Here is a 93,142-nt window from a genome sequence, read left to right on the forward strand (position 1 = left end):
GCGCTCACCCTCGGCCTTGAGCCAGCGGGTGACGGTGCCCTCGGACACGCTCTCGCCGAGCGCCGGCAGGGTTACGGAAACCGCCATGGTTTCGGTTGCTCCTAACGATCTGTGCGGATCTGTCTGCGTGTCCGTGGGTCAGTCGTGCGAGTGCAGGGGCTTGCCGGCGAGCGCGAGGTGCGCCTCACCGAGGGCCTCGTTCTGCGTCGGGTGCGCGTGGATGAGCTGCGCGACCTCGGCCGGCAGCGCCTCCCAGTTGTAGACCAGCTGGGCCTCGCCCACCTGCTCGCCCATGCGGTCGCCGACCATGTGGACACCGACCACGGCGCCGTCGCGGACCTGGACGAGCTTGATCTCGCCCGCGGTCTTGAGGATCTTGCTCTTGCCGTTGCCGGCCAGGTTGTACTTCAGGGTGACGACCTTGTCGGCGCCGTACAGCTCCTTGGCCTTGGCCTCGGAGATGCCCACGGAGGCGACCTCCGGGTGGCAGTACGTGACGCGCGGCACGCCGTCGTAGTCGATCGGCACGGTCTTCAGGCCGGCCAGCCGCTCCGCGACGAGGATGCCCTCGGCGAAGCCGACGTGGGCCAGCTGCAGGGTCGGGACGAGGTCGCCGACCGCGGAGATGGTGGGCACGTTGGTGCGCATGTACTCGTCGACCAGGACGTAACCGCGGTCCATGGCGACCCCGGCCTCCTCGTAGCCCAGGCCCTGGGAGACCGGGCCGCGGCCGACGGCGACGAGCAGCAGCTCGGCCTCGAACTCCTTGCCGTCGGCCAGGGTGACCTTGACGCCGTCGGCGGTGTACTCGGCCTTGGAGAAGAAGGTGCCGAGGTTGAACTTGATGCCGCGCTTGCGGAAGGCGCGCTCCAGCAGCTTGGAGCTGTTCTCGTCCTCGACCGGCACCAGGTGCGGCAGACCCTCGATGATCGTGACGTCGACGCCGAAGGACTTCCACGCGGAGGCGAACTCGACGCCGATGACGCCGCCGCCCAGCACGATCGCGGACTTCGGGATGCGGTCCAGGACCAGCGCGTGGTCCGAGGAGATGATGCGGTCGCCGTCGATGTTCAGGCCCGGCAGCGACTTCGGCACGGAGCCGGTCGCCAGCAGGACGTGGCGGCCGGTGTAGCGCTGGCCGTTGACGTCCACCGAGGTGGGGGAGGAGAGCCGGCCCTCGCCGGTCACATAGGTGACCTTGCGGGAGGCCACCAGACCCTGCAGGCCCTTGTAGAGGCCCGAGATCACGTCGTCCTTGTACTTGTGGACCCCGGCGATGTCGATGCCCTCGAGAGAGGCCTTGACACCGAACTGCTCGGCCTCGCGGGCCTGGTCCGCGATCTCGCCGGCGTGCAGCAGAGCCTTCGTGGGGATGCAGCCGCGGTGCAGGCAGGTGCCGCCGAGCTTGTCCTTCTCGATCAGGGCGACGTCCAGACCGAGCTGCGCCGCGCGCAGGGCCGCGGCGTAGCCGCCGCTACCGCCACCGAGGATCACTAGGTCGAAAACGGTGCTGGCGTCGTTCGCCACGTCACGTCCTCCATGCATGGATACGCCGGAGCCGGTCCGTCGTGACCGGGCGGCGGCTTTTGTTCGGCCGCTTCTGTTAAACGGGGCCCTGTCGTGCCGAGACAACATCTTCGCACTTGTTCGGGGCGGACGAGGCACCGGGCCGGTGTCTGAGACGTACGGAACGTCCCCGGCCGGGGCTACTCGCCGGTATCCCCAGTGAAATACGGAGCGGTTGCACTCCTTGCTCGCTCTTGGCGAACGCGTACGGCCCCGGATGCCATACCCGGGGCCGTACGGAATGTGCCGAGGCTTACACCGCGGTCAGAGCAGCTCGCCCTCGCCCGCCTTCTCGGCGACGCGCACCAGGGTGCGGATGGCGGAGCCGGTGCCGCCCTTGGGGGTGTAGCCGAAGGGGCCGGACTCGTTGAAGGCCGGGCCCGCGATGTCCAGGTGGGCCCAGGTGATGCCCTCGCCCACGAACTCCTTGAGGAACAGGCCGGCCGCCAGGCCGCCGCCCATGCGCTCGCCCATGTTCGCGATGTCCGCGGTGGGGGAGTCCATGGCCTTGCGCAGGTCGGCCGGGAGCGGCATCGGCCAGGACTGCTCGCCGACCTCGGTCGCGGTCTCGTGCAGCGCGGTGCGGAAGGCGTCGTCGTTGGCCATGACACCGAAGATGCGGTTGCCGAGCGCCAGCACCATGGCGCCGGTCAGGGTCGCCACGTCGATGATCGCGTCGGGCTTCTCCTCCGAGGCGCGGGTGAGGGCGTCGGCCATCACCAGGCGGCCCTCGGCGTCGGTGTTGAGCACCTCGACGGTCTTGCCGCTGTACATCTTCAGCACGTCGCCGGGGCGGGCGGCGCTGCCGGAGGGCATGTTCTCGGCGAGGGCCAGCCAGCCGGTGACGTTGACCGGCAGGCCGAGGCGCGCGGCGGCGACCACGGTGGACAGCACGGCGGCGGCGCCGCTCATGTCGCACTTCATGGTCTCGTTGTGGCCGGCCGGCTTCAGGGAGATGCCGCCCGAGTCGTAGGTGATGCCCTTGCCGACCAGCGCCAGGTGCTTGGCGCCGCGGCCCTTGGCGCCGGCGTACGCGATCTTCACCAGGCGGGGCGGGTTCTCCGAGCCCTGGCCGACGCCCATGATGCCGCCGTAGCCGCCCTTGACCAGGGCCTTCTCGTCCAGCACCTCGATCTTGAGGCCGTGCTCCTTGGCGGCCTCCTGCGCGAGGGCGGCGAAGGACTTCGGGTTGAGGTCGTTCGGCGGCATGTTGATCAGGTCGCGCGCCCGGTTGACCTCCGTCGCGATGACGGTGGCCCGCTCCGCGGCGGCCTTGAAGGCCTTGTCCCGCGGCTTCGCGCCGACCAGCGCGACCTCGGCGAGCGGCGCCTTGCCGTTGGACGACTGGTACGCGGTGTACGCGTAGGCGCCGAGCAGGGCGCCCTCGGCGATCGCCTGCGCGGCGTCCGCGTCCTGCACCGGCAGCGCGTAGGCGGCCTTCTTCGAGCCGGCCAGCGCGCGGGCGGCGGCACCGGCGGCCCTGCGCAGCGCCTCGGTGTCGTACGCGGCACCGTCGGCCGGGGCGGCCCCGAGCCCGACCGCCAGCACGACCGGGGACTTCAGGCCGTCGGGTGCGGGAAGCTTGGTCACCTCACCCTCAGCGCCCGAGGCGCCCAGTGTCTCGAGCGTCGCGGCGAGCCGGCCGGCGAAGGCCTGGTCCACAGCCTCCGCCCCGGCGGCGACCTCGGGGCCCTTGGCGCCCTTGGTCACCCCGACGACGACGGCGTCAGCGCGCAGCGCTGCCGCGGAGGAGGTGCTGAGAGTCAGTGCAGTCACGGTGATGCGGATCCTGTTCCTTCGGGGGTCCAATGGTTGACGCCGGACTCCGTCCGGCTCCCCTCGTGTCTCGACGCCGGGTTTTCTCCACGGCGCAAGGGGTGGGGGTGCAGGACCGACCTTACGCTCACTCCTGTCGCTTGCGACCACGACCTGCGCCCATGGCGGTGAAGGCGCGGGTTTTCCCTACGGGAGCGCGTCCGGGCGGCTACCGGCCGCGGCGCCGAAGCGGCGCCGCCCGGCGGGAGTTGAGCGCCGCACGCGGTGCGGATCCGCGCCCGGCGGCGGCGCTCAGCCCAGGGTGAGGACGAGCAGCGCGGTCGTCGCCGCGGTCTCGCACAACGCGCCGAAGACGTCACCGGTGACCCCGCCCAGGCGGTCGCGGCAGCGGCGCAGCAGCAGTTCGGCGGCCGCCGTCGCCAGCAGGGCGGCCGCCCCGCAGCGCACGGCGTCGTAGGCGCCGAAGGCGGCCCCGCAGCCGGCGCACACCAGCACCGTCAGCGCGGCGAGCGCCCAGGCGGTACGGGCGGGGACGGAACCCGCCACGGCCGCGCCGAGGCCCCCGGGGCGGGCCGGGGGCACCCCGTCGCGGCAGGCCAGGGTCATCACGGCGCGGGCGGCGAGCCCGGCCACGGCGGCGGCCACCGCGCCCCGGGTCCAGGACTGGCCGTACAGCTCGGCGAACGCGGCGACCTGCGCCAGCAGGACCAGGACGAGGGTGAGCACCCCGAAGGGGCCGATATCGGACTGCTTCATGATCCGCAGCGCGTCCTCGGCGGGCTTGCCGCTGCCGAGGCCGTCGGCGGTGTCGGCCAGCCCGTCCAGGTGCAGGCCCCGCGTCAGGGCGGCGGGGACGGCGGCACTGGCGACCGCCGCCGGCAGCGGCCCCGAACCGAGGAGCAGCAGCACTCCGCCGGCCGCCGCCGCGCACAGCCCCACCACCAGGCCGACGAGCGGTGCCCACAGCATTCCGGCGCGCGCCGCCGGGCGGTCCCAGCGGCCGACCCGGACCCGCAGCACCGTCAGCGTGCCGAAGGCGAAGCGCAGTCCGTCGCCGGCCGTGGCGACGGCGGGGGGCGCGGGGGAGGGGTCGGCGGTCATGGCGTGCAGGGTAACCGCCGGTCCGGAACCGTATAGTGCCGCGTACGGTGCGAATCGGGAGCAATCGGCATGAGCGAGTGGTGGTACCGCAACATCGTCGAACCGGGAAAGCTGCCGCTGCTCCTCGCGCTGGGGGCGTTCGTGCTGACGTTCCTGATCACACGGATGATCACCCGCCTCATCCGCGCCGGAAGGGGCCCCTTCCGGAACATCTCCTCGGGCGGTACGCACATCCACCACGTGGTGCCCGGCATCATCCTCATGACGATCGGCGGCTTCGGGGGCGTCGCCAGTTCCTCGCGCGGCTTCGGCGCCTATCTGTCGGCCGTCCTGTTCGGCGCGGGAGCGGGGCTGGTGCTGGACGAGTTCGCGCTCGTGCTCTACCTCGACGACGTGTACTGGAGCGAGCGCGGCCGCAAGAGCGTCGAGGCCGTGGTCGTCACCTTCTCCGTCGTGCTGATGATGCTCTGCGGCCTGGTGCCCTTCGGCGTCAACTCGGTCAGCCCCGACGAGCAGCAGAGCCGCGTCTCGGTGATCCTGACCATCGCCGTCAACTTCCTCTTCGTCCTCGTCGCCCTCGTCAAGGGCAAGATGCGCAGCGCCGTCGTCGGTGTCTTCGTCCCCTTCGTCGCCCTGTACGCCGCCCTGCGCCTGGCCCGTCCGGGTTCCTTCTGGGCCGAGCGGCTGTACTCCCGCAGGCCCGCGGCGGCCCGCCGGGCGGAGGCCCGTGCCGCCCGGCACGACGCGCGCTGGTCCGGGCCGCTGAGGCGGCTCCAGGACTGGATCGGCGGCTTCACCGAGCACTGAGTGCGGAGGCGCGCGGAGCGCCGCGTACGGCGGCGGGAACGGCGCGGCGCTCATGCGGCACCCATGACGTCGAGATGGACGCCGCCACCCGCACGGCGCCCGGCGGACCCCGCCACCCCGACCCGGGCGGAGACACCGGGGCCGAACCGGGGCCGACACCGCGCCGTGCCCACCCCGCCGTGCGGAGACGGCCGTTACCGTCGGCCGGTCCCGGGGACCTCACCGGACCCGGGGACCTCACCGGCTCCCGGGGATGCCCGGGGGAACGGCCCGCCTCGCGACGGATCAGAACCGTTCCGGCAGCTCCGCCGACAGCGCCGCCGCCGCCTTCAGCAGCGGCAGCGCCAGCAGCGCTCCGGTGCCCTCACCCGCCGTCACCTTCTGGTCCAGCAGCGGCTCGATGGAGAGCCGGTCCAGCGCCTTGGCCTGCCCGGGCTCACCGCTGACCTGCCCGGCCAGCCACCAGTCCGGCGCCCGGAAGGCGATCCGCTGCGCGACCAGCGCACACGCCGCGGACACCACCCCGTCCAGCACCACCGGCAGCTTCCGCACCGAGGCCTGCAGCAGGAACCCGGTGATCGCCGCCACGTCCGCGCCGCCGACCGCCGCCAGCAGCTCCAGCTGGTCGCCCAGCACCGGCCGGGCGCGGCGCAACGCGTCGCGGATCGCCGCGCACTTGCGCATCCACGCGATGTCGTCGATGCCCGAACCGCGGCCGGTCACCACCGAGGCGTCCGTGCCGCACAGCGCCGCGACCAGCACCCCCGCCACCGTGGTGCCGCCCACGCTCAGATCGCCGAGCAGCACCAGGTCCGTGCCGGAGTCCGCCTCCTCGTCCGCAACAGCCATGCCGGCCCGGAACGCCGCCTCGGCCTCCTCGGCCGACAGGGCGTCCTCGACGTCGATCCGCCCGGAGCCGCGCCGTACGCGGTGCGCCGTCACATCGGCGGGCAGTTCCTCGGCCGGGACGTCCACGCCCACGTCCACCACCCGCACCGCCGCGCCGTACTGACGCGCCAGCACATTGACCGGCGAGGCCCCGTCCAGGACCCGCCGCACCAGTTCGACCGCGGTGCCCTCCGTGCGGGTCGACACCTTCAGCGCCGCCACGCCGTGGTCCGCCGCGAAGAGCACGGCCTTCGGGTGCTCGATCGGGCGTACGGTCTCCGCGCCCTGGGCCGCCGACAGCCAGTCCGCGAGCTCGGCCAGCCCGCCGAGCGCGTTCGCCGGGCGCACGAGCCGCTGCCAGCGGTCGCGCGCGTCACGGCGGACACCGGCGTCCGGACGCTCCACCAGGTTCGCGAAATCATCAAGGTTCAGGCCGCTCACGGGGTCGAACACTACCGGTCCGCGAGGTCGCGCGCCGAGGTCAGCCCCGCAGCGCCAGCGCCTGTCCCGCGATCACCAGCACCACGTGCTCGGACTCGTCGGCCAGCGCGGCGTTGAGCCGCCCCAGCTCGTCCCGGAATCGGCGACCGCTGGCCGTGGCCGGCACGACACCGGAGCCGACCTCGTTGCTGACCGCCACGACGGTGCGGCGGGTCGCGCGCCACGCGGCGGTCAGCTCCGCGACGCGGTGGCGCAGTTCGCCCTCGGCTCCCCGCGCCCACGTCTCGTCGTCCCACGCGCCGAGTTCGTCCATGGTGTGGGTCAGCCACAGGGACAGGCAGTCGATCAGGAGCGCCGGGCCGTCCGCCTCCGCCAGCAGCGGAAGCAGGTCGCAGGTCTCCACCGTCTGCCACGACCCCGGGCGCCGCTCCCGGTGCAGCGCCACCCGCTGCGCCCACTCCGGGTCCCCGTCGCGCGCCCCGCCGGTGGCGACGTACACGACGTCGGGGAAGGCCGACAGCCGCCGCTCCGCCTCCACGGACTTGCCCGAACGCGCCCCGCCCAGCACGAGTGTGCGCCGCGGCACGTCCGGCACGTCGTGGAGGTCGCCCACGGTCAGCGTCGTGCCGTCCGGCACCACCCGCGCGCCGAGCGCGGCCAGCCGCCGCCGCAGTTCGGGGCCCGGGTGCGCGCCGTGGTCCACGTGGACCGCGACGACGTCGGTGGTGCGCCCGATCGCGCCCGCCGCCCGCAGCCGCGCCAGTGCGTCCGGCCGGGCCACGGCGTCCAGCAGCACCATCCGGTACGGCTCCACGGCCTCCGGCAGCCCCGCGGGACCGCACTCCGGCGGCAGGTAGAGCAGTCGCTCCCCCTCCGGGCCGGTCACCTCGTACCCCGTACCGGGCGCGTCGACCGGCACCGCCCGCACCCGGTGCCCGGTCGGCAGCGTGACCTCCTGCCCGGACGGCACCCGGCCCGGCGCGGGCAGCCCCGCCGGGATCTCCACGGCCGGCCCGTCGTGCGGGTGCGACAGCAGCACCTGGCGAACCCCCGCAAGCGAGTGCCCGGAGCGGGCCGCGGTCAGTGCCAGCCCCGGTGTCAGGTCGATCAGCAGCACCCCGTCCACGAGCAGCGCGGTCGCCGCCCGCGCCTGGTCGCCGACCGCCGCCGCGCACGCGGCGCACGGGCAGCCGGGGAGAGGCAGGCCGTCCGGGCCTCCGGTGCCGAGGAGAGTCAGTTCCACGTGCAGATCCTCTCGCGTCCGCGCACGCTACGCTGCCGGGCAGGCACCCCCAGGGACGAGGAGACGGACATGGCGTGGACGTGGCGTTTCGAGAAGACCGACGGCACGGAGGTCACCCCCGCGGTCGAGCCCGAGGAGTTCACCACCCAGGGCGACGCCGAGTCCTGGATCGGCGAGGTCTGGAAGGACCTGCTCCAGGGCGGTGCCGACCAGGTGGTGCTGTTCGAGGACACCACGAAGATCTACGGTCCGATGAGCCTGCACGCCGACGAGTAGTCCCGCGGCCGGGGGCTCCGGCCGCCGCGGCACACAGAGGGCGGGGCCGGCGGGACCTCCCGCCGGCCCCGCCCTCGTGCTGTACGGGCCCGGCCGCTACCGGAGCTGCCCGAGCGTCACCTTGACGGTCTTCTCGCCGCTGCCACGCTGGACGGTGACGTCCACGGTGTCGCCGGGGGCGTGCTCCACCAGCGCCTCGGAGAGCGACTGGAGGGTCGTGATGTCGTCGTTCCCGACGCGGGTGATCACGTCCCCCGGCCGGATGCCGGCCTTCTCCGCGGCCCCGCCCTTGGTGACCTCGACGACGCCCACCCCGGCGGGCTGGAAGTCCTCGTCGAGGACGGTCCGCCCGGCGATGCCCAGCGCCGCGCGGCCGGAGTCCACGACCTTGCCGTACTTGATGATCTGGTCGGCGATGCGGGTGACGGTCGCCGAAGGGATGGCGAAGCCGATGCCCGGGGCCGAGGAGTCCCCCATGGAGGGGTTGACCGCGGCGAGGGTCGGGATGCCGATGACCTGCCCCGAGAGGTTCACCAGCGCGCCGCCGCTGTTGCCCGGGTTGATCGGCGCCGAGGTCTGCACCAGGTCGGCGAGGGTGGCCCCGGTGCCGCCGTCGGACGGGGCCTCGCTGACCGTGCGGCCCACGGCCGAGACGATGCCCTGTGTGACGCTGCTGTTCAGGCCGAGCGGGCTGCCCATGGCGAGGACGATCTGGCCGACCTGGACGTCGCGCGAGGGGCCGAAGCTCGCCGCGCGCAACCCGCTCGGCGGGTCCTCGAGTTCGATGACCGCGAGGTCCTGCTCGGGATAGGCGGCGACGAGCCGGCCCTTGTGCGGGGTGTCGCTGTTGGCGAGGGTGATCTCGAAGGTGTCGGCGCTGCCGACGACATGGGCGTTGGTGACGATGTGGCCCTTGGCGTCGTAGACGATGCCGGAGCCGAGTCCCTCGGGCGTGTTGATCTGGACGACGGACGGCAGCACCGCCTTGACCACCCGCTGGTAGGAGCGTTCCAGATCGCGGGCCCCGGCCGCCTCGGAGGCGGCGATGGGCGCGGGCGCCGAGGACGCCGCGGTGGGGGCCGGGGAGTCCCCGGTGCATCCGGCGGTCACGCCCCCGGCGCACGCGACGGCCAGCAGCAGGGCCGCCGTCCGGAGCGCCGTCTGCGGCCGCCATCGGTTCGGCTTCGTATCGCGCATGACCGAAGTGTCGCTTTCGCGGCGCCTCGTGCCCGGTATCCCGCCCCGGTCAGCTCCGGACGCCGCACAGATGCAGCAGTGCCGCGACCGCCCGGTAGGGGTCGGTGCGCCCGGCCAGTTCCTCGGCGGCCAGCAGCTCCTCGGACACCTCCACGGCGTCGTCCGGCGCCGTGTCGGTGAAGACCCGCACCCCGTACCAGGCGTGCAGCGGCGCGCCGATCGCGCTGAGCGTCGTCGTCAGGTCCGCGCGCCGGTCGGCGCGGGCGGGCAGCCCCAGCCGGTTGGTGTACGTGCCGCCGGCGAACCCGGCCAGCGCGCCGGCCCAGTCGCCCTGCAGCGCGGGCCGCATGGCCAGGGCGTCGGCGTTGCGGACCAGCAGCGACAGCAGCCCGCCGGGGGCCAGTACCCGGGCGAGCCCCGCGACCATCGCGTCCGGCTCCGGGACGTACATCAGCACGCCGTGGCAGAGCACCACGTCGAAGCTGCCGGGGCCGAAGTGGCGGCCGGTCTCGCGGCCGTCACCCTCGACGAGGGTGACCCGCTCGCGTATGCCCTCCGGCTCGGCGGCCAGCGCCTCGCGCAGCACCTCCGCCATGCCGGGGTCGGCCTCCAGGCCGGTCACCAGGTGCCCGGCGCGCGCGAGCCGCAGTGCCTGGGTGCCCTGTCCGGGACCGACGTCGAGGATCCTCAGCCGGCGTCCCACCGGGAACCGGGCGGTGATCTGCTCGTCGAGCTGGCGCGCGACCAGCTCCTGGCGCACGGTGTTCCGGAGCCCGCCCAGCCGGTCCAGCCACGGCCCGGCCGCGCCGGCGAACCCGGCGTCCCCGCTCAGAGCTTGGTGCCGCGCTTGACCTGCGGCTTCGGCAGGCGCAGTCGGCGCATCTGGAGGGTCCGCATGAGGGCGTACGCGACCGCGCCCTTGGTGGGCTTGTCCGGGAAGCGCTTGGCCAGCTCACGGCGGAGCAGGAAACCGGTGATGGCCGAGTCCACGACGATCAGCACGATGACCACGAGCCACAGCAGCAGCGAGAGGTTCTGCAGCCCGGGGTTGCGGAGCATGCTGAGCACGAGGATGACCACGGCGAGCGGCAGGAAGAACTCGGCCACGCGGAAGCGCGAGTCCACGTAGTCACGCGCGAACTTGCGCACCGGGCCCTTGTCACGGGCGGGCAGATAGCGCTCGTCGCCGTTCATCAGCGCTTCGCGCTGCTTGGCGAGATCGGTCCGCCGGGCCTCGCGGGCCTGCTTGGTGGCGGCCTTGCGGTCGGTGGGCGTGGTCACCGCCTTGCGGCGCTGCGTCTGGGCATCGCTGCGCTTGGGGGTGGGGCGGCCCTTGGGAGCCTGCGGGTCGCGGGGCTGCCGGTCCTCCACCACGGTGGCGGATGCGGCCTGCTCGGTTTGGGAACGACGTCGGAACACGACTCCAAGGTTACGTGCTCGCCGACGCGACCCCCAGCCCCTCACCTACTCCCTGGGCCTGAGGTCATCGAACTGTGATCGTTCCTAAGGATGAGCGCATCCACAACAGAACAGTGGGGTAATGGAACCAGGCCCCGTACTGTGGGGTCTGTAGAGGTGTGCTGGCGAGCTGAATGAAGGGGGCGCGCGAGGCCCATGAGCGGTGTCATGAAGCGGATGGGGATGATCTTCCGCGCGAAGGCCAACAAGGCCCTTGACCGGGCCGAGGATCCGCGCGAGACGCTCGACTACTCGTACCAGAAACAGCTGGAGCTGCTGCAGAAGGTGCGGCGCGGTGTCGCCGACGTCGCCACGTCGCGCAAGCGCCTGGAGCTGCAGCTGAACCAGTTGCAGCAGCAGTCCGCGAAGTACGAGGACCAGGGCCGCAAGGCGCTCGCCCTGGGCCGGGAGGACCTGGCCCGCGAGGCGCTGTCGCGCCGGGCCGCCCTCCAGCAGCAGGTCACCGACCTGGAGACGCAGCACCAGACGCTGCAGGGCGAGGAGGAGAAGCTCACCCTCGCCGCCCAGCGGCTGCAGGCCAAGGTGGACGCCTTCCGCACCAAGAAGGAGACCATCAAGGCCACCTACAGCGCGGCCAAGGCCCAGACCCAGATCGGCGAGGCCTTCTCCGGCATCTCCGAGGAGATGGGCGACGTCGGCCTGGCGATCCAGCGCGCCGAGGACAAGACCGAGCAGCTGCGGGCCCGGGCCGGCGCCCTGGACGAGCTGCTGGCCTCCGGTGCCCTCGACGACCCGACCGGCATCGCCAAGGACGACATCCAGGCCGAGCTCGACCGCCTCTCCGGCGGCAGCGACGTCGAGCTGGAGCTGCAGCGCATGAAGGCCGAGCTGGCCGGCGGCTCTCCGCAGCAGGCCATCGAAGGCGGCCAGCAGGGCCAGACCCAGTCGCAGACCCAGGACCAGCCCCGGTTCGACAAGCAGTGAGTCACCCCTGAGGAGGGCGTCGTGATCGTACGGATCATGGGCGAGGGCCAGGTGACGGTGGACGAGAGCCACCTCGCCGAACTCGACAAGCTCGACGACGAGCTCCTGGCGGAGATGGAGAGCGGTGACGGGGCCGGTTTCCGGCGGACGCTCACCGCGCTCCTCGACGCCGTCCGCGGCCTGGGCACACCTCTGCCGGACGACTCCCTGGAACCGTCCGAGCTGATCCTGCCGGCCCCGGACGCCACCTTGGAGGAGGTCCGGGCGCTCCTCGGCGACGGAGGACTCATCCCCGGCTGACACCTCTCCCACCAGCGCACCCGTACGCGCCCCGGCCCGGTTCCGCACCGGACCGGGGCACGTCCGTCTTGCGGGGCCCCGTACCGTTGATGAGCGTGCAGCATCGATCCATGAGGGACCGGGCCCGGTTGTGGCCACAGGCCCACCCCATCGCCCTCGACGCGGGCCTGGCGCTCGCCGTGCTCGCGGTGATCATCGGCAACATGTTCATCGGGCCGCACGCGGAGCGGTACGACGCCTCCGTCCCCGACACCCTGCTGGCCGTCCTCGCCTCGGCCGCGCTGCTGCTGCGCCGGCGCAGCCCGCTGGGCGTCCTCGCCTTCACCGGCGCGGTCACCGTCGTCTACCTCCTCACCGCGACCGGGGAGGGCCGCGCCCCGGTCGCCGCCACCGTGGTGGTCGCCCTCTTCTCCGCCTCCACGCGCACCGACCGGGCCACGACCTTCCGGCTGGGTCTGGCCACCTGCCTCCTGCTGCCCGCGATCGCCATGCTCTTCGGGTCCCGGCCCTGGTACTCCGCCGAGAACATCGCCCTGTTCGCCTGGACCGGCATGGCCGCCGCGGCGGGCGAGGCCACCCGCAACCGCCGGGCGTATGTCGCCGCCGTCGAGGAGCGTGCCGAACGGGCCGAACGCACCCGGGAGGAGGAGGCCAAGCGCCGCGTCGCGGAGGAGCGGATGCGGATCGCCCGGGAACTGCACGACGTGGTCGCCCACCACATCGCCCTGGTCAACGTGCAGGCCGGCGTCGCCGCCCACGTCATGGACAACCGCCCCGACCAGGCGAAACAGGCCCTCGCCCACGTCCGGGAGGCCAGCCGTTCCGCGCTGGACGAGCTGCGTGCCACCGTCGGCCTGCTGAGGCAGTCCGGCGACCCCGCGGCCCCCATGGAGCCGGCGCCCGGTCTGGGCGTGCTGGACCAGCTCGTAGACGGCTTCCGGCGCGCCGGGCTGCCGGTCGAGGTGGTCGAGGAGGACCCGGGCACGCTCCCGGCGAGCGTCGACCTCACCGCGTACCGGGTCATCCAGGAGTCCCTGACCAACGTCCACAAGCACGCGGGCCCGGGCGCGCGGGCGGAGATCCGCATCGCGCGCGGCGCCGACGCGCTCGAGGTCACCGTGGTCGACCGCGGCGGCAGCCCGCAGGCCCCGGCCCCGGCCGGTGGCGGTCACGGCCTGATCGGCATGCGCGAGCGGGCCGCCGCCCTCGGCGGCACCTGCGAGGCCGGTCCCCGCACGCAGGGCGGCTTCCGCGTCCACGCGCGCCTGCCGCTGGCGGTACCGGCCGGGCCCTGACCGCCGGCCGTCCGGCGGAGGATGGGAAAATACCCGCATGATCAGGGTGCTGCTCGCGGACGACCAGGCGCTGCTGCGGGGTGCGTTCCGCGTGCTCGTGGAGTCCGAGCCGGACATGGAGGTCGTCGGGGAGGCCTCGGACGGCGCCGAGGCGGTCGCGCTGGCCCGCAGCGCCCGGGCGGACGTCGTCCTCATGGACATCCGCATGCCCGGCACGGACGGCCTCGCCGCCACCCGCGAGATCACCGCCGCCGAGGACCTGTCCGGGGTGTCCGTCCTCGTGCTGACCACGTTCGAGGCCGACGAGTACGTCGCGCAGGCCATCCGCGCCGGGGCGGCCGGCTTCCTCGGCAAGGGCGCGGAGCCGGACGAGCTGCTGGCCGCGATCCGCACCGTCGCCGCGGGGGACGCCCTGCTGTCCCCGTCGGCGACGAAGAGCCTGATCGCCCAGTTCCTGGCGCAGAGCGGCGGCCGGCGCCCGCTGCCCGAGGAGGGCGGATCCGCGGGCCCCGACCTGGACGCGCTGACGGCGCGCGAGCGCGAGGTGCTGGTCGAGGTGGCGCTGGGGCTGCCCAACGACGAGATCGCCGAGCGCCTCGGGGTCAGCCCGCTGACCGTCAAGACGCATGTGAACCGCACCATGGCCAAGCTGGGCGCCCGCGACCGCGCGCAGCTGGTCGTCGCCGCGTACGAGTCGGGCCTGGTACGCCCCGCGGCGCACTGAGTACCACCGGCGCGTACCGCGTCCGCAGTACGCCCCCGCGAGCAATCACGACCTCGGGCTGAGGAAACCACCCTCCGCGACAGGAGAAAGTGGCGTGGGCTGACAAAAGTCCGCAACCCGAGAGCATCCACGCACTCTGAGCACAGAGAAGAGACCGCACCACGATGTCCTGGCTGTCCCGATTCAGCCTCGCCCAGCGCAGTCTGGTGGCGCTGATGGCGGTGGTCGCCATCGGCTTCGGCGCCATCGCGATACCGTCCCTCAAGCAGCAGCTGTTCCCCTCCATCGACCTGCCCATGGTGTCGGTGATCACGACCTACCCGGGCGCGTCCCCCGACGTCGTCGAGAAGCAGGTCGTCGAGCCGATCGAGAACGGCGTCAAGGGCGTCGACGGCATCACCGGCGTCACGTCCACGGCCAGCGAGGGCGCTGCCGTGATCATGGCCCAGTTCGACTACGGCAACGACAGCGACAAGCTGGTGGCCAACGTCCAGCAGGCCGTGAACCGGGTCTCCTCGCGACTGCCGGAGGACGCCGACCCGCAGGTCATCGCCGGCTCGACGGACGACATCCCGACCGTCGTCCTCGCCGCCTCCTCCACCGGCATGGACCAGCAGGCCCTCGCCGACGCGCTGGACCGCTCGGTCGTCCCGGCGCTGCAGGACATCGACGGCGTCGGCCAGGTGACCGTCACCGGCGTCCAGGACCGGATCGTCACCGTCACCCCCGACGACAAGAAGCTCGCCGCCCGCAAGCTCGGCGCCGCCGCCCTCGTGCAGGCGCTGCAGGCCGGCGGCCACGCCGTCCCGGCCGGCTCCTTCGAAGACGGCGGCCAGAGCCGCACCGTCCAGGTCGGCGGCGAGTACGCGTCGGTGCGCGAGATCGAGGACCTGCGGATCCCCGCGGGCGCGGGGCCCGTGCGCCTCGGTGACGTCGCCACCGTCGCGGAGCGCCCGGACGCCGCCGCGTCGATCACCCGGACGAACGGTGAGCCCAGCCTCGGCGTCGCCGTCACCATGGACCAGGACGGCAGCGCCGTCGCGATCTCCTCGGCCGTCAAGGACAAGCTGGCCGACCTCGAGCGCGACCTCGGCAAGGGCGCCAAGCTCACCGTCGTCAGCGACCAGGGTCCCGCGGTCTCCAAGTCCATCCACGGCCTGACCACCGAGGGCCTGCTCGGTCTGCTCTTCGCGGTCGTGATCATCCTGGTCTTCCTCAGGTCGCTGCGCTCGACCCTGGTGACCGCGGTCTCCATCCCGCTCTCCGTCGTGCTGACGCTGATCGTGCTGTGGACCCGCGACCTGTCGCTCAACGTGCTCACCCTGGGCGCGCTGACCATCGCCATCGGCCGTGTCGTCGACGACTCGATCGTGGTGCTGGAGAACATCAAGCGGCACCTCGCCTATGGCGAGGAGAAGCAGCCCGCGATCATCGCCGCGGTGCGCGAGGTGGCCGGCGCGGTCACGGCCTCCACCCTCACCACGGTCGCCGTCTTCGTGCCGATCGGCCTGGTCGGCGGCATGGTGGGTGCCCTGTTCGGCTCGTTCTCGCTGACCGTCGCCGCGGCGCTGCTGGCCTCGCTGCTGGTGTCGCTGACGGTCGTCCCGGTGCTGTCGTACTGGTTCCTCAAGCCCCCGGCCGACGCGGGCAGGGTCGCCCCGGAGGAGATCCGGCGCCGGGCCGAGGAGGAGGAGTCCCGTGGTGCCCTGCAGCGGCTGTACGTGCCGGTGCTGCGCTTCGCCACCCGCCGCCGGCTGACCAGCGTCCTCATCGCCTTCGCGGTCCTGCTGGTCACCGTCGGACTCGCCCCGCTGCTGAAGACGAACTTCTTCGAGCCCGGCGCCCAGGACACCCTGACCGTCAAGCAGGAACTCCCGCCGGGCACCGGCCTGTCCGCCTCCGACGAGGCGGCCCGCAAGGTCGAGAAGCTGCTCGAGGGCATCGACCGGGTCGAGGACTACCAGGTCACGGTCGGCTCCTCCGGTTTCCTGGCGGCCTTCGGCGGCGGCACCGGCGCCAACCAGGCCAGCTTCCAGGTGAAGCTGAAGAGCGCCGACGACAGCGCCGACGTCCTGGACGAGATCCGGACGGGCCTGAAGAAGCTCGACGGCGTCGGCACGACCTCGGTCTCCGCCGGCGACGGTTTCGGCAACCAGGACCTGTCGGTCGTGGTCAAGGCGGCGGACGCCGGCACCCTGGCCAAGGCCAGTGCCAAGGTGCGTGACGCCGTGGCCGGCCTGGACGACGTCACCGACGTCACCAGCGACCTCGCGCAGAGCGTGCCCAGGATCGAGGTCCACGCCAAGCAGGCCGAGGCCGCCAAGTACGGACTGAACGACGCCACCATCGGTGCCGCCGTCACCCAGGCCGTGCGGGGTACGACCGTCGGCAGCGCCGTGCTGGACGACACCGAGCGCGATGTGCGCGTGGTCTCCGGGCAGAAGGCCGGTACGGTCGCCGAGCTCAAGGCCCTCACCATCCCGACCCCCGCCGGTCCGGTGAAGCTCGGCAAGGTCGCCGAGGTCGTCGAGGCCCCCGGCCCGGTGCAGAAGACCCGGATCGACGGTGCTCGCGCCGCGACGATCACGGCGAAGCCGACCGGTGACAACACCGGTGCGGTGAGCAATGCCCTGACGGCGAAGATCGACAAGCTCGATCTCCCCAAGGGCGCCACGGTCGAGATCGGCGGTGTCTCCTCGGACCAGGACGAGGCCAACGCGGGGCTCCTGCTCGCCATGCTCGCGGCGATCGCCATCGTCTTCATGCTGCTGGTCGGCACCTTCCGCAGCCTGATCCAGCCGCTGGTGCTGCTGGTGTCCATCCCGTTCGCCGCCACCGGCGCGATCGGCCTGCTGCTGGTCACCGGCACCCCGATGGGCGTCCCGGCGCTGATCGGCATGCTGATGCTCATCGGCATCGTGGTGACCAACGCGATCGTGCTGATGGACCTCGTCAACCAGTACCGCGCCCAGGGGTACGGCGTCGTGGAGGCCGTCATCGAGGGCGGCCGGCACCGTCTGCGGCCGATCCTGATGACCGCGCTGGCGACCGTCTTCGCCCTGCTCCCGATGGCCCTCGGGGTCACCGGCGAGGGCGGCTTCATCGCCCAGCCGCTGGCCATCGTCGTCATCGGTGGTCTGCTCACCTCGACGCTGCTGACCCTGCTCCTGGTCCCGACCCTCTACACGGCGGTCGAGATCCGCAAGGAGCGCCGTGCCAAGCGCAAGGCGCTCAAGCGGGCGGCCCAGGACGGCGGCCCGGGCGGCGGGGAGACGCGGAAGGAGCCGGAGCTGGCCGGGGTCTGAGACCCGTCCGGCGTCCAACCGGCCGCAGGGCCCGGGGTGTTCGTGAACACCCCGGGCCCTGCCCCGTCTACAGGAAGAACCCCGAGGGGATGTACGGCTCCGGCGGCCGCATCCCGCGCAGGCAGACCCAGCCGGACGTGCCGAGCTCCAGCCCGGCCGCCAACCCGACGTCCACCGCCCACTGCTGTTCCGCCGTCAGATTGGGGACCCGCGCCGTGGTGCCCTCGGGCAGGCTGAGCAGCGCGGCGGTGAGCAGCCGGGTCGCCAGCCGGCGCGACGTGGCGGCCAGCAGCCGTACGTGGCCTTCCTGGTCGACATAGCAGTAGCCGCTTCCGGCGAGGTCGTCGACGACCAGCAGGCCGCTCTCGGTGAGCAGTTGGTCGTGGTCGGGGCCGTGCGCGCCGCCGCGGGTGCGCCGGTCGACGGAGTCCATCAGATCGCGGTGCTTGGCCGAGCCCTCGTGCACCGCCCCGTCCGGTGCCGGCAGGTCGGCCTTGCGGACGACGCCCACCAGCCGCATCGCCGGGTGCAGCGCGAAGCCCGCCCGGCGGTAGGTCGCGGCGGCCCGCGGGTCGGGGGTACTGCAGATGATGCCGCGCAGGCAGCCCCGGCCGTAGGCCAGCGCGGCGGCGAGCAGTTCGCGTCCGACGCCCTGCCCCTGCGCGGAGGGCAGCACGGCGAACAGGGAGAGCCCCCATGTCCCCTCCCGCCGTGTCGACATGGCGACTCCGAGCGGCATGCCGGAGCTCTCGTCCACGGCCAGCCAGCAGCCACCGGGATCGCTGCGCGCCAGATGGCGGTTGCGCCGCCGCAGCAGCGCGGCCCGCTCGGGCGGCATCTCCTCCGGCGGGCCGCCGCCGCGCAGGGCGCGTGAGGCGTCGAACGCGGCGGCGGCCACCACCGAGATCGCCGAGGCGTCCTCGTCGGTGTCGCGCAAGGGGCGCAGGATCATGCGCCCATCCTGCCCCTACGGCAGGGCGAGCATCCGCTCGAGCGCCAGCTTCGCGAAGTGCTCGGTCTCCTCGTCGACCCGGATGCGGTTGACGACCTTGCCGTCCGCCAGCGACTCCAGCGTCCACACCAGGTGCGGCAGGTCGATCCGGTTCATGGTCGAGCAGAAGCAGACGGTCTTGTCGAGGAAGACGATCTGCTTGTCCGGGTGCGCCTTGGCCAGCCGGCGCACCAGGTTGAGCTCGGTGCCGATCGCCCACGCCGAACCGGCCGGGGCGGCCTCCAGGGCCTTGATGATGTACTCGGTCGAGCCGACGTGGTCGGCCGCGGCGACGACCTCGTGCTTGCACTCGGGGTGCACGAGCACGTTGACCCCGGGGATGCGGGCGCGCACGTCCTCCACCGAGTCCAGCGAGAAGCGGCCGTGCACCGAGCAGTGCCCGCGCCACAGGATCATCTTGGCGTCGCGCAACTGCTCCGCCGTGACCCCGCCGTTCGGCTTGTGCGGGTTGTAGACGACGCAGTCCTCCAGCGAGAAGCCCATCTCGCGGACCGCGGTGTTGCGGCCGAGGTGCTGGTCGGGGAGGAACAGCACCTTCTCGCCCTGCTGGAACGCCCACTCCAGGGCCCGCTTGGCGTTGCTGGAGGTGCAGATGGTGCCGCCGTGCCGGCCGGTGAAGGCCTTGATGTCGGCGGAGGAGTTCATGTAGGAGACGGGCACGGTGATGTCGGCGACGCCGGCCTCGGCGAGCACGTCCCAGCACTCGGCCACCTGCTCCGCGGTGGCCATGTCGGCCATGGAGCAGCCGGCCGCCAGGTCGGGGAGGATCACCGCCTGGTCCTCGGAGGTCAGGATGTCCGCGGACTCGGCCATGAAGTGCACACCGCAGAAGACGATGTACTCGGCCTCGGGGCGGCCGGCGGCGTCGCGCGCCAGCTTGAAGGAGTCGCCGGTCACGTCGGCGAACTGGATGACCTCGTCCCGCTGGTAGTGGTGCCCCAGGACGAAGACCCTGTCGCCGAGCTTCGCCTTCGCGGCCCGGGCGCGTTCCACCAGATCAGGGTCCGAGGGCGCGGGCAGGTCGCCGGGACAGTCGACGCCGCGCTCGCTGCGCGGGTCGGACTCGCGGCCCAGGAGGAGCAGGGCGAGCGGGGTCGGCTGGACGTCCAGCGGTTCGGTTGTGGTGGTCACGGGCCCGGAGCCCTTTCTCTGCGGAACTGCGGCTCAAACCTTTTCGTCTATTTGACGCTATCTATCATAACCCTTTCGCGTCAGAATGACGATGGCCCTCGTGTCAATGTGACGCATTACCCGTAGCGGGTTCGGTGTGCGAGCATGGATGGCGCGAATACGCATCGGACCCGGAGGAATGAATCCGGGGAGCCACCGGTTGAGCGTCGTGGCAGCATCCGTACAACCCGGGAGTGGATCAGATGACGGTTCAGGACGAGACCAGCCAGAGCGAGGGCATCATCCTGTCCGACGCGGCGGCCTCCAAGGTCAAGAGCCTGCTCGAGCAGGAGGGCCGCGAAGACCTCGCACTGCGCGTCGCCGTCCAGCCGGGCGGTTGCTCCGGCCTGCGCTACCAGCTGTTCTTCGACGAGCGTTCGCTCGACGGCGACGTCGTGAAGGACTTCGGCGGTGTGAAGGTGGTCACCGACCGCATGAGCGCCCCGTACCTGGGCGGCGCCTCCATCGACTTCGTCGACACCATCGAGAAGCAGGGCTTCACGATCGACAACCCGAACGCCACGGGCTCCTGCGCCTGCGGCGACTCGTTCCACTGAGCCGCGCGGCACGCCTGGCTCGCCAGGCGTGAGCAAGAAGGCGGCGGGCACCCGGGGTGCCCGCCGCTTTCGGCATGTCCTGACGGCCCCGTCCGGGGCCGGGGCGCCACCTCCGGGGCGCTACCCGCGGGGGACCGTGCGGCCGTCGGAGAGGTCGACCACCTTGCGGTCGCCCAGCGGGGTGTCGAGCCGCACCGTGCGGGAGAACTCCTTGGCGATCATGATGCAGGCCTTTCCGGGGTCCGCCTGCGTCACCGTGATCCTGACATTGACCACCGCGCCGGACTCGTCGGCCGAGGCCGTGTAGCGGCTGCACACCCCGCCCCAGAAGCGAAGGGTGAGCTCCGACCCCTGCGCGCTATAGGACTCCACCTTCGCGGTCGAGCCCGCCGGGGCCGCCGTTCCCGAGGGCGCGGGGGAGGGCTTGCCCTCCTGCACATACGCCGGGTCCACCGCCGGCTGGGCCAGCACCGAGGTCCGTGTCACGCCCTCCTGCGCCACCTCGAAGAGCCAGGAGGGCACCAGCACCTGCCGCCCGGCCACGAACTGCCCCGACAGGCCGAACTCGGCCTTCCGCACCTCCATCGGCCGGTTCGCAGTCGGCACGCAGGGCAGCACCTGCGGCAGGGCCGGGTCGCCGCCCGGGGCGCGGGACGGCTTCGGCACCACGGTGGGGCAGTCGCCGATCCCCAGGTCGCCGCCGGTACCGGGGCGGCTCAACCGCTTCAGGGCCTCCTTCGCGGACACCACGGGGTAGGTGTCACCCCTGGTCAGCGGCGCCATCATGCCGTACCCGGTGACCAGCAGGCCGTCGGAGGCGACCCGCAGGGCCGACCGCCAGCCGTGTGTGGGCAGCCCCGCCACCCGCGGGTCCGCGGTGACCGTGCGCAGCACGCCCGAGACCTCGCCCGCGTCCGTACGGGCGTCCTTCAGCCCCAGCGCCGCGAAGACGGGGGCGGCCTTGCGCAGCGCCTCCGCCTCCGGCACGGCGAGGTCATCCTGCGCCGGGGCGCGGGTCACACGGGGCGCGGCGCCGTAGTACGAGTACGCCCAGGCGCCCGGGGCGTCCTGGTTCACCCGGAGCACGGGACCGCCGCCGTCGGGCGTGCCACCGGCCTTCCAGACGCCGTGGTCGGACTTCACGGTGCCGGGTACGCCCAAGGCCCTGGCGAGCCGCTCCACGGCGGCGCGCGACACGCCGCCGGGGCGCTGGACGGCCGCGGAGGAAGGGCCGTCGGGCAGATCACCGCGGGCGGTGATGTCGGCGCCGGCACCGGCGGCACCGCCGGTGCCGCCCTCCAGCCGCAGCGGCTCCGGAGAACCGTTCCCGCTGCCGCCCGAGGCCCGCGGGGTACCGCCCCCGGCGCCCGCCGAGGCCCAGTACGCGCCGCCGCCACCCGCGACCAGCACGGCGGCGGCGACCGCCGACACCGCCCAGGGTGACCTGTGCCGGCGGCGCGGCTGCGTCGGCTCGCTCTCCACGGTGGCTCCTTCGGCTCCGCACAGCCGCATACGGCTGTCGACGTCCCAGTCCCTCGACCGGGGGACGTCACTTGGACGGGCCGGAGCGCTTCGCGGTTCCGATCAGTCGGCGTACTCGGCCATGCCCTCGACGACGTGCGACGACGCGGCCGGCACCGTGATGCCGTGCAGGCTCGAGGGAGCGACCCGCGCGGATTCGGCCTTCGCGGGGACCTCCCAGTGCGCGGCCATCTTGCGGCAGTCGCCGATCAGCTCGGCGAGCGACTCCGGGTCGCCGAGCGGGGCGGCGGGAAGAGGAGTGGTCATAGACACGACCCTAGGCACCCGGGGTCACGGGAGAAAGCCCTACTATCGGGTAGTTTCACCGTGTCGGCGCCCACCGGTCCAGCCGGTAGCGTTGACAGGTCCCGTCCGCCGCCCGCCTTAGCAGGAGCGTTCCAGCCGTGCGTATCGCAGTCACCGGCTCCATCGCCACCGACCATCTGATGACCTTCCCCGGCCGATTCGCCGACCAGCTCGTCGCCGACCAGCTGCACACGGTCTCCCTCTCCTTCCTGGTCGACACGCTCGACGTACGCCGCGGTGGCGTCGGCGCGAACATCTGCTTCGGCATGGGCCAGCTGGGTGTCCGGCCCGTCCTCGTCGGCGCCGCGGGCTCCGACTTCGACGACTACCGCGCCTGGCTCGACCGGCACGGCGTCGACACCGCGTCCGTCCGGATCTCCGAGGTCCTGCACACGGCGCGCTTCGTCTGCACCACCGACGCCGACCACAACCAGATCGGCTCGTTCTACACCGGCGCCATGAGCGAGGCCCGCCTCATCGAGCTCCACTCCGTCGCCGCCCGCGTCGGCGGCCTCGACCTCGTCCTCATCGGCGCCGACGACCCCGAGGCGATGCTGCGCCACACCGAGGAGTGCCGGTCCCGCGGCATCCCGTGGGCCGCGGACTTCTCGCAGCAGATCGCCCGCATGAACGGCGACGAGATCCGGATACTGCTGGACGGCGCGGCCTACCTCTTCTCCAACGAGTACGAGAAGGGCCTCATCGAGTCCAAGACCGGCTGGACGGACGAGGAGATCCTCGGCCGGGTCGGCACCCGCGTGACCACCCTGGGCTCGCGCGGCGTCCGCATCGAGCGGTCCGGCGAGGAGCCCATCGTCGTGGGCTGCGCGGAGGAGGAGGCCAAGGTCGACCCCACGGGCGTCGGCGACGCCTTCCGCGCGGGCTTCCTCTCCGGGCTCGCCTGGGGCGTCGGCGTGGAGCGGGCGGCCCAGGTCGGGTGCATGCTGGCGACGCTGGTGATCGAGACCCTCGGCACGCAGGAGTACCAGCTGCGGCGGGCCCACTTCATGGACCGCTTCACCAAGGCCTACGGCGACGAGGCCGCCGAGGAAGTCCGCACCCACCTGCACTGACCGCGGTCGTGAGGGGTCGCGGGCCGGCCGCTTGGGCGGAGGCCGGGTCGCCCTCCCGGCGGTGGCCGGTGGAGGGGCGACTGCCCGCGACCCTCGGGGTCCGTCAGGAGACGCGGCGGACCCAGTACGCGACGCCGCGCGGTGCGGGGTGCGCGCCGAGGTACTCCTGGGCGCGCATGTCGCACCACGCCGGGATGTCGAGCCGGGCGGCCTCGTCGTCGGACAGGACGGAGACGACCCCGCCCACCGGCACGTCCCCGATGACCTTCGCCAGCTCGATGACCGGGATCGGGCACCGCTTGCCGAGTGAGTCGACGACGAGGTCGGGCCCGTCGTCCTCCGCCGCCGCCCCGGTCGGCCGGCCGGCCCGCGGCGCGGCCTCCGGCATCGGCGCGCCGAGCCGTTCCCGTACCGTCCGCACCACCCCCGGCAGCACCTCCAGCAGGCGGTCCACGTCGCCCGCCTCCGCCCCCGCCGGCAGCGAGACCCGGACGTTCCCCTCGGACAGCACGCCCATCGCCTTCAGCACATGGCTGGGCGTCAGCGTGCTGGAGGTGCACGACGACCCGGAGGAGACGGAGAAGCCCTCCCGGTCCAGTTCGTGCAGCAGCGCCTCGCCGTCCACGTAGAGGCAGGAGAAGGTCACCACGTTCGGCAGCCGCAGTTCCGGGTGGCCCACCACCTCGACGTCCGGGACGAGTTCGGGCACCGCGGTGCGGATCCGGTCGACCAGCGCGGACAACCGCGCCGCCTCCGCCGTGGCCTCGGCACGCACCGCCCGCAGGGAGGCCGCCGCGGCGACGATCGCGGGGAGGTTCTCGAAGCCCGGCGCGCGCCCCGACTCCCTTTCGTCGGTGGGCCCCTGGGCGGCGAAGCGAGTGCCCTTGCGGACCGCCAGCAGGCCCACTCCGGACGGCCCGCCCCACTTGTGGGCGCTCGCCGTCAGCAGCGACCAGCCGCCCGCCGTGGTCCCCCAGCCCAGTGACTGGGCGGCGTCCACCAGCAGCGGCACCCCGGCCGCCCGGCACAGTTCCGCGGCCTCCTCGACCGGCTGCACGGTGCCGACCTCGTGGTTGGCGGACTGCAGGCAGGCCAGCGCGGTGTCCTCGCGCAGCGCGGCGCCGAAGACGTCGGCGTCGACCAGACCCGTTCGGTCCGTCCCGACCTCCGTGACGTCGGCGCCCTCCACCGCGTGCAGCACCGAGGAGTGCTCGACGGCCGAGACGACCACGTGCCGGCCGACCCGCCGGCGTCCCGCGAGCGCTCCGGCCACCCCCGCATGCACGGCACGCGTACCCGAAGGAGTGAAAACGAGTTCGTCCGGGCGGCACCCGACGGCGTCGGCGGCGGCCTCCCGGGCGGCGTCGAGGAGCAACCGGGCGCGGCGCCCCTCGCGGTAGAGCCGGGAGGGGTCGGCCCACCCCTCGTCGAGCGCGGCGAGCAGGGCCTGCCGGGCGACGGGATGCAGTGGTGCGGCGGACGCGGCGTCGAAGTAGGGCACGTTCTGCACGGTACGCCCCGGCGCCCCCGCGGTCGTCTGGGGACCAGTCAAAAGCCCCCGAAACGGGGCCCTCCGCAGGTGCGGAGCGGTGCCCGACACCCCTTCGGGGGCCGCCCCGGCGCGTTGGCCCCCCTCCCCGCGCGCCCCAAAATCGAGTCCAGTAGGGTTTGGTCCGCATAAACATCCACACCACTGCCCGCGCCAGGGCGACCGACCAGCACAGGCCGGGAGTCCGGACGCGCGCGGGCGAGACTCTCGGGAAGGCGCTACGTGAGTCCCTACGGCTCCGACCGCTCGTCGCGGCGCCCGATGCGGCGGATTCTGCCGCAGGCGCTCGCCGCGGGCCTGGTCCTTGCGACCGCCACCGGTTGCACATACGAGGACTTCCCCCGCCTCGGCATGCCCAGCCCCGTCACGGAGCAGGGCCCGCGAATCCTCTCGCTCTGGCAGGGTTCCTGGGCCGCCGCGCTCGCGGTCGGCGTGCTCGTATGGGGACTGATCCTCTGGAGCATCTTCTTCCATCGGCGTAGCCGGACCAAGGTGGAGATCCCGCCGCAGGTCCGCTACAACATGCCGATCGAGGCGCTCTTCACCACGGTCCCGCTGGTCATCATCTCGGTGCTCTTCTACTTCACCGCCCGGGACGAGTCCAAGCTCCTGGAGACCTCCAAGCGGCCCGACCACGTCATCAACGTGGTCGGTTTCCAGTGGAGCTGGGCCTTCAACTACGTCGAGGACGTGGACGGCAACCCGTCGACCCCCGCGGCCGGCACGGTGCCCCCGGAGCTCTCCTCCATCTCGGCGAAGAAGCTGAACGCGCCCGCCGGCGCCGACGGCGTCTACGACTTCGGCACCCCCGCCTCCAAGAACCAGGAGACCGGCAAGCCGGGTCCGACCCTGGTGCTTCCCAAGGGCGAGTCGGTCCGGTTCGTCCTCACCTCGCGCGACGTCATCCACTCCTTCTGGGTGGTTCCCTTCCTGATGAAGATGGACGTCATCCCCGGCCACACCAACGTGTTCCAGGTGACCCCCACCAAGGAGGGCACCTTCGTGGGCAAGTGCGCCGAGCTGTGCGGCGTGGACCACTCCCGGATGCTCTTCAACGTCAAGGTCGTCTCGCCGGAGGAGTACAAGCAGCACCTCCAGGACCTGGCGAAGAAGGGCCAGACCGGTTACGTCCCGGCAGGCATTGCCACCACCGGCAACGCCAAGAACGCGGAGACCAAGACCCAGTGAGCATTCTCAACGAACCCCACGGTGCGGCCGCCGCGCACGGCGACACGTACGCGGACGAGCTGCCGGTCCGCACCAAGCAGCCCGGCAATGTCATCGTCAAGTGGCTGACCACCACCGACCACAAGACGATCGGCACGCTCTATCTGGCGACGTCGTTCTTCTTCTTCCTCATCGGCGGTGTGATGGCGCTCGTCATGCGCGCCGAGCTCGCCCGCCCGGGCACCCAGGTGGTGTCCAACGAGCAGTTCAACCAGCTCTTCACGATGCACGGCACCGTGATGCTGCTGATGTTCGCGACCCCGCTCTTCGCCGGCTTCGCGAACTGGATCATGCCGCTCCAGATCGGCGCCCCCGACGTCGCGTTCCCGCGGCTGAACATGTTCGCCTACTGGCTCTACCTGTTCGGCTCGCTGATCGCCGTCGCCGGCTTCCTCACCCCGAACGGCGCCGCCGACTTCGGCTGGTTCGCCTACTCCCCGCTGACCGACGCGGTCCGCTCGCCAGGCATCGGCAGCGACCTGTGGATCATGGGTCTGGCGTTCTCCGGCTTCGGTACGATCCTCGGCTCGGTCAACTTCATCACCACGATCATCTGCATGCGCGCTCCCGGCATGACGATGTTCCGCATGCCGATCTTCACCTGGAACGTGCTGCTCACCGGTGTGCTGGTGCTCTTCGCCTTCCCGGTGCTGGCCGCCGCGCTGCTGGCCCTGGAGGCCGACCGGAAGTTCGGTGCGCATGTGTTCGACGCCGCAAACGGCGGCGCCTTGCTATGGCAACACCTCTTCTGGTTCTTCGGCCACCCAGAGGTGTACATCATCGCGCTGCCGTTCTTCGGCATCATCAGTGAGGTCATTCCGGTCTTCTCCCGGAAGCCGATGTTCGGTTACGTCAGCCTCATCGCGGCGACGATCTCCATCGCCGGCCTCTCGGCGACGGTGTGGGCCCACCACATGTACGTCACCGGTGGTGTGCTGCTGCCGTTCTTCTCCTTCATGACCTTCCTGATCGCGGTACCGACCGGTGTGAAGTTCTTCAACTGGATCGGCACGATGTGGAAGGGCTCATTGAGCTTCGAGACACCGATGCTCTGGGCGATCGGCTTCCTGATCACCTTCACCTTCGGTGGTCTGACCGGTGTCATCCTGGCCTCGCCGCCGCTGGACTTCCACGTCTCCGACTCCTACTTCGTGGTGGCGCACTTCCACTACGTCGTCTTCGGAACGGTCGTCTTCGCGATGTTCTCCGGCTTCCACTTCTGGTGGCCGAAGTTCACCGGCAAGATGCTCGACGAGCGCCTGGGCAAGATCACCTTCTGGACGCTGTTCTTCGGCTTCCACGGCACCTTCCTCGTCCAGCACTGGCTGGGTGCCGAGGGCATGCCCCGCCGTTACGCGGACTACCTGGACGCGGACGGCTTCACCACGCTGAACACCATCTCGACCATCAGCTCCTTCCTGCTGGGCCTGTCGATGCTGCCGTTCATGTACAACGTGTGGAAGACGTCGAAGTACGGCAAGCCGGTCGAGGTCGACGACCCGTGGGGCTACGGCCGCTCCCTGGAGTGGGCGACCTCCTGCCCGCCGCCGCGGCACAACTTCCTCACTCTGCCCCGCATCCGGTCCGAATCCCCGGCCTTCGACCTCCACCACCCGGAGATGGCCGCTCTGGACCAGCTGGAGAACGTCGGCGCGGCTCCGGCCGTGTCCGGCGGAGACGAGAAGGAGAGCGGCAAGTGAAGTTCCAGGGCAAGCTGTTCCTGTGGCTGTCCGTCTTCTTCCTGGGCATGGCCGCGGTCTACGGCCTGTGGTCCAAGGAGCCGGTCGGCACCACGGCGCTCTTCCTCTCCTTCGGCCTCTCCGTGATGGTCGGGTTCTACCTGGCCTTCACCGCCCGGCGCGCGGACACCGGCGCCCAGGACCGGGAGGACGCGGACGTCGCGGACGACTCGGGCGAGCTGGGGTTCTTCAGCCCGCACAGCTGGCAGCCGCTGCTGCTGGCCTTCGGTGGCGCCATGGCCTTCCTGGGCATCATCTTCGGCTGGTGGCTGATCTACTTCGCGTCGCCGTTCATCCTGGTCGGCCTGTGGGGCTGGGTCTTCGAGTACTACCGGGGTGAGAACCGCACCCAGTGAGCGCTCCGCGCCCACCCGCGACACGGCGATGGCCCGGTCCCCCGGCAGGGGGTCCGGGCCATCGCCCGTTCGTACGCGCTCCGCGCGCGGCGGAGATCATCTCCACCTAGCGTGGTGACCATGGGTCACTTTTCTCCGCGCCGCATGGCGATCGCGATCGCAGCAGTGACACTGTCCGTGCCGTTGGCCTCCTGTTCCGACGACGGCGATCCCCTCGCCACGGTTCCCTACGACGCCGCCGGCCAGGTCGTGTGGACCGGGGGCGTCAACGGGTCGAAGAAGGCCGACCCCAAGAAGCCGCTGGAAATCACCGTCAAGGGTGAAGGCAACCGCATCACCGATGTGACGGCCACGGACAGCTCGGGACGCTATGTGAGCGGCCGCCTGTCCGCGGACGGCAAGCGCTGGAGCAGCACCTCGAAGCTCTCCGCCGCGTCGCATTACGTCGTCCAGGTGACCACCGAGGACGGGAAGGGCCGCCAGGGCCGCAAGACGCTCACCGTCGACACCTCGGGTACCAAGCGCCGCTTGAAGGTCACCTTCGGCCCGGAGAGCGGCACCTACGGCGTCGGACAGCCCATCACGGCCGAGTTGAGCACCGCGGTGAAGGACCGCGTCAGCCGGAGCATGGTCGAGCGCAATCTGCACGTCAACGCCTCGCCGGCGGCCGACGAGGGCGCCTGGTACTGGGTCGACGACAAGACCCTGCACTACCGTCCGCGCACCTACTGGCCCGCGAACGCCCGCATCGACGTCCGCAGCACCCTCGACGACGTCCACGTCAAAGGGTCCCTCTATGGAGGGAAGGTCAAGCCGCTGACGCTCCGCACCGGCGACCGCATCGAGGCCGTCACCGACGCCGCGACGCACACCATGACGTTCAAGCGCAACGGCAAGCTCGTCCGCACCATCCCCGTGACCACGGGCAAGCCCGGTTTCTCCACGCGCAACGGCATCAAGGTGGTCCTCGGCCAGGAGGCCAACGTACGGATGCGCAGCGAGACCGTCGGCATCGCGTCGGGTAGCTCCGACTCCTACGACCTGCCTGTGCAGTGGGCCACCCGGGTCACCTGGAGCGGCGAGTACGTGCACGCCGCGCCGTGGTCGGTGGGCTCGCAGGGGATCGCCAACGTCAGCCACGGCTGCGTGGGCATGAGCACCGCCAACGCCCACTGGTTCTACGACAGCGTGCGCCGAGGCGACCTGGTCTCCGTCGTCAACAGCCTGGGGGAGGACATGCCCGCCTTCGGCAACGGCTTCGGCGACTGGAACCTCTCCTGGAGCGAGTGGCGCAAGGGCAGCGCCACGGGCACGCGGAAGGGCAACGACCCGGCCGTGGCGGACCGCACCGACGCCCCCGAGGCCCGCCTGCAGCCGGAGATGTGACGCCCGGGCCCTGTTCCCGGACCTCTGAGGCGCCGTGTCAGAGGTCCGGGAGCGACTCTGAGACCGCGCGGACAGGCGGGGTGGAGCAAGGAGCGGGCCGGGGGCCGAGCCCGGCAAGGCGGAGCAGGGAGACCAGCGGTGGTGGCACCTCCCGGGCCCGAAGGGCCACGGGGGACGGCGGCGACCGACGGCAGCGCCGCCAGGCGGGAGCCATCGGCCCGCGACGCCGTCCTGCCCGTCCGCGCGGCCTCTTACGCGTCGATGGACAGCCGCTGCCGCAGCAGCCCGGCCAGGGCGGCGCTGAGCTCCACCGGGTCGACCGGGTGGCTCACCGCGGCGTCGGCCCGGCTCCAACTGGCCAGCCAGGCGTCCTGAGGACGCCCGATGAGCACCAGCACCGGCGGGCAGCGGAAGATCTCGTCCTTCACCTGGCGGCACACGCCCATGCCCCCGGCCGGGACGGCCTCGCCGTCCAGCACGCACGCGTCGATGCCGCCGTTCTCCAGCGCGCTGAGGACCGCGGGAAGGGTCGCGCACTCCAGGTACTCCACCGGCGGCAGATCGCCCGCAGGGCGGCGGCCCACGGCCAGACGGACCTGTTCCCGGGTGTTCCTGTCGTCGCTGTAGACCAGCACCGTCGCGGTCGTCTGCATCCGTGCCTCCTCGCCGTCGTGGAGTCGCCTGCCTGTGGCCGAACCTTACTCCCGAGCACGGTGCTTCGAGGAGGGTTAGCTCCTTCGGGCGAAGGCTTTCCCTACCTCAAGGGCCTTGACACACCGAATGGCACCCCCCGGAGTGAGCGCGAGATAAGCGACCGACATAATGTCGGTCGTGGCGACAGCAACAGCAGTAGAAACCGGGCACGCGCACCCGTCGGTCAACCGGCCGAACCTCACCAGCGTCGGAACCATCATCTGGCTGAGTTCCGAGCTGATGTTCTTCGCGGCCCTCTTCGCGATGTACTTCACCCTTCGCTCGGTGACGGGTGCCGAGTACTGGAAGGCGCACGCCGACGTCCTGGACATCCCGTTCTCGGCGGCGAACACCACGATCCTCGTGCTCTCCTCCTTCACCTGCCAGATGGGTGTCTTCGCCGCCGAGCGCGGCGATGTGAAGAAGCTGCGCTCGTGGTTCATCGTGACCTTCATCATGGGCGCGATCTTCATCGGCGGTCAGATCTTCGAGTACACCAACCTGGTCAAGGAGCACGGGCTCTCGCTCTCCTCCGACCCGTACGGTTCGGTGTTCTACCTGACCACCGGTTTCCACGGTCTGCACGTGACGGGTGGTCTCATCGCCTTCCTGCTGGTCCTCGGGCGGACCTACGCGGCAAGGCGGTTCACCCACGAGCAGGCCACCGCGGCCATCGTCGTGTCCTACTACTGGCACTTCGTCGATGTCGTCTGGATCGGCCTCTTCGCCACGATCTACCTGATCAAGTAGTCGGACGGCCGCGCGAGTTGCGGCACTCGGTCACGACATCCAGAACCATCGACGCAAGAGATCCTGACACCGGGGTAATCCGTGAAAAAGCTCTCCGCACGACGGCGCCATCCGCTCGCGGCGCTCGTCGTCCTACTTGTCGCCCTCACGGCCATCGGGGGGCTGTACGCCGCGCTCGCGCCGGCGCCGAAGGCGCAGGCCGACGACAGCTCGCAGTCCCTCGCCATCGAAGAGGGCAAGAAGCTGTACGCCGTCGGCTGCTCCAGCTGCCACGGTACGTCGGGCCAGGGCAGCAGTGACGGCCCGAGCCTGGTCGGCGTCGGCTCCGCGGCCGTGGACTTCCAGGTCGGCACCGGTCGCATGCCGGCCCAGCAGCCCGGCGCCCAGGTGCCGCGCAAGAAGGTCATCTACGACCAGAAGCAGATCGACCAGCTCGCGGCGTACATCGCCTCGCTGGGCCCCGGCCCGGTCACGCCCACCAAGGAGCAGTACGACCCGGCCGGCGCCAACGTCGCGCGCGGCGGGGAGCTGTTCCGCACCAACTGCGCCCAGTGCCACAACTACCAGGGCAAGGGTGGTGCGCTGACGCACGGCAAGTACGCGCCCACGCTGGAGGGCGTCAGCAACAAGCACCTGTACGAGGCCATGCTGACCGGCCCGCAGAACATGCCGTCCTTCCCCGACGCCACGATGCCGGAGGAGAACAAGCGGGAGATCATCGCGTACCTCGACGCGGTCAACGGCGAGGGATCGCCGAGCCCTGGCGGTATGTCCTTGGGCAGCCTGGGCCCGGTCACCGAGGGTCTGTTCGGTTGGATCTTCGGCCTCGGGGCCCTGATCGCCTGCGCCATTTGGCTCGCGGCCCACACCACCAAGGCGAAGAAGTCATGAGTCAGGACATGTCAGAAGAGAACCTGCCGGACAGGCCGGCACACGAGGGCGGCGGCCAGGTCGCGACCGCGGTGAACCCGTTCGCGGACCCCGGTTTCCCGGCGCACGAGCCCCGCCGCCAGGACATCGACGAGAAGGCGGCCAGGTCCTCCGAGCGCACGGTGGCGCTGCTGTTCACCGCGTCGATGCTCGCCACGCTCGGCTTCATCGCGAGCTTCGTGGTCATCCCGATCGACAAGATCGTCTACATCTGGCCGCTGGGCCACATCAGCGCGCTGAACTTCGCGCTGGGTATGACCCTGGGCGTCTCGCTCTTCGCCATCGGCGCCGGCGCGGTCCACTGGGCCCGCACGCTGATGTCGGACGTCGAGGTCGCCGACGAGCGCCACCCGATCGAGGCGAGCCCCGAGGTTCGGGCCAAGGTCATGGCGGAGTTCGCGCAGGGCGCCGGGGAGAGCCAGATCGGCCGTCGCAAGCTGATCCGCAACACCATGCTCGGCGCGCTGACCCTGGTGCCGCTCTCCGGTGTGTTCCTGCTGCGCGACCTCGGTCCGCTGCCGGAGGACAAGCTCCGCCACACGCTGTGGTCCAAGGGCAAGCTGCTGATCAACCAGAACACCCACAAGCCGCTGCGTCCCGAGGACGTCGCCGTCGGTTCGCTGACCTTCGCCGTGCCCGAGGGGCTGGAGGAGGAGCAGGAGGACTTCCAGGAGCAGCTGGCCAAGGCCGCGCTGATGATCGTCCGCATTCAGCCGGACGACATCAAGGACAAGAAGTCCCGCGAGTGGGCGCACCAGGGCATCCTGGCGTTCTCCAAGATCTGCACCCACGTCGGCTGCCCGATCAGCCTCTACGAGCAGCAGACGCACCACGTGCTCTGCCCGTGCCACCAGTCGACGTTCGACCTGGCCGACGGTGCCCGGGTGATCTTCGGTCCCGCCGGTCACGCCCTGCCGCAGCTGCGGATCAGCGTGAACGACGAGGGCTACCTCGAGGCGCTGGGCGACTTCGATGAGCCCGTGGGCCCTGCTTTCTGGGAGCGTGGATGAGCACCAACGAGAGCGCGAGCGCGAAGCCGCGCGGCAAAGCGCCCGCGGGCGAGCGCGTCGCCGACTGGGCCGACGGCCGGCTGGGCATCTACAGCCTGGGCAAGGCCAACCTGCGCAAGATCTTCCCGGACCACTGGTCCTTCATGCTGGGCGAGATCGCCCTCTACAGCTTCATCATCATCATCCTGACCGGTGTCTACCTGACGCTGTTCTTCCACCCGGCGATGAACGAGGTCGTCTACGACGGCTCCTACGCGCCGCTGCAGGGCATCAAGATGTCCGAGGCGTACGCGTCGACCCTGCACATCAGCTTCGACGTGCGCGGCGGTCTGCTGGTCCGGCAGATCCACCACTGGGCGGCGATCGTCTTCGTGGCCGCCATGCTCGTGCACATGATGCGCGTCTTCTTCACCGGCGCGTTCCGCAAGCCGCGCGAGATCAACTACGTCTTCGGCTTCCTGCTGCTGTTCCTGGGCATGTTCGACGGCTTCATGGGCTACTCGCTGCCGGACGACCTGCTGTCGGGCACCGGTATCCGCTTCATGGAAGGCGCCGTGCTGTCCGTGCCGATCGTCGGCACGTACCTCTCGTTCTTCCTCTTCGGCGGGGAGTTCCCGGCGCACGACATCGTGCCGCGGTTCTACACGATCCACGTGCTGCTGATCCCGGGCATCATGGCGGGCCTGCTGGTGGCCCACCTGATCCTGATCGTGTACCACAAGCACACTCAGTACCCGGGTCCCGGCAAGTCCGAGAAGAACGTCGTCGGCATGCCGTTCTTCCCGGTCTACACCGCCAAGGCGGGCGGCTTCTTCTTCGTGGTCTTCGGTGTCATCGCGGCGATGTCCGCGCTGGTCTCCGTGAACCCGGTGTGGGCGTACGGCCCCTACCGGCCGGACCAGGTGTCGACCGACGCCCAGCCGGACTGGTACATGGGCTTCTCCGAGGGCCTGATCCGCATCATGCCGGGCTGGGAGATCAACCTGTGGGGCCACACCCTCGTCCTGGGCGTGTTCATCCCGCTGGTGATCTTCCCGCTGGTCCTGGGCTTCATGGGCGTCTACCCCTTCCTGGAGTCGTGGGTCACCGGTGACAAGCGCGAGCACCACCTGCTCGACCGGCCGCGCAACAAGCCCGTCCGTACGGGCATCGGCACCGCCTGGATCAGCCTCTACCTGATCCTGCTCGTCGGCGGTGGCAACGACCTCTTCGCCACCCGCTTCCATCTATCGATCAACGCGATCACCTGGGTGGTCCGGATCGGGGTCTTCGTCCTGCCGGTGCTGGTCTTCTTCATCACCAAGCGGATCTGCCTGGGTCTGCAGCGGCGCGACCGCGAAAAGGTGCTGCACGGTCGCGAGACCGGCATCATCAAGCGGCTCCCGCACGGTGAGTTCATCGAGATCCACGAGCCGCTGGAGCAGGGTGCGCTGTTCAAGCTCACCCAGCACGAGCAGCCCCAGCCGCTCGAGATCGGCCCCGAGGTCGACGAGAACGGCGTGGAGAAGAAGGTCGGCCGGACGGCCAAGCTGCGCGCGAAGCTGTCGCGCGGCTACTACGGCGAGGGGACGCAGATCCCCAAGGCCACGACCGAGGAGTACGAGGAGATCACGAGCGGCCACGGTCACCACTGATCACTGAAGCTGTGCCACCGGGCAGGGTCCCGTCCATCCGATGGACGGGGCCCTTTCCCGTTCCCCGGCGCCGATAGGCTGGTGCCGAAGGTTCTCCCCGTACACCAGACCCCATGGAGTGGACCATGAGCGTTGCGAACCCCGCCGGAGGCGTATCAATGGCGGGCGGCTCCTGGCCCGACGTCCTGGGTGCGCTGCTGAGCGGCAAGGACCTGAGCGCCGCCGAGGCGGCGTGGGCGATGAACCGGATCATGAGCGGCGAGGCCTCGGACGCCCAGGTTGCCGGCTTCATGGTGGCCCTGCGGGCCAAGGGGGAGACCGTCGAGGAGGTCACCGGGCTCGTCGAGGCGATGTACGCGCACGCGGAGCCGCTGCACATCCCCGGCCCCGCGGTGGACATCGTCGGCACCGGCGGCGACCGGGCCAAGACGGTGAACATCTCGACGATGTCCGCCATCGTCATCGCCGGCACCGGCGCCAAGGTCGTCAAGCACGGCAACCGCGCGGCCAGCAGCGCCAGCGGCGCCTCCGACGTCCTGGAGAAGCTCGGCATCAACCTGGACCTGCCCGCCGACCGGGTGGCGAAGGTCGCCGAGGAAACCGGGATCACCTTCTGCTTCGCGGCCAAGTTCCACCCGGCGATGCGGTTCGCCGCCCCCGCCCGCCGCGACCTGGGCATCCCCACCTCGTTCAACATCCTGGGCCCGCTGACCAACCCGGCGCGCGTCGGTGCCTCCGCCGTCGGCTGCTTCGACACCCGGATGGCCGGGCTGATCGCCGGCGTGCTGGCCCGTCGCGGGTCCTCGGCCCTGGTGTTCCGGGGCGACGACGGGCTGGACGAGCTCACCGTGACGGCCACCTCGCAGGTATGGGTCGTCCGGGACGGGAAGGTCGAGCAGGTGTCCTTCGACCCGCGCGACGTCGGCATGGACCTGGTGCCGATCGAGTCGTTGCGGGGTGCGGACGCGGCCTACAACGCCGATGTCGCCCGGCGCATGCTGGCCGGGGAGACCGGCCCCGTCCGTGACGCCGTGCTGCTGAACTCGGCGGCCGCGCTCGTGGCGCTGGAGGGCGGAGAGGGTTCGCTGACCGACCGGATCGCGGCCGGGATCGCCCGGGCGGCCGAGTCGATCGACTCGGGCGCGGCGGCGAAGACGCTCGAGAGGTGGGCCGCGGCGACGCAGGCGTAGCGCGCGGGCAGGAGTGGCGAAGGGCCGGGGCGGTCGCCCCGGCCCTTCGCGCTGTCCGCCCGTCCGGGATGCGGACTCCGGCTTGCGGCGCTCCGGCCGTGTGGCATGATGCTGCGCAGGTCACGAGTGACAGCGAAACGGCCCCGGCCCGCTGTCCGGCAACCCTCCTTCCGTGGCGGGGTGCCCCGGGTGATGACCAGGCCGCAGGCAGCGAGGTCTGCGGCAAGCGCGGTCAGAGGAGTTCTTCCGTGAGCAAGCGAATGCGCTAGGGCCCCAAGGCCCCTCCCCACCCTCGGCCCGTCGTGCCGGAGGGCTGTTCCGTCATCGCCGAAATCGGCTGACGTCCCTTCACTTCTGCCTGCTCACAGGAGACTTCGCCATGTCGCTGCGCCCTGCCGTCCCCACGACCGTCGCCACCCCGCTGCCCGTCCTGGGGCGCGACGTCCTCGTCCCCCTGGTGACGGGCGGCGAGGTCGGCTACGCCGCCCTGGACTACGCGGCCAGCGCGCCCGCGCTGCAGCGGGTCTGGGACGACGTGGCCGCGTACGCGCCGTACTACGGCAGTGTGCACCGGGGGGCGGGATACCTCTCGCAGCTGTCGACGGACCTGTTCGAGCAGAGCCGGGCCACGGTCGCCGAGTTCCTCGGCTGCCGCACCGGCGACCAGGTGATCTTCACCCGCTCGACCACCGACTCGCTCAATCTGCTGGCCGCCGCCGTGCCGGACGGGACGAGCGTCTTCGTCTTCGAGACCGAGCACCACGCGTCCCTGCTTCCGTGGCGCGACGCCGAAGTGACGTACCTGAGCGCTCCCCGCACCCCGGGTGAGGCGGTGGCGACGCTGGAGCGGGCGCTGGACGCCCGGGAGCCGCGCGGAACGGCACTCGTCTGTGTGACCGGTGCGTCCAATGTGACCGGTGAGCTCTGGCCCGTGCGGGAACTGGCCGCGGCCGCCCACGCCCGCGGCGCCCGCATCGTGCTGGACGCGGCACAGCTCGCCCCGCACCACCCGGTGGACATCGCGGAACTCGACGTGGACTGGGTGGCCTTCTCCGGCCACAAGCTGTACGCGCCCTTCGGCTCCGGTGTGCTCGCCGGCCGGTCCGACTGGCTGCTCGCGGCCGAGCCCTATCTGGCCGGTGGCGGCGCCTCGCGGCGGGTGGCGCGGCGCGAGGACGGCGGGGTGGACGTCGACTGGCACACCACGGCCGCCCGGCACGAGGCCGGCTCGCCCAACGTCATCGGCGCGTACGCGATCGCCTCCGCCTGCCGCGCGCTGGCGGCGGCCGGGTTCGACCAACTGGTCGAGCGCGAGCAGGCACTGGTGGCCCGGGTGCGGGCCGGACTCGCCGAGGTGCCCGAGGTGAAGGTGCTCTCGCTCTTCGGCGACGACGCCCCCCGGGTCGGCGTCATCTCCTTCGTCGTGGAGGGGTGGAACAGCTCCCACTTCGCCGCCGCGCTCTCGGCCGAGTACGGGATCGGCGTCCGCGACGGTCTCTTCTGCGCCCACCCCCTGGTGCGCACCCTGCTCGGCGGCGCCCCGCAGGAGCCGGGCGAGTGCGGTGCCCCCGACACCGCCCTCGGCGAGAGGTCGCTCAACGCCATCCGCGTCTCCTTCGGCGCCGGCACCCCCGATGAGCACGTGGAGCGCTTCGTCGGCGCGGTGCGGGAGCTCGTGGCCGACGGCGCCAAGTGGCGCTACCGCACCGAGGACGGTCGCTGCGTGCCGGACCGGGACCAGGCCTGACCGCGCCGGCCCCGGAGCCGGCGTCGCGTCACGCGTCGAGGCCGATGGCGAAGGCCGTCTCGAGGTCGTGCTGGGAGTAGGTGCGGAACGCGACGTGCGTGTCCGTGGCCTCGACGCCGGGGATCTTGCTGATCCGGCCCGGGATGACGTCCGCCAGTTCGTCGTGCCGGGCCACCCGCACCATGGCGACCAGGTCGTACGTGCCCGTGACGGAGTAGACCTCGCTGACGCTGTCGAGCGCGGCGATGGACTCCGCGATCTCGGGGATACGGTCGACGCTGGTCTTGATGAGCACGATCGCGGTGATCACGGCTGTAGGTCTCCTTGGCTCGCCCTGGCTGCGGGCTCAAGCTTAGGCGCTGCCCGGTAGCACACCCATGTGCACAGGAAGCCGAAGACGAAGCCGGTGATGTGCGCGAGGTAGGCCACGCCCGGACCGGTCTGGTGGACCTCGCCGGCGAGCCACTGCAGGACGAACCAGAAGATGAGCACCATCCAGGCGGGGAAACGCAGCGGCAGGAAGAACAGGAAGGGGAAGACGCTGGTCACCCGGGCCCGCGGGTAGAGGTAGAGGTACGCGCCGAGGACCCCGGAGATCGCACCGGAGGCGCCGACCAGGGTCTGGGTGGAGGAGGCGTGGCCCAGCGCGTACCCGTACGTCGCCAGGTAGCCCGAGGCGATGTAGAAGAGGAGGAACCGGAAGCGGCCCATGCGGTTCTCGACGTTGTCGCCGAAGACCCAGAGGAACAGCATGTTGCCGAGCAGGTGCACCCAACTGCCGTGGACGAAGAGCGCGGTGAGCACCGAGACGAACGGCGAGACGGCGAAGGACCCCAGCGGCGGGCACCCGGTGGGCATCGGCACCTGCGCGGGGCTGATCCGCCCGTGCCAGAGCTCGGTGGGGATGACACCCCAGCGGGCGAAGTAGGTCGCCTGGGCGCACACCTGATCGTGGCCGATGCCGTACAGGGGGTTGAACCCGGAGGACGGGCCGATGAGGAAGACCACCGCGCACAGCCCGATCAGGGCGTACGTCACCACGGGTGTGCGGTGGACGGGGTTCTTGTCGTACACCGGGATGACCATGGTCCGATCATGACGGAACGGGTGTAACGGTCATGGGGCGCCTCGCCGCAGCGAAGGGCACCGCGGAGGCCGTAGGGTGACCGGAACGCATCCGCGCGACCGAGGAGACGACCGATGCCGGTTCCCCTGCCGACCGCCACGACCCGCTGGCGGTGCACCCTGTGCGGCAATCTGACCCGGTTCGACGTCACCCGTTCCAGCAAGGTCGTGGAGTACGTCCACCTGGACCTGGCGGGCGCTCCCACGGTCGAGGAGCGCGAGGTGGTCAGCGAGACCGTGGAGTCGGTGCGCTGCCGCTGGTGCAATGCCGTGGACCAGGTCGAACTGGTCGACCGGCCCGACGCGGCGGCCGCGGCGCAGGCCTGAGCGCGGCCGGGGACAATAGAAGAATGCGGCGCGGCCAGAGAGGTTGAAGGAGGCCGGGGAGGCGCCCACGGACTGGACGGGAGTGACGGGTGGACGGGACCGGCGGTAACCCGGGCCGTGGCGACGAATCGGCCGCGCCCGAGGCTGCGGCTGCCCCGGAGGGGTCCGTCCACGGCGAGTCGCTCGACCGCCCGCTGCCCGAGGGCGTACGGCACCGCGTGGTCGCCTTGGCGGCGGACGCGTTCGGCGGGCTGACCCCGGCCGAGCTGCCCGCGGTGCTGCGCCCCTACGCGCGGTTCACCCCGAGCCGCCGCGCCAAGTTCGCCGCGACCGCGCTCGCCACGGCGTTGGAGGGGGACCCCTCCTTCCGGCAGCGGGTGGGCGCCCGGCTGCGGGAGTCCGAGCCCGAGCTGTGCGAGGCGCTGGACGCCGGCACCCCGCCCCCCGCCGTCGATCCGCTGGACGTGGCGGCCGCCGCGTACCTGCTGCGCCCCACGGGCTGGGCCAAGCTGGTGGCCGCGGCGGGCGAGGAGGCGCAGCGGGCCAGCGCGGAACGCGCGGGCGAGGAGGCGCAGCGCGAGCTGCGGCAGCTCAAGGCCGAACTGGACGAGGCGCGGACCCAGGCGCGTACCGAGGCCGTACGGGTCCGCACCGAACTGGACGCGGTCCGCAAGGAGGCCGAGTCGCTGCAGCGCAAACTGCGCAGCGCGGCGAGCGATGTGAAGCGGGCCGAGGCCGCGCTGCGCAAGGTCGAGGCCGAACTGGACGAGACCCGCGCGGCCGCCGCGGCGGAGAAGGCGTCGGCGGACGGCGAGGCACGCCGGCTGCGGGCCCGGCTCGCCGAGGCCGAGCAGTCCGTGGAGGCCTCCCGGCGCGCTGCCCGGGAGGGCCGCAGCACGGAGGACATGCGGCTGCGGCTGCTGCTCGACACCGTGCTGGACGCCGCCTCGGGACTGCGTCGGGAGCTGGCGCTGCCGCCGCGCGACACCCTGGGCGCCCGGCCGGCGGACACCGTCGACGCGGTGACGCCGGGGGCGATCAGCCCGAAGGACATCGCGCGGCGCGCCCTGTCCGAGGACGACCCCGCGCTGCTCGACCAGTTGCTGGCGTTGCCGCAGTCCCATCTGGTGGTCGACGGCTACAACGTGACCAAGACCGGTTATCCGGCACTGCCCTTGGAGAAGCAGCGGCTGCGGCTGCTGGGCGGTCTGGCGGTGCTGGCCGCGCAGAGCGGCGCGGAGGTCACCTGCGTCTTCGACGGCGCCGACCTGGACGCCCCGGTACTGCTGGCCCCGCCGCGCGGGGTACGGGTGCTGTTCAGCAAGGCCGGCGAGACCGCGGACGAGTTGATCCGACGTCTGGTTCGGGCGGAACCTCCCGGTCGTCCGATTGTGGTGGTTTCTTCCGATCGCGAAGTTGCGGACGGTACGGCCCGCGCCGGCGCTCGCCCCGTCGCATCCACCTTGCTACTGAAGCGACTTGCCCGGGTGTGACCTGGAGCACACCGTGGGGCGTCTGGGGCGCTTTTCGGGGACGCAGTGTCAACTCGTCATCACTACACGTGCGATGTATGTAAAGAAAACGCGGTTGAGCGACTTTTTTTCTTCAGGGATTTGATCCGATCACAAGATGGTCACTAGGGTCGTGGCTCGAACCTCTGCCCAGTCGATCATCCAGCCCGGATGGCGGCGGAGGTCCCGCCGATCTGAAGTGCCGTGCGTACGACGGGGGACGCCGACGCTCAGGGCCGGGGAACGCAGTTCCCGATGCATGCGGCAGGCGGCTGGAGGAAGAAGGAGCTCGCCCGAGTGGCGTCCCACCGTCGTCCCAAGCAGGCCAGTCGCACGCGTGTCACCGTGCTCACCGCTACCGCCGCCGCCGCCGTCGCGCTGTCCGCGCAGGCCGCGCAGGCCGCTCCGGCCAAGCCGTCCGTCAAGAGCGTCAAGGCCAAGGTCGACGCCCTCTACGAGCAGGCCGAGCAGGCGACCGAGAAGTTCAACGGCGCCAAGGAGAAGCAGGGCAAGCTGCAGAAGCAGGTCGAGAACCTGCAGGACGAGGTCGCCCGCGAGCAGGCGGAGCTGAACGACCTTCAGGACGAGCTCGGCACCCTGGCCAGCGCCCAGTACCGCAGCGGCGGCATCGACCCGTCGCTCCAGCTCTTCCTCTCCTCCGACCCGGACACCTACCTCGACAGGGCGTCCACCCTCGACCAGCTGAGCACCAAGCAGGCGGAGGGGCTCCAGCAGATCGCGGAGAAGAAGCGCGCCCTCAACCAGCAGAAGGCGGAGGCCGCGAGCAAGCTCAACGAGCTCGACGAGACCCGCACCGAGCTGGGCAAGAAGAAGAAGGAAGTCCAGGCCAAGCTGGCCGAGGCGCAGAAGCTGCTCAACTCGCTGACCGCCTCGCAGCGCGCGGCCCTCAACGCCGCCGAGGACCGCGCGAACCGCTCCAACGAGCGCGTCGACCTGGGCAACGACCTGCCGGCCTCCTCGCTCGCCGCCGCCGCACTCTCGGCCGCCAAGACCAAGCTCGGCTCGCCGTATGTCTACGGCGCCACCGGCCCGAGCTCCTTCGACTGCTCCGGCCTCACCTCCTGGGCCTACGCCCAGGCCGGTGCCGGCATACCGCGCACCTCCCAGTCCCAGGCCAACGCCGGCACGCGTCTGTCGATGAGCCAGCTGATGCCCGGCGACCTCGTCATCTTCTACGGCGACCAGCACCACGTCGGCCTGTACGCGGGCAACGGCCAGGTCCTGCACGCGCCGCGCACCGGCACGGTCGTGCGCTACGAGTCCATCAACAACATGCCGTTCCAGTTCGGCGTCCGCGTCGGGTGAGCCGAACCCCGGGCCCCGTTGAACCTATCGGGTGATCTCGCAGGGTGACGGCCGGGCGGTGACCTGCGCAAGCGGGGCGCCATCCGGCCGCCCGGCGGTACACGGTCTTTGAACTCCCCGTGTCCGGCTGACTACTGTCAGCCGACGTGCCATCCCATCGACGCATTCCGCAGCCCGGCCGGGCCCCGCGTACCTCCAGGGCCACGGTCCTGACGGCGGCGGCCACCGCCGCCGCCGCGATGGCGGGCGCGGCCACCACCGCGCAGACGGCCACAGCCGATCCGGCGGACACCCCCGTCGACGTGGCGGCCCGCATCGATCACCTCTACACGCAGGCCGAGCGGGCCACCGAGCAGTTCAACGCCGCCCGCGAGAACACCCAACGGCTGCGCCGCGAGGTGGAGGTGCTCCAGGACCGCGCCGCGCGGGGGCAGGAGCGGGTCAACCGGCTCCGTGACGACCTCGGCACGCTCGCCGGGGCCCAGTACCGCGGCGGGGGAGTGGACCCCACCCTCGCCCTGCTGCTCTCACCCGACCCCGCGACCTACCTCGACCGGGCCGCGACCCTCGACCGGATCAGCAGCCGCGGCACCGCGCGCCTCGACGAACTGCGCAGCGCCCAGCGCTTCCTGGACCAGGAACGCTCCCGGGCCACCGACCGGCTCGGCCAGCTCGAGCGGGCCCGAACCACCCTCACCGCGCGCAAGAAGGCCGTACAGCGCAAGCTGATGGCGGCCGCGCGCCTGGTCAACTCGCTCTCCCCGGAGGAGCGGGCCCGGCTCGCCCGCCGCCTGGAGGCGCGCGCGTCCCGCTCCGGCCGCATGGTCGACATCCCCGACCTCGGCCCGCTCTCCGTACGCGCCGCGACGGCGGTGGCCGCCGCGCGCTCCGCCGTCGGCGCACCGTACGTCTGGGGCGCCACCGGCCCCGGCTCCTTCGACTGCTCGGGCCTGATGGTGTGGGCCTACCGTCAGGCGGGCGTGGGGCTGCCGCGCACCTCCCAGGCCCAGCTGCACGCCGGACGGCAGGTGCCGCTGAGCCAGGCGCGCCCCGGCGACCTGGTCATCTACCGCGGCGACGCCAGCCACGTCGGCATGTACGTGGGCGACGGCCAGGTCATCCACGCCCCCTACCCCGGCGCCCGGGTCCGCTACGACCCCGTCGCCATGCTGCCGGTCGCGGCGGTGACCCGGCCCACGTGACCGTCACCGCCGGGACCGTACGATCGGCGGCGTGGCCCCTTTCCGCTCGTCGACCCGCGCCGTGGCCGCCGCGCTGTGCTGTGCGGCGGTCCTCGCGGGCTGCGGGCCCGCGGACGAAGGGCGGCCCGGCGACGCGGCCGTCCGGCAGCTGCTGGAGCGGCGGGCGGACGCCGTACTGGACCACGACGAGAAGGCATACCTGGCCGATGTGACACCCGCCCGGCGCGCCGCCGAGCGGCAGGTCTACCGCAACCTCGCCGCGCTCCCGCTCGCCTCCTGGTCGTACCGGCTGCTCTCCGCCACCGGCGGCGACCGCGTGACGGCCCGCGTCCAGCTCCGCTACCGCCTCAAGGGCTACGACAGCGCGCCGATCACCACGCAGGAGGCCCTGCTGCTGCGCGCGGACGCCGACGGCCGTCCGCGGGTCGCCGGCGACGGCGATCCGGACGGCCAGCTCTGGGAACAGGGCCCGCTGCACGTCGTCCGAGGTGCCCGCAGCCTCGTCCTCGGCACCGGCGACCCGGCCTCGCTGAAGGGGTACGCCACCGACGCGGACCGCGCCGTCCCGCAGGTGCGCCGGGCCTGGGGGGACCAGGGATGGACCGGGCGGGTCATACTCGAAGTACCCTCCTCCCTGCGGGACATGGAGCAGCTGCTGGACGCCCCCGCGGGCACCTACGAGGGCATCGCGGCCGTCACCACCGGGGAGGCGGGCGGCCACGGCACCGCACCCGCCGGGCGGATCGTCGTCAACCCCGAGGCCTTCGCCGGACTGTCGCCCTTCGGCCGCCAGGCCGTGCTCACCCATGAGACCACCCATGTCGCCACGCGCGCCGCGACGGCCCCGGGCACCCCGCTGTGGCTCTCCGAGGGCTTCGCCGACTGGGTCGCCTACCGGGACTCCGGCCGTTCGGCGGCGAGCCTCGCACCGGAGCTGCGCCGGGACGTCACCGTCTCCGGGCCGCCCGGGCGCCTGCCGTCCGACGCCGACTTCGCGCCCGGGGCGGCCGCACCGGCCCAGGCGTACGAGGGCGCCTGGCTGGCCTGCCGGTTCATCGCCGCCACATGGGGCGCCGATCGGCTGATCGCGCTGTACCGTTCCGGTGCGGATCTGCGCGGCACGCTCGGCATCGGCGAGGACGCCTTCACGGCGCGCTGGCGGGCCTACGTGAAGGGGGAGTTGGCATGAGCGGCGGCGAGGACTTCACGCCGGAGGAGACCGCGCGGGGCAGGGCGCTGCGCCGCGCGCAAGTGCCGGCCCTGCTCGGCGGACGCCTCGCCGGGCTCGCGCTGCTGCTCGCTCTGGGACTGACCCCCGCGGGCGCGGCCCTCACCGGGCTGTTCGGCGACAGCCGGGCGCTGCGCGTCCTGGCCGGCGGCCTGCTGCTGGTACTCCTGCAGCAGGCGGTCACCCTGCCGTTCTCGGCCCGGGTCCGCGTCGTGCGGCGCCGCTTCGGGCTCGTCACCCAGGGCTGGGGCGGCTGGGCCGTCGACGTCCTGCGCGGGCTCCTCGTCTCGCTGCCGCTCGTGCTGGGCGCGCTGTACGGCTACTACGGCCTCGGCTGGGCCTGGGCCGCCCTGGGCGCCGTCGGCGGGGCCGTCGTGCTGTCCTGGCTCGCCCCGGTCGTCCTGGAACCCCTCTTCAACCGCTTCCGGCCGATGGAGGACGGGCCCCTGCGCGACGCGCTGCTGGCGCTGGCCGAGCGGGACGGGATCCCGGTGCGCGCGGTGCTCGTCGCCGACGCGTCCCGGAGGACGACCGCGCTCAACGCCTATGTCTCCGGCTTCGGGCGCACCCGGCGGATCGTCGCCTACGACACGCTCCTCGACACGGCCCCGGCGGCCGAGGTCGAACTCGTCGTCGCCCATGAACTGGGGCACGTCAAGCACCGCGACGTGCCGCGCGGCACCCTGCTCGGCGCGGTCGGCGCGGGGGCGGGGGTGTGCGTGCTCTCGGCGCTCATGTCCGTCTCGTCCTACGGCACGGGCGACCCGCGCGGGCTGTTCCTGCTGGCCGCGGTCGCCGCGGTGCTGTCGGCGTGTGCCGGGCCGTTCGGCTGCGCGCTGAGCCGGCGCGTGGAGCGGCGGGCGGACACGCACGCGCTGGAACTCACCCGGGACGCGGGGCGGTTCATCGCCATGCAGCGCCGGCTCACCGTCGCCAACGTCTCCGACCCCGATCCCCCGCTGCTGCTGCACGCCCTCTTCGGCACCCACCCCACCCCCGTCCAGCGCATCGCCGCCGCCCGGGCGTTCGGCTCCGCCGTGCCGTAGGGGGCCCAGGGCCTCTCCACGGCGCCGCCGGCGCGGAGACCGGCCGGGGAGCGCGGACTCAGCCGGAGAGGTCGGCCAGGGCCTCCGAGAGCCATTCGCGCTCCGCACGGCTCGTGGCGCGCGCGATGCGCAGCATGCCGCGGCGGAAGGGGTCGTCCGCCTCCTCCGCGCGCGGCGCCCTGCCGCGGTCGGGGAAGAAGCCGGCCGGGGTCTCCAGAAACTCCAGCCGCCGCCGCAGCACGGCGGCCTGGGCCGCCGCGTCGGGCAGATATCCGAGGAAGGCCAGTACCGCGAAGAAGCGGGTGGAGTCGGTGATCTCGATCGGCTTGGGGTCGCGGAGCCGGGCGAGCAGCCGGGCACGTCCGGTGTCGGTGAGCGAGAGCACGCGGCGCGGAGCGGCGCCGACGCCGGGCTCGGCGTGCTCGGAGACCAGTCCGGCCGCGGTGAGACGGTTGATGGCCGGGTAGAGCGCACCGTCGCTGACCGGGCGGACGTGGCCGTTGAGTGCGGCGATGCGCTCCTTGAGTTCGTAGCCGTGCAAGGGCTCCTCGTGCAGAAAACCCAGGATCGCCAGCTCCAGCACCGCTCGCCCCCACTTTCGATCATGCGTTCGGCATTGCCCGTGCGATCCCATCATGGTATCTCTCATCGAGGTACCGCGAAACGAGGTACCGAGATGAGTGCAGCCCGGGACCCACCGCGCACGCCTGGTCGGGCTCGCCGGCCCGGTCCGTCCGGCACCGCTCGCCGGGGGCACGCCTGCGCGGCTGCCCCTGGCCTACGCGCTGACCGGCACGACCGGGCTCGGGCCGACCGGGGTGACCGTGGCGACCGTGGCGCCGGCGGCGGCCGCCGGGCCGCGGTGCCCGGCCGTGCCGGCCGCCCTCACCAGGTCAGCAGCTTCTCGGCGTCCTGGCCCGGCTCGGGCGCAGGCGTCGCCGGAGCCTGGCGGACCGTCCTCGGGCGCCGTACGGAGGCCACCCACAGCCGGCGGCAGGCGATGACCGAGGCCGCGACCAGCAGGCCGTTGCGGAGCAGCAGCAGGGTGATGCCGAGGCCGGTGCTGCCGACGACGTCCGAGAAGCGCACCGGGAACTCGTACAGGGTCAGCACCGTCGCCACCAGCACCAGGGACGCGGGCAGCGCCATCACGCTGGCCCGCAGGGTCAGGCAGACCGCCGCCAGGCCGATCAGCCAGATCATGTACTGCGGGCTGATGACGCGGCTGGTCGTGGTGAACAGCAGCACGGCGGTGAAGGCGGCGTCGAAGGGCGTCTCGGGACCGTACGTCCGCGAGCGCAGCCGCCACAGCAGCAGCCAGGCGAAGGCGAGGGCGGTCAGCCCGAGCGCGATGTCGCTGACCAGGCCGACGTAGGGCCCGAGGAACTCCACGGAGCCGTAGTTGAGCAGCACCTGCCCCTGCCAGCCGTGGTGCCGGGCGATGTGGAAGACCAGGGAGCCCAGGGACTCCACCTCGGTGCCCCGTTCGCCCTGGAAGCGCAGGAAGGCGAAGGCCCCCGGCATCCACAGCCAGAATCCGAGCGCGAGGAGACCCGCCCCCGCCGCGGCCGCCGCCCAGATCCGGCGGTCCCGGACGCCGGCCAGCAGCAGCACCGGCCAGACCTTGAGCAGCGCCCCGAACGCGATCAGCGCGCCGGCGAGCCTGGGCCGGCGCACCGTCGCCAGGAGCGCGGCCACGGCGACGGCGGTGACCATCACGTCGTAGCGCGCGTAGGCGGTCGGTCCCAGCAGCGGCACGCCCAGCACCCAGACATAGGCGCCGGCCACCCGCCGCCCCTCGCCCCGCGAGCCGCGCAGCAGCAGCCCGAAGGTCAGGGCGTCGGCGGCGCAGGCGAGCCAGAAGAACGCGGTCGCGTAGCCGAGGAACGGCAGCAGGCCGGGGGAGAGCACCGCGAGCGCGGCGGCGGGCGGGTACTGCCAGGTGACATCGTGGTGCGGGAAGGTGCCGGAGCGCAGGACCTCGTACCAGCCGTGGTAGATCACCGAGACGTCGGTGGTCACGTCCAGCGGGGACAGGCTGAGCACCTTGAACACATAGAGCAGCAGCACGACCCTGGTGGCCACCCAGGCAAGGACCGGCCCGACCGGGAGCCGCTTGCCGCTGTCGCCTGCCATGTCCACCTCGTCGAATCGGTTCTGCTGTGATGATGCACGATGCCGGTCTCACCCGTGGACAGGCGTGTGGAGCTTAGACGCGCGGGAGACCGAGGTCGGTTGCCACGGGCCGCACCGGATACCCTCGGCGGCGTATGGACAAGACCTTGATCGTCACCAACGACTTCCCGCCACGCCCCGGCGGCATCCAGGCGTTCGTGCACAGCATGGCGCTGCGCCTCGATCCCGGCCGGGTGGTGGTGTACGCGTCGACCTGGCGGGACGGCTCCGAGGTCGCCGCCTTCGACGCCGAGCAGCCCTTCCCGGTCGTACGCGATCGTACGTCGATGCTGCTGCCGACCCCGAGGGTGACCCGGCGCGCCGCCGCGCTGCTGCGCGAACACGGCTGCACGTCGGTGTGGTTCGGGGCGGCCGCGCCGCTCGGGCTGATGGCGCCCGCGCTGCGGAAGGCGGGGGCGCGGCGGCTGGTGGCGACGACCCACGGGCACGAGGCGGGGTGGGCGCAGCTGCCCGCGAGTCGCACGCTGCTGCGGCGGATCGGCGAGGGCACCGACACGATCACCTATCTGGGGGAGTACACCCGGTCCCGGATCGCCCGGGCGCTCACGCCCGCAGCCGCCTCGCGCATGGTGCAGCTGCCGCCCGGCGTGGACGAGAAGACCTTCCACCCCGCCTCCGGCGGTGCGGCCGTGCGTGCCCGGCTGGGGCTGACCGACCGGCCGGTGGTCGTCTGTGTCTCCCGGCTGGTGCCCCGCAAGGGCCAGGACACCCTCATCCAGGCGATGCCGCTGATCCTGGCCGCCCAGCCCGACGCGGTCCTGCTGATCGTGGGCGGCGGCCCGTACGCGGACGACCTGAAGCGGCTCGCCGAGCGGACCGGGGTGGCGGACTCGGTGCGGTTCACCGGGGCGGTGCCCTGGGAGGAGCTGCCCGCGCACTTCGGCGCCGGTGACGTCTTCGCCATGCCGTGCCGTACGCGGCGCGGCGGCCTGGACGTGGAGGGCCTCGGCATCGTCTACCTGGAGGCCTCGGCCACCGGGCTGCCGGTCGTCGCGGGCGACTCCGGCGGCGCTCCGGACGCCGTGCTGGACGGTGAGACCGGCTGGGTGGTGCGCGGCGGGGAGCCCGGAGAGGCCGCCGAGCGGATCGTGGCCCTGCTGGACGACGCGGAGCTGCGGCGCCGGATGGGCGAGCGCGGGCGCAAGTGGGTCGAGGACGCCTGGCGGTGGGATCTGCTCGCCGAGCGGCTGAAGGCCCTCTTGTAGAAGACCATGGGCGCACGGTATGGGCGGAATCCGCTATTCCGCCCATGATGCCTCCATGACAGCAAATCTGACGCGTCGTCACATTCTGGGTCTCGCGGCCCTCCAGACGGCCGCTCTGACGGGTGTCACCCGCATCGGTCTCTCCCCGGCCGCGGCCGCGGACCGCGAACCGGCCGACTACGCCCCGGCCGTCGTCATCGGCTCCGGATACGGAGGCGCGGTGGCGGCGTTACGCCTGGCCGAGGCGGGCGTGAGAACCCTCGTACTGGAGATGGGGCGGGCGTGGGACACGCCGGCCTCCGACGGCAAGGTCTTCTGCAGCACCGCCTCGCCGGACCGGCGTTCGATGTGGTTCCGCACCCGCACCGCGGCACCCCTGGCCAGCTTCCTCTGGCTCGACGTGGTCAACAAGGACATCACCCCGTACCCCGGTGTCCTGGACCGCGTCGACCACCCCGGCATGTCCGTCTACGTCGGCCGCGGCGTCGGCGGCGGCTCACTCGTCAACGGCGGCATGGCGGTGACCCCGAACCGGGCCTACTTCCAGGAGGTCCTCCCGCAGGTCGACGCGGACGCCATGTACGGGACATGGTTCCCGCTCGCCAACCGGATGCTGGGTGTCAACACCATCGCGCCCGACTGGTTCGAGAGCACCGAGTGGTATCAGTTCACCCGCGTCTCCCGCGCCCAGGCCGCCAAGGCCGGGCTCGCCACCACCTTCGTGCCCAACGTGTACGACTTCGGCTACATGCAGCGCGAGGCCGCGGGCACCGCCACCAAGTCGGCTCTGGCCCAGGAGGTCATCTACGGCAACAACTTCGGCAAGCGCAGCCTCGACAAGACCTACCTGGCCGCCGCGCTCGGCACCGGCAACGTCACCATCGAGACGCTCAGCCGCGTGAAGGCGATCCGCCGGAACGCCGACGGCACCTATGTGCTGACGGTGGCCCAGACCGACCTCACCGGCGCCGTCGTCTCCACCCGCGAGGTCGGCTGCCGCAGGCTGTTCCTCGCCGCCGGCAGTCTCGGCACCACCGAACTGCTGCTGCGCGCCCGGGAGACCGGCGCCCTGCCCGACCTCAGCACCGCCGTCGGCAAGGGCTGGGCGGGCAACGGCAACATCATGCTGGGCCGCGCCAACTACCTGTGGAACCCCACCGGAGCCCGCCAGTCGACCATCCCCGTGATGGGCATCAACGACTGGAACAACCCGGCCAATCCGGTCTTCGCCGAGATCGCGCCGCTCCCCACCGGCCTCGAGACCTGGGTCAGCCTCTACCTCGCCATCACCAGGAACCCGGAGCGGGGCGCCTTCGTCTACGACCCCGCGACCGACGCGGCCGTGCTCGACTGGACCCGTTCGCAGAACCAGCCCTCGGTCGCCTCCGCCAAGGCCCTGTTCGACCGGATCAACCGGGCCAACGCCACCATCTACCGCTACGACCTGTTCGGCGACACCCGCGCCTTTGCCGACGACTTCTGCTACCACCCGCTCGGCGGCTGCGTCCTCGGCAGCGCCACCGACGTCTACGGCCGCGCGAAGGGCTACGACGGCCTGTACGTCGTCGACGGCTCGCTCGTCCCGGGCTCCATCGGGGTCAACCCGTTCGTCACCATCACCGCCCTGGCCGAGCGCACCATGGCCAGAGTCCTGGCACAGGACGGCGTCACCTAGGAACACCGGTGGCCGCCGTCCGCGCGAGGCGAACGGCGGCCACCGCCGGCGAGAACCCGTCAGGGACGGCTCACTTGGCGTAGATCTCGGCGATCTCGTCCGCGTAGTCCCGCAGCACCACGTTGCGCTTCAGCTTCAGCGACGGCGTCACGTGCCCGGACTCCTCCGTGAACTGCGCCGCCAGGATCCGGAACTTCTTCACCGACTCCGCCTTGGACACCGCGGCGTTGCCGTCGTCGATCGCCGACTGCACCTCGGCCAGCAGCTCCGGGTCCTCGCGCAGCTCCGCGACGCCGCGGCCGGTCTTGCCGTGCTGCTCGGCCCAGCGGGGCAGGAACTCCTCGTCCAGGGTGACCAGCGCGCCGATGAAGGGCTTGCCGTCGCCGACCACCATGCACTCGGCGATCAGCGCGTGGGCGCGGATCCGGTCCTCGATCACCGCGGGGGCGACGTTCTTGCCGCCCGCCGTCACGATGATCTCCTTCTTGCGGCCGGTGATGGTGATGTAGCCGTCCTCGTCCAGCGTTCCGATGTCGCCGGTGTGGAACCAGCCGTCGGTGACGGCCTCGGCGGTGGCCGCCTCGTTGTTCCAGTAGCCCGAGAACAGGTGCTCGCCGTGGAGCAGGACCTCGCCGTCGTCGGCGATGCGGACCGTGGAACCCGGCAGCGGCTGGCCGACGGTGCCGATCTTCGTACGGTCCCAGGGGTTGAAGGCGGTCGCCGCACAGGACTCGGTGAGCCCGTAGCCCTCCAGGACGGTGAAGCCGATGCCGCGGTAGAAGTGGCCCAGCCGTTCGCCGAGCGGGGCGCCGCCGGAGATCGAGTACTCGGCGCGGCCGCCGAGCACGGCGCGCAGCTTGCTGTAGACCAGCCGGTCGAACACCTTGTGCTTGAACTTCAGGCCCAGTGAGGGACCGCTGGCCGAGTCCAGCGCGCGGCTGTACTCGATGGCCACGTCGGTGGCCTTGTCGAAGATCTTCCCCTTGCCGCCGGCCTGCGCCTGGGCGCGCGCGGAGTTGTAGACCTTCTCGAAGACGCGCGGCACGCCCAGCAGCAGGGTCGGCTGGAAGGCGGCCAGCTCACCCGTGAGGTTCTTGACGTCGCCGACGTGCCCGAGCTTGATCGGCGCCATGACGCTGGCCACCTCGACCAGCCGGCCGAAGACGTGCGCGAGCGGCAGGAAGAGCAGGATCGAGGAGTCGCCGGTGCGGAAGAGCGGCTTCAGACGCTCGACGACGTTGCCGCACTCGGCGAAGAACGCGCGGTGCGTGAGGACGCAGCCCTTCGGGCGGCCGGTGGTGCCGGAGGTGTAGACGATGGTGGCCGGGGAGTCGGCCTTGGCGTGGGCGCCGCGCTCGTCCACCGTCGCCTCGGCGACGTCCGTGCCCGCCGCGCCGAGGGTCTCGACCGCGCCCGCCTCGATCCGCCAGACGTGCTTCAGCTGCGGCAGGCGGTCGCGCACCGACTCCACGGACTTCTCGTGGACCTCGGTCTCCACGACGGCCGCGACCGCACCGGAGTCGCCGAGGATCCACTCGATCTGCTCGGCCGACGAGGTCTCGTAGACCGGGACGGTGACCGCGCCCGCGCTCCAGATGGCGAAGTCGAACAGCGTCCACTCGTAGCGGGTCCGCGAGATCAGGGCCACCCGGTCGCCGGGCTGCACGCCCGAGGCGATCAGGCCCTTGGCGGCGGCGCGGACCTCGGCGAGGAACGCGGTCGCGGTGACGTCCGCCCACTCACCGGTCGAGGTCTTCCGGGCGAGGACGGGAACATCGGGGTGCTGAGCGGCGTTGCGGCGGATGAGATCCGTCAGATTGCCGTCCGCAGGGACCTCGTAGAGAGCCGGAAGGCTGAACTCGCGCAAAACTGCTGCTCCTCATCGGCGCCGGCGGCGGTGCTGGCTGCGTCCACTGCATGGTTGAGCGTGGAACGGACGGCCTGGACGTTACCCACCGGTAAAGCTTCTGCGGTAGGGGGTGCCGTGTAGATGTTTTGTGTGTCACATCGTCGTCACACGCCGGGTGCCCGCCGCGGCACAGTGCGGATCCACTGGTCGGAAGCCTAGTCGAGGCCCCGGGTGACCCGCAGGTAACAAGGGCCCCGGTGCGCCCTCCCCAACCCCGCCCGGCGCGTCCTAGAGTGATCGTCATGCGGGTCCATGTCGTCAGCGACGTCCACGGTGCCTCCGAAGCCCTCGCCAGGGCCGGGGAGGGGGCGGACGCGCTGATCTGTCTGGGGGACCTGATCCTCTTCCTCGACTACGCCGACCACTCGCGGGGGATCTTCCCGGACCTCTTCGGCGCCGAGAACGCCTCCCGCATGGTCGGGTTGCGCACCGCCCTGCGGTGGGACGAGGCCCGGGCCCTCGACCGCGAGCTGTGGGAGGGGCTCGGCACCGACCGGCGCACCGCCATCGAGTCCGCCGTGCGCCGGCAGTACGCCGAGCTGTTCGCCGCCTTCCCCGAGCCGACGTACGCCACCTACGGCAACGTCGACATCCCCGCGCTCTGGCCTGAGTACGCCAGGCCCGGCACCACGGTGCTCGACGGCACCACCGCGGAGATCGGCGGCCTGGTCTTCGGCTTCGTCGGCGGCGGGCTGCGCACGCCCTACCGCACCCCGTACGAGATCGACGACGAGACCTACGCCGCCAAGGTGGCGGCCCTCGGCGAGGTCGACGTGCTGTGCTCGCACATCCCGCCCGCCGTCCCCGAGCTCTGCTACGACACCGTCGCCCGGCGCCTCGAACGCGGCAGCGAGGCACTGCTCGACGCGATCCGCCGGGTGCGCCCCAAGTACGCGCTGTTCGGCCATGTCCACCAGCCGCTGGTGCGGCGGATGCGCCTCGGGGCGACCGAATGCGTGAACGTCGGCCACTTCAACTCCACCCGCACACCATGGGCGCTCCAGTGGTGACCGCCCCGGCGGTCTCGGGCCGCCCGACCAGGCGGTAGCCTTCACCAGCAGACCACCACAGCAGGTACACGACGCGACGTCCCGGAGGGGCCACGGCGATGGCGGAACACACCAGGTCGAGTATCACGATCGACGCGGCCCCGGCCGATGTCATGGGCGTCATCGCCGACTTCGCCCGGTACCCGGAATGGACCGGCGAGGTGAAGGAGGCCGAGATCCTCTCCGCCGCCGGCGACGGCCGCGCCGAGCAGGTCAGGCTCCTCCTGGACGCGGGCGCCATCAAGGACGACCACACCCTCGCCTACACCTGGGTCGGCGACAACGAGGTCCGCTGGACGCTGGTCAAGTCGCAGATGCTGCGCACCCTGGACGGCGCCTACATCCTGGCCCCGCTCGAGGACGGCAAGCGCACCGAGGTCACCTACCAGCTGACCGTCGACGTCAAGATCCCCATGCTCGGCATGATCAAGCGCAAGGCCGAGAAGGTCATCATCGACCGCGCCCTCGCCGGGCTGAAGAAGCGCGTCGAGTCCCAGGGCTGACGTGCGCACGGTTCTGGTCACCGGTACGGGCGGCGCCGGACGCACGACGGTCGCCGCCGCCACGGCGGTGGCCGCCGTCGCGCCCGGGCGGCGCGTGCTGGTCCTGTCCGCGGACCGCGACGCGTCCCTGGAGCGGGCGCTGGACCTGCCCCCGGCCGCGCCGGGCGCCGGGACCCCGGAGGCCGGCGCGGCCCCCGTGCCCGTGGCGTCCGTTCCCGGTCTGTGGGCCGCGCGCATCGACGCGGCGGCCGCCTTCCGGGCCGACGCCGGGGCCGTCCAACAGCGCCTGGGCTCCCTGCTCGACCTGCTGGGCGCGGCGCCGCTGGACCCGGAGGAACTGACCGAACTCCCCGGCGCAGAGGCGTTCGCGCTGCTGCGCGCCCTGCGGGACACCGCCGGCGGCTGGGACCTCGTCGTCGTCGACCTCCCGCCGGTCCACGAGGCCCTCGCCGCCCTCGCGCTCCCCGCGCAACTACGCCGGTACATCACCCGGCTGGTGCCCCAGGAGCGGCAGGCCGCCCGCGCCCTGCGCCCGGTCCTCGCCCAGCTCGCCGGCGTGCCCGCGCCCGGCGCCTGGGCGTACGAGGCCGCCGCCCGCGCCGACCGGGAACTCGCCGCCGCCCAGGCCGTGATCGAGGACGCCGCCACGACCGTCCGGCTGGTCGTCGCGCCGGGCACGCATGCCGCCGACGCCGTGCGCCGGGCCCGTACCGGGCTGGCCCTGTACGGCCACCGCCTCGAGGCCGTGGTCGCCAACCGCCTGCTGCCCGCCGAGTCCCCCGACCCCTGGCTCGCCGAACTGGCGGGCCACCGGCGCAAGGAACTGCGCGCCCTGCGCGCGGAGCTGGCCGGGACGCCCACCGAGCTCCACGAACTCCCGCACCTCGGCCGCGAACCGCACGGCGCCGGGGACCTCGACCGGCTCGCCGCCCGGCCGCCCGCGGACGTGCGGGAGGGCCCCGCCACGCCGCCGTGGACCACCGAGGACCGGCTCGCCGCCGAGGGCCACTTCCTGTGGCGGCTGCCGCTGCCCGGCGCGACACGCGACACCGTCGACCTCGTGCGCCGCGGCGACGAACTCGTCGTCGACGCCGAGGGGTACCGCCGCATCCTCCCGCTGCCCTCCGCGCTGCGCCGCTGCACCGTGGCCGGAGCCGCGCTCCGCGACGGTGCGCTGCAGGTCCGATTCGCCCCGGATCCCGGTCTTTGGCCCCGCTGACACCTGAAAGCGGTGCCCCCGTTCGGGTACCGTCGTGGGTACCAAGCCGGAGCCTTACGGAGCCACCATGAGCGAATCCACGGACCGCGCGGACCGCCCCGACACCGATTCCGACGCCTGGGCCAAGGCGAGCGCGGAGGACATCGCGGCGGAGAACGCCCGCCGGCGGCAGCAGGGCGGACAGGCCCCCGGCAGCGCCGGTGAGGAACTGCGCCGTCTCGCCGAAGCCGTCGCAGACCGGATCTCCCTGCTGCGCAGCCCCGCCGCCGAGATGGCGGCACAAGGGCTGATCGCCCAGGTCAAGCAGGCAGTAGAGCCGATCGTCGAACGCAACCCCGAGGTCTTCGACCATCTCGCCGCCGCCGGTGCCGAGATCCTCGCCGCCTACCGAGCCGCCGTCAGCGGGCAGGAGCGCCGCTGGACCTCCGGCGGCGACACACCGTCCAGCGAACGCATCGACCTGGACTGAAACGGCGCGACACGGACCCGGCACGGAACATCGGGCCCGAACAGGGCGCAGGTCGCCCTCCGGTACGGTTGGACGCAGCGGGGCTCGACCGAATACTGAGGGATACATGGGACTCACCATCGGCGTCGACATCGGCGGCACGAAGATCGCGGCCGGGGTGGTCGACGAGGAAGGCGCGATTCTCGAGATCGTCAAGGTGCCGACCCCGCAGACCTCCGAGGGCGTCGTCGACGCCATCGCGAGCGCGGTGCACGACGTCAGCGCCAACCACACGGTCGAGGCGGTCGGCATCGGGGCCGCGGGCTACGTCGACGACAAGCGCGCCACCGTGCTCTTCGCGCCCAACATCCGGTGGCGCCACGAGCCGCTGAAGGACAAGGTCGAGCAGCGCGTCGGCCTGCCCGTCGTCGTCGAGAACGACGCCAACGCCGCCGCCTGGGGCGAGTACCGCTTCGGCGCCGGCGCGGGCCACGAGGACGTCATCTGCATCACCCTGGGAACCGGGCTCGGCGGCGGCATCATCATCGGCAACAAGCTGCGCCGCGGCCGCTTCGGCGTGGCCGGCGAGTTCGGCCACATCCGCATGGTGCCGGACGGCCTGCTGTGCGGCTGCGGCAGCCAGGGCTGCTGGGAGCAGTACGCCTCCGGCCGGGCGCTGGTGCGGTACGCCAAGCAGCGTGCCGTCGCCCAGCCGGAGAACGCCGCGCTGCTGCTGTCGCTCGGCGACGGCACGCCCGACGGCATCCAGGGCCAGCACATCAGCCGGGCCGCGCGCGACGGCGACAAGGTCGCCATCGACTCCTTCCGCGAACTGGCCCGCTGGGCCGGCGCCGGACTCGCCGACCTGGCCTCGCTCTTCGACCCCTCCGCCTTTATCGTCGGCGGCGGCGTCTCCGACGAGGGCGAGCTGGTGCTCGAGCCCATCCGCAAGTCCTTCCGCCGCTGGCTGGTCGGCGGTCAGTACCGGCCGCACGCCCAGGTCCTCGCCGCCCAGCTCGGCGGCAAGGCCGGCCTCGTCGGCGCGGCCGACCTCGCCCGCCAGGGTTAGGCCCGGCGGTCACCCGCCCGGCACCGGTGCCCCCGTCACTCCCGTACAGGAGCGACGGGGGCACCCGGCTTCCCGGCCGGGCCCGCGCCACCCACCGCGCGACCGCGCCGCCGCTACAGTGAGCCCGTGAGCGAGGGCCCGCTGCCGGATCTGCCGGCGTCCCGTACCGAGCCGGACGGCTCCGCCGTCATCCGCGTGCTGAGCTACAACATCCGCTCCATGCGGGACGACACCGCCGCGCTCGCCCGGGTGATCCGCGCCTGCGCCCCCGACATCGCGCTGATCCAGGAGGCCCCGCGCTTCTTCCGCTGGCGCAAGGCCGTCGCCCGGCTCGCCCGCACCACCGGCCTGGTCACGGTGACCGGCGGGGCCACCGCCACCGGCCCGCTGGTGCTCTCGTCCCTGCGGGTGCACGCGGAGCGCACCGAGGACGTCCTGCTGCCCCACACGCCCGGCCTGCACCGGCGCGGCTTCGCCACCGCCGTCGTCCGCGTGGGCGGCGCCCGGCTGTCCGTCCTCAGCTGCCACCTCTCGCTCCAGGCCCGCGAGCGCTACGACCAGGGCGGCATGCTGCTGGACCGGGTCGCCGCCATGGGCGAGCCGTACGCGATCGTGGGCGGCGACCTCAACGACCGCCCGCACGGCCGCACCTTCCGCCGGCTCGCCGGCGGTCTGCAGGACGCCTGGGCGGCCCGGCCCTGGGGCGGCGAGTACACCTCCACCCCGCAGGACCCGCACCAGCGGATCGACGCGATCTTCACGACCCCGGGCGTCGAGGTGCTCGGCTGCGGGGTCCCGCACGGACTGCCCGGCGTCACCCCGGACGACCTGAGGGCGGCCACGGACCACCTCCCGGTCCTGGCCGCCCTCAGGGTGCCCGCGTCCGCCTGACGGCGGGACGCTCAGGGGCGCTGTTTCGCGCGGTCGGTGATCGCCCAGCGGTCGAGATAGGAGAACTGGACGAACGTCCGGCTCCCGGAGGTGCGGACGTCCCTGTAACCGAGGAACTCGTACGTCTCGGCGTCGAAGACGAAGTTGCTGCCGAAGCCGGCGTGGAACCCCGTCGGATCGTCGAAGACGATCGCCACGCCCGTCCTGCCCTTGGCGTCCTTCCGCCCGGGGACGGCCCTGACCCCCGGAATCAGCGACAGCGCCTCGAAGGCGGCCGGCCGCAGGCCGACCGGCATGATCGGCACGAGCTTCAGCAGGCCCGCGAGGGCGAACTCGATGTTGGACCACTCGATCGGGGTGATCCCGTCCATCGACTTCCTGTGGTGCGCGTACCGGCTCCGTACCGCCGCGATCAGCTTCTCGGGATCGGTCGGCAGCTTCTTGAGCACCGTCCAGTCCTGGGGCGGCCAGGTGGACACCGACTCGACGTGCGGGTCGTCCAGGATGGCGGCGTCCTTGTCCGGGTCGGACCACCAGCCCTTCCCGAGCTCCATGATCCACGAAGGCCGGGAGCCGTCGACGGACCGCCAGATCTCGTCGACGTACGTCTTGACCCGGCCGGTGCCCTGCTCGGTCTCCTTGATGATCTCCCTGGTGTAGATGAACTGGTCGTCGCGGGGCGCCACGACCCGCCCCCTCTCGTTCCGCCGCTCGCGCGCGGCGGCGCCGTTGAGGACGGTCGCCGCGCTGACGGCACGCATCCGCGGCGGATCCTTCCGCTCCGGCTTCTCCTCCCGTACCGCGACCAGCGTCACCGCGCCCGCCGCCGCGGCGGCCGTCGCCGTGACCGCGAACCGCAGCAACGGGCGACGGCCCAGCGCCGGGGAGGCGGGACGGGTGGCGGGTGCGGAGTTCATGACGGTGAACAGGCGGGTGCGGGCGCGATGACGCGCCTGGTCGGTCAGGGGGGTGGCGCCCGCGTCCCACTCCCTCAGGGCGGCGAGGTCGTGCGCCTCGCCGGGCTCGTGCAGCTCGTTCATGACCGGGATTCCTCTCGGAAGGCTGTCGGATCGGAACCGCCCAACGCCTCGCGCACCTTGCTGCGAGCCCGGCTGAGCCGTGACCTGACCGTTCCCACGGGCACCCCCAGCGCCTGCGCCGCCTCCTCGTAGCTGAGGTCGGCCCAGGCCACCAGCAGCAGCACGTCCCGGTTGCGGGCCGGGAGCCGGGCCAGCGCGCCGGCCAGCTCACGGCGTACGCCCTGGGCGCTGACCCGCGCGGCCACCCGCTCCGCGAGGGCCTCGCCCTGGCCGGCCGCCTCATCCGCGGGCGGCAGCTGGGCGAGCGCACGGAAGCGCCGCGCCTCGGCGCGACGGTGCCGTCCCACGAGGTTGGTGGCGATGCCGAACAGCCACGGGCGGGCGTCGCCGCGCTCGGTGTTGTACCGGTGGCGCTGCTGGAAGGCGATGGCGAAGGTGTCGGCCATCAGGTCGTCCGCCGCCTCGGTGCCGAGACGGCGCGCCGCGTAGCGGTGCACCGTCCCGGCATGGCGGTCGAACAGCACGGCGAAGGTCTCGGGCTCGTCCCAGGACCGTTCGATCACCGAGGCGTCACTTTTCTGCCCCACCCTGACGCCTGGTTCCACGGTCACCGGGGCTCCTTTCGTCCATACGACACTCCGAAGACTTGGGCTTTCACCCGTACTTCGCCGTATCGCGGATCCGGGTTCCACAACCCGGGGAGCCCGTCAGACGACGGCGCCGCCGCCCGGCAGCTCGTCGTCCTCGTCGCCGCCCGGACGCATGCGCGTCACCAGGGTGGCGAAGCCGCCGAGGAAGCCGCCGATGCCCACGGTGAGGGCCCACCACGGCATCGGCTCCTGGAAGAGGACGAAACCGAAGATCAGCAGCGGCCCGCCCAGCGCGCCGAGCCAGGCGAACTTCGTCGTCACGTCCGCCTCCGGCAGCGGCGGCGGCTCGGGCGGCACATAGTGCCCCTCGTCCTCGTCCTGGTCCAGCTCGTAGTCACGCGGACCGGAGAGCACGGGATGCAGGACGATGCGCGTCGCGTTCGTCGCGGGCGGAAGCGCGGCCGGGTCGGTCGCGCCCTCGTCGTCGCGGTCCCTGTCACCCTTGCCGTCGGGATCCACGGCGGCCTGCTTCGCGGCGCCCTCGTCCGCCTCCGGGACGTCCTCGGCCGCCGGCCAGGAACCCGTCCCGGGCGCCGGGTCGCTGTCGTACGCCGCGACGAGCTGGGCCCACGCGGTCTCCTCGTCGAGCGGCGCGCGCTCCGGCTCACCGCCCTCGGGGACCTGGCGGCGCTCCTCCTCGTGCTCACCCACGGGCCGCGTCCTCCTTCTCCGCCTGCTCTCCCGCGTCGGAGAGACGCTCGACGAAGGCGTACGACTGCTCGAAGATCGTCTCCGCGTCATGGTCCAACGTCGCGACGTGGTAGCTGCGTTCCAGCACCGTCTCCGTGACGTCCGCCGACGACACCCGGCTCAGCACGACCGCCGAGTTCGACGGGTGCACGACGTGGTCGACCCGGCTGTGCAGCAGCAGGAGCGGCTGCGTCACCTGGGGGAGCTCATGCCGCACCAGCTTCCAGAGACGGCTCAGCGAGTGCACCGCGTGCAGCGGGGTCCGGTCGTAGCCGATCTCCGCCGAGCCCTCCTTCGCGATGTCGCTCGCGATGCCCGGCACCGAGGGCACGAAGTGCCGCAGCAGGGGGACGGCCTTCAGCTGGTGGCTGTCGGCCTTGACCGAGGGGTTGACCAGGGCGATGCCGCTGATCGCGCTGCCGTGCCGGGCGGCCAGGCGCAACGTCAGGGCTCCGCCCATCGACATTCCGAAGACAAACACGCGGTCACAGCGTTCGGAGAGCGCGCGGAATTCCCGGTCCGCCTCCGCGTACCAGTCCTCCCAGCCGGTGAGCTGCATGTCCTGCCAGCGCGTGCCGTGCCCCGGCAGCAGCGGTACGGACACGGTCAGGCCCCGCTCGGCGAGATACTCGGCCCACGGCCGCATGGACTGCGGTGTACCGGTGAATCCGTGGCACAACAGGACACCGATCCCGCCGCCGTCGTGGCGGTACGGCTCGGCTCCGGGCATCAGCGGCACCGTAGTCTCCCGTTCGGTGGAATGCGCGAAAAGCGATACCTCACAGTACGCGGACGGCCGACACCGGGGGAGAGCACCGGCGGATCTGGCGTTAAGGTCTTCCCGTCAGACACAGGAGGTCATCGGTTGTTGTACGGCGTGATGAAGGTCGCCATCGGCCAGCCCCTGCGAGCCGCGTTCCGGCCGTGGGTGGAGGGGCTGGAGCACATCCCCAGGCAGGGGCCGGCGATCCTGGCGAGCAACCACCTGTCCTTCTCGGACTCCTTCTTCCTGCCCGCCGTGCTCGACCGCAAGGTGACGTTCATCGCCAAGGCGGAGTACTTCACCACGCCCGGCATCAAGGGAAAGCTCACCGCGGCCTTCTTCAAGGGCGTCGGCCAGCTCCCGGTGGACCGCTCCGGCGCCCGGGGCGCCGGGGAGGCGGCCATCAGCAGCGGGATAAAGGTCATCGAGTCCGGTGAGCTCTTCGGCATCTACCCCGAGGGCACCCGCTCACCCGACGGCCGCCTCTACCGCGGCAAGCCCGGCGGCCTGGCCCGCATCGCGCTGGCCACCGGCGCGCCCGTGATCCCGGTCGCCATGATCGACACGGAGAAGATCCAGCCGCCCGGCAAGGTCATGCCCAAGCTGATGCGTCCCGGCATCCGGATCGGCAAGCCGCTGGACTTCAGCCGCTACATGGGCATGGAGCACGACCGCTTCATCCTGCGCTCGGTCACCGACGAGGTGATGTACGAGATCATGAAGCTCTCCGGCCAGGAGTACGTGGACATCTACGCGACCGCCGCCAAGCGGCAGATCGCGGAGGCGGCGAAGAAGCAGCAGCAGAGCGAGGCATAACCGGGGAAACGGGGGGCGGCCCATGGCCGGGGAAAAGGGCGGGGAGAGACCCGGCGGGAGAACCGCGGGGCGGCCGCAGCGCGTCACGCGGATGTCGGTCGAGCAGCCGCTGTGGCGCGCCCTGACCGGCTACCGAATGCTGACCGCGGCCTACGCCATCGGGCTCTACGCCCTCGCCTACGACGAACACGAGTACCCGCTGGCGGGCGCCGCCTACATGGCCGTTCTCGCCCTGTGGACGCTGGCCACGGTCGGCAAGGTCAGTTCGCCGCAGCGCTGCACCAGAGCCTTCCTCTTCACCGACCTCGGCATCGCCCTGACCGGCATCGTCATCACCCCGCTCGTCGAGTCCCACCAGCGCATCCTCGACGGCGGCCCCACCCTGCCGTCCATATGGACCGCCGGCTCGGTGCTCGCCTTCGCCATCAAGGGCGGCTGGCGCTGGGCCGCCGCCGCCTCCTGCCTGGTGGGCGCCGCCAACATCGTCGAACGGGGAGCGGCGGCCCGCGACACCCTCCACAACGTGCTCCTGGTGGCCATCGCCAGCATCGCCATCGGTTACGTCGTCGAGGTCGCCCGGGCCAGCGAGCGCACCCTCGCCCGCGCCCTGCAGATCGAGGCCGCCACCCGCGAGCGGGAACGGCTGGCCCGCGACATCCACGACAGCGTCCTGCAGGTGCTCGCCATGGTGCATCGGCGCGGCGCCGAGATCGGCGGCGAGGCCGAGGCCCTGGGCCGCATGGCGGGCGAGCAGGAGGCCGCGCTGCGAGCGCTGGTCACCGACGGCGCCGCCGCGCTGCCGTCTCCGCGCGGCGACGAGGACCACGACGAGGACGCACCCCGCGACCTGCGCGCGCTGCTCGCCCCGTACGGCAGCCCCCGGGTCACCGTCTCCGTGCCCGGCACCCCCGTCCTCGTCCCGCCCCCGGCCGCGCGCGAACTCGCCGCCGCCGTGGGCGCCGCCCTGGAGAACGTCCGCCGGCACGCCGGTGAGGACGCCCACGCCTGGATCCTGGTCGAGGACGAACCCGAGGCCGTGCTGGTCAGCGTCCGCGACGACGGCCCCGGCATCCCGGAGGGCCGCCTCGCCGCCGCCGAGGCCGAGGGCCGCCTCGGGGTCGCCCAGTCCATCCGCGGCCGGCTGCGGGACCTCGGCGGCACCGCGGAACTGGTGTCGGTGCCGGGGCAGGGGACAGAAGTCGAGTTGAGGCTCGCGAAATGAGGGAGGAGATTGGGGTCATGGCCGTGAAGGTGATGGTGGTCGACGACCACCCGATGTGGCGGGACGCGGTCGCCCGCGACCTCACCGAGGCCGGCTACGTGGTGGTCGCCACCGCCGGCGACGGTCCGGAGGCGGTGCGGCGTGCCAAGGCGGCTATGCCCGAGGTGCTCGTACTCGACCTCAACCTCCCGGGCCTGTCCGGCGTCCAGGTCTGCAAGGACGTCATCGCCGACAACCCGGCCCTGCGGGTTCTGGTGCTCTCGGCGAGCGGCGAGCACGAGGACGTCCTGGAGGCCGTCAAGTCCGGCGCCACCGGTTACCTCCTGAAGTCGGCCGGCCGCGAGGAACTCCTCGACGCCGTCCGGCGCACCGCCGTCGGCGACCCCGTCTTCACCCCCGGCCTCGCCGGACTCGTCCTCGGCGAGTACCGCCGCCTCGCCTCCGACCCGGCGCCCTCCGCGGCCGACACCCCGGAGGCGCCCCGCCTCACGGACCGCGAGACCGAGGTCCTGCGGCTCGTCGCCAAGGGCCTCAGCTACAAGCAGATCGCCGAGCGCCTGGTCATCTCCCACCGCACCGTCCAGAACCACGTCCAGAACACCCTCGGCAAGCTCCAGCTCCACAACCGCGTCGAGCTCGTCCGCTACGCCATCGAACGCGGACTGGACGAGGAGTAGGCCCGCCCGGCCCGGCCCGGCCCGGCCCGGCCCGGCACCGCCCCGGGGGGCGCGCCCCGTTCCACGGCGCGCGCCGCCCGGAAGGGTGAACTCGGGGAGCCAACATCCCCGCGGATCAAGGGATTTCACCGAACGGCCCATCCCATCTGTGACGCCGGTCACGCTAGCGTCTTCGGCGCAGGCAAAAGGTGCGAACGGGAAGGGATGGATCATGCGAGTTGGCGTGCTGACCGGCGGCGGAGACTGCCCCGGGCTCAACGCGGTCATCCGTGCCATCGTGCGCAAGGGTGTCCAGCAGTACGGATACGAGTTCACCGGTTTCAGGGACGGCTGGCACGGCCCCCTCGAGGGCGACACCGTGCCGCTCGACATCCCCGCCGTGCGCGGCATCCTCCCGCGCGGCGGTACGATCCTCGGCTCGTCGCGTACGAACCCGCTCAAGGCGGAGAACGGCGTGCGCCGGGTCAAGGAGAACCTCGCCAAGTACGAGGTCGACGCGCTCATCGCGATCGGCGGCGAGGACACCCTCGGGGTCGCGACCGCCCTGTCGGACGAGTACGGAGTGCCCTGCGTGGGCGTACCCAAGACCATCGACAACGACCTGGCGGCCACCGACTACACCTTCGGCTTCGACACCGCCGTCAACATCGCCACCGAGGCCATCGACCGCCTCCACACCACGGCCGAGTCGCACATGCGCGTCCTGGTCGTCGAGGTGATGGGCCGCCACGCCGGATGGATCGCCCTCCACTCGGGCCTCGCCGGCGGTGCCAACGTCATCCTCATCCCCGAGCAGCGCTTCGACGTCGACCAGGTCTGCGCCTGGGTGGAGAACCGCTTCAAGATCCGCTACGCGCCCATCGTCGTGGTCGCGGAGGGGGCGATGCCCAAGGACGGCGACATGGTGCTCAAGGACGAGTCGCTCGACTCCTTCGGCCACGTGCGGCTGTCCGGCGTCGGCGAGTGGCTCGCCAAGGAGATCGAGCGGCGCACGGGCAAGGAGGCGCGCACCACCGTGCTCGGCCACATCCAGCGCGGCGGCACCCCCAGCGCCTTCGACCGCTGGCTGGCCACCCGCTTCGGGCTGCACGCGATCGAGGCGGTACGCGACCAGGACTGGGGGAAGATGGTCGCGCTGCGCGGAACGGAGATCGTCCGCGTGCCGCTGCGCGACGCGACGGCCCAGCTCAAGACGGTCGATCCGCGGCTCTACACGGAGGCCGAGGTCTTCTTCGGGTAAACACGGGGTTTCCTCGGCGCCGTCTGCGCTTTCCCCGCTTGCCATGGGCGATCACGCGGCCGTACATTCCCTGCACCCGGCTTGTCCGGCCGCTTCGTCTATCCCCCTTGAGCACATGAGGAGCGCCCGGCATGACGGGTGTACTGGCGGTCGCAGGCGGCACCGCATCCGGCAAGTCCACCCTTGCCGAGGCCCTGTCGCTGCAGTGTCCCGAGAGCATCGCACTGGTCCATCTGGACGATTACTACGTGCCCGCGCACGATCCCCTCAGGGGCGTGTGGACGGTCAGCGCCGGCGGGCACGCCATCCTCGACTGGAACCACCCCGGCTCCATCGACGAGGCCGCCGTCAGCGCCGCGATCGACGCGGCGCTGGCCCGGCCCGGCGTCCGGCTCGTGGTCGTCGAGGGCCTCTTCGCCCTGGCCCTGCCGTCCGTAAGGGAGCGGGCCGACTGGCGGGTGTACGTGGACGCCCCCGACGACATCCGGCTGGCCCGCAAGATCCTGCGCAAGATCGAGGTCCAGCGGCAGGACCCGAGGCTGTCCCTGCTGAACTACCTGCAGAGCGGCCGGGACCGCCACGTCGACCATGTGGCGCCCTCCCGCGCGCTGGCCGACCTGGTGGTCGACGGCACCACCGAGGGCCCGGAGATGCTGGCCGCGGTGCTGGGACTGGTCGGCCCGCTGCTCACGCCGGTCCCCGAGGCCATGCCTCCGGTCGCCCCCGCCCGCACCCGGCGCCCCCGCGCCGCCTCCCCCCGCACCCACCCGTTCCCCGCGGCGGCCGTCTGACCGTGCCGGGCGCACCGGGGCGGCCCACCGCCCGCCACGCCCTCAGGTGGCGAAGACGTGGACGTGCGCCGTCCGGTCGTCCTCGTACACCACCGTCGCCTCCAGGTAGCCCCACCGCCGCCGGCTCACGGGCTCGTCCGGCCTGACGCGGAAACACGCGTCGACGGCGCACCGGCTCTCCCGTCGCAGCCGCGGGAAGGCGTCGAGCAGCCGTTCCTCGGCTCCTTGGCGCGGCATGCGGAAGTCGATCTCGTGGTCCTGGTCGTTGAGGTTGCCGCTGGAGGTGCAGACGACGTCGGTGGCCCCGGCGGGCACGGTCCCGCCGGAGTGCCGCTCGATATGCGCGCAGTCCTCCTGAAGCGGCCCGACGGCATACCAGAGCAGGCCGATGAACTGGACGTAGGTCGCGGCGAACGAGAACAGCAGCAGCAGCGGTGCCGCCGCCGCGACCGACACCCAGTTGGTACGGGAACGAACGCGCTCGCGCGGGCTCCATGCGCCGGCCAATTGCTGTGCCGCCCCCCTGGTCCGGTTGCCTGCCAAGATCGACAGGGAGCAGAATGGCAGAGTTCTTGAACGTGTTCAAGAGCTCTGGCTCGGGGTTGCCGGGGTGAGACGGCCGGCGCGTGAACGGCCGCCCCGCGCCCCGGCGGCCGGCCGTTACCCGGCGACCGTCACCGCAGCCAGCAGTTCCGCCACGATCGCCGTGCCGTTGAGCGTCAGCACCGACTCCGGGTGGAACTGGACGCCCGCGAAGCCCGGGCCGCGCATCGCGTGGACGTCGCCCGTGGCCGGGTCCCGGCTCAGCTCGACCCGGTGCATGGCCAGCTCCTCCGCCGTCGCGTCGTCGCAGCGCGCGGTGAAGGAGTTGTAGAACCCGACCGTCTCCCGGCGCCCGAACAGGTCGATCGCCGTCTGCGCGCCCTGGAACGGCACGTCCTTGCGGGCGATCTCCAGCCCCAGTTCGGCCGCGATCAGCTCCTGCCCCAGGCACACCCCGAGCAGTCCGTGCCGGTGTCCGCGCAGCAGCTCCGCGGCGAGGCCGCGCAGGACGGCCATCTTGGGGTCGCCGGTGTCGGCCGGGTCGCCCGGCCCCGGTCCGAGGACGACCGGACCCTCGTGCGCCAGGACCGCCTCCCGCAGGCCGGGCTCGTCATAGCGGCGGACGGTCACCCCCAGCCCGGACGAGCGCAGCACGTGCGCCAGCATCGCGGTGAAGGTGTCCTCGCCGTCCACCACGAAGGCGTGCCCGGTGAGCGGGGCCGGCCGCTCCGCCGTCCGCATCCGCAGCCAGAACGGCGCCAGGTTCGCCCGGCGGGAGTCCAGCGCTGCCCGCACCCGGGTGTCGTCAGCGAGGCGTGGACGGTCCCCGGCCGCCGGCCTCGGTTCCCGTCCCGGCCGTACCCCGAGCGCGGCCAGCACGCCCGCCGCCTTCGCGTGCGTCTCGGCGACCTCCGCGTACGGGTCGGAGCGCCGCACCAGCGTCGCGCCCACCGGCACCTTCAGCGCGCCCCCGGCGTCGATGTCCGCCGTGCGGATCAGGATCGGCGAGTCCAGCGTCTGCGCGCCGCCCGCGTCCCGGCCGATCAGCGCCAGCGCGCCCGCGTAGTAGCCGCGGCCACCGGGCTCGTACCGCTCGATCACCCGGCAGGCGTTCTGCACCGGCGACCCGGTGACCGTCGCCGCGAACATCGTCTCGCGCAGCACGTCCCGCACGTCCATGGTGCTGCGGCCGCGCAGCTCGTACTCGGTGTGCGCCAGGTGCGCCATCTCCTTCAGGCGCGGGCCCACGACGACGCCGCCGAGGTCGCCGACGGTGCACATCATCTTCAGCTCCTCGTCGACCACCATCGTCAGCTCCTCCACCTCCTTGGCGTCGCGCAGGAAGGCGAGGAGCCCCTCCGGGTCCGGCCCCTGCGCGGGGTAGCGGTAGGTGCCGCTGATCGGGTTCATGACGACCGTGCCCCCCGCCATCCGCACATGGACCTCCGGGCTGGCTCCGACCAGGGTCCGTTCCGGCGTCCGCACCACGAACGTCCAGTACGCGCCGCGCTCGCCGTCCAGCAGCCGCCGGAACAGCGCCAGCGCGTCCGCCGCCCCGAAGCCGGGGATCTCGCCCCGGAAGGTGCGCCGGATGACGAAGTTCGCGCCCTCGCCGCGTCCGATCTCGTCCTCGATGACGCGCTCCACGATCCCGGCGTAGGTGTCGTCGTCGACGTCGAACGCCCCGCCCGCCACGTGGACCGGGTGCGCCGGCAGGGCCGCCATGAGGTCGGGCAGCGGCAGCTCGTACGTCTCACGGGGCCGGAGCACCACCAGCGGCGTCCCGTCGTCGCGCACGTCGAAGCCGCGCTCCCTGATCTGCCGGAACGGCACCAGCGCCAGGGCGTCGACCGCGGGCCGGGTTCCCTCGGGGGCGCCGGTCGGCAGCGCGATGTCCGTCAGCCGCTCCGCCGTCCCGACCGGGCCGAGCAGCACTTCGACGGTGTCCGCGTCCCGGCCCGGCGATCTGCGCCTCAGCAGCGCGAAGGGCGGGCACGCGGGGTCCAGCAGCCGCTCGACGAGTGCGGCGGCGGAGGGCGGGGGCGGGGGAGCCTGGTTCTCCACGGCGGGTTCCTTCCGGTCTTCGGTGAAGGGGAAGGGACGGCCGCAGAAACACCGAAGGCCGCCCCTCGGGCGGCCTGAGCGTCTGTCTGTGCGTACGCGCTGCTAGTGGGCCGCCGGATCCGCGGTCCACCACCACTGCAGGTGCGTCTGCTGTGCGTACATGCTTCGCACCCTAACGCATGGGCTCGCGACGTGGCGGACGTGTCTCACGCTTTCGGGGCATCGTGGCGGTGCCGGCGGCGGACTGACGGCCATCCCGCCGGTGGTTCGGCTGTCCCGCCGTCTCGCGCCCTTCGGGCGCAAAGCGGCGGGCTGCGGACGGGAGGGTGCCGGTCTGGGGCTCCTTGGGTGGCGGGGGTTCAGGCGCCGGAGCGGGGTGCCTTTCCGGTGGCGTGGGTTTCGTCGCCGTCCGCGGGTAGAGATGGCCGGTGACCGCGCCCACCGTTCGTGGTGGGCGCGCCTGCCGTGACCGGCGTCTGCGGCTGTTTCGGGGTGCTGTCGAGGGGGCCATGGGACATCGGGCTCGCTTTCGCCGACATTGTCGGCGGAACAGAGCCCGATCTTTGAGCCGGGGAACATCGGGCTCGCTTTCACCGACTATTTCGGTGAAACAGAGCCCGATCTCGGAAACCACCCACCGATCCCGCCACCGACAGGGGAATCACCCGCAGACGCAGGTCACGGCGGGTGCGCCACCCACGAAGGGTGGGCGCGGTCACCGGCCATCTCTACGCGCGGACGGCGACGAGACCGGCACCCCACGAACAACCGGCCCCGCTCCGGAGCCTGAACCCCCGCCGCGCACCCACCCGCACACCGCCGACCAGCCCCAGGCCGCCACCCTCCCATCCGCAGCCCGCCGCTGTGCGACCGAAGGGAGCGAGACGGCGGGAAAGCCGACCACCCACCGCCACCGCCACCCCGCATTGCCCGTGCTGCGGGCAACGGCCCCGGAGACCCTGCGGGTGCGGCGGGAGACGAGCGTCGAGCTGAACCGGCGCGACCGGCCCGAGCCGGATCTGGTGCTGGTCCGTGCCGAGGCCGCGAGCGCCGCGGCCGACGAGACGAGGTACCAGGCGGCCGACGCCGTGCTCGTCGTCGACGTGGTCTCGCCGGACTCCGAGGAGCGGGACCGCAAGCGCAAGCCGCAGCTGTACGCCAAGGCGGGCATCCCGCACTTGTGGCGCGTCGAGAAGGGCGAGGGCAGGCTCCCGGTCGTCCACGTCTTCGAACGGGAGCCGGCCACCGGCACCTATGTCGCCATCGGCATCCACCACGAACCCCTCAAGGTGTCCGTGCCGTTCGCCGTGGACATCGACCTCAGCGAGATCGCGCGGCTGTAGCCGCCGCGTCCTGGAAGCGCCGCAGCAGTTCCCGGCCGGGTGCGCTGCCGGCGTCGAAGTCCTGGATGCCGCGCAATTCCGCGGGCACGAGCGGGCCGAGCAGCAGGGCGCGGTTGCAGCTGAAGCAGAAGGCGATCTCGAAGAGGACCTCGTGGGCGCTGTGGGAGCGGACGGCGTAGCCCGGTACGAAGCAGCGGGCACGCTCGCCCTCCGGTACCTCGCCGATCAGGTCGAGGACATGCCGCGCCTCGTCCTCGACCCAGACGTCGATCGTGTCCCCCGGCACCGTGCGCGGCCGGGGGAGCCTACCGAGGTCGGCGGTGACGCGGACGGCCTCGACGAACTCGATCGGCGCGGCGACGGCGGGGAGCAGCATGGGCACAGCATGGCCGCTCCCCGGCCGGCTCACCGCATCAGCCCCCACAGTGATGCCCACTGCTCCGCCGTGAGGTCCTTGGGCAGGGCGTACGGCGGCACGCCCTCCGCCCGCAGCCAGTCGCGCAGCGCCGCGCGGCCGAAGCGGCCGGTGCGGGCGAGGACTTCGCCCAGGCCGCGGCCCGGGCCGGTGAACACCTGCTGCACGAAGGCCTGGTAGGCGCGCCGGTCGCCGTGGACGAGGGGCACCGGGCGCCGGGTCATCGTCAGCAGGCCGCCGTCGACGGACGGCGCCGGGCGGAACGCCCGTGCGGGCACACGGGAGTGGAGGGTGAAGTCGTACCAGGGCCACGAGGCGGCCGTGAGCATGCTGGCGCCGCCGACGCCCGCCCGGCGGCGGGCCACCTCCCACTGGACGAGCAGCACCGCGGACTCCCAGCGGTCCGCGGCCAGGATCCTGCGCAGGATCGTGGTCGTCAGGTGGAAGGGCAGATTGCCGACGATCACGTGCGGTTCGCGCGGGAAGCGGTAGCGCAGGATGTCGGTGTTGACGACGTGCGCCCCGGGCGGCAACCGCCGCTGGAGGCGCTGCGCGCGCCGGGGGTCGATCTCGACGGCCGTGAGGGGGCGGCCGGTCAGGCTCAGGGGGACGGTCAACGCGCCGTCGCCGGGGCCGATCTCGACGATCGGCCCGCTGGTGGCGGCGACGAGGGCCTCGATGGAGGCGATGACCGTGCGGTCGGTGAGGAAGTTCTGGCCGAGCTCGTGCCGGCCGCCCACCATGGACCGGTGGTGAGGCATGGGTGTGCACTCCGCGACATAAGAGGTTCCGACGATGGACCCGATGCCGCGGCGAAGAGCGCCGCGGCTATGCCCGGCGCAGCTTGATGTAGTAGACGCAACCCATGCGCCGCACGGTATCCCGGTCCCGCTCGGGGCCGCACCTGGTTTTCGGCGTGGACGCCGCCTCCGCCGGGCGCCCGACCTCAGCGGCCGGGTCGCCGTGGAAGCGGCGCGTCGCACAGGGCGCAGGTGAAGTCGCCGTCCTTGACGAGGTTGCGTTCACCGCACCGAGGGCAGTGCCGGAAGACGACCGCCTGGGTGAACCACTCGGGGCGGGCCAGCCCTGCCCGGTCGAGGGCCTCGGCCAGGGGAGGCCAGGACGCCTCGGGATCGGGGCAGTAGCCGGTGGACTGGTTGCTGACCTCGGCCACCTCCCACCCGCCGTCCTCCCGCGCGGCGAACGCGATCTCCCCGGCGGCCCGCACCGGTCCGCCCCCGGCGCACGCCACGTGCTCGCTGCGGCGCGGCGCGAGGAGCAGGGTGCCGGCCAGGTCGACGACGTAGGTGAAGGGTTCGTCGCGCTCGGCGGGCCCGGCATCCGCCAGCCACGCCCGGAGGCCGTCGGGGGACCGCACCGCCCGGCCCGCCTCGCCCGGCCGCACCACGGCGGCTCGAATGTCGTCCGGTCCCACGTAGACGAACACCGCGGACGGCGTCGGCATGGCGGCCCCCTCCTCACTGCTTCGGCTCCGGGGCCGAGCGTAGGCCCCCGGTCACCCGGCGCGGCGCGGATTCCCGCCCCTGCGGCCGTCTCAACTGATGGACACCGCCGGCGACGCCGAGGCCGGAGGCGTCGTGGGCGGCGTCCGGCGGTGTCGGGGCGTGGGCCCTGCGCGGGCGCCCGCCCTCGGGCCCGGAGGGCGGGATCGGCCGGGACGGACAGGGCGCGGAAGGGTTCACCCGGTCGTCTCATCCTCTGGGCCGATGCGCAAAGGATCGGACACGACCACGTAATGTTGGCAGCGTGACCGTGAACGCTGAAACCCACGCCGGGCGCAACACCTGGCGCTCTCTGCCCGCGGCGCAGCAGCCTGAGTACCCCGACCCCGAGGCTCTGCGCGAAGTGATCGCCGACCTCGAGTCGTATCCGCCGCTCGTCTTCGCAGGCGAGTGCGACCAGCTGCGCGACCGCCTGGGGGCCGTGGCCCGTGGTGAGGCGTTCCTGCTGCAGGGCGGCGACTGCGCCGAGGCATTCGACCAGATCGGCGCCGACCAGATCCGCAACAAGCTGAAGACGCTGCTGCAGATGGGCGCCGTCCTCACCTACGCCGCGTCCGTGCCGGTCGTGAAGGTGGGCCGGATCGCCGGCCAGTACAGCAAGCCGCGTTCGAAGCCGACGGAGACCCGGGACGGGGTGACCCTGCCCACCTACCGCGGTGACTCGGTCAACGGCTTCGAGTTCACCGAGGCGGCCCGCGTGCCGGACCCGGAGCGGCTCAAGCGCATGTACCACGCGTCCGCCGCGACGCTGAACCTCGTACGGGCCTTCACCACCGGCGGCTACGCCGACCTGCGGCAGGTGCACGCCTGGAACCAGGACTTCGTGAAGTCCTCGCCGTCCGGGCAGCGCTACGAGGCCCTCGCCCGGGAGATCGACGGCGCGCTGAACTTCATGCAAGCCTGCGGCGCGGACCCCGAGGAGTTCAAGACCGTCGAGTTCTACGCCTCGCACGAGGCGCTGCTGCTGGACTACGAGTCGGCGCTCACCCGCGTGGACTCGCGCACCGGGCGGCTGTACGACGTGTCCGGGCACATGGTCTGGATCGGTGAGCGCACGCGTCAGCTCGACCACGCGCACATCGAGTTCGCGTCGAGGATCCGCAACCCTCTCGGTGTGAAGCTCGGCCCGACGACCACGCCCGAGGAAGCGCTGACGCTGATCGACCGGCTGGACCCGGATCGCGAGCCCGGCAGGCTGACCTTCATCACGCGCATGGGCGCCGGCAAGGTGCGCGAGCTGCTGCCGAACCTGGTGGAGAAGGTCACCGCCTCGGGCGCGCAGGTCGCGTGGGTGTGCGACCCGATGCACGGCAACACCTTCGAGGCGGCCTCCGGCCACAAGACGCGTCGCTTCGACGACGTGCTCGACGAGGTCAAGGGCTTCTTCGAGGTGCACCACGGCCTCGGCACCCACCCCGGCGGCATCCACGTGGAGCTCACCGGTGACGACGTGACCGAGTGTGTGGGCGGCGGCGACGAGATCTTCGTCGACGACCTGCACCAGCGTTACGAGACGGCCTGCGACCCCCGGCTCAACCGCAGCCAGTCCCTGGACCTGGCGTTCCTGGTGGCGGAGATGTACCGCGGGCAGTAGCAGGGGCCTTGGCCATCATGCGTACGGCAGAGGGGCGCGGATCACATGGATCCGCGCCCTTCGTCGGTTTTCAGCCACTCGACCGGCGGGTAAGGTTAGGTTAACCTCAGGCCGGGATCGAGAGAGAGGGGAACCGCGTGTACGTCTGCTCGTGCTTCGGCATCACCGAAGAGCAGGTCAAGCAGCATGCGGACGCCGGCCGCTGCACCCCTCGCCAGATCGCCTCCGCCTGCAAGGCGGGCACGGACTGCGGCTCGTGTGTGCGCCGGATTCAGGCGCTTCTCGGCCGCGGCGAAGCCTGTGCGACCCGTACGAAGCTCGGTGCCGAGGCGCCCGCGGCGCCCGTCGCCGCCCCGGCGCCGGCCGTCCTGCCGGTGCCCGCCGCGATGCCGGAGCCCGCCGTCCTGCCGGTGCCTCCCGCGACGCCGGTGCCGGTGCCGGTCGCGGCCTCGTCGGCGGCCGAGGTCGCCGCCGCCTGAGCGGCCGCGCTCAGCTGTCGGGCTGCTCGATGAGCTGCGCGATGTAGAGCGGCTCCCCGAGCTTCTCGATGAGTTCGAGCTGCGTGTCGAGGTAGTCGATGTGGTGTTCCTCGTCGGCGAGGATGTCCTCGAAGATGTTGGCCGAGGTGATGTCGCCCTTGGTCCGCATGACCTCGATGCCGCGCTTGAGCCGGTCGATCGCCTCGACCTCGACCTGGCGGTCGGCCTGGAACATCTCGGTGAGGGTCTGGCCCACCCGGACGTGGAAGAGCCGCTGGTAGTTCGGCAGCCCCTCCAGGAAGAGGATGCGGTCGGTCAGCACCTCGGCGTGCTTCATCTCGTCGAAGGACTCGTGCCGCGTGTATTTGGCGAGCTTCGTCCAGCCGAGGTTCTCCTGCATCTTCGCGTGCAGGAAGTACTGGTTGATCGCCGTCAGCTCGCCCGTCAGCTGCTCGTTCAGGAACTCGATGACCTCGGGGTCGCCCTGCATGGCAAGCCCGTCCTTTCCGGAGGAATCCACACGATGCGCGCATCTTCGCACCGCGGGTGGAACCGATCCAGTAAGTTCACACTTACTCCGGTGGCCCGGGTTGTCGCTGTTTGCCCGGGTGCTGGTCGGTAGCACTGCATCCGGTCTGTCACCATGGACGCATGGGTCAGTCCGAACGCCGCGAAGGGGAGCTTCCTCCGGGGCAGCGGCTTCAGCGGGGCTGGCCGGTCACCCACTACGGCCCGGTGCCCAGGTTCAAGCCCGAGCGGTGGGAGTTCCAGGTCTTCGGTGCCACGGCGGACGGTGGCAAGTACGCGTGGGGCCACGAGGAGTTCTCCGCGCTGCCGTACGCGACGGTCATGGCCGATTTCCACTGCGTGACCAAGTTCAGCATGCTCGGTGTCGAGTGGGGCGGCGTCTCCACCGCCGAGATCCTGCGGCTGGCGCCGCCCGCGCCCGAGGTCACGCATGTCATGGTCTGGGCCGAGTACGGGTTCAGCTCCAACCTGCGGCTGGCGGACTTCGCCGACCCCAAGTCGATATTCGCGACCCACCGGGGCGGGGAGCCGCTGACCGCGGAGCACGGCTTCCCGGCCCGGCTGATCGTGCCCCACCTCTACGCCTGGAAGGGGCCCAAGTGGGTCCGGGGCGTGGAGTACATGACGTCCGACCGCCGCGGCTTCTGGGAGGAGCGCGGCTACCACAACATCGGGGACCCCTGGGTCGAGCAGCGCTACTCGTACCAGGAGGAGCCCGGCGACGGGCCGGAGCTCTAGTCCCGGCCCGCCCTCGGCCCCGGCCCGCCTCCGGCGGGTCAGTGGTAGTGGTGGACGACCGCGTGGCCCTTGCCGCGGCCGATCATCCATTTGTTGACGGGTGTGGTCACCAGGAAGGCGACCACGAACGCCAGCGCGAGGCTGAGCCAGAACAGCGCGTCCGACAGGGTCGCGTCCATGGCGCCCGGGAAGAGCAGGATCGTGCCGTTGTCGGCGAGCTCCATGAAGACGATCGAGACGGTGTCGGCGGCGAGCGCGACCCGCAGGGCGCTGCGGAAGTCGAGGCCGGCCCGCAGTACGCCTCGCATGGTGAGCGAGTAGCCGAAGACGAAGGCCAGGACGATCGCCAGGGCCATCGTCGGGGCGTTGTGCCAGCCGAGTGCCGTGCCGATCAGCATGCCCAGGATCTCGCCGATCGCACAGCCGGTGAGGCAGTGCAGCGTGGCCCGGACGGCCGTGCCCCAGGTGACCGGGCCGGTGGAGTGGTGGGCGGCGTGTGCCGTGTCCGGGAGGGCCGCTCCCGGGTGGGCGGTGCCGTGGTGTTCGTGGTGGGAGTGCTCGACGTGCTGCATCCTGCGTCCCCCAGGGGTGAGTGCGGGTGGCGTCGTGCCCGGCGTCGCACTCCAACAACATACCCCCCGGGGGTATTCCCGATGCCCCGTGGGGTTCCGTCAGGCCGGGCGCAGGGACTTCAGCACGGCCACGTCGGTCGCCATGCCCGTGCCCTTCGGGCCGCCGTTGGGCGTCTCCACGATGAGGGGGACGCCCTCGGTGGCGGGGTGGCGGAAGAGCTCCCCGAAGGCGGCCGCCCCGATGTGACCGGCTCCGATGTTCTCGTGACGGTCCTTGTGCGCGCCGGCGACGTCCTTGGAGTCATTGGCGTGGATCAGTCTCAGCCGCCCCTCGCCGACCGTGGCCACCAGCTCGTCCAGGACGGCCTTCACCCCGCCCTCCGCCGCGAGGTCGTGCCCGGCGGCGAACACATGGCAGGTGTCCAGGCAGACCCCGAGTCGCGGATGGCGGTCCAGGGCGTCGAAGTACGGGCCCAGATCCTCCACCAGCGAGCAGAGCGAGAAGCCCTGTCCCGCGGTGGGCTCCAGCAGCAGCCACGGGTCGTCGTCGTGCGTCAGTTCCTCCAGCAGCGGCAGCATCCGCTCCCGTACCTGTGCCAGCGCCACGTCCCGGGTACGGCCGCCGGTCGCCGAGCCGGTGTGCACGACCGCGCCCAGGGCGCCGATCGCCCGGCCCCGGCGCAGCGAATGGCGCATCGAGTCCACCGAGCGGTCGACGGTCGCCTCGGTGTGCGAGCCGAAGTTGATCAGGTAGGGGGCGTGCACGTACGCGGGGACGCCCTCCGCGGCGCAGCGCTCGCGGAACTCCTCGTCCTGTCGCGGGTCGCCCGGCGGAGTGGCCCAGCCGCGCGGGTTGGCGACGAAGACCTGCACGGACTCGGCACCCATCCGCGCGGCCTCCGCCAGCCCGGTCGAGGCCAGGCCGCCGGCGACCGCGACATGGCCGCCGACCGGATTGCGGAGCGCGGCGGCGCTTCCGGTCGTGACTAGCGCACCCACAGTGTGATCGTGCTGCCCTTCGGAGCGTCGGTGCCGCCGGCGGGCGACTGGTTGTTGACCTTGCCGGTGAAGAAGAACTGGATCACGCGGACGTCGAAGCCCGCGCCCTCCAGCCTCGCCTTCGCCTTGTCGATGTCCAGGCCCTCCACGTCCGGGACCTGGACCATCTCCTGGCCCTTGGAGATCGTCAGGGTGACAGTGTCCCCGGCCGCCAGCCGCGTGTTCGCACCGGGGCTCTGTTCGGCCACCGCCCCCTCGTCCGCCTGGTCGGAGTAGACCCGCCGAGGGTCGATCCGCACCCGCAGCCCGGACTCCTCCAGCTGCTGCCGGGCGTCCTCCAGCGGCTGCCCGATCACGTCGGGGGCGTCGACGGGCACGCCCTTGCTCACCACCAGCGACACGGCCGAGTCCGGCCGCCGGCTCGCGCCGGAGCCGGGGTCGGTCGAGATCACCCGGCCGCGCGGCACCTCGTCGCTGAACTCCCTGGTCACGGTCGCCGGGCTCAGCCCGGCGGTCTTCAGCCGCTGCTTGGCCTCCGCCAGCGTCGTGCCCACGACATCGGGCACCTTCACCCGCTCCGGGCCCTTGGACACGGTGATCGTCACCGTGCCGTTGTCCCGGATGCGCTCGCCCGTTCCCGGGTCCGTCGAGGCGACCCTGCCCTTGGTCATGGTCGGGTCGAACGCCTCGGCGACCTTGACCCGCAGGCCGGCGTCCTTCAGCTGCCGCTCCGCCTGCTCCCGGGGCAGCCCGACGACGGCGGGGGTCCGGGTGAACTGGCCGTCGTTGATGTACCAGACGCCGGCGCCGACCCCCAGGATCAGCAGCAGCGCCGCCACCACGGCGACCGCCGCGGGACGCCGGCGGCGGGGTGCCGGCTCGGGTGCCGGCCAGGGCTGCCGGCGCGTCGGCTCGGGCGGCAGCTCCAGACGGCTGGTGCGGTGCACCACCGCCGTCCGCTCCTCGGCGCCGGCCGGGGCGGCGGGGCCCGGCACGGGGACGCGCGCGGCGGGCGGCACGAGGTCCAGCTGCTCGGGGCTCATGCTCTGGCGTACCGCGTGCAGCCGGCGCAGCAGCTCCGCGGCGTCGGCCGGGCGCCGGCCCGCGTCGCGGGCGGCCGCCTCGGCCACGAGGGCGTCCAGCTGCGGGGCGAGCCCGGGGGCCGCGGCGGACGGCGCGGGCACGTCCTCGTTCAGATGCTGGTAGATCACCTGCATCGGGGTCCCGCCGGCGTGCGGCTTGCCGCCGGTCAGCATCTCGAAGAGCAGCACCCCGCAGGCGTACACATCGGTGCGCGCGTCCGTCGTGCCGCTCTCGATCTGCTCCGGCGCCATGTAGGAGACCGTGCCGAGGACGCCGCTGGTGGAGGTGGTGTGCGTGTCCGCCGTCCTGACCAGGCCGAAGTCCGCCACCTTCACGCGGCCGTCGTCCCCTATGAGGACGTTCTCCGGCTTCATGTCCCGGTGCACCAGCCCGGCGCGGTGGGCGGCGCCCAGCGCGGCCAGCACCGGTTCCAGGATGTCCAGCGCGGCGCGGGGCGGCAGGGCGCCACGGTCGCGCAGTACGTCGCGCAGGGTGCAGCCCGCGACGTACTCCATGGCGAGATAGACGTAGGTACCGTCCGTGCCCTGGTCGTAGACCTGCACCACATTGGGGTGGTCGAGACGCGCCACGGACTGCGCCTCGCGGATGAAGCGCTCCACGAAGCCGTACTCGGCGGCCAGCGCGGGGTGCATGACCTTCAGGGCCACCACGCGGTTCAGGCGGGTGTCCCGCGCCCGGTACACCGTCGCCATGCCGCCGACCGCGATCCGGGACTCCACCCGGTATCGGCCGTCGAGCGTCTGCCCGACGAGCGGGTCCTGAAGCGTCGTATCCACGAAGGTGGAGTTTACGGTCCGACATGACCCTTCTGGGCTAACGCGCCCACGTTGTACCCCACCCGTGCCGTACCGCAACCGGCCCGTGACCCGGCCCGCGACCCGGTGCGGGAGCGGGTCGGCGCTCGGTTCAGGCGGGGCCGAAGGCGGGACGTTCCGGGTCGAAAGTGGCGAGACCCACAGTGGGGGAGGACGCGGCGGCGTAGTGCCGCCGGGGGATCCGCCCCGCCCGGTACGCCAGGCGCCCGGCCGCCACCGCGTGCCGCATGGCCTCCGCCATGAGCACCGGCTCCTGCGCCCGCGTCACCGCGGAGGCCAGCATGACCGCCGCGCACCCCAGCTCCATCGCCAGGGCCGCGTCCGACGCCGTACCCGCGCCCGCGTCCAGGATCACCGGCACCGTCGCCCGTTCGACGATCAGCTCGAAGTTGTGCGGGTTCCGGATGCCGAGCCCCGACCCGATGGGCGAGCCGAGCGGCATGATCGCCGCGCACCCCGCGTCCTCGAGCTTCCGGGCGACCACCGGGTCGTCATTGGTGTACGGCAGCACCGTGAAGCCGTCGTCCACCAGCGTCTCCGCCGCGTCCAGCAGCTCCACGGGATCCGGCAGCAAGGTGCGCTCGTCGGCGATCACCTCCAGCTTCACCCAGTCCGTGCCGAGCGCCTCCCGCGCCAGGCGGGCGGTGAGGACGGCCTCGCCGGCGGTGTGGCACCCGGCGGTGTTCGGCAGGACGCGGATGCCGTGCCGGGCGAGCACGGACAGCACGGAGCCCTTGACGGTGGGATCCAGCCGCCGCATGGCGACCGTGGTCAGCTCGGTGCCGGAGGCGAGCAGCGCCTGCTCCATGATCTCCAGGCTGGGCGCACCGCCCGTGCCCATGATCAGGCGCGAGTCGAAGGCGGTGCCGTCGATGATCAGCGGGTCGTCGGCCATGGTGGTCAGCCTCCCTGGACTGCGGTGAGGACCTCGACGCGGTCGCCGTCGCGGAGCGGGGTCGCGGGCCACTGGGCGCGCGGGACGACGGTCTCGTTGAGCGCGGCCGCCACACCGGACGGGGCGGCGGTCAGGGTCGCGACGAGGCGGTCGAGGGTGACGCCCTCGGCGACCTCCCGGGCCTCGCCGTTGACGGAGACGGACAGGAGGAGGGGGGCGGTCATGCGTACTGCTCCTGGGGCGTGAAGCGGTCGGGGGAGAAGGGCCGGGCCGGCGCGGGAGCGTCCGCCCCGGTGAGGATCTCGGCCATCACGTCGCCGGTCAGCGGCGTGAGCAGCACGCCGTTGCGGTGGTGCCCGGTGGCGATCACCAGGCCGTCCAGCGCGCCGCGGCCCAGCAGCGGGGCGTTGTCGGGTGTGCCGGGACGCAGCCCGGCCTGTGTCTCGGCCAGCGGCAGTTCGGTGATGCCGGGCAGCAATTCGTGGGCGTCGCGGAGCAGTTCGTAGACCCCGCCGGCGGTGACCGTGGTGTCCCAGCCCATCTCCTCGCTGGTGGCCCCGACGACCAGTTCCCCGTTCTCGCGCGGGACGAGGTAGACGTGCCCGCCGCGCACCACGGCCCGTACCGTCCGGGACAGGAACGGCGCGTACGCCGGCGGCACCCGCAGCCGCAGCACCTGTCCCTTCACCGGCCGCACGGGCGGGAGCGCGTGCTCGGGCAGCCCGCCGATCCGCCCGCTGAGACTGCCGGCGGCCAGCACCACCTGCCCGGCGGCGAGCCGTGTGCCGTCCTCGAGGACGACTCCGTGCGCGCGGTCCCCGGCGACGTCCACGCGCTCCACCCGGGACCGCCGGAACGTCACCCCGGACAGCTCGCAGGCGCGCAGCAGCGCCGCGGCCAGGCGTCGCGGGTCGACCTGGTGGTCGCCGTCCACCCGCAGCCCGCCGCGCACGCCGGGGGCGAGCATCGGCTCCAGGCGCCGGCACTCGCGACCGCTGATCCACTCCGACCGCAGGCCCAAGGAGTCCTGGAACGCGTGGAGTTCGCGCAGCTGCGCGCGGTCGTCGGCGTCCAGGGCGACGGCGAGGGTGCCGCAGGTGCGGTAGCCGAGGCCGAGTCCCGTGGCCTCCTCCAGCTCCGCCACGAAGGACGGGTAGCGGCGCGCCGCGGCGAGGTTGAGCTCCAGCAGCGCCTGCTCGCCGTACTGCACCTCCGTGACCGGGGCCAGCATTCCCGCGGCCACCCGGGCGGCGCCGCCGCCCGGTTCGGGGTCCGCCACCACCGTCCGCAGGCCGCGTCCGGCGGCCCGCCACGCGGTGACCAGCCCGATGATCCCGCCGCCGATCACGACGACGTCATGACGGTGCATGATGTTCCCGCTCCTCCCTTCGCCGGCATGACCCGGATCAGGTTCGTACGGTCGGCGGCCGCCCAGCCGCCCTCTCAGCCCGGTGCGCCGGGCTCCCGCGAGTGCTCTCCGGCCACCTTAGTACGCACCATCCGCAGCGAGTAGGGCACTGGTACGCCCGGACGGCGCCCCCGCGGCGTTACGGTGATCGCGTGACCAGCAGCAGCGAGCAGCGCGTCGTCGTCGTCGGGGCCGGAATGGCCGGAGTCCAGACCGCCGTGTCCCTGCGCGAGCAGGGCTGGGGCGGGACGATCACGCTGCTCGGCGCGGAACGGCATCCCCCGTACGACCGGCCACCGCTGTCGAAGGGCGTGCTCTTCGGCGCCGACGAGGGTCCGCTGCTGGATGTCGACTTCGCCGGCATCGGGGTCGAGCTGCTGCTCGGACGCCATGCGAGCGCTCTGCGGCCCGGCGAGCGGCAGGTCCTGACCGACGGCGGCCCGGTCGGGTACGACAAGCTCGTCCTCGCCAGCGGCGCCGAGCCGGTCATGCTCCCCGGCAGCGAGGGCACGCCCGGTGTGCACGTGCTGCGCACCCTGGACGACGCCACCGCGCTGCGGCCCGTGCTGGAGGGCCGGCACCGGGTCGTGGTGGTCGGCGCGGGCTGGATCGGTGCCGAGTTCGCGACCGCCGCCCGCCTCGCCGGGTGCGAGGTGACCGTCGTGGAGGCGGCCGACCGCCCGCTCGCCGGGATTTTGCCGCCGCGGATCGCCGAACGCATGCGCGGCTGGTACGCGGAGGCGGGCGTCGACCTGCGCACCGGCGCGGTCGTCTCCTCCGTCGAGCGGGGGGCGGTGCGCCTCGCGGACGGCAGCGTCCTCGCCGCCGAGGCGGTCGTCGTCGGGATCGGCGCCCGGCCCGCGACCGGGTGGCTGGCCGGTTCGGGCGTCGACCTCGGGCCGGACCGCGCGGTCCTCGCCGACGACCGGCTGCGCACCTCGGTGACGGACGTGTACGCCGTGGGGGACTGCGCGTCCTTCCCGTCGGCGCGGTACGGGGAGCGGCTGCTGATCCACCACTGGGACAACGCGGTGCAGGGGCCCCGTACCGCCGCCGCGAACATCCTGGGCGGTGACGAGGTGTACGACCCCGTTCCCTACTTCTGGTCGGAGCAGTTCGGCCGTTTCGTGCAGTACGCGGGGTACCACGTGGACTCCGACGACATGCTGCTGCGCGGCGACCCGGACGGGCCCGCCTGGTCGGTGCTGTGGCTTCGGGACGGGCGGCTGGTCGCGCTCTTCGCCGTGGGACGGCCCCGCGACCTGGCCCAGGCCCGCAAACTGGTCGCCCGCGGCGTCCGCCTCGACGAGGCGCTGGCCGCCGACCCCGCGGTCCAACTGCGGGCCGCGGTCGTCTGAGCCACCGGTCGGCTCCCGGCTCCCGGCTCCCGGATTCCGCTCCCGGCTCCCGGATTCCGGCTCCCGACGGGCCGCGAGCGGGTCCGGAGCGGGTCCCGCGGGGGTTGCCGGCGCGTAGCGGACCCGTCAGGACGGAGCAATGCGTGGCGCGAGCGGTTCCAAGGTGTCGGTCCGGGATGGCACGCTTGTCCTGTGACCGAGATCGACGCAAAGATTGACTCCCTCATTCCTTCCTGGCTGAACGTCCCCGAGATCGCCGAGCGCCTCGACGTGGAGGTGACCCGGGTCCGCCAGCTCATCAAGGAGGGCCAGCTCATCGCCGTGCGCCGCGGTGAGAACCGGGTGCTGATGGTCCCCGCCGACTTCATCGGCGAGGGGAAGATCGTGAAGGGCCTCGCAGGCACGCTCACCGTGCTCAAGGACGACGGGTTCAGCGACGAAGAGACCCTGGAGTGGCTGTTCACCCCGGACGAGAGCCTGCCCGGCACCCCCGTCCAGGCGCTGCGGGAAAACCGCGGTACCGAGGTGAAGCGCCGCGCCCAGGCGCTCGCCGTCTGACCGACCGCCCCGACCCGTCGTCCGCAGCCACCCGAGGGGACCCGCCCGCATGAGTACGAGTACGAGCACGAGCGCCCGCGCCCAGCTTGCCGACGCCCGGCTCTACCTGTGCACCGACGCGCGCAAGCGCCAGGGCGGCCTGGCGGAGTTCGCCGCGTTCGCGGAGGCCGTGCTGGCCTCCGGGGTCGACGTCATCCAGCTGCGCGACAAGAGCCTGGAGGCCCGCGAGGAACTGGAGTACCTCGCGGTCCTCTCGGAGGAGTGCGGACGGCACGGCAGACTGCTCGCGGTGAACGACCGCGCCGACGTGGCGCACGCCGCCGGGGCGGACGTCCTCCATCTGGGCCAGGGCGACCTGCCCGTGCCGGCCGCCCGCGCGCTCCTGGGCGACGAGGTGATCATCGGGCGGTCCTGCCACTCGGAGTCCGAGGCGGCGGCCGCCGCCGTGGAGCCCGGTGCGGACTACTTCTGCACCGGGCCGGTGTGGCCCACCCCCACCAAGCCCGGCCGGCCCGCACCCGGCCTGGGCCTGGTCCGCTACGCGGCGGGCCTGGGCACGGACCGGCCGTGGTTCGCCATCGGCGGGATCGACCTGTCCAACGTGGAGCAGGTGCTGGACGCCGGCGCCCGCAGGATCGTCGTCGTACGGGCCGTCACCGAGGCGGACGACCCGGGCGCGGCGGCGGCCGAGCTGGCCAAGCGGGTGCGCTCGTACGAGGACTGAGCCGGCACCGAGCCGGGACTGATCAAGGGCCGGGCGGGGGATTAGGGCCGGGTCGCCGGTCCGCGACGTCTCGGGGTGCGAGCGCCGCATGTCCAAGGAGTGGACATTTTCGCGTCGTCTGTTGGGACGGCCCAGCCCTCGCCGATAGCCTGAGGCGCATGGCCCTCGGAACCGCCTCGACAAGGACCGATCACGCGGTCACCATTCGTGAGCTGCTGGCCTCTGGCGAGCGTTCGTACTCGTTCGAGTTCATGGCGCCGAGGACCGAGAAGGGCGAGCGGACGCTCTGGAACGCGATCCGCCGTATCGAGGCGGTGGGCCCGACCTTCGTCTCCGTCACCTACGGCGCGGGCGGCAAGTCCCGCGAGGGCACGGTCCGGGCGACCGAGCGGATCGCCTCCGACACCACCCTGACCCCCGTGGCCCACCTCACCGCCGTCGACCACTCCATCGCCGAGCTGCGCAATATCATCGGCCAGTACGCGGACGCGGGCATCCGCAACATGCTCGCGCTGCGCGGGGACCCGCCCGGCGACCCCATGGGGGAGTGGCAGCGGCACCCCGAGGGTGTCGACTACGCCTATGAACTGGTCCGGCTCATCAAGGAGTCGGGCGACTTCTGCGTGGGCGTCGCGGCCTTCACCGAGATGCACCCCCGCTCGACGGACTGGGAAAGTGATACGCGTCACTTCGTCGAGAAGTGCCGGGCCGGCGCGGACTACGCCATCACCCAGATGTTCTTCGACGCCGAGGACTACCTCCGGCTGCGTGACCGGGTCGGGAAGGCGCGTTGCGAAACGCCCATCATTCCCGAGATCATGCCGGTCACGAACGTGAAGCAGATCGAGCGCTTCGCCCAGCTCGGCAACGCGCCTTTCCCGCGGGAGCTCGCGGACCGTATCCTCGCGGTCAAGGATGATCCGGCCGCGGTGCGGGCGATCGGGGTCGAGTTTGCGACGGAGATGTGCCGGCGGCTGATGGCCGAGGACATCCCCGGACTGCACTTCATTACCCTTAATCACTCCACGGCGTCGTTGGAAATCTACGAGAATCTGGGACTGCACCAGAGGTCGTGAGGGCGGAGCCGCCGCCCCGGCGGGCCGACGACGGTGAACGGTGAGGAAGTGCGCTCATGGCCTACACAGTGCTCTACATCGCCTTCGGGGTGGTCGCGCTGTGGCTGCTCGGTGAAGTGCTCCTGCAGTACAAGGCGCGGCTGAGGTGGCGGCTGCTGGCCTTCGCGGGGTTCCTTGGCGTCGTCCTGGGCGTCTACATGCCCTCGGTCGTCGTCATCGTGCTGGGTGCGCTCGCTTTCGGCGCCGGTCAGACCTTCGTCACGCTCTCCTATCGCCGCGGTTTCGTGGAGGGTTGGGCGCTGCGGTCGCCCAAGGAGGGCGCCGACGACGAGGACGACGACGAGGAGGCCCCGCCGCTGCCGCGTCGTGCCGCCGGCCGTCGGGGCCGGGGCGCCGCGCAGCGCGAAGAGGCGCCGGTCGAAGGCCCGACGTCGTACGAGGAGCCCGGCGCCGACACCCCGGCCGCCGCCGCGGGCGTGGGTCAGTCCTACGACAGTTACGCGGCCGCCGGGCCGGCGGCCGCGGGCCCCGGAGCCGTCCCGGGGATGGACTCCACGCAGGTCTACCAGCCCATGCCGATGCACGAGGACAGCGGCGAGTACCCGATGTACAACGGGCAGCCGAACTACGCCCAGGACCCCTACGCCGGCGCCGGCGCGGGCTACCAGGACTACAGCGCCACGACCGGCTACGGCGACTGGAACGGTGGCCAGCAGCAGCAACAGCAGCAGCCCGCCGCCTCGTACGACGCCTACGGCCAGCAGCAGAACGGCGGCTGGGAGCAGCAGCAGGCGGCGTACGGCACCTACGCCGGCGGTTACCAGGATCCGTACCAGGGCCAGGCCACCCAGCAGTACGGCTACGACACCCCGGCCGGCGGCGTCTGGGTGCCGCAGCAGGGCGGCGAGCAGCAGCCCTACGTCCCGCAGCAGCAGGGCTACGACCAGCAGCAGGGGCAGCAGCAAGGCCAGCAGCAGGGGCAGGGGCAGGGTCAGTACGACCCGTACGACCCCTACCGCTACAACTAGGACGCTTCGCCGGGGTCCGTCCGCGGCGGCGGCCCCGGCAGTGCGCCGGGACCGGAAGGCGTCTCAGCGGCTGCCGCCGGGACCGCCCGCTATGAGGTCGGCGGCGATGGCGCCGGACATGCCGGTGTGGGCGAGGCCGCCCCCGGGGTGGGACCAGCCGCCCACAAGGTACAGACCGGGGACGAGCAGCCGGTTGCCGGGGTGCAGATGCGCGCCTCCGGCACCTGCCAGGGCGGGACGGGGGAGCCGGCCGCCCGGGGTGCCCGTCTCCTCCTCGGTGTCGGCGGGCGTGTGCACGGCCCGCCACAGCAGGCGGTCCGTCAGATCCGGCAGGACCGCGGCCGCGACGGCCTGCACCGCGTCCGCGGCGCGCTCGGCCAGGCCCGGCACACGCCAGTCCACCCCCTGGGGGCCGTGCGGCGGGACGGTGACGCTCAACGTGACCGCCTCCGAGGCGTCGTCCGGCCGCAGGGTGTCGTCGTCGGGGCGCAATACCGTGACCGTCGGGCGGTCGTACAGCTCGCCGCGCGCCAGGGCCGCCGCCTCGGCGTCCGGATCCGCGGTGTGAACGACCGTACGGTGCACGGCATCCGACGGCCGGGCGCCGCGCAGCGCCAGGCAGACCGTGAGCCGCCCGGGACCCTCGCAGCGGGGGCCGGGGCCGACGCCGTCCCATACCCGGTCGGCGCGCCAGGCGCCCCCGGCACCGCGCGAGAGCAGCGGGGGCAGCAGCCACGGGGCGACACCGGCGACCACGGTGTCGGCCTCCACCCTTGTGCCGTCGGAGAGTTCGAGCCCGGCCGCGCGGCCGTCCTTCTCCACGATCCCCGCGACCTCGGCGCCGAAGCGGAACTCCACCCGGCGCGCCAGGCACCGCGCGTGCACCGCGTCGGCCAGCGCCCTCATGCCGCCCCGCACATACCAACTGCCGAAGGTCTGCTCCATGTACGGAAGCACCGTGGCGCTAGCGGGGGCCGTGCGCGGGTCGAAGCCGTAGGCCAGCGCATAGGAGCCGAGCAGCGCCGCGAGCCGCGGGTCGCCCAGTTCGCGCCCGGCGACGTCGGCCAGGGTGGGGGCGGCACGCCGGAACAGCCCGCGCCGTACGGGAGGCGCCGGATAGGGATCGCGGGCGAGGCCGGCAGGGTCGGAGGCGAGCGCGTCCTCCAGCAGCGGGCGGCGCGTGGCGTCCCACACCTCGCGGGCCCGGACCAGCAGGTTGCTCCAGCGCTCGCCGGCGCCGTCGCCCAGCGCCGCGTCGAGGGCCGTGACGACCCCGCCGCGCGACGCGTTGGGCAGCGACACGGCCGTGCCGTCGGAGAAGAGGTGGCGGCTCGCCGGATCGACCTGGGTGAGCGTGACGCTGTCCTCCAGGCTCTCCTTGCCGGTCTTGATGAACAGATCGCGGTAGACCGCGGGCAGATGCAGCAGGCCGGGGCCCGTGTCGAAGCCGAAGCCCGCGCGCTCCAGCCGCCGTACGGCACCCCCGTGGGTGGCCGCGCGCTCGTACACCGCTACCTTGTGCCCGCCGATGGCGAGCCTGGCGGCGGCCGCCATGGCGCCCATTCCCGCGCCGATCACCGCAATCCGTGCCATGCCAGGGACTCTAGCCCCAGCCACCGACAACGCCGTGACCGGCCTTCCGCCGTTCGCGCCGGGCCTTCCAGCGCTGCCAGAAGCGGCGGATCCGCGACAGTATGAAGATCACCGCGATGACGCCGAGCACCAGCAGCACCGCCGCGATGCTCGCCGCCGCCACCGGGTGGAAGAGCGCGAAGACGATGATCGCGGCGACGCCGACGTCCTCGGCGAGGCTGATCACGATGTTGCTCGCCGGTTCCGGCGAGGTGTTGACCCCCATCCGGATCCCGGCCTTGACCAGATGGCTCACCAGTGCCGTCGTTCCGCCGACGGCCCCCGCCGCCAGTTGCGGCAGCGATCCGTCCTGCCCGGCCAGCAGCGCCGCCACGACGGCTCCGGCGATCGGCCGGATGACCGTGTGCACGGCGTCCCATGTGGTGTCGACGTAGGGGATCTTGTCCGCCACGGCCTCGCAGAGGAACAGGATTCCCGCGGCGATCAGCACATCGGTGCGTTCCAGCGCCGGCGGTACCTCGTCGCTGACACCCGTGACGCCCATCAGGCCCAGCAGGAAGACCACGGCGTAGGCGTTGATCCCGCTCGCCCAGCCGCTGGTGAACACGAGCGGAAGTACCGACATGGGCCGTGATGCTACCGAACCCCCGGAAAGCGCCGCCCCTCTGTGAGTGATACCGCCCGGTAATGAGTATCTGTACTCAGACCCCCACTTGAGTACGCGCGCGGATGAGCGCGGGCCGTCGCGGACGCCAAGGTGGAGGCAACGGAAGGGCACGGCACCGGCACCGCCGACACGGGGCGGCGGAACGGCGCTGCGCCCGGACGGAGCGGGGGTGCACGGGGGAGCGCCGTCCCGGAAACGGCCCGACGGGGGATCGGGCCGCGCCGGGGCGGCGCGGCCCTGCCCCCGGCGGGCCGCGCTCAGGCGCGGGCGTGCCCGGCGACCCGCCCCTGCAGGAGCCGCGACAGGGCTGCGTGCACGTCGTCGATCGACCGCTCGGGCTGGAACGACAGCCAGTCCAGCGCCGCGACGAGCACCATCCCGAAGAGCGCGGCGGCCGTGAGCGGCACATCGATCTCGTCGCTCAGCTCCTCCGCCGCCACCGCGTCGCGCAGCGTCTGCTCCACGACCGCCACGGCCTCCCGGCGCAGCACCATGAGCGTGTCCTGCCACGCGCGGTTGGTGCGCCACAGCTCGGCCACGTACAGCTGCGTGAAGGAGGGGTACTCGGCGATGAAGGCCAGCCCGGCGCGGATCATCGCGTCGATCGCGTCCACATGGCTGCCGCCGCGGGCGGTGACTCCCGCCCCCGCTTCCCGCAGCGAGGCCGTGAGCAGACCGACGCCGTGCCGCAGCAGCTCCTCGAAGAGCTCGTTCTTGCTGGCGAAGTTGTAGTAGACGGTGCCCTTTGCCACCCCGGCACGCTCTGCGATCTCGTCGACCGTGGTCGCGGAGAAGCCCTGCTCGGCGATGAGCGTGACCGCGGCCTGGAAGAGCCTCTGCCGGGTGGCCTGGCGTCGTGCACTGTTCATGACGACGATTCTCTACGGTCCCGCCGTCCGGATTCGTACGGCCTCACAGGGACAGCTCCGGATGCAGCCGGTCCACGGTCCACACCTGCTTGCGGCGCGCCGACACCGCGGTGAGCGCCAGCGCGCCCGCGGTGAAGGCCGCCAGCACCAGGACCGCCCGCCACACCGGCCAGAGCCCGCCGCCCGTGATCAGGTGCCGCAGCCCCTCGACGACGTAGGTCATGGGCAGGAAGGGGTGAATGGCGTTGAAGAAGCCCGGGCTGGTCTGCACCGGGTAGGTGCCGCCCGCCGAGGTGAGCTGCAGCATGAGCAGCGCCAGCACCAGCACGCGTCCCGCCGGCCCGAAGCGCGCGTTGAGCCACTGCACGATGGCGGCGAAGCAGGCCGTCACCAGCACGAGGAAGCCGATCGTGGCGGCCGCTCGCGCCATCCGCAGACCGATCGCCCAGTGCAGCACCGCCATCAGGGCCAGCGTCTGCGCGATGCCTATGGCGAGCACCGGCAGCCACCCGGCGACCGCGATCCGCCAGGCGGGTGCGCCCGCGGCCACGGCGCGCCTGCTGAGCGGCTGCAGCAGCATGTAGGCGACCATCGCGCCGACCCACAGGGACAGCGGGATGAAGTAGGGGGCGAATCCCGTCCCGTAGTTGGGCGCTTTGTGCAGCGAATGCGCGGCGAGCCGGACGGGGTCGGCCATGACCTCGGTGCGGTCCGCACGGTCCTTGCCGCCGTAGTCGGGGATCCGGGACGCGCCGTCGTGCAGGCCGTCGGCGAGGGTCCCGCTGCCGTCGGTCAGCCGGGTCAGGCCGGTGGTCAACTGGTTGCTGCCGTCCGACAGCCGGTACATCCCGCCCGCCAGGGTGTCGGCTCCGGACGCCAGGTCCCGGAGGCCCGCGTCGAGCGTGCCGGCGCCCGTGGAGGCGGTCCGCAGGCCGCGCGCCACCTGGTGGGCGCCGTCGTTGAGCCGGTTGACGCCGCCGACGGCGTTCTGCAGGTCGGTGGCGAGGGCCGGGTCGGACAGCTTCACGGCCGCCGAGTGCAGCATGGCGAGGTCGTCGCGCAGATCGTCGAGGGCCCCGGTGTGCTCGTGCACATAGGTGTCGAGGCGGGCGGCCACGTCCGCGACCTCGTCGGCGGTGTCCGCGGCCTTGCCCAGGGCCCGGCACTGGGAAGTGACCCCGCCCAGCGGGCACTGCTCCGCATAGGTGTCGTGCATCTCGGAGGCGGCCGCCCTGGCGTCCGCGGCCGCCTGCGCGGCCTGCCGCGGCAGGCCGGCGAGTCCGTCCCGGGCGGTCTGCGAGCCCCGGGCGACGGCCCGCGCCACCGCGTTGATCTCCTCGATGTGCTGCTTGACGAAGGTCAGTTCGTCCGAGGCGCCGTTCACCTTGTCGGCCAGTGCCTGGGTCCCCGCGGCGACCCGCCCCGCGCCGGTGTCGAGGGCTCCCAGGCCGTTCGCGAGGGAACCGCTGCCCTTCTTCGCCGTGTGCAGCCCGCCGGCCAGTCGCCGCGCGCCGTCCTCGGCGGTGGAGATGCCGTCGCCGAGCTTCTTGGAGCCGGTACGGGCCGTGCCCGCGCCCTTGGTGACGTCGTCCGCGCCGTCGGCGGCCCGGACCGTCTCGTCGTGGAGGCCGGAGAAGGCCACGAAGATCCTGTCGTAGAAGCCGCGCGACGCCTGGGTGGAGGCGGCCGACCGCACCTCGGAGAAGACGGTGCGGGAGATCTGCCCCACGACGTAGTTGTTGGCGTCGTTGGTGCGCACGCGGAGGGCCCCGGTCCGCGGATGCTCACCGGAGCTCGACGCGACGCGTTCGCTGAAGTCGGACGGAATGGTGAGGGACAGGTAGTACGTGCCCTCCTCGACGCCCCTGGCGGCCTCGGCGGCACTGGTCTCGTGCCAGTCGAAGGTGCCGCTGTCCCGCAGGCCGTCGGCTATGGAGTCGCCGGCGGCGAGCCGCTCCCCGTCCACGGTGGCGCCCTTGTCGGCGTTGACCAGCGCGACGGGGATCCTGTCCAGCCGCCCGTAGGGGTCCCAGAAGGACCACAGGTACAGGGCGCCGTAGAGCAGCGGCAGGAGCAGCAGCGACACCATGGCCGCGCGGGGCAGCCGCCCCCTGCCGAACTTCCTCAGCTCAAGCACGGCCAGCCTCGGCGTGCGCATCGGCCGCCCCCTCCTCGTCGGTGTTCTCGTCGTCGCTTCCCACGGCTGCGTCCGCGTCGGCCTCCCCGCCGTGCCGCGGAGTTCCGGCGTGCGTCCCGGCGGGGCCCCGGGTCCGCACGACCACGGCGTCCGCGGGCGCCTCGGAGCACACCGCCAGCACGGTCGTGCCGCTCGCGGCGATGCCGCGCAGCATCTCCCAGGCCTGGTCGCGTTCGGCGGGCCCGAGTTTGTGGTCGGCGTCGTCCACCGCCAGCACCTTCGGCCGGGCCAGCAGCGCCAGGGCGGTGCCCAGGCGCAGGGCCTCGATCCGTTCCAGGTCCCGGGCGGCGGTCCGTTCGGCCTTGGGCAGCGCCGAGAGGTCGAGCCCGGCCGCCGCCAGCGCCTCGTCGACCCGGGCCCGGGACGCGGCTTCGCGGCCTCCGGCCACCCGCCGCCACCCTCGCGGGGAGGCGCTGCGGGTCTCGTCGTACCCGGTGGGCCTGATCAGTTCCCGCAGCGAGTCGCCGAACCGCCGCTGCAGCAGCACCCGTTCGCGCAGGTGCTCGCCGACGGTGAGGGCCGGGTCGAGCTCGGCGACCCCGATGACGGGGCCGAGCGCGGCGACGCGGCGGACCGCGGCGAGCTGCTTGGGCAGCCGGAACCCGGCGACCTCCGCCCGGCCCTCCGTGGCGCGCATACGGCCGGTCAGCGAGAGCAGCAGACAGGTGCGGCCCGAGCCGGAGGGGCCCTCGACGGCGACCAGGGCGCCGGCCGGCGCGGTGAAGGAGACGTCCCGGAACACCCAGCCCCGGGGCCCCTTGAGTCCGAAGCCGTCCGCGGTGATCACTCGCCCGCCCCCATTCTTTGAACTGACCAGTCAGTGCAAAAACTGTATCGCACGGCGTCACCGACCCGCGAATCCGCGGACTTTGCCCGGGTGCTGCGACTGTTTTCCCAGGTCAGGGTGATTGTCAGTGGGGTGCTTCACGATGAGTGGTGAAGGCCAGGAGCTGTCGGACACGTCATACGAAGGCAGGAGGTATGTGATGACCGCGCCAGTCCGCAGGGCCGCCGTCGCCGGCGGCAGTGCCACCGACGTCCATCCCGTGCTGCGCAGGGCCACCGCCCCCGCGGCCGCTCTCGACCTGCTCGCCCAGGCCCGGCGGGGGCTTGACGAGGCCGCCGTCCTCGAGGCCCCCAACGAGCGCTTCGCCACCGCCCACTTGGCCGCGCTGCGCACCGCGGCCGCCGTCCTCGCCGTGCGCGGCCGCCCCGAACCCACCAGGCGGCGCAGGCAGCGGATACGCAGCGCATGGGAGGTGCTGCCCGAGATCGCGCCCGAACTGACGGAGTGGAGCGCCCTCTTCGCGGCGGGTGCCCCTCAACGGGCCCGCGCCGAGGCCGGCATCCAGGGTGCCGTCAGCCTTCGCGAGGCCGACGATCTCGTCCGCGCGACGGGGATGTTCCTGCGGCTGGTCGAGCGGCTGCTGGCCCTCAGGCCCGCGCCGGACCCGCTGCGGACCGACCGTCCCGCTTGATCGGCCGCCGGGTGGCCGCCCACTAGAGTGGGTTCCAGGCTGGGCCGACCGGTCCCCAGCCCCGTCCGCCCGCGAGGAGCCGTCCGCATGTCCCGTCCAGGAGGGGCCGAACCGCTGCGGCCCCGCGCAGCCCTGCGTACCGCCGTGGTCTGGGAGGTCCTGCGCGACGCGCTCGACCGGCAGGCCAAGGCCGCCGGACGGGACGTCCTCGACGTGCTCGACACCGGTGGCGGCACCGGCAACTTCGCGGTGCCCGTCGCCAGTCTGGGCCACCGGGTGACCGTCGTCGACCCCAGCCCCGACGCCCTCTTCGCCCTCGAACGCCGCGCGGCGGAGGCGGGCGTCACCGAACGCGTCCGCGGAGTACAGGGCGACGCCCACGGACTGCTCGACGTCGTGCCCGCGGGCAGCCACGACGTCGTGCTCTGCCACGGCGTCCTGGAGTACGTGGACGACCCGGCCGAGGGCGTCCGCAACGCCGCCGGCACCCTGCGCTCCTCCGGCGCGCTCAGCCTGCTCGCCGCGAGCCGCCACGGGGCCGTGCTCGCCCGCGCGCTCGCCGGCCACTTCGGTGAGGCCCGTCACACCCTCGACGACCCCGACGGCCGCTGGGGCGAGGGCGATCCGATGCCCCGCCGCTTCACCGCCGACGAGCTGACCGGGCTGGTCGCCGACGCCGGACTGCGCGTCGGTTCCGTGCACGGCGTGCGCGTCTTCGCCGACCTCGTCCCCGGTGTCCTGGTGGACACCGAACCGGGCGCGATGGACGCCCTGCTCCGCCTCGAGCTGGCCGCCGCCGAGCAGCCCGCCTTCCACGCCGTGGCGACCCAGTTGCACGTACTGGCCGAGCGCGGCTGAGCCCCCGCGGCGGACTCCTCGCCCCTACACCTTCCGGTCACCCAGCGGGAGGAGTCCGTCACACGCCCCCCGATTCCCGGTTCAGGGCCGTATGCTGGCATGACGTGGCGTTCGACGGGGAAAACACCCCCCGTCGGATTGGCGTAGTGGGGCGGGTTTCACGGGGGCGATTCCCTGCCTATCCTGGAAGGGTCGTACTGGTCGCTCCCCCGCGACCGACGAGGAGGAGGACTCCGTGCCGCTCTCGGAGCACGAGCAGCGCATGCTCGAGCAGATGGAGCGAGCGCTGTACGCCGAAGATCCCAAGTTCGCGTCGGCGCTTGAGGGAAGCGGGCTGCGCACGTACACCAGGCGGCGGGTCTACCTGGCTGTGGCGGGCTTCCTGGTGGGCATCGGGCTGTTGATGGCAGGCATGATCGCCCAGCAGCCATGGATCAGCGTCGTGGGCTTCCTCGTGATGCTCGGCTGTGCCGTTCTCGCCGTCACCGGCTGGCGCCGCGCCGCCAAACCGGGTACGGCCGCGGCCCCCGCGGGGCAATCCACAGCGGGTGCCCCCGGACGAGGCCGGCGCCACCAGCCGCGTCGCAAGATGATGGACCGCATCGAGGAGCGGTGGCAGCGCCGCCGCGACGAGCAGGGCCACTGACACTCCGAGCACGGCGAAGGGGGCGGGGTTCCGACCGGAACCCCCCCCCCCTCGCCCTGGTGTCAGCACCCCGGCCCCCC

The 93,142-nt window shown here is 72.4% G+C and carries 90 protein-coding genes, 1 pseudogene and 2 riboswitches; of the genes and pseudogenes, 50 read left to right on the forward strand and 41 right to left on the reverse strand.

Translation table 11 applies throughout. The features are described 5' to 3' along the window. The 4 genes and pseudogenes from AB0F62_RS22310 to AB0F62_RS22325 all read right to left on the reverse strand — a co-directional run. Positions 1–87: pseudogene (locus tag AB0F62_RS22310) on the reverse strand (acyltransferase); the annotation flags it as partial. 51 nt (positions 88–138) lie between these two features. Continuing rightward, positions 139–1,527, reverse strand: coding sequence for a dihydrolipoyl dehydrogenase (gene lpdA / locus AB0F62_RS22315; RefSeq protein WP_361801641.1), 1,389 nt, complete (start codon positions 1,525–1,527; stop codon positions 139–141). Between the two features lie 303 nt (positions 1,528–1,830). Further along, on the reverse strand, positions 1,831–3,342 hold the full coding sequence (locus AB0F62_RS22320; RefSeq protein ID WP_361801644.1) for a leucyl aminopeptidase: 1,512 nt from the start codon (positions 3,340–3,342) through the stop codon (positions 1,831–1,833). 291 nt (positions 3,343–3,633) lie between these two features. Beyond that, positions 3,634–4,443 carry an adenosylcobinamide-GDP ribazoletransferase gene (locus AB0F62_RS22325; protein WP_361801647.1) on the reverse strand — a complete coding sequence of 270 codons (810 nt, stop codon included), beginning with the start codon at positions 4,441–4,443 and terminating at the stop codon, positions 3,634–3,636. Between the two features lie 69 nt (positions 4,444–4,512). Here AB0F62_RS22325 and AB0F62_RS22330 point away from each other — a divergent pair, with 69 nt between their 5' ends. Beyond that, on the forward strand, positions 4,513–5,250 hold the full coding sequence (locus tag AB0F62_RS22330) for a hypothetical protein (protein WP_361801650.1): 738 nt from the start codon (positions 4,513–4,515) through the stop codon (positions 5,248–5,250). 285 nt (positions 5,251–5,535) lie between these two features. Here AB0F62_RS22330 and cobT read toward each other — a convergent pair whose 3' ends face one another. Together cobT and AB0F62_RS22340 are read right to left on the reverse strand one after the other, a co-directional pair. Continuing rightward, the gene (gene cobT / locus AB0F62_RS22335; protein WP_361801653.1) at positions 5,536–6,579 is read right to left on the reverse strand and encodes a nicotinate-nucleotide--dimethylbenzimidazole phosphoribosyltransferase; all 1,044 of its coding nucleotides are present in this window, start codon (positions 6,577–6,579) and stop codon (positions 5,536–5,538) included. A 40-nt stretch (positions 6,580–6,619) separates the two neighbouring features. Then, on the reverse strand, positions 6,620–7,822 hold the full coding sequence (locus tag AB0F62_RS22340; protein ID WP_361801656.1) for a bifunctional adenosylcobinamide kinase/adenosylcobinamide-phosphate guanylyltransferase: 1,203 nt from the start codon (positions 7,820–7,822) through the stop codon (positions 6,620–6,622). Between the two features lie 69 nt (positions 7,823–7,891). Here AB0F62_RS22340 and AB0F62_RS22345 point away from each other — a divergent pair, with 69 nt between their 5' ends. Then, the gene (locus AB0F62_RS22345; RefSeq protein WP_361801659.1) at positions 7,892–8,098 is read left to right on the forward strand and encodes a hypothetical protein; all 207 of its coding nucleotides are present in this window, start codon (positions 7,892–7,894) and stop codon (positions 8,096–8,098) included. 96 nt (positions 8,099–8,194) lie between these two features. On the opposite strand, the gene AB0F62_RS22350 is transcribed toward AB0F62_RS22345, so the two are convergent. The 3 genes from AB0F62_RS22350 to AB0F62_RS22360 are packed head-to-tail and all read right to left on the reverse strand — an operon-like array spanning position 8,195 to position 10,759. Next, the gene (locus AB0F62_RS22350; protein WP_361801661.1) at positions 8,195–9,295 is read right to left on the reverse strand and encodes a trypsin-like peptidase domain-containing protein; all 1,101 of its coding nucleotides are present in this window, start codon (positions 9,293–9,295) and stop codon (positions 8,195–8,197) included. A 49-nt stretch (positions 9,296–9,344) separates the two neighbouring features. Continuing rightward, positions 9,345–10,076, reverse strand: coding sequence for a class I SAM-dependent methyltransferase (locus AB0F62_RS22355; RefSeq protein WP_361801893.1), 732 nt, complete (start codon positions 10,074–10,076; stop codon positions 9,345–9,347). A 47-nt stretch (positions 10,077–10,123) separates the two neighbouring features. Next, positions 10,124–10,759, reverse strand: a complete 636-nt coding sequence (locus AB0F62_RS22360) for a DUF3043 domain-containing protein (RefSeq protein ID WP_361801664.1) — start codon at positions 10,757–10,759, stop codon at positions 10,124–10,126. Between the two features lie 150 nt (positions 10,760–10,909). On the opposite strand from AB0F62_RS22360, the gene AB0F62_RS22365 reads away from it, so the two are divergent. From AB0F62_RS22365 to AB0F62_RS22385, 5 genes are all read left to right on the forward strand, one after another. Further along, a complete protein-coding gene (locus AB0F62_RS22365) occupies positions 10,910–11,698 on the forward strand; it encodes a PspA/IM30 family protein (protein ID WP_361801667.1) in 789 nt (262 codons plus the stop codon). A gap of 21 nt (positions 11,699–11,719) precedes the next feature. Beyond that, a complete protein-coding gene (locus AB0F62_RS22370; RefSeq protein ID WP_361801670.1) occupies positions 11,720–11,998 on the forward strand; it encodes a hypothetical protein in 279 nt (92 codons plus the stop codon). Positions 11,999–12,108: 110 nt separating this feature from the next. Further along, entirely contained in the window at positions 12,109–13,293 is a 1,185-nt protein-coding gene (locus AB0F62_RS22375) for a sensor histidine kinase (protein ID WP_361801673.1), read from the forward strand. Between the two features lie 37 nt (positions 13,294–13,330). Further along, positions 13,331–14,017, forward strand: coding sequence for a response regulator transcription factor (locus AB0F62_RS22380; protein WP_361801676.1), 687 nt, complete (start codon positions 13,331–13,333; stop codon positions 14,015–14,017). Positions 14,018–14,181: 164 nt separating this feature from the next. Further along, positions 14,182–17,322 carry an efflux RND transporter permease subunit gene (locus AB0F62_RS22385; protein WP_361801679.1) on the forward strand — a complete coding sequence of 1,047 codons (3,141 nt, stop codon included), beginning with the start codon at positions 14,182–14,184 and terminating at the stop codon, positions 17,320–17,322. Between the two features lie 67 nt (positions 17,323–17,389). On the opposite strand, the gene AB0F62_RS22390 is transcribed toward AB0F62_RS22385, so the two are convergent. Together AB0F62_RS22390 and nadA are read right to left on the reverse strand one after the other, a co-directional pair. After that, complete coding sequence (locus AB0F62_RS22390) at positions 17,390–18,274, reverse strand: GNAT family N-acetyltransferase (protein WP_361801682.1); 885 nt, start codon at positions 18,272–18,274, stop codon at positions 17,390–17,392. A gap of 15 nt (positions 18,275–18,289) precedes the next feature. Next, the gene (nadA, locus tag AB0F62_RS22395; protein ID WP_361801685.1) at positions 18,290–19,465 is read right to left on the reverse strand and encodes a quinolinate synthase NadA; all 1,176 of its coding nucleotides are present in this window, start codon (positions 19,463–19,465) and stop codon (positions 18,290–18,292) included. 242 nt (positions 19,466–19,707) lie between these two features. On the opposite strand from nadA, the gene AB0F62_RS22400 reads away from it, so the two are divergent. Next, positions 19,708–20,061: an iron-sulfur cluster assembly accessory protein gene (locus tag AB0F62_RS22400; RefSeq protein WP_361801687.1), complete on the forward strand. Its 354-nt coding sequence runs from the start codon at positions 19,708–19,710 to the stop codon at positions 20,059–20,061. A gap of 120 nt (positions 20,062–20,181) precedes the next feature. On the opposite strand, the gene AB0F62_RS22405 is transcribed toward AB0F62_RS22400, so the two are convergent. Together AB0F62_RS22405 and AB0F62_RS22410 are read right to left on the reverse strand one after the other, a co-directional pair. Continuing rightward, positions 20,182–21,543, reverse strand: coding sequence for a hypothetical protein (locus AB0F62_RS22405; protein WP_361801690.1), 1,362 nt, complete (start codon positions 21,541–21,543; stop codon positions 20,182–20,184). A gap of 102 nt (positions 21,544–21,645) precedes the next feature. Continuing rightward, entirely contained in the window at positions 21,646–21,849 is a 204-nt protein-coding gene (locus tag AB0F62_RS22410) for a hypothetical protein (protein WP_361801693.1), read from the reverse strand. A gap of 137 nt (positions 21,850–21,986) precedes the next feature. On the opposite strand from AB0F62_RS22410, the gene AB0F62_RS22415 reads away from it, so the two are divergent. Beyond that, entirely contained in the window at positions 21,987–22,961 is a 975-nt protein-coding gene (locus AB0F62_RS22415) for a carbohydrate kinase family protein (protein ID WP_361801696.1), read from the forward strand. A gap of 103 nt (positions 22,962–23,064) precedes the next feature. Here the strand turns inward: AB0F62_RS22415 and AB0F62_RS22420 are convergent, their stop codons facing one another. Beyond that, on the reverse strand, positions 23,065–24,462 hold the full coding sequence (locus AB0F62_RS22420) for an aminotransferase class V-fold PLP-dependent enzyme (RefSeq protein ID WP_361801698.1): 1,398 nt from the start codon (positions 24,460–24,462) through the stop codon (positions 23,065–23,067). A 270-nt stretch (positions 24,463–24,732) separates the two neighbouring features. Between AB0F62_RS22420 and coxB the strand changes: the two genes are divergently transcribed. From coxB to AB0F62_RS22440, 4 genes are all read left to right on the forward strand, one after another. Further along, a complete protein-coding gene (coxB, locus tag AB0F62_RS22425) occupies positions 24,733–25,698 on the forward strand; it encodes a cytochrome c oxidase subunit II (protein ID WP_361801701.1) in 966 nt (321 codons plus the stop codon). Then, positions 25,695–27,437, forward strand: coding sequence for a cytochrome c oxidase subunit I (gene ctaD / locus AB0F62_RS22430; RefSeq protein WP_361801704.1), 1,743 nt, complete (start codon positions 25,695–25,697; stop codon positions 27,435–27,437). The genes coxB and ctaD overlap by 4 nt, the downstream gene beginning before the upstream one ends. Continuing rightward, entirely contained in the window at positions 27,434–27,832 is a 399-nt protein-coding gene (locus AB0F62_RS22435) for a cytochrome c oxidase subunit 4 (protein WP_361801707.1), read from the forward strand. Before ctaD ends, AB0F62_RS22435 begins: the two co-directional genes overlap by 4 nt. Positions 27,833–27,976: 144 nt before the next feature. Next, positions 27,977–29,218: an Ig-like domain-containing protein gene (locus AB0F62_RS22440; protein ID WP_361801896.1), complete on the forward strand. Its 1,242-nt coding sequence runs from the start codon at positions 27,977–27,979 to the stop codon at positions 29,216–29,218. 251 nt (positions 29,219–29,469) lie between these two features. Here AB0F62_RS22440 and AB0F62_RS22445 read toward each other — a convergent pair whose 3' ends face one another. Beyond that, entirely contained in the window at positions 29,470–29,871 is a 402-nt protein-coding gene (locus tag AB0F62_RS22445) for a hypothetical protein (protein ID WP_361801710.1), read from the reverse strand. Positions 29,872–30,040: 169 nt separating this feature from the next. On the opposite strand from AB0F62_RS22445, the gene AB0F62_RS22450 reads away from it, so the two are divergent. The 6 genes from AB0F62_RS22450 to AB0F62_RS22475 all read left to right on the forward strand — a co-directional run bounded on the left by AB0F62_RS22450 (position 30,041) and on the right by AB0F62_RS22475 (position 37,172). Beyond that, positions 30,041–30,661, forward strand: coding sequence for a heme-copper oxidase subunit III (locus AB0F62_RS22450; RefSeq protein ID WP_361801713.1), 621 nt, complete (start codon positions 30,041–30,043; stop codon positions 30,659–30,661). Between the two features lie 81 nt (positions 30,662–30,742). After that, positions 30,743–31,552, forward strand: coding sequence for a c-type cytochrome (locus AB0F62_RS22455; protein ID WP_361801716.1), 810 nt, complete (start codon positions 30,743–30,745; stop codon positions 31,550–31,552). Between the two features lie 8 nt (positions 31,553–31,560). Then, positions 31,561–32,601, forward strand: coding sequence for a Rieske 2Fe-2S domain-containing protein (locus AB0F62_RS22460; protein WP_361801719.1), 1,041 nt, complete (start codon positions 31,561–31,563; stop codon positions 32,599–32,601). Further along, complete coding sequence (locus AB0F62_RS22465; protein ID WP_361801722.1) at positions 32,598–34,235, forward strand: cytochrome bc complex cytochrome b subunit; 1,638 nt, start codon at positions 32,598–32,600, stop codon at positions 34,233–34,235. The genes AB0F62_RS22460 and AB0F62_RS22465 overlap by 4 nt, the downstream gene beginning before the upstream one ends. A gap of 125 nt (positions 34,236–34,360) precedes the next feature. Beyond that, positions 34,361–35,425: an anthranilate phosphoribosyltransferase gene (gene trpD / locus AB0F62_RS22470; RefSeq protein ID WP_361801725.1), complete on the forward strand. Its 1,065-nt coding sequence runs from the start codon at positions 34,361–34,363 to the stop codon at positions 35,423–35,425. A gap of 118 nt (positions 35,426–35,543) precedes the next feature. Beyond that, positions 35,544–35,660: riboswitch (SAM riboswitch) on the forward strand. Positions 35,661–35,804: 144 nt separating this feature from the next. Continuing rightward, complete coding sequence (locus tag AB0F62_RS22475) at positions 35,805–37,172, forward strand: aminotransferase class V-fold PLP-dependent enzyme (protein WP_361801728.1); 1,368 nt, start codon at positions 35,805–35,807, stop codon at positions 37,170–37,172. A gap of 28 nt (positions 37,173–37,200) precedes the next feature. Here the strand turns inward: AB0F62_RS22475 and AB0F62_RS22480 are convergent, their stop codons facing one another. After that, positions 37,201–37,482, reverse strand: a complete 282-nt coding sequence (locus AB0F62_RS22480) for an Lrp/AsnC ligand binding domain-containing protein (protein ID WP_018557042.1) — start codon at positions 37,480–37,482, stop codon at positions 37,201–37,203. Next, positions 37,479–38,258, reverse strand: a complete 780-nt coding sequence (locus AB0F62_RS22485; RefSeq protein ID WP_361801732.1) for a rhomboid family intramembrane serine protease — start codon at positions 38,256–38,258, stop codon at positions 37,479–37,481. Before AB0F62_RS22485 ends, AB0F62_RS22480 begins: the two co-directional genes overlap by 4 nt. A 114-nt stretch (positions 38,259–38,372) precedes the next feature. On the opposite strand from AB0F62_RS22485, the gene AB0F62_RS22490 reads away from it, so the two are divergent. From AB0F62_RS22490 to AB0F62_RS22515, 6 genes are all read left to right on the forward strand, one after another. Beyond that, the gene (locus tag AB0F62_RS22490; protein WP_361801735.1) at positions 38,373–38,624 is read left to right on the forward strand and encodes a hypothetical protein; all 252 of its coding nucleotides are present in this window, start codon (positions 38,373–38,375) and stop codon (positions 38,622–38,624) included. Between the two features lie 194 nt (positions 38,625–38,818). Next, a complete protein-coding gene (locus AB0F62_RS22495) occupies positions 38,819–40,117 on the forward strand; it encodes an NYN domain-containing protein (protein WP_361801899.1) in 1,299 nt (432 codons plus the stop codon). Between the two features lie 315 nt (positions 40,118–40,432). Further along, positions 40,433–41,461, forward strand: a complete 1,029-nt coding sequence (locus AB0F62_RS22500) for an NlpC/P60 family protein (protein ID WP_361801738.1) — start codon at positions 40,433–40,435, stop codon at positions 41,459–41,461. 146 nt (positions 41,462–41,607) lie between these two features. Further along, complete coding sequence (locus AB0F62_RS22505; protein WP_361801741.1) at positions 41,608–42,663, forward strand: NlpC/P60 family protein; 1,056 nt, start codon at positions 41,608–41,610, stop codon at positions 42,661–42,663. 31 nt (positions 42,664–42,694) lie between these two features. Beyond that, positions 42,695–43,852 carry a hypothetical protein gene (locus AB0F62_RS22510; protein WP_361801744.1) on the forward strand — a complete coding sequence of 386 codons (1,158 nt, stop codon included), beginning with the start codon at positions 42,695–42,697 and terminating at the stop codon, positions 43,850–43,852. Beyond that, positions 43,849–44,937, forward strand: coding sequence for a M48 family metallopeptidase (locus tag AB0F62_RS22515; RefSeq protein ID WP_361801747.1), 1,089 nt, complete (start codon positions 43,849–43,851; stop codon positions 44,935–44,937). Before AB0F62_RS22510 ends, AB0F62_RS22515 begins: the two co-directional genes overlap by 4 nt. Before the next feature lie 58 nt (positions 44,938–44,995). Here the strand turns inward: AB0F62_RS22515 and AB0F62_RS22520 are convergent, their stop codons facing one another. Both AB0F62_RS22520 and AB0F62_RS22525 read right to left on the reverse strand, forming a co-directional pair. Then, a complete protein-coding gene (locus tag AB0F62_RS22520) occupies positions 44,996–45,520 on the reverse strand; it encodes a PadR family transcriptional regulator (RefSeq protein ID WP_361801750.1) in 525 nt (174 codons plus the stop codon). 302 nt (positions 45,521–45,822) lie between these two features. Then, positions 45,823–47,073: a glycosyltransferase family 87 protein gene (locus tag AB0F62_RS22525; protein ID WP_361801753.1), complete on the reverse strand. Its 1,251-nt coding sequence runs from the start codon at positions 47,071–47,073 to the stop codon at positions 45,823–45,825. Between the two features lie 134 nt (positions 47,074–47,207). On the opposite strand from AB0F62_RS22525, the gene AB0F62_RS22530 reads away from it, so the two are divergent. Together AB0F62_RS22530 and AB0F62_RS22535 are read left to right on the forward strand one after the other, a co-directional pair. Next, positions 47,208–48,338 (forward strand): glycosyltransferase family 4 protein, encoded by a 1,131-nt coding sequence (locus tag AB0F62_RS22530; protein ID WP_361801756.1) that lies wholly within the window; start codon positions 47,208–47,210, stop codon positions 48,336–48,338. A gap of 55 nt (positions 48,339–48,393) precedes the next feature. Beyond that, positions 48,394–50,013: a GMC oxidoreductase gene (locus AB0F62_RS22535; RefSeq protein WP_361801759.1), complete on the forward strand. Its 1,620-nt coding sequence runs from the start codon at positions 48,394–48,396 to the stop codon at positions 50,011–50,013. Between the two features lie 70 nt (positions 50,014–50,083). On the opposite strand, the gene AB0F62_RS22540 is transcribed toward AB0F62_RS22535, so the two are convergent. Beyond that, complete coding sequence (locus AB0F62_RS22540; protein ID WP_361801762.1) at positions 50,084–51,880, reverse strand: AMP-dependent synthetase/ligase; 1,797 nt, start codon at positions 51,878–51,880, stop codon at positions 50,084–50,086. A gap of 284 nt (positions 51,881–52,164) precedes the next feature. Between AB0F62_RS22540 and AB0F62_RS22545 the strand changes: the two genes are divergently transcribed. The 6 genes from AB0F62_RS22545 (at position 52,165) to AB0F62_RS22570 (ending at position 57,101) form a co-directional block, all read left to right on the forward strand. Next, positions 52,165–52,932 (forward strand): metallophosphoesterase, encoded by a 768-nt coding sequence (locus AB0F62_RS22545; RefSeq protein ID WP_361801765.1) that lies wholly within the window; start codon positions 52,165–52,167, stop codon positions 52,930–52,932. 98 nt (positions 52,933–53,030) lie between these two features. Beyond that, entirely contained in the window at positions 53,031–53,474 is a 444-nt protein-coding gene (locus AB0F62_RS22550) for an SRPBCC family protein (RefSeq protein WP_361801768.1), read from the forward strand. Between the two features lies 1 nt (position 53,475). Then, positions 53,476–54,693: an ArsA-related P-loop ATPase gene (locus AB0F62_RS22555; RefSeq protein ID WP_361801771.1), complete on the forward strand. Its 1,218-nt coding sequence runs from the start codon at positions 53,476–53,478 to the stop codon at positions 54,691–54,693. Between the two features lie 67 nt (positions 54,694–54,760). After that, positions 54,761–55,162: a DUF5304 family protein gene (locus tag AB0F62_RS22560; RefSeq protein ID WP_361801774.1), complete on the forward strand. Its 402-nt coding sequence runs from the start codon at positions 54,761–54,763 to the stop codon at positions 55,160–55,162. A 106-nt stretch (positions 55,163–55,268) separates the two neighbouring features. Next, complete coding sequence (locus AB0F62_RS22565; protein WP_361801777.1) at positions 55,269–56,210, forward strand: ROK family glucokinase; 942 nt, start codon at positions 55,269–55,271, stop codon at positions 56,208–56,210. A gap of 126 nt (positions 56,211–56,336) precedes the next feature. Further along, positions 56,337–57,101 (forward strand): endonuclease/exonuclease/phosphatase family protein, encoded by a 765-nt coding sequence (locus tag AB0F62_RS22570; RefSeq protein ID WP_361801780.1) that lies wholly within the window; start codon positions 56,337–56,339, stop codon positions 57,099–57,101. Between the two features lie 11 nt (positions 57,102–57,112). Here AB0F62_RS22570 and AB0F62_RS22575 read toward each other — a convergent pair whose 3' ends face one another. From AB0F62_RS22575 to AB0F62_RS22590, 4 genes are all read right to left on the reverse strand, one after another. Further along, positions 57,113–58,141 carry a CU044_5270 family protein gene (locus AB0F62_RS22575; protein ID WP_361801783.1) on the reverse strand — a complete coding sequence of 343 codons (1,029 nt, stop codon included), beginning with the start codon at positions 58,139–58,141 and terminating at the stop codon, positions 57,113–57,115. Continuing rightward, positions 58,138–58,752 (reverse strand): RNA polymerase sigma factor, encoded by a 615-nt coding sequence (locus AB0F62_RS22580; RefSeq protein WP_361801786.1) that lies wholly within the window; start codon positions 58,750–58,752, stop codon positions 58,138–58,140. The genes AB0F62_RS22575 and AB0F62_RS22580 overlap by 4 nt, the downstream gene beginning before the upstream one ends. Before the next feature lie 96 nt (positions 58,753–58,848). Further along, positions 58,849–59,442: a hypothetical protein gene (locus AB0F62_RS22585; protein WP_361801789.1), complete on the reverse strand. Its 594-nt coding sequence runs from the start codon at positions 59,440–59,442 to the stop codon at positions 58,849–58,851. Next, positions 59,435–60,220 carry an alpha/beta fold hydrolase gene (locus AB0F62_RS22590; RefSeq protein WP_361801792.1) on the reverse strand — a complete coding sequence of 262 codons (786 nt, stop codon included), beginning with the start codon at positions 60,218–60,220 and terminating at the stop codon, positions 59,435–59,437. The genes AB0F62_RS22585 and AB0F62_RS22590 overlap by 8 nt, the downstream gene beginning before the upstream one ends. Positions 60,221–60,346: 126 nt before the next feature. Here AB0F62_RS22590 and AB0F62_RS22595 point away from each other — a divergent pair, with 126 nt between their 5' ends. From AB0F62_RS22595 to AB0F62_RS22615, 5 genes are all read left to right on the forward strand, one after another. Then, positions 60,347–61,060: a lysophospholipid acyltransferase family protein gene (locus tag AB0F62_RS22595; protein ID WP_361801795.1), complete on the forward strand. Its 714-nt coding sequence runs from the start codon at positions 60,347–60,349 to the stop codon at positions 61,058–61,060. Between the two features lie 91 nt (positions 61,061–61,151). Further along, on the forward strand, positions 61,152–62,282 hold the full coding sequence (locus AB0F62_RS22600; RefSeq protein WP_361801798.1) for a DUF5931 domain-containing protein: 1,131 nt from the start codon (positions 61,152–61,154) through the stop codon (positions 62,280–62,282). A 17-nt stretch (positions 62,283–62,299) separates the two neighbouring features. Further along, entirely contained in the window at positions 62,300–62,959 is a 660-nt protein-coding gene (locus AB0F62_RS22605; RefSeq protein ID WP_361801801.1) for a response regulator transcription factor, read from the forward strand. Between the two features lie 211 nt (positions 62,960–63,170). After that, on the forward strand, positions 63,171–64,199 hold the full coding sequence (locus AB0F62_RS22610) for a 6-phosphofructokinase (RefSeq protein WP_361801804.1): 1,029 nt from the start codon (positions 63,171–63,173) through the stop codon (positions 64,197–64,199). 131 nt (positions 64,200–64,330) lie between these two features. Then, a complete protein-coding gene (locus tag AB0F62_RS22615) occupies positions 64,331–64,990 on the forward strand; it encodes a hypothetical protein (RefSeq protein ID WP_361801807.1) in 660 nt (219 codons plus the stop codon). Between the two features lie 42 nt (positions 64,991–65,032). Here AB0F62_RS22615 and AB0F62_RS22620 read toward each other — a convergent pair whose 3' ends face one another. Both AB0F62_RS22620 and AB0F62_RS22625 read right to left on the reverse strand, forming a co-directional pair. After that, complete coding sequence (locus AB0F62_RS22620; RefSeq protein WP_361801810.1) at positions 65,033–65,533, reverse strand: hypothetical protein; 501 nt, start codon at positions 65,531–65,533, stop codon at positions 65,033–65,035. Positions 65,534–65,650: 117 nt separating this feature from the next. Then, the gene (locus AB0F62_RS22625) at positions 65,651–67,597 is read right to left on the reverse strand and encodes an anthranilate synthase family protein (protein ID WP_361801813.1); all 1,947 of its coding nucleotides are present in this window, start codon (positions 67,595–67,597) and stop codon (positions 65,651–65,653) included. 932 nt (positions 67,598–68,529) lie between these two features. On the opposite strand from AB0F62_RS22625, the gene AB0F62_RS22630 reads away from it, so the two are divergent. Next, positions 68,530–68,940 (forward strand): Uma2 family endonuclease, encoded by a 411-nt coding sequence (locus tag AB0F62_RS22630; protein WP_361801816.1) that lies wholly within the window; start codon positions 68,530–68,532, stop codon positions 68,938–68,940. Here AB0F62_RS22630 and AB0F62_RS22635 read toward each other — a convergent pair. The 3 genes from AB0F62_RS22635 to AB0F62_RS22645 all read right to left on the reverse strand — a co-directional run bounded on the left by AB0F62_RS22635 (position 68,918) and on the right by AB0F62_RS22645 (position 70,820). Then, positions 68,918–69,316 (reverse strand): hypothetical protein, encoded by a 399-nt coding sequence (locus tag AB0F62_RS22635; RefSeq protein ID WP_361801819.1) that lies wholly within the window; start codon positions 69,314–69,316, stop codon positions 68,918–68,920. The two genes, AB0F62_RS22630 and AB0F62_RS22635, sit on opposite strands and share 23 nt — an antisense overlap. 29 nt (positions 69,317–69,345) lie before the next feature. Next, complete coding sequence (gene erm, locus AB0F62_RS22640; RefSeq protein ID WP_361801822.1) at positions 69,346–70,116, reverse strand: 23S ribosomal RNA methyltransferase Erm; 771 nt, start codon at positions 70,114–70,116, stop codon at positions 69,346–69,348. Between the two features lie 185 nt (positions 70,117–70,301). Continuing rightward, entirely contained in the window at positions 70,302–70,820 is a 519-nt protein-coding gene (locus AB0F62_RS22645; RefSeq protein ID WP_361801825.1) for a hypothetical protein, read from the reverse strand. 302 nt (positions 70,821–71,122) lie between these two features. On the opposite strand from AB0F62_RS22645, the gene AB0F62_RS22650 reads away from it, so the two are divergent. After that, a complete protein-coding gene (locus tag AB0F62_RS22650; RefSeq protein ID WP_361801828.1) occupies positions 71,123–72,472 on the forward strand; it encodes a class II 3-deoxy-7-phosphoheptulonate synthase in 1,350 nt (449 codons plus the stop codon). Positions 72,473–72,609: 137 nt separating this feature from the next. Further along, complete coding sequence (locus AB0F62_RS22655; protein WP_361801831.1) at positions 72,610–72,951, forward strand: (2Fe-2S)-binding protein; 342 nt, start codon at positions 72,610–72,612, stop codon at positions 72,949–72,951. Positions 72,952–72,961: 10 nt separating this feature from the next. On the opposite strand, the gene bfr is transcribed toward AB0F62_RS22655, so the two are convergent. Continuing rightward, on the reverse strand, positions 72,962–73,441 hold the full coding sequence (gene bfr, locus AB0F62_RS22660) for a bacterioferritin (RefSeq protein WP_361801834.1): 480 nt from the start codon (positions 73,439–73,441) through the stop codon (positions 72,962–72,964). Positions 73,442–73,602: 161 nt separating this feature from the next. Between bfr and AB0F62_RS22665 the strand changes: the two genes are divergently transcribed. After that, a complete protein-coding gene (locus AB0F62_RS22665) occupies positions 73,603–74,217 on the forward strand; it encodes a sulfite oxidase-like oxidoreductase (RefSeq protein ID WP_361801837.1) in 615 nt (204 codons plus the stop codon). Positions 74,218–74,255: 38 nt separating this feature from the next. On the opposite strand, the gene AB0F62_RS22670 is transcribed toward AB0F62_RS22665, so the two are convergent. The 6 genes from AB0F62_RS22670 to thiO form a co-directional block, all read right to left on the reverse strand. After that, positions 74,256–74,789, reverse strand: coding sequence for a DUF4396 domain-containing protein (locus AB0F62_RS22670; RefSeq protein WP_361801840.1), 534 nt, complete (start codon positions 74,787–74,789; stop codon positions 74,256–74,258). Positions 74,790–74,888: 99 nt separating this feature from the next. Then, positions 74,889–75,788, reverse strand: coding sequence for a deoxyribonuclease IV (locus AB0F62_RS22675; protein WP_361801843.1), 900 nt, complete (start codon positions 75,786–75,788; stop codon positions 74,889–74,891). After that, complete coding sequence (gene pknB / locus AB0F62_RS22680) at positions 75,776–77,668, reverse strand: Stk1 family PASTA domain-containing Ser/Thr kinase (protein WP_361801846.1); 1,893 nt, start codon at positions 77,666–77,668, stop codon at positions 75,776–75,778. Before pknB ends, AB0F62_RS22675 begins: the two co-directional genes overlap by 13 nt. A 130-nt stretch (positions 77,669–77,798) precedes the next feature. Beyond that, a complete protein-coding gene (locus AB0F62_RS22685; protein WP_361801849.1) occupies positions 77,799–78,602 on the reverse strand; it encodes a thiazole synthase in 804 nt (267 codons plus the stop codon). Positions 78,603–78,607: 5 nt separating this feature from the next. After that, positions 78,608–78,826, reverse strand: coding sequence for a sulfur carrier protein ThiS (thiS, locus tag AB0F62_RS22690; protein ID WP_361801852.1), 219 nt, complete (start codon positions 78,824–78,826; stop codon positions 78,608–78,610). Further along, positions 78,823–79,971 (reverse strand): glycine oxidase ThiO, encoded by a 1,149-nt coding sequence (gene thiO / locus AB0F62_RS22695; protein ID WP_361801855.1) that lies wholly within the window; start codon positions 79,969–79,971, stop codon positions 78,823–78,825. The genes thiS and thiO overlap by 4 nt, the downstream gene beginning before the upstream one ends. Then, a riboswitch (TPP riboswitch) is annotated at positions 79,968–80,080 on the reverse strand. (Overlaps the previous gene by 4 nt.) A gap of 127 nt (positions 80,081–80,207) precedes the next feature. Here thiO and AB0F62_RS22700 point away from each other — a divergent pair. The 5 genes from AB0F62_RS22700 (at position 80,208) to AB0F62_RS22720 (ending at position 84,754) form a co-directional block, all read left to right on the forward strand. Beyond that, positions 80,208–81,368 (forward strand): FAD-dependent oxidoreductase, encoded by a 1,161-nt coding sequence (locus AB0F62_RS22700; protein WP_361801902.1) that lies wholly within the window; start codon positions 80,208–80,210, stop codon positions 81,366–81,368. 192 nt (positions 81,369–81,560) lie between these two features. Beyond that, a complete protein-coding gene (locus tag AB0F62_RS22705; RefSeq protein WP_361801858.1) occupies positions 81,561–81,926 on the forward strand; it encodes an Rv2175c family DNA-binding protein in 366 nt (121 codons plus the stop codon). Between the two features lie 49 nt (positions 81,927–81,975). After that, a complete protein-coding gene (thiE, locus tag AB0F62_RS22710; RefSeq protein WP_361801861.1) occupies positions 81,976–82,650 on the forward strand; it encodes a thiamine phosphate synthase in 675 nt (224 codons plus the stop codon). A gap of 158 nt (positions 82,651–82,808) precedes the next feature. Further along, entirely contained in the window at positions 82,809–83,726 is a 918-nt protein-coding gene (gene metF / locus AB0F62_RS22715; RefSeq protein WP_361801864.1) for a methylenetetrahydrofolate reductase [NAD(P)H], read from the forward strand. Positions 83,727–83,782: 56 nt separating this feature from the next. Further along, positions 83,783–84,754, forward strand: a complete 972-nt coding sequence (locus AB0F62_RS22720; protein WP_361801867.1) for a hypothetical protein — start codon at positions 83,783–83,785, stop codon at positions 84,752–84,754. Between the two features lie 63 nt (positions 84,755–84,817). On the opposite strand, the gene AB0F62_RS22725 is transcribed toward AB0F62_RS22720, so the two are convergent. The 5 genes from AB0F62_RS22725 to AB0F62_RS22745 form a co-directional block, all read right to left on the reverse strand. Further along, complete coding sequence (locus AB0F62_RS22725; RefSeq protein WP_361801870.1) at positions 84,818–86,347, reverse strand: NAD(P)/FAD-dependent oxidoreductase; 1,530 nt, start codon at positions 86,345–86,347, stop codon at positions 84,818–84,820. A 10-nt stretch (positions 86,348–86,357) separates the two neighbouring features. Next, positions 86,358–86,972, reverse strand: coding sequence for a DUF4126 domain-containing protein (locus AB0F62_RS22730; protein ID WP_361801872.1), 615 nt, complete (start codon positions 86,970–86,972; stop codon positions 86,358–86,360). Positions 86,973–87,271: 299 nt separating this feature from the next. After that, positions 87,272–87,883, reverse strand: a complete 612-nt coding sequence (locus AB0F62_RS22735) for a TetR/AcrR family transcriptional regulator (protein WP_361801875.1) — start codon at positions 87,881–87,883, stop codon at positions 87,272–87,274. A gap of 43 nt (positions 87,884–87,926) precedes the next feature. Further along, positions 87,927–90,041 (reverse strand): YhgE/Pip domain-containing protein, encoded by a 2,115-nt coding sequence (locus AB0F62_RS22740; RefSeq protein ID WP_361801878.1) that lies wholly within the window; start codon positions 90,039–90,041, stop codon positions 87,927–87,929. Then, positions 90,013–90,867 (reverse strand): ATP-binding cassette domain-containing protein, encoded by an 855-nt coding sequence (locus AB0F62_RS22745; protein WP_361801881.1) that lies wholly within the window; start codon positions 90,865–90,867, stop codon positions 90,013–90,015. Before AB0F62_RS22745 ends, AB0F62_RS22740 begins: the two co-directional genes overlap by 29 nt. 199 nt (positions 90,868–91,066) lie before the next feature. On the opposite strand from AB0F62_RS22745, the gene AB0F62_RS22750 reads away from it, so the two are divergent. The 3 genes from AB0F62_RS22750 to AB0F62_RS22760 all read left to right on the forward strand — a co-directional run bounded on the left by AB0F62_RS22750 (position 91,067) and on the right by AB0F62_RS22760 (position 93,062). Beyond that, positions 91,067–91,558 carry an SAV_6107 family HEPN domain-containing protein gene (locus tag AB0F62_RS22750; protein WP_361801884.1) on the forward strand — a complete coding sequence of 164 codons (492 nt, stop codon included), beginning with the start codon at positions 91,067–91,069 and terminating at the stop codon, positions 91,556–91,558. An 87-nt stretch (positions 91,559–91,645) separates the two neighbouring features. Beyond that, entirely contained in the window at positions 91,646–92,416 is a 771-nt protein-coding gene (locus AB0F62_RS22755; RefSeq protein WP_361801887.1) for a methyltransferase domain-containing protein, read from the forward strand. 235 nt (positions 92,417–92,651) lie between these two features. Next, a complete protein-coding gene (locus AB0F62_RS22760; RefSeq protein WP_361801890.1) occupies positions 92,652–93,062 on the forward strand; it encodes a DUF3040 domain-containing protein in 411 nt (136 codons plus the stop codon). The last annotated feature ends 80 nt before the right edge of the window (positions 93,063–93,142 follow it).

The sequence above is a fragment of the Streptomyces sp. NPDC026673 genome (assembly GCF_040638135.1).
Lineage (GTDB): Bacteria > Actinomycetota > Actinomycetes > Streptomycetales > Streptomycetaceae > Actinacidiphila.

Coding starts and splice junctions, on each gene's coding strand:
- AB0F62_RS22325 (WP_361801647.1), bottom strand. CDS start 4,443: ATGACCGCCGACCCCTCCCCCGCGCCCCCCGCCGTCGCCACGGCCGGC.
- AB0F62_RS22330 (WP_361801650.1), top strand. CDS start 4,513: ATGAGCGAGTGGTGGTACCGCAACATCGTCGAACCGGGAAAGCTGCCG.
- AB0F62_RS22345 (WP_361801659.1), top strand. CDS start 7,892: ATGGCGTGGACGTGGCGTTTCGAGAAGACCGACGGCACGGAGGTCACC.
- AB0F62_RS22350 (WP_361801661.1), bottom strand. CDS start 9,295: ATGCGCGATACGAAGCCGAACCGATGGCGGCCGCAGACGGCGCTCCGG.
- AB0F62_RS22365 (WP_361801667.1), top strand. CDS start 10,910: ATGAGCGGTGTCATGAAGCGGATGGGGATGATCTTCCGCGCGAAGGCC.
- AB0F62_RS22375 (WP_361801673.1), top strand. CDS start 12,109: ATGAGGGACCGGGCCCGGTTGTGGCCACAGGCCCACCCCATCGCCCTC.
- AB0F62_RS22380 (WP_361801676.1), top strand. CDS start 13,331: ATGATCAGGGTGCTGCTCGCGGACGACCAGGCGCTGCTGCGGGGTGCG.
- AB0F62_RS22385 (WP_361801679.1), top strand. CDS start 14,182: ATGTCCTGGCTGTCCCGATTCAGCCTCGCCCAGCGCAGTCTGGTGGCG.
- AB0F62_RS22390 (WP_361801682.1), bottom strand. CDS start 18,274: ATGATCCTGCGCCCCTTGCGCGACACCGACGAGGACGCCTCGGCGATC.
- AB0F62_RS22400 (WP_361801687.1), top strand. CDS start 19,708: ATGACGGTTCAGGACGAGACCAGCCAGAGCGAGGGCATCATCCTGTCC.
- AB0F62_RS22410 (WP_361801693.1), bottom strand. CDS start 21,849: ATGACCACTCCTCTTCCCGCCGCCCCGCTCGGCGACCCGGAGTCGCTC.
- AB0F62_RS22440 (WP_361801896.1), top strand. CDS start 27,977: ATGGCGATCGCGATCGCAGCAGTGACACTGTCCGTGCCGTTGGCCTCC.
- AB0F62_RS22445 (WP_361801710.1), bottom strand. CDS start 29,871: ATGCAGACGACCGCGACGGTGCTGGTCTACAGCGACGACAGGAACACC.
- AB0F62_RS22450 (WP_361801713.1), top strand. CDS start 30,041: ATGTCGGTCGTGGCGACAGCAACAGCAGTAGAAACCGGGCACGCGCAC.
- AB0F62_RS22460 (WP_361801719.1), top strand. CDS start 31,561: ATGTCAGAAGAGAACCTGCCGGACAGGCCGGCACACGAGGGCGGCGGC.
- AB0F62_RS22465 (WP_361801722.1), top strand. CDS start 32,598: ATGAGCACCAACGAGAGCGCGAGCGCGAAGCCGCGCGGCAAAGCGCCC.
- trpD (WP_361801725.1), top strand. CDS start 34,361: ATGAGCGTTGCGAACCCCGCCGGAGGCGTATCAATGGCGGGCGGCTCC.
- AB0F62_RS22475 (WP_361801728.1), top strand. CDS start 35,805: ATGTCGCTGCGCCCTGCCGTCCCCACGACCGTCGCCACCCCGCTGCCC.
- AB0F62_RS22485 (WP_361801732.1), bottom strand. CDS start 38,258: ATGGTCATCCCGGTGTACGACAAGAACCCCGTCCACCGCACACCCGTG.
- AB0F62_RS22490 (WP_361801735.1), top strand. CDS start 38,373: ATGCCGGTTCCCCTGCCGACCGCCACGACCCGCTGGCGGTGCACCCTG.
- AB0F62_RS22515 (WP_361801747.1), top strand. CDS start 43,849: ATGAGCGGCGGCGAGGACTTCACGCCGGAGGAGACCGCGCGGGGCAGG.
- AB0F62_RS22525 (WP_361801753.1), bottom strand. CDS start 47,073: ATGGCAGGCGACAGCGGCAAGCGGCTCCCGGTCGGGCCGGTCCTTGCC.
- AB0F62_RS22530 (WP_361801756.1), top strand. CDS start 47,208: ATGGACAAGACCTTGATCGTCACCAACGACTTCCCGCCACGCCCCGGC.
- AB0F62_RS22535 (WP_361801759.1), top strand. CDS start 48,394: ATGACAGCAAATCTGACGCGTCGTCACATTCTGGGTCTCGCGGCCCTC.
- AB0F62_RS22545 (WP_361801765.1), top strand. CDS start 52,165: ATGCGGGTCCATGTCGTCAGCGACGTCCACGGTGCCTCCGAAGCCCTC.
- AB0F62_RS22550 (WP_361801768.1), top strand. CDS start 53,031: ATGGCGGAACACACCAGGTCGAGTATCACGATCGACGCGGCCCCGGCC.
- AB0F62_RS22560 (WP_361801774.1), top strand. CDS start 54,761: ATGAGCGAATCCACGGACCGCGCGGACCGCCCCGACACCGATTCCGAC.
- AB0F62_RS22565 (WP_361801777.1), top strand. CDS start 55,269: ATGGGACTCACCATCGGCGTCGACATCGGCGGCACGAAGATCGCGGCC.
- AB0F62_RS22575 (WP_361801783.1), bottom strand. CDS start 58,141: ATGAACGAGCTGCACGAGCCCGGCGAGGCGCACGACCTCGCCGCCCTG.
- AB0F62_RS22600 (WP_361801798.1), top strand. CDS start 61,152: ATGTCGGTCGAGCAGCCGCTGTGGCGCGCCCTGACCGGCTACCGAATG.
- AB0F62_RS22605 (WP_361801801.1), top strand. CDS start 62,300: ATGGCCGTGAAGGTGATGGTGGTCGACGACCACCCGATGTGGCGGGAC.
- AB0F62_RS22610 (WP_361801804.1), top strand. CDS start 63,171: ATGCGAGTTGGCGTGCTGACCGGCGGCGGAGACTGCCCCGGGCTCAAC.
- AB0F62_RS22615 (WP_361801807.1), top strand. CDS start 64,331: ATGACGGGTGTACTGGCGGTCGCAGGCGGCACCGCATCCGGCAAGTCC.
- AB0F62_RS22635 (WP_361801819.1), bottom strand. CDS start 69,316: ATGCTGCTCCCCGCCGTCGCCGCGCCGATCGAGTTCGTCGAGGCCGTC.
- erm (WP_361801822.1), bottom strand. CDS start 70,116: ATGCCTCACCACCGGTCCATGGTGGGCGGCCGGCACGAGCTCGGCCAG.
- AB0F62_RS22645 (WP_361801825.1), bottom strand. CDS start 70,820: ATGCCGACGCCGTCCGCGGTGTTCGTCTACGTGGGACCGGACGACATT.
- bfr (WP_361801834.1), bottom strand. CDS start 73,441: ATGCAGGGCGACCCCGAGGTCATCGAGTTCCTGAACGAGCAGCTGACG.
- AB0F62_RS22665 (WP_361801837.1), top strand. CDS start 73,603: ATGGGTCAGTCCGAACGCCGCGAAGGGGAGCTTCCTCCGGGGCAGCGG.
- AB0F62_RS22670 (WP_361801840.1), bottom strand. CDS start 74,789: ATGCAGCACGTCGAGCACTCCCACCACGAACACCACGGCACCGCCCAC.
- AB0F62_RS22685 (WP_361801849.1), bottom strand. CDS start 78,602: ATGGCCGACGACCCGCTGATCATCGACGGCACCGCCTTCGACTCGCGC.
- thiS (WP_361801852.1), bottom strand. CDS start 78,826: ATGACCGCCCCCCTCCTCCTGTCCGTCTCCGTCAACGGCGAGGCCCGG.
- thiO (WP_361801855.1), bottom strand. CDS start 79,971: ATGCACCGTCATGACGTCGTCGTGATCGGCGGCGGGATCATCGGGCTG.
- AB0F62_RS22700 (WP_361801902.1), top strand. CDS start 80,208: ATGGCCGGAGTCCAGACCGCCGTGTCCCTGCGCGAGCAGGGCTGGGGC.
- thiE (WP_361801861.1), top strand. CDS start 81,976: ATGAGTACGAGTACGAGCACGAGCGCCCGCGCCCAGCTTGCCGACGCC.
- metF (WP_361801864.1), top strand. CDS start 82,809: ATGGCCCTCGGAACCGCCTCGACAAGGACCGATCACGCGGTCACCATT.
- AB0F62_RS22720 (WP_361801867.1), top strand. CDS start 83,783: ATGGCCTACACAGTGCTCTACATCGCCTTCGGGGTGGTCGCGCTGTGG.
- AB0F62_RS22725 (WP_361801870.1), bottom strand. CDS start 86,347: ATGGCACGGATTGCGGTGATCGGCGCGGGAATGGGCGCCATGGCGGCC.
- AB0F62_RS22730 (WP_361801872.1), bottom strand. CDS start 86,972: ATGTCGGTACTTCCGCTCGTGTTCACCAGCGGCTGGGCGAGCGGGATC.
- AB0F62_RS22735 (WP_361801875.1), bottom strand. CDS start 87,883: ATGAACAGTGCACGACGCCAGGCCACCCGGCAGAGGCTCTTCCAGGCC.
- AB0F62_RS22740 (WP_361801878.1), bottom strand. CDS start 90,041: ATGCGCACGCCGAGGCTGGCCGTGCTTGAGCTGAGGAAGTTCGGCAGG.
- AB0F62_RS22750 (WP_361801884.1), top strand. CDS start 91,067: ATGACCGCGCCAGTCCGCAGGGCCGCCGTCGCCGGCGGCAGTGCCACC.
- AB0F62_RS22755 (WP_361801887.1), top strand. CDS start 91,646: ATGTCCCGTCCAGGAGGGGCCGAACCGCTGCGGCCCCGCGCAGCCCTG.